Origin of the sequence: Streptomyces sp. NPDC102402 (genome assembly GCF_044765765.1) — a bacterium.
In the GTDB taxonomy this organism is placed as follows: Bacteria; Actinomycetota; Actinomycetes; order Streptomycetales; family Streptomycetaceae; genus Streptomyces.
Genome location: NZ_JBIWKR010000003.1, coordinates 227,997 through 343,339, shown reverse-complemented (window position 1 = coordinate 343,339; position 115,343 = coordinate 227,997). Strand labels below are relative to the sequence as shown.

85 protein-coding genes and 1 tRNA gene (1 of these 86 only partly in view) are annotated in these 115,343 nt (G+C 72.1%); 47 read left to right on the top strand and 39 right to left on the bottom strand.

From position 1 onward, the window contains the following. Nucleotides 1-503, top strand: the 3' portion of a protein-coding gene (locus ACIRJR_RS11015; protein WP_403778693.1) for an amino acid permease. The gene continues 913 nt to the left of window position 1, outside the view; the window shows 503 of its 1,416 coding nt (coding positions 914-1,416); its start codon lies off the left edge, out of view; the stop codon is at nt 501-503. Between the two features lie 64 nt (nt 504-567). Here ACIRJR_RS11015 and ACIRJR_RS11010 read toward each other — a convergent pair whose 3' ends face one another. Further along, nucleotides 568-1,020: a GNAT family N-acetyltransferase gene (locus ACIRJR_RS11010; protein ID WP_403777214.1), complete on the bottom strand. Its 453-nt coding sequence runs from the start codon at nt 1,018-1,020 to the stop codon at nt 568-570. A 118-nt stretch (nt 1,021-1,138) separates the two neighbouring features. On the opposite strand from ACIRJR_RS11010, the gene ACIRJR_RS11005 reads away from it, so the two are divergent. Together ACIRJR_RS11005 and ACIRJR_RS11000 are read left to right on the top strand one after the other, a co-directional pair. Further along, on the top strand, nt 1,139-2,200 hold the full coding sequence (locus ACIRJR_RS11005) for a glycerophosphodiester phosphodiesterase family protein (RefSeq protein ID WP_403777211.1): 1,062 nt from the start codon (nt 1,139-1,141) through the stop codon (nt 2,198-2,200). A gap of 97 nt (nt 2,201-2,297) precedes the next feature. Then, a complete protein-coding gene (locus ACIRJR_RS11000; RefSeq protein ID WP_403777208.1) occupies nt 2,298-2,939 on the top strand; it encodes a superoxide dismutase in 642 nt (213 codons plus the stop codon). 122 nt (nt 2,940-3,061) lie between these two features. Here the strand turns inward: ACIRJR_RS11000 and ACIRJR_RS10995 are convergent, their stop codons facing one another. From ACIRJR_RS10995 to ACIRJR_RS10960, 8 genes are all read right to left on the bottom strand, one after another. After that, on the bottom strand, nt 3,062-4,537 hold the full coding sequence (locus ACIRJR_RS10995; protein WP_403777205.1) for a pyridoxal phosphate-dependent decarboxylase family protein: 1,476 nt from the start codon (nt 4,535-4,537) through the stop codon (nt 3,062-3,064). Then, entirely contained in the window at nt 4,527-5,900 is a 1,374-nt protein-coding gene (locus ACIRJR_RS10990) for an MFS transporter (RefSeq protein ID WP_403778690.1), read from the bottom strand. Before ACIRJR_RS10990 ends, ACIRJR_RS10995 begins: the two co-directional genes overlap by 11 nt. A 166-nt stretch (nt 5,901-6,066) precedes the next feature. After that, the gene (locus ACIRJR_RS10985) at nt 6,067-7,428 is read right to left on the bottom strand and encodes a glutamate-5-semialdehyde dehydrogenase (RefSeq protein WP_403777202.1); all 1,362 of its coding nucleotides are present in this window, start codon (nt 7,426-7,428) and stop codon (nt 6,067-6,069) included. Between the two features lie 107 nt (nt 7,429-7,535). Beyond that, nucleotides 7,536-8,834 (bottom strand): homoserine dehydrogenase, encoded by a 1,299-nt coding sequence (locus tag ACIRJR_RS10980; RefSeq protein WP_403777199.1) that lies wholly within the window; start codon nt 8,832-8,834, stop codon nt 7,536-7,538. Nucleotides 8,835-8,880: 46 nt separating this feature from the next. Continuing rightward, nucleotides 8,881-10,203, bottom strand: a complete 1,323-nt coding sequence (locus tag ACIRJR_RS10975) for an APC family permease (protein WP_403777196.1) — start codon at nt 10,201-10,203, stop codon at nt 8,881-8,883. 40 nt (nt 10,204-10,243) lie between these two features. After that, nucleotides 10,244-11,395: a homoserine O-acetyltransferase gene (locus tag ACIRJR_RS10970; protein ID WP_403777193.1), complete on the bottom strand. Its 1,152-nt coding sequence runs from the start codon at nt 11,393-11,395 to the stop codon at nt 10,244-10,246. A 32-nt stretch (nt 11,396-11,427) separates the two neighbouring features. Further along, a complete protein-coding gene (locus ACIRJR_RS10965) occupies nt 11,428-12,762 on the bottom strand; it encodes an O-acetylhomoserine aminocarboxypropyltransferase/cysteine synthase family protein (protein WP_403777190.1) in 1,335 nt (444 codons plus the stop codon). A 176-nt stretch (nt 12,763-12,938) separates the two neighbouring features. Further along, nucleotides 12,939-14,450, bottom strand: a complete 1,512-nt coding sequence (locus ACIRJR_RS10960) for a flavin monoamine oxidase family protein (protein WP_403778687.1) — start codon at nt 14,448-14,450, stop codon at nt 12,939-12,941. Nucleotides 14,451-14,783: 333 nt separating this feature from the next. Between ACIRJR_RS10960 and ACIRJR_RS10955 the strand changes: the two genes are divergently transcribed. The 3 genes from ACIRJR_RS10955 (at nt 14,784) to ACIRJR_RS10945 (ending at nt 17,519) form a co-directional block, all read left to right on the top strand. Further along, entirely contained in the window at nt 14,784-16,334 is a 1,551-nt protein-coding gene (locus ACIRJR_RS10955) for an aldehyde dehydrogenase (NADP(+)) (RefSeq protein ID WP_403777187.1), read from the top strand. Between the two features lie 177 nt (nt 16,335-16,511). Further along, nucleotides 16,512-17,186 (top strand): response regulator transcription factor, encoded by a 675-nt coding sequence (locus ACIRJR_RS10950; RefSeq protein WP_403777184.1) that lies wholly within the window; start codon nt 16,512-16,514, stop codon nt 17,184-17,186. A 60-nt stretch (nt 17,187-17,246) separates the two neighbouring features. Further along, nucleotides 17,247-17,519, top strand: coding sequence for a DUF3253 domain-containing protein (locus ACIRJR_RS10945; protein WP_403777181.1), 273 nt, complete (start codon nt 17,247-17,249; stop codon nt 17,517-17,519). Nucleotides 17,520-17,581: 62 nt separating this feature from the next. On the opposite strand, the gene ACIRJR_RS10940 is transcribed toward ACIRJR_RS10945, so the two are convergent. Beyond that, nucleotides 17,582-18,232 (bottom strand): DsbA family protein, encoded by a 651-nt coding sequence (locus ACIRJR_RS10940; protein ID WP_403777179.1) that lies wholly within the window; start codon nt 18,230-18,232, stop codon nt 17,582-17,584. 133 nt (nt 18,233-18,365) lie between these two features. On the opposite strand from ACIRJR_RS10940, the gene pepN (ACIRJR_RS10935) reads away from it, so the two are divergent. The 4 genes from pepN (ACIRJR_RS10935) (at nt 18,366) to ACIRJR_RS10920 (ending at nt 26,797) form a co-directional block, all read left to right on the top strand. Then, entirely contained in the window at nt 18,366-20,954 is a 2,589-nt protein-coding gene (pepN, locus tag ACIRJR_RS10935; RefSeq protein WP_403777177.1) for an aminopeptidase N, read from the top strand. Nucleotides 20,955-21,125: 171 nt separating this feature from the next. Then, nucleotides 21,126-22,130, top strand: a complete 1,005-nt coding sequence (locus tag ACIRJR_RS10930) for a hypothetical protein (protein WP_403777175.1) — start codon at nt 21,126-21,128, stop codon at nt 22,128-22,130. A 144-nt stretch (nt 22,131-22,274) separates the two neighbouring features. Further along, nucleotides 22,275-25,583: a S8 family serine peptidase gene (locus tag ACIRJR_RS10925; protein ID WP_403777173.1), complete on the top strand. Its 3,309-nt coding sequence runs from the start codon at nt 22,275-22,277 to the stop codon at nt 25,581-25,583. A gap of 185 nt (nt 25,584-25,768) precedes the next feature. After that, nucleotides 25,769-26,797: an aspartate-semialdehyde dehydrogenase gene (locus ACIRJR_RS10920; protein WP_403777170.1), complete on the top strand. Its 1,029-nt coding sequence runs from the start codon at nt 25,769-25,771 to the stop codon at nt 26,795-26,797. A 70-nt stretch (nt 26,798-26,867) separates the two neighbouring features. Here the strand turns inward: ACIRJR_RS10920 and ACIRJR_RS10915 are convergent, their stop codons facing one another. Together ACIRJR_RS10915 and ACIRJR_RS10910 are read right to left on the bottom strand one after the other, a co-directional pair. After that, complete coding sequence (locus tag ACIRJR_RS10915; protein WP_403777167.1) at nt 26,868-27,020, bottom strand: hypothetical protein; 153 nt, start codon at nt 27,018-27,020, stop codon at nt 26,868-26,870. A gap of 34 nt (nt 27,021-27,054) precedes the next feature. Continuing rightward, nucleotides 27,055-27,555, bottom strand: coding sequence for a DUF1203 domain-containing protein (locus tag ACIRJR_RS10910; RefSeq protein WP_403777165.1), 501 nt, complete (start codon nt 27,553-27,555; stop codon nt 27,055-27,057). Nucleotides 27,556-27,668: 113 nt separating this feature from the next. Between ACIRJR_RS10910 and pepN (ACIRJR_RS10905) the strand changes: the two genes are divergently transcribed. After that, the gene (pepN, locus tag ACIRJR_RS10905) at nt 27,669-30,245 is read left to right on the top strand and encodes an aminopeptidase N (protein ID WP_403777162.1); all 2,577 of its coding nucleotides are present in this window, start codon (nt 27,669-27,671) and stop codon (nt 30,243-30,245) included. A 204-nt stretch (nt 30,246-30,449) separates the two neighbouring features. Here the strand turns inward: pepN (ACIRJR_RS10905) and alc are convergent, their stop codons facing one another. The 5 genes from alc to ACIRJR_RS10880 all read right to left on the bottom strand — a co-directional run bounded on the left by alc (nt 30,450) and on the right by ACIRJR_RS10880 (nt 35,484). Beyond that, nucleotides 30,450-31,598 (bottom strand): allantoicase, encoded by a 1,149-nt coding sequence (gene alc, locus ACIRJR_RS10900; protein WP_403777160.1) that lies wholly within the window; start codon nt 31,596-31,598, stop codon nt 30,450-30,452. A 59-nt stretch (nt 31,599-31,657) separates the two neighbouring features. Then, the gene (locus tag ACIRJR_RS10895; RefSeq protein WP_403777157.1) at nt 31,658-32,671 is read right to left on the bottom strand and encodes a LysR family transcriptional regulator; all 1,014 of its coding nucleotides are present in this window, start codon (nt 32,669-32,671) and stop codon (nt 31,658-31,660) included. An 81-nt stretch (nt 32,672-32,752) separates the two neighbouring features. After that, the gene (locus tag ACIRJR_RS10890; RefSeq protein WP_403778684.1) at nt 32,753-32,965 is read right to left on the bottom strand and encodes a hypothetical protein; all 213 of its coding nucleotides are present in this window, start codon (nt 32,963-32,965) and stop codon (nt 32,753-32,755) included. A 38-nt stretch (nt 32,966-33,003) separates the two neighbouring features. Beyond that, nucleotides 33,004-35,151: a 4-alpha-glucanotransferase gene (gene malQ, locus ACIRJR_RS10885; RefSeq protein ID WP_403777154.1), complete on the bottom strand. Its 2,148-nt coding sequence runs from the start codon at nt 35,149-35,151 to the stop codon at nt 33,004-33,006. Beyond that, entirely contained in the window at nt 35,152-35,484 is a 333-nt protein-coding gene (locus ACIRJR_RS10880) for a hypothetical protein (protein WP_403777151.1), read from the bottom strand. It abuts the gene before it with no gap. Nucleotides 35,485-35,790: 306 nt separating this feature from the next. Here ACIRJR_RS10880 and ACIRJR_RS10875 point away from each other — a divergent pair, with 306 nt between their 5' ends. Then, a complete protein-coding gene (locus ACIRJR_RS10875) occupies nt 35,791-38,793 on the top strand; it encodes a beta-N-acetylglucosaminidase domain-containing protein (protein ID WP_403777148.1) in 3,003 nt (1,000 codons plus the stop codon). Nucleotides 38,794-38,821: 28 nt separating this feature from the next. On the opposite strand, the gene ACIRJR_RS10870 is transcribed toward ACIRJR_RS10875, so the two are convergent. Then, nucleotides 38,822-39,358 (bottom strand): HNH endonuclease, encoded by a 537-nt coding sequence (locus ACIRJR_RS10870; protein ID WP_403777145.1) that lies wholly within the window; start codon nt 39,356-39,358, stop codon nt 38,822-38,824. A 316-nt stretch (nt 39,359-39,674) separates the two neighbouring features. Here ACIRJR_RS10870 and ACIRJR_RS10865 point away from each other — a divergent pair, with 316 nt between their 5' ends. The 18 genes from ACIRJR_RS10865 (at nt 39,675) to ACIRJR_RS10780 (ending at nt 66,647) form a co-directional block, all read left to right on the top strand. Next, a complete protein-coding gene (locus ACIRJR_RS10865; protein ID WP_403777142.1) occupies nt 39,675-40,739 on the top strand; it encodes a mechanosensitive ion channel family protein in 1,065 nt (354 codons plus the stop codon). Nucleotides 40,740-40,918: 179 nt separating this feature from the next. Beyond that, nucleotides 40,919-42,079, top strand: a complete 1,161-nt coding sequence (locus ACIRJR_RS10860) for an ROK family transcriptional regulator (protein ID WP_403777139.1) — start codon at nt 40,919-40,921, stop codon at nt 42,077-42,079. Nucleotides 42,080-42,204: 125 nt separating this feature from the next. Continuing rightward, the gene (locus ACIRJR_RS10855) at nt 42,205-43,545 is read left to right on the top strand and encodes an ABC transporter substrate-binding protein (RefSeq protein ID WP_403777136.1); all 1,341 of its coding nucleotides are present in this window, start codon (nt 42,205-42,207) and stop codon (nt 43,543-43,545) included. Between the two features lie 11 nt (nt 43,546-43,556). After that, nucleotides 43,557-44,555 carry a carbohydrate ABC transporter permease gene (locus tag ACIRJR_RS10850; protein WP_403777133.1) on the top strand — a complete coding sequence of 333 codons (999 nt, stop codon included), beginning with the start codon at nt 43,557-43,559 and terminating at the stop codon, nt 44,553-44,555. Between the two features lies 1 nt (nt 44,556). Continuing rightward, nucleotides 44,557-45,459, top strand: coding sequence for a carbohydrate ABC transporter permease (locus tag ACIRJR_RS10845; RefSeq protein WP_403777130.1), 903 nt, complete (start codon nt 44,557-44,559; stop codon nt 45,457-45,459). Between the two features lies 1 nt (nt 45,460). Beyond that, entirely contained in the window at nt 45,461-46,726 is a 1,266-nt protein-coding gene (locus ACIRJR_RS10840; protein ID WP_403777127.1) for a 6-phospho-beta-glucosidase, read from the top strand. Further along, the gene (locus tag ACIRJR_RS10835) at nt 46,717-47,691 is read left to right on the top strand and encodes an N-acetylglucosamine kinase (RefSeq protein ID WP_403777124.1); all 975 of its coding nucleotides are present in this window, start codon (nt 46,717-46,719) and stop codon (nt 47,689-47,691) included. The genes ACIRJR_RS10840 and ACIRJR_RS10835 overlap by 10 nt, the downstream gene beginning before the upstream one ends. A 232-nt stretch (nt 47,692-47,923) precedes the next feature. Further along, nucleotides 47,924-49,312, top strand: a complete 1,389-nt coding sequence (locus ACIRJR_RS10830) for a hypothetical protein (protein ID WP_403777121.1) — start codon at nt 47,924-47,926, stop codon at nt 49,310-49,312. Nucleotides 49,313-49,323: 11 nt separating this feature from the next. Next, nucleotides 49,324-50,358 carry a glutamate ABC transporter substrate-binding protein gene (locus ACIRJR_RS10825; protein WP_403777118.1) on the top strand — a complete coding sequence of 345 codons (1,035 nt, stop codon included), beginning with the start codon at nt 49,324-49,326 and terminating at the stop codon, nt 50,356-50,358. A gap of 48 nt (nt 50,359-50,406) precedes the next feature. Next, nucleotides 50,407-51,744, top strand: coding sequence for a hypothetical protein (locus tag ACIRJR_RS10820; RefSeq protein ID WP_403777115.1), 1,338 nt, complete (start codon nt 50,407-50,409; stop codon nt 51,742-51,744). Further along, nucleotides 51,741-54,494, top strand: coding sequence for a tetratricopeptide repeat protein (locus ACIRJR_RS10815; protein WP_403777112.1), 2,754 nt, complete (start codon nt 51,741-51,743; stop codon nt 54,492-54,494). Before ACIRJR_RS10820 ends, ACIRJR_RS10815 begins: the two co-directional genes overlap by 4 nt. 2 nt (nt 54,495-54,496) lie before the next feature. Next, nucleotides 54,497-55,855 carry a PP2C family protein-serine/threonine phosphatase gene (locus tag ACIRJR_RS10810; RefSeq protein ID WP_403777109.1) on the top strand — a complete coding sequence of 453 codons (1,359 nt, stop codon included), beginning with the start codon at nt 54,497-54,499 and terminating at the stop codon, nt 55,853-55,855. A gap of 148 nt (nt 55,856-56,003) precedes the next feature. Continuing rightward, nucleotides 56,004-57,365: a VWA domain-containing protein gene (locus ACIRJR_RS10805; RefSeq protein WP_403777106.1), complete on the top strand. Its 1,362-nt coding sequence runs from the start codon at nt 56,004-56,006 to the stop codon at nt 57,363-57,365. Between the two features lie 112 nt (nt 57,366-57,477). Beyond that, entirely contained in the window at nt 57,478-58,947 is a 1,470-nt protein-coding gene (locus ACIRJR_RS10800) for an FHA domain-containing protein (RefSeq protein ID WP_403777103.1), read from the top strand. Between the two features lie 75 nt (nt 58,948-59,022). Then, on the top strand, nt 59,023-59,427 hold the full coding sequence (locus tag ACIRJR_RS10795; protein WP_403777100.1) for a globin: 405 nt from the start codon (nt 59,023-59,025) through the stop codon (nt 59,425-59,427). 158 nt (nt 59,428-59,585) lie between these two features. After that, entirely contained in the window at nt 59,586-62,921 is a 3,336-nt protein-coding gene (locus ACIRJR_RS10790) for an FtsX-like permease family protein (RefSeq protein WP_403777097.1), read from the top strand. Between the two features lies 1 nt (nt 62,922). After that, on the top strand, nt 62,923-65,694 hold the full coding sequence (locus ACIRJR_RS10785; protein WP_403777094.1) for an FtsX-like permease family protein: 2,772 nt from the start codon (nt 62,923-62,925) through the stop codon (nt 65,692-65,694). After that, nucleotides 65,691-66,647: an ABC transporter ATP-binding protein gene (locus ACIRJR_RS10780; protein WP_403777091.1), complete on the top strand. Its 957-nt coding sequence runs from the start codon at nt 65,691-65,693 to the stop codon at nt 66,645-66,647. Before ACIRJR_RS10785 ends, ACIRJR_RS10780 begins: the two co-directional genes overlap by 4 nt. Before the next feature lie 61 nt (nt 66,648-66,708). On the opposite strand, the gene ACIRJR_RS10775 is transcribed toward ACIRJR_RS10780, so the two are convergent. From ACIRJR_RS10775 to ACIRJR_RS10745, 7 genes are all read right to left on the bottom strand, one after another. Continuing rightward, nucleotides 66,709-67,404, bottom strand: a complete 696-nt coding sequence (locus ACIRJR_RS10775) for a hypothetical protein (RefSeq protein WP_403777088.1) — start codon at nt 67,402-67,404, stop codon at nt 66,709-66,711. Beyond that, nucleotides 67,401-67,823 carry a thioesterase family protein gene (locus ACIRJR_RS10770; RefSeq protein WP_103515492.1) on the bottom strand — a complete coding sequence of 141 codons (423 nt, stop codon included), beginning with the start codon at nt 67,821-67,823 and terminating at the stop codon, nt 67,401-67,403. Before ACIRJR_RS10770 ends, ACIRJR_RS10775 begins: the two co-directional genes overlap by 4 nt. Before the next feature lie 5 nt (nt 67,824-67,828). Then, nucleotides 67,829-69,493 carry an energy-dependent translational throttle protein EttA gene (ettA, locus tag ACIRJR_RS10765; RefSeq protein WP_403777085.1) on the bottom strand — a complete coding sequence of 555 codons (1,665 nt, stop codon included), beginning with the start codon at nt 69,491-69,493 and terminating at the stop codon, nt 67,829-67,831. A 206-nt stretch (nt 69,494-69,699) separates the two neighbouring features. Beyond that, nucleotides 69,700-71,169 (bottom strand): Cys-Gln thioester bond-forming surface protein, encoded by a 1,470-nt coding sequence (locus ACIRJR_RS10760; RefSeq protein ID WP_403777082.1) that lies wholly within the window; start codon nt 71,167-71,169, stop codon nt 69,700-69,702. Nucleotides 71,170-71,366: 197 nt separating this feature from the next. Next, nucleotides 71,367-71,792, bottom strand: coding sequence for a single-stranded DNA-binding protein (locus tag ACIRJR_RS10755; RefSeq protein ID WP_403777079.1), 426 nt, complete (start codon nt 71,790-71,792; stop codon nt 71,367-71,369). A 153-nt stretch (nt 71,793-71,945) separates the two neighbouring features. Then, on the bottom strand, nt 71,946-73,901 hold the full coding sequence (locus ACIRJR_RS10750; RefSeq protein ID WP_403777076.1) for a GTPase: 1,956 nt from the start codon (nt 73,899-73,901) through the stop codon (nt 71,946-71,948). Continuing rightward, on the bottom strand, nt 73,898-75,541 hold the full coding sequence (locus tag ACIRJR_RS10745; protein WP_403777073.1) for a dynamin family protein: 1,644 nt from the start codon (nt 75,539-75,541) through the stop codon (nt 73,898-73,900). The genes ACIRJR_RS10750 and ACIRJR_RS10745 overlap by 4 nt, the downstream gene beginning before the upstream one ends. Before the next feature lie 318 nt (nt 75,542-75,859). On the opposite strand from ACIRJR_RS10745, the gene ACIRJR_RS10740 reads away from it, so the two are divergent. The 10 genes from ACIRJR_RS10740 (at nt 75,860) to ACIRJR_RS10695 (ending at nt 86,858) form a co-directional block, all read left to right on the top strand. Then, nucleotides 75,860-75,932, top strand: a tRNA-Arg gene (locus ACIRJR_RS10740). Between the two features lie 548 nt (nt 75,933-76,480). After that, on the top strand, nt 76,481-77,755 hold the full coding sequence (locus ACIRJR_RS10735; RefSeq protein WP_403777070.1) for a phosphoribosyltransferase family protein: 1,275 nt from the start codon (nt 76,481-76,483) through the stop codon (nt 77,753-77,755). 86 nt (nt 77,756-77,841) lie between these two features. Further along, nucleotides 77,842-79,629, top strand: coding sequence for a protein kinase (locus ACIRJR_RS10730; RefSeq protein ID WP_403778681.1), 1,788 nt, complete (start codon nt 77,842-77,844; stop codon nt 79,627-79,629). 27 nt (nt 79,630-79,656) lie between these two features. Further along, entirely contained in the window at nt 79,657-80,796 is a 1,140-nt protein-coding gene (locus ACIRJR_RS10725; RefSeq protein WP_403777067.1) for an FHA domain-containing protein, read from the top strand. Between the two features lie 124 nt (nt 80,797-80,920). Beyond that, nucleotides 80,921-81,487: a GNAT family N-acetyltransferase gene (locus ACIRJR_RS10720; protein ID WP_403777064.1), complete on the top strand. Its 567-nt coding sequence runs from the start codon at nt 80,921-80,923 to the stop codon at nt 81,485-81,487. A 302-nt stretch (nt 81,488-81,789) separates the two neighbouring features. Next, nucleotides 81,790-83,313 (top strand): sugar ABC transporter ATP-binding protein, encoded by a 1,524-nt coding sequence (locus ACIRJR_RS10715; protein WP_403777061.1) that lies wholly within the window; start codon nt 81,790-81,792, stop codon nt 83,311-83,313. Continuing rightward, a complete protein-coding gene (locus ACIRJR_RS10710) occupies nt 83,310-84,362 on the top strand; it encodes an ABC transporter permease (RefSeq protein WP_403777058.1) in 1,053 nt (350 codons plus the stop codon). Before ACIRJR_RS10715 ends, ACIRJR_RS10710 begins: the two co-directional genes overlap by 4 nt. Beyond that, nucleotides 84,346-85,398 carry an ABC transporter permease gene (locus ACIRJR_RS10705; protein WP_403777055.1) on the top strand — a complete coding sequence of 351 codons (1,053 nt, stop codon included), beginning with the start codon at nt 84,346-84,348 and terminating at the stop codon, nt 85,396-85,398. Before ACIRJR_RS10710 ends, ACIRJR_RS10705 begins: the two co-directional genes overlap by 17 nt. Nucleotides 85,399-85,440: 42 nt before the next feature. Continuing rightward, nucleotides 85,441-86,526, top strand: coding sequence for a rhamnose ABC transporter substrate-binding protein (gene rhaS / locus ACIRJR_RS10700; RefSeq protein WP_403777053.1), 1,086 nt, complete (start codon nt 85,441-85,443; stop codon nt 86,524-86,526). 17 nt (nt 86,527-86,543) lie between these two features. After that, complete coding sequence (locus ACIRJR_RS10695) at nt 86,544-86,858, top strand: L-rhamnose mutarotase (RefSeq protein WP_403777051.1); 315 nt, start codon at nt 86,544-86,546, stop codon at nt 86,856-86,858. 76 nt (nt 86,859-86,934) lie between these two features. Here ACIRJR_RS10695 and ACIRJR_RS10690 read toward each other — a convergent pair whose 3' ends face one another. The 3 genes from ACIRJR_RS10690 to ACIRJR_RS10680 all read right to left on the bottom strand — a co-directional run bounded on the left by ACIRJR_RS10690 (nt 86,935) and on the right by ACIRJR_RS10680 (nt 92,318). Beyond that, nucleotides 86,935-88,533 carry a von Willebrand factor type A domain-containing protein gene (locus tag ACIRJR_RS10690; protein ID WP_403778678.1) on the bottom strand — a complete coding sequence of 533 codons (1,599 nt, stop codon included), beginning with the start codon at nt 88,531-88,533 and terminating at the stop codon, nt 86,935-86,937. A 126-nt stretch (nt 88,534-88,659) separates the two neighbouring features. Next, nucleotides 88,660-89,550, bottom strand: a complete 891-nt coding sequence (locus ACIRJR_RS10685; RefSeq protein ID WP_403777048.1) for an ABC transporter permease — start codon at nt 89,548-89,550, stop codon at nt 88,660-88,662. After that, nucleotides 89,547-92,318 (bottom strand): alpha/beta fold hydrolase, encoded by a 2,772-nt coding sequence (locus ACIRJR_RS10680; RefSeq protein ID WP_403777045.1) that lies wholly within the window; start codon nt 92,316-92,318, stop codon nt 89,547-89,549. The genes ACIRJR_RS10685 and ACIRJR_RS10680 overlap by 4 nt, the downstream gene beginning before the upstream one ends. A 131-nt stretch (nt 92,319-92,449) precedes the next feature. Between ACIRJR_RS10680 and ACIRJR_RS10675 the strand changes: the two genes are divergently transcribed. Further along, nucleotides 92,450-92,869 carry a GNAT family N-acetyltransferase gene (locus tag ACIRJR_RS10675; RefSeq protein WP_403777042.1) on the top strand — a complete coding sequence of 140 codons (420 nt, stop codon included), beginning with the start codon at nt 92,450-92,452 and terminating at the stop codon, nt 92,867-92,869. Between the two features lie 21 nt (nt 92,870-92,890). On the opposite strand, the gene ACIRJR_RS10670 is transcribed toward ACIRJR_RS10675, so the two are convergent. The 7 genes from ACIRJR_RS10670 to iolC form a co-directional block, all read right to left on the bottom strand. Continuing rightward, a complete protein-coding gene (locus ACIRJR_RS10670; protein WP_403777039.1) occupies nt 92,891-93,652 on the bottom strand; it encodes an SDR family oxidoreductase in 762 nt (253 codons plus the stop codon). After that, nucleotides 93,649-94,245: a DUF4291 domain-containing protein gene (locus ACIRJR_RS10665; protein ID WP_403777036.1), complete on the bottom strand. Its 597-nt coding sequence runs from the start codon at nt 94,243-94,245 to the stop codon at nt 93,649-93,651. The genes ACIRJR_RS10670 and ACIRJR_RS10665 overlap by 4 nt, the downstream gene beginning before the upstream one ends. Nucleotides 94,246-94,371: 126 nt before the next feature. Continuing rightward, nucleotides 94,372-95,871, bottom strand: coding sequence for a CoA-acylating methylmalonate-semialdehyde dehydrogenase (locus tag ACIRJR_RS10660; protein WP_403777033.1), 1,500 nt, complete (start codon nt 95,869-95,871; stop codon nt 94,372-94,374). A gap of 13 nt (nt 95,872-95,884) precedes the next feature. Continuing rightward, a complete protein-coding gene (gene iolD, locus ACIRJR_RS10655; RefSeq protein ID WP_403777030.1) occupies nt 95,885-97,798 on the bottom strand; it encodes a 3D-(3,5/4)-trihydroxycyclohexane-1,2-dione acylhydrolase (decyclizing) in 1,914 nt (637 codons plus the stop codon). Then, on the bottom strand, nt 97,795-98,679 hold the full coding sequence (iolB, locus tag ACIRJR_RS10650; RefSeq protein ID WP_403777027.1) for a 5-deoxy-glucuronate isomerase: 885 nt from the start codon (nt 98,677-98,679) through the stop codon (nt 97,795-97,797). Before iolB ends, iolD begins: the two co-directional genes overlap by 4 nt. Before the next feature lie 31 nt (nt 98,680-98,710). Beyond that, on the bottom strand, nt 98,711-99,601 hold the full coding sequence (locus tag ACIRJR_RS10645; protein WP_403777024.1) for a deoxyribose-phosphate aldolase: 891 nt from the start codon (nt 99,599-99,601) through the stop codon (nt 98,711-98,713). Further along, the gene (gene iolC / locus ACIRJR_RS10640) at nt 99,598-100,665 is read right to left on the bottom strand and encodes a 5-dehydro-2-deoxygluconokinase (protein WP_403777021.1); all 1,068 of its coding nucleotides are present in this window, start codon (nt 100,663-100,665) and stop codon (nt 99,598-99,600) included. Before iolC ends, ACIRJR_RS10645 begins: the two co-directional genes overlap by 4 nt. Nucleotides 100,666-100,833: 168 nt before the next feature. Between iolC and ACIRJR_RS10635 the strand changes: the two genes are divergently transcribed. Together ACIRJR_RS10635 and ACIRJR_RS10630 are read left to right on the top strand one after the other, a co-directional pair. Beyond that, nucleotides 100,834-101,760, top strand: coding sequence for a sugar phosphate isomerase/epimerase family protein (locus ACIRJR_RS10635; RefSeq protein ID WP_403777019.1), 927 nt, complete (start codon nt 100,834-100,836; stop codon nt 101,758-101,760). A 166-nt stretch (nt 101,761-101,926) separates the two neighbouring features. Continuing rightward, entirely contained in the window at nt 101,927-102,118 is a 192-nt protein-coding gene (locus ACIRJR_RS10630) for a helix-turn-helix transcriptional regulator (protein ID WP_403777016.1), read from the top strand. Between the two features lie 19 nt (nt 102,119-102,137). Here the strand turns inward: ACIRJR_RS10630 and ACIRJR_RS10625 are convergent, their stop codons facing one another. Then, nucleotides 102,138-103,190: a zinc-dependent alcohol dehydrogenase family protein gene (locus ACIRJR_RS10625; protein ID WP_403777013.1), complete on the bottom strand. Its 1,053-nt coding sequence runs from the start codon at nt 103,188-103,190 to the stop codon at nt 102,138-102,140. A 220-nt stretch (nt 103,191-103,410) separates the two neighbouring features. After that, nucleotides 103,411-105,681, bottom strand: a complete 2,271-nt coding sequence (locus tag ACIRJR_RS10620) for an MMPL family transporter (protein ID WP_403777010.1) — start codon at nt 105,679-105,681, stop codon at nt 103,411-103,413. A 158-nt stretch (nt 105,682-105,839) separates the two neighbouring features. Between ACIRJR_RS10620 and ACIRJR_RS10615 the strand changes: the two genes are divergently transcribed. The 3 genes from ACIRJR_RS10615 (at nt 105,840) to ACIRJR_RS10605 (ending at nt 109,755) form a co-directional block, all read left to right on the top strand. Further along, entirely contained in the window at nt 105,840-106,571 is a 732-nt protein-coding gene (locus ACIRJR_RS10615) for a TetR family transcriptional regulator (RefSeq protein ID WP_403777007.1), read from the top strand. A 96-nt stretch (nt 106,572-106,667) separates the two neighbouring features. Continuing rightward, nucleotides 106,668-106,973, top strand: coding sequence for a heavy-metal-associated domain-containing protein (locus ACIRJR_RS10610; protein ID WP_403777004.1), 306 nt, complete (start codon nt 106,668-106,670; stop codon nt 106,971-106,973). A 361-nt stretch (nt 106,974-107,334) separates the two neighbouring features. Beyond that, nucleotides 107,335-109,755, top strand: a complete 2,421-nt coding sequence (locus tag ACIRJR_RS10605; protein WP_403777001.1) for a heavy metal translocating P-type ATPase — start codon at nt 107,335-107,337, stop codon at nt 109,753-109,755. A 641-nt stretch (nt 109,756-110,396) separates the two neighbouring features. Here ACIRJR_RS10605 and ACIRJR_RS10600 read toward each other — a convergent pair. Both ACIRJR_RS10600 and ACIRJR_RS10595 read right to left on the bottom strand, forming a co-directional pair. Continuing rightward, entirely contained in the window at nt 110,397-111,695 is a 1,299-nt protein-coding gene (locus ACIRJR_RS10600) for a citrate synthase (RefSeq protein ID WP_403776998.1), read from the bottom strand. Nucleotides 111,696-111,892: 197 nt separating this feature from the next. Next, entirely contained in the window at nt 111,893-114,106 is a 2,214-nt protein-coding gene (locus tag ACIRJR_RS10595; protein WP_403776995.1) for an ATP-dependent RecD-like DNA helicase, read from the bottom strand. Nucleotides 114,107-114,314: 208 nt separating this feature from the next. On the opposite strand from ACIRJR_RS10595, the gene pyrF reads away from it, so the two are divergent. Beyond that, nucleotides 114,315-115,340, top strand: a complete 1,026-nt coding sequence (gene pyrF / locus ACIRJR_RS10590; RefSeq protein WP_403776992.1) for an orotidine-5'-phosphate decarboxylase — start codon at nt 114,315-114,317, stop codon at nt 115,338-115,340. Nucleotides 115,341-115,343: the final 3 nt, after the last annotated feature.

The window sequence follows — 115,343 nt, the reverse complement described above, 5'->3', positions numbered from 1 at the left end:
TCGTCGCCCTGCTCTCGGCCATGAACGCCAACATCTACGGTTCCTCGCGCATGGCCTGCTCCCTCGTCGCCCGCGGCCAGGGCCCCAAGGTGCTCGGCAGGATCTCCTCGGGCGTCCCGCGCAACGCCGTGCTCGCCTCCTCCGCCTTCGGCTTCCTGTGCGTGCTGCTCAGCTACTGGCGTCCGGACGACGTCTTCCCGTGGCTCCTGAACATGATCGGCGCGGTGATCCTCGTCGTCTGGATCTTCATCGCCGTCTCACAGCTGATCCTGCGCAAGCGGCTGGAGCGCGAGGCCCCGGACCGGCTCGTCGTCCGGATGTGGCTCTTCCCGGTCCTGACGATCGTGGCGCTCGCGGCCATGGCCGGCATCTTCGTCCTGATGCTGCGGCAGCCGGACACCCGCGACCAGCTCCTGGCGACCGGAGCACTGACCGCGGTGCTGGTCGTGACCGGCCTCGTGCGGCAGAAGCGGGCGGAGCGCCGGGCGCCCGCCGAGAGCTGAGCGCCCGGCCGGGCCCGCCGGACCCAGGCCCTGCCCGCCACGGAAGTGCCGCCCCGCGTGGCCGTCATCCGAGGACGAGCTCCAGCAGCGGCAGTTCGCGCCCCGGGATCGAGCCGGAGGGCGTGGCTCCGATCCGGACGGCGCCCATCGCCGTGTAGAACGGCTCGGCGTGCGGGTCGGCGTCGATGGTGAGCCGTACGAAGCCCAGTCGGCGGGCCTGCGCCATGGTGTGCTCGAACAGGAGCCGGCCCACGCCCCGGCCGATGCTGTCCGGCTCGACGAACATCATGGCGAGCGCGCCCGCGGGCGGTTCCCCGGACAGAGTGGTGAAGCCCAGGACGCGGCCGTCCTCCTCCGCGACCACCGCGCGACCGCCGGCCGTGTCGCCGGGACGGACCGTCAGCTCGTCGCGGCAGGAGGCCATGAACGCCTGGTCGTAGCCCCAATGGGCCTTGGAACGCAGGGCCAGGCCCGTCAGCACGGCGGCCTCTTCGGGCCGCCCCGGCCGAAGCTGCATCGCAGGTCTCCTCCTCGACTACCAACGACCTTACCCACGACCGCACATGAGGCGGTCCTGCGCTTTGCGCCCTGTCGTGCTTCGGTGGTTGCTCCCGTCCGTCCACCGAGGAGCCCGCATGGCTTTCCAGCACCCGCGCCGCCGCTCGATCCTCCTTGCCACCGCTGCGGTCTCCGCCGCCGCGGCGGCTCCGGCCACCGCGTCCCAACCGCAGGAGAAGCGCGGAGGCCCGCTCGTCATCGGCCACCGGGGCGCCGCCGGGTGGCGGCCCGAACACACCGCGTCCGCATACACGTTCGCGGTGCGGGCCGGGGCCGACTGGATCGAACCGGACCTCGTCCCGACGAAGGACCACGTCCTGGTGGTGCGCCACGAGAACGAGATCTCCGGCACGACGGACGTGGCCGCCCGTGCGGAGTTCGCCGGCCGCCGCACGACGAAGACGGTGGACGGCCGCGCCGTCACCGGCTGGTTCACCGAGGACTTCACCCTCGCCGAGCTGAAGACGCTGCGCGCGGTGGAACGGCTGCCCCTGGTCCGCAACCGCAACACGGTCTTCGACGGCCGCGAGCGGATCATGACCTTCCAGGAGGTCGTCGACCTGGCCCGGGCCCTGTCGAAGGAGCACGGCCGCCGGATCGCGGTCTTCCCGGAGACCAAGCATCCGACGTACTTCCGCTCGGCCGGCCTGCCCCTGGAGCCGGAACTCATCAGGCTCGTACGCCGCAACCGGCTGACGGCCCGCGACTGCGTCGTCCAGTCCTTCGAGCCGTCCAGCCTCCGCGAGGTGGCCGCCGCGCGCCTCGGTCTCCCCCTCTGGCAGGCGCTGGGGACGAGCGGCGGACCGTACGGCCACCCGGTGACCTACGAGGAGATGAGGACGCCGGCGGGGCTGCGCGAGATCGCCTCGTACGCCGGGTGGATCGGCCCCGACAAGTCCTCGCTGGTCCCTCCGCTCACCCTTCTGGAGGACGCGCACGCCGCCGGGCTGAAGGTCGGGGCCTACACCTTCCGCGCCGAGAACCAGTACCTCCCGGCCGAGTACCGGAAGGGCACCGCGCCGAACGACTTCGGTGACGCGTTCGCCGAGTACGCCTTCCACTTCGGCCGGGGCGTGGACGCGGTCGTGACGGACTTCCCCGATCTGGCGGCGATCGCCCGCGACGCCCTGCGGTCCTAGGGCGAACGGCTGATCACCTTCGGGCCCTCCTCCTGCTAGCCTGCAATTGCGAAGGACATGCAATAACCACCAGTTAGCAGTTGGAGGGTTCGACCCCATGGCCACGTACACGCTTCCGGAACTCCCGTACGACTACGCGGCGCTCGAACCGGTCATCAACCCGCAGATCATCGAGCTCCACCACGACAAGCACCACGCCGCGTACGTCAAGGGTGCGAACGACACCCTGGAGCAACTGGAAGAGGCACGGAGCAAGGACGCCTGGGGCGCGATCAACGGCCTCCAGAAGAACCTCGCCTTCCATCTCTCCGGCCACATCCTGCACTCGATCTACTGGCAAAATATGAGCGGCGACGGCGGTGGCGAGCCCCTCGCGGCGGACGGTGTGGGTGACCTGGCCGACGCGATCGCGGAGTCCTTCGGTTCGTACGCCGGCTTCAAGTCCCAGCTGACGAAGGCCGCGGCCACCACGCAGGGCTCCGGCTGGGGCGTCCTCGCGTACGAGCCGGTCAGCGGCAAGCTGATCGTCGAGCAGGTCTACGACCACCAGGGCAACGTCGGGCAGGGCTCGGTGCCGATCCTGGTGTTCGACGCCTGGGAGCACGCCTTCTATCTGCAGTACAAGAACCAGAAGGTGGACTTCATCGAGGCCATGTGGCGCGTCGTCAACTGGCAGGACGTGGCGAAGCGCTACGCCGCCGCCAAGGAGCGCGCGGACGTGCTGCTGCTGGCTCCCTGACCTGACGGAGCGAACCGAGCGTCCTGCCTCGTGATCGTCTTCTCAACCTTCACCCGGCAGGCGGATCAACGGAGAACCCCCGCGAGGACATGACTCGCGGGGGTTCTCCCATGTCCGGGAGATCATCGGATCCGGAAGACGGACCCGATGAACTCGGCGAGCAGCCGCTCCTTGAGCGCACCCGGCAAGGCGTCCAGCAGGACGAGTACCGGAGCCATCCGGCCGGGCAGTCCGGCGCCCTCGCCGAGTCCCGCGAAGGCGAGGACGCCGGCCACCTCGTCCGGACCGAGGGCGTCCGGATCGAGCCCGGCCGCGAACGAGGCGAGGTCCGGGTCGACCGTCACCGGCTCCAGGGCGCGGGCCTTCGCCAGGGCGGTCCCGAGGTCGCCGAGCAGGGCGTCGACCTGGCCGACCGTGGCGGGGGTGAGCGTGAGGTGGAGGTTGGGCGGCAGGCCGTCGAAGGAGAGCTGCGGCTGGAGGTACCAGCCGAGCTCGCGCATCTCGTCGGCGAGGTGGAGGAGCAGGCTCAGGTCCGGGGCGGCCCCGCCGTCCTCCCCCGCGACGGTGAACGCGACGAGCCCGGCGGCGGGGTCACCGAGGACCCGGATGCCGTCGGTGGACCGCAGCCCGGCGAGCAGCCGGTCCGACGCCTCGGCGACCCGCCCGGCGAGGGCGGTGTACCCCTCCTCGCCGACGTGCTGGAGGACCGCCCAGGCCTGGGCCAGCAGACCACCGGACTTGGTGCCCTGCACGGTCGGGTTGACCACGGGGTAGCCGGGCCAGCCGGCGTGCGCGAAGTACTGGTGGCGGCGGAGCTCCGCGTCGCGGTAGAGGACCACGGAGGCGCCCTTGTCCGCGTACGCGTACTTGTGCAGGTCGACCGAGAGGGAGGTGACGCCGGGCACGGAGAGGTCGAAGGGCTCCACCTCACGCCCCGCACGCCGCAGATAGGGCAGGATCCAGCCGCCGATGCAGGCGTCCACGTGGCAGAGCACCCCGCGTGCGGCGGCCGCCGCGGCGATCTCGGCGACGGGGTCGATCACTCCGTGGGCGTACGAGGGGGTGGAGGCGACCACCAGGGCGGTGCGGTCGGTGAGCGCGGCGGCCATGGCGTCGGCGTCGGCGCGGAAGGTGGCGGGGTCGACGGGGACGACGACCGTCTCCACGCCCAGGTAGGCGGCGGCCTTGTGGAAGGCCGCGTGGGCGGTGGACGGCAGCACCAGCTGGGGTCCGGTGATCCCGCGTACCGTCCGGGCGTGGTCACGGGCGGTCTTGACGGCGAGCAGGATGCTCTCCGTGCCGCCGCTGGTGAACGTCCCCTGGGCACCCGGCGCGCCGAGCAGTGCGGCGGCGGCTCCGACCACGTCGTTCTCGAGCCGGGCCACGCTGGGGAAGACCGTGGGGTCCAGCCCGTTGACGGTCGCGAACGTCGTGTACGCCTCGGCGGCCAGCTCGTCGAGGCCGTCGAGACCCGCGTCGTAGACGTAGGCGAAGGTGCGGCCCCCACGGGTGGGCGCGTCCGTCCGGCGCAGCGCGCGCAGTTCGGTGAGCACGTCGGCGGCGGCGCGGCCTTCGGGCAGGGCGGGGTCAGTCGGCACGGGCGGGCTCTTCCTGGAGGGGACGGGAGGCGGTCGGTGTCTCGCGGTAGCGGTGCAGGAGCAGGAGGCTCGCCGCCGCGAGCACGGCGGGCAGGAGGCTCATCCCCGCGGTGATGCCCGTCAGTGCCGCGTCCGGCTGGTCCACCTGGTGCGCGGCGTCGGAGGAGCGGAATCCGGTCACGGCCAGGACGAGGGCGAACAGCCCCGCGCCCAGGGCGAAGGCGAGGGTCTCGGCCGCCGTCCACAGCCCGGTGAAGGTCGCGGCCCTGCGCCGGCCGGTGGTGACGGCGTCGGCGGCCAGGGTGTCCGCGAGCATCGTCAGGGGGAGCAACTGCAGCCCGGCATAGGCGATTCCGACGAGGACGACCGCCGCGTACCCGACGGCGGGGCCGACTGCACCGGTGAAGGCGAGGAGCAGAGCGCCGGCCGTGTAGAGGAGCGACGCGCACCATTGGGCGTACCTCACACCCTTGTGCCGGGCCAGCCGGTTCCACAGCGGCATGAAGAGGACCAGCGGGCCGATGAGGCAGGCGAACAGCGGGGTGACGGCGCCGGCCGAACCGAGGGTGTACGTCGCGAAGTACTGGACACCGGCGAGCATCACGCCGATGGCGAGGGCCTGCAGCGTCCACATGCCGGCCAGATACAGGAACGGCGTGCTGGAGCGGGCGGCGGCGAGCTGGGCTCGCAGGGAGGGTTCGGCCTCACTGCGGGCGGCCTCCGGGGCGCGGCGGGTGGCCGCCCACGCCCCGAACATGCCGAGGGCCAGCAGCACGGCGACGGCCGCGCCCATCAGCCGGTAGCTCTCCGGGGTGTCTCCGTCGGCGTGCGCGATCGCGGGGGCCAGCGCCCCGGACAGCAGGATCGCGACGCCGAGGAATCCCACCCGCCAGCCGAGGACCCGTCCGCGTTCGTGCGGGTCGTCGGTCATCTCGGCGGGCATGGTCACGTACGGCACCTGGAAGACGGCGTACGCGGTGGCGGCGAGCAGGAACAGGACGGCGACGTAACCGGCTGCCGGGGCGCCCCTCAGCGGCGGCGCGGCGAAGATGAGAGCGAAGAGCGGCGGCAGGGTGCAGGCGCCGATCAGCAGGAACGGCCGGCGTGGCCCGCCGCGCAGCCGGCTGCGGTCGGAGAGCGCGCCGACCAGCGGATTGATCAGGACGTCCCAGGCCTTGGGCAGGAAGACGGCGGCGCCCGCGACGGCGGCGGGCACGGCGAGGACGTTGGTGAGGTAGTAGAGCAGGATCAGCCCCGGCACGGTCGCGAAGGTGCCGGTGCACAGCGAGCCGAGCCCGTACCCGATCCGCACGGTGCGCGGCAGGGGTGGGGTCGCGTGGTGATCGGAACCGGCCGCTGACATGGCCAGATCCTGAACGATGTTCATCTTTTCGGCAAGCCCCTGACCGCGCGGAAACATGACCGCCGTGCCGCGCCGGACGGGGCGGACCCGGTGCGGGATCCGCCCCGGGCCCGCCGCTCCTCCGGACCGTTCCCCGGGCGTCACCGGCGCCCCGGGAGGGTGTGGGTCAGGCAGGCCCGCCGAGGACGTCGCAGCTGAGTCCCGGCGCCGGCCCGGAGTCACCCCGGACATGGCCGTCACCCAGCAGCACGTACTGCGTGGTGGTCAGAGCCGTCAGGCCCATCGGTCCACGGGCGTGCAGCTTCTGGGTGGAGATTCCCAGTTCCGTCCCCAGGCCCAGTTCCGCACCGTCTGCGAGCCGGGTGGAGGCGTTCACCGCGACGACCGCGGTGTCCAGCGCCAGGGCGAACCGGCGGGCGGCCGCCTGCGAGTCGGTGACGATCGCCTCCGTGTGGCCGCTGCCGTGCAGACGGATGTGGTCGACGGCTTCCTCCAGCGACCCGACCACGGCCGCCGCGATGTCGAGGGAGAGGTACTCCCGCCCCCAGTCCTCGTCCGTGGCGGGCACCACCGCCGTGCTGTACGCCCGCACCCGGTCGTCGCCGTGCACCGTCACCTGCCGGCCGGCCAGGGCCGCCAGGGCACGCGGCAGGAAGACCGGCGCCACGGAGGCGTGGACGAGGAGGGACTCCGCGGCGTTGCAGACGGAGGGCCGCTGGGTCTTGGCGTCCAGCAGGACGGCGAGGGCCATGTCCGGATCGGCGTGCTCGTCGACGTAGACGTGGCAGTTCCCCACGCCTGTCTCGATCACCGGGACGGCGGCCCGGTGCACGACGCTCCGGATCAGCTCCCGGCCGCCACGGGGGACCAGGACGTCCACCAGGCCGCGCAGGGACATGAGTTCGTGCACCGACTCGTGTGTCGTCCCGGGCACCTGCTGGACTGCGTCGACCGGGACCGCGGTGCCGGACAGGGCCTCCCGGACGACGTCGATCAGCGCGGCGTTGGTGTGCCGGGCGGTCGAAGAGCCCCGCAGCAGAGCCGCGTTGCCGCTCTTCAGGCAGAGCACCGCCGCGTCGACGGTCACGTTGGGACGGCCCTCGTAGATCATGCCGACCACGCCCAGGGGCACCCGGATCCTGCGCACCTCCAGGCCGCTCGGCGCGACGTGGCCGTCCACCGCGCTTCCCAGCGGATCCGCCTGCCGGGCCACTTCGCGGACCATGTCCGCCAGTGCCGCGACCTGCTCCGCACCGAGCACCAGGCGGTCGAGCACCGATTCCGGCTTCCCGGCGGCGCGGGCCGCCTCCAGGTCCCGGTGGTTCGCCGCCCGTATCTCCTGGGTGCGGGCGGTCAGCCGGGCGGCGATCGCGGCCAGCGCCGCGTCGCGCTGCGCGCCGGAGGTCGTGGCCATGCGAGTGGCCGCGGACCGGGCGGCGAGTGCCGCTTCCCGGACCGTTCCCGCGGCCGAGGACGTACACACCGGGTGCCGGGCGTGTACGGCGCCGGAGGTGGTCGGAGCTTCCATGCCGTCTCCTGATGCTCGTGCTGCTGTGAGGGATGAGGGACCGGATGCCCCGGTCGGCTCATCAGGTGGCACGCGGCCGTTCCCGCGCGCCGGCCGCGGCCCGGGGTTCACCGCGCCGGTTCCTTCTCCCGTTCGAGTCTGCGGATGCTGCGGGTGATGCCGCGTACCGAGGACAGCCCGTCGAGCTCCGCGAAGACCGCGGCCAGGGCGGCGTCCGAGGCGGGGTGGGTGGAGACGGTCAGCTGGGCCATCGTCTCCACACCCTCCTGCCTCACCGTTCCGAGCGACACCCCGTGTCGCGCGAAGACGGCGCTCACCCGTGACAGCACTCCGGCCCGGTCCTCCACGAGCATGCTGACGACGTGACTCGTCGCCACCTGGGCGTGCGGGCGGACGGGCAGGCGTGCCGAGAAGGCCGGCCCGCGACCGGCCGTCCCGTTGACCCGGTTGCGGCAGACCTCGACGAGGTCGCCGAGCACCGCGCTGGAGGTCGCGGCCCCGCCGGCACCACGGCCGTGGAACATCAGCTCCCCTGCCGCCTCCGCCTCGACGAGGATGCCGTTGTACGCGCCCCGGACGGAGGCCAGCGGGTGGTCGAGCGGGAGCAGCATGGGGTGGACCCGCGCGCAGACGCCCTCGGCGGTGCGGTCGCAGATCCCGACCAGCTTGAGCACGCACCGGTCGGCGCGGGCGTGCTGGATGTCGCTCGGTCTGATGTGGGCGATGCCTTCGCAGTGGACGTCGGCGACCGGCAGTTCGGTGTCGAAGGCGAGCCGGGTGAGGACCGCCATCTTCGCCGCGGCGTCCGCACCCGAGACGTCGGCGGTGGGATCGGCCTCGGCATAGCCCAGCCGCTGGGCTTCGCGCAGGGCTCCCTGGAAGGTCCCGCCGGACGTGGTCATCCGGTCCAGGACGAAGTTGGCCGTCCCGTTCACGATGCCGGTCACCCGCCGGACGCGGTCCCCTGCCAGGGACTGGCGCAGCGGGCGGAGCAGCGGTACGGCTCCCGCGACGGCGGCCTCGTAGGACAGCTCCACGCCGTGCTTCTCCGCGGTGCGGTGCAGGTCCACCCCGTCCCGCGCCATCAGGGCCTTGTTCGCGGTGACCACCGCGGCACCCGATTCCATGGCCGCGACGGTCAGTGACCGGGCCGGTTCGACGCCGCCGATCAGTTCGATCACCACGTCGATGTCGCCGCGCGAGACGAGCGCCGACGCGTCCGTCGTGACCAGTCTCCGGTCGATGCCCGGCAACTCGCGCCGGTTCCGCACGGCGACGCCGACGAGCTGGACGGGCGCGCCGATCCGGGCGGCCAGTTCCTGGGTGCGCCCGGTCAGGGCGCGGGCCGTCTCGGCACCCACGGTGCCGTGGCCGAGCAGGGCGATGCGCTGGGCCGATGGTTTCATCCGGTTCTCCCCCGTTGATTCCGCATGGTCGTGCGTCCCGTGTCCGTCAGCCGGCGGCGGCCTGCTCGGTCACCTTGCCGTCCTGGTCACCGGCGTCCCGTACGGCGGTGTCCGCCCCGTCGTCGTCCGTGCGTGCCCTGTATCGCTGGAAGACCTTCGCGCCGAGGACCAGGGCGGCTGGCAGTACGAGGTACCAGCCGAAGAAGCAGAAGACGACGAGGACGGCGGCGAGGGAGACCACGGCACCGGCGCGGCCGAAGGTGCTGCCGCGGAGCAGCTTGACCGCGGCGGACAGCCCGGCGATGTAGACGGCGACGAAGCAGGCCGACGCGGCCGTCATGATCGGGTCGAGCCGGATGTCCAGCACGGCGGCGGCTGCCAGGAGGACCGCGGTCAGCGAGGCGAGGACCAGCAGACTGCGCCGGGGGATCTCACCGGCGCCGTTGCCCTTGCCCAGCCGGCGGGGCAGGTCCCCGTCGCGGCCGAGCGCGGCGCCGAGCCTGGAACCGCCGGCGATGTAGGCGTTGACCGTGGCGAAGGTGAGCAGGGCGGCGGCCACGGCCGTCACGGCGCTCGCCGAGCTGCCGATCCCGCGTTCCAGGAGGAGGGTCAGCGGTACCGAGGAGCGGTCGGGGCCGGAGCCCAGCACCGCCATCGAGGTGGTGGCCACGCCGAGGTAGAGGACCGCGACGGTGACGACGGTCAGCGCCGTGACGACGGGGAGCTGCCGGCGTGGGTCGGAGAACTCCCCGGACAGGTGGGAGACGGCCTCCCATCCGGAGAAGGCGAAGAAGAGCAGCGTCGCCGCATGGCCTACCGCGAACCAGCCGTGCGGGGCGAAGGGGGTGAAGTGCTCCGCCCGGGAGTCCGGCGCGGCGACCACGACGGCGGCGACCATCAGCGCGGCGAGCAGGCCGACGAGCAGCAGCTGCAGTCCGCCGGAGAGCTTCAGTCCGAGCCAGTTGCTCACGTACGCCGCCAGCAGCAGGACCGCCGCCACGCCGAGCGACATCGGATAGCCGCCGCCGAGGGCGTCGGCGACGTAGGAACCTCCGACGATGGCGGCGCTCGCGGTGCCCACCGGTACGGCGAAGTAGAAGAGCCATCCCACCGGGGCCGAGGTGCGGGGGCCGAACGCCTTGGCCGCGAACGTGGCCACGCCACCGCCGTCGGGATAGCGCATTCCCAGGGATGCGAAGGCGCCGGCGATCGGGACGCAGAACGCGACCATCAGGGCCCAGGCGACCAGGGACGCCGGGCCTGCTTCACGTGCGGTCAGTGCGGGCAGGGCGAGGACTCCGCCGCCGAGGACCGCTCCCACGTACAGCGCGGTCCCCTGGGCCACTCCGATGCGGTGGCTGGAACTCATGATTTCTTCCTCTGGGTTCGGGTGGTGGGAAGCAGGGATCTCACCGGGGCACCAGCCCGTCGTGCCGCGACCGGCGCCGGGTGCCGAGACGTCCGAGGAACTCCTCCGACGCGCGCAGGAAGGAAGGCACGTCCAGCAGGAAGGCGTCGTGCCCGGTGTCGTCGGCGTCGTTCCTCAGATGACGGGCGGCCTGGCCCCTGGCCGCGAGCCCGGCCTGTATGTGCTCGCTGTGTGCCGGTCCGAAGAGCCGGTCCTGGGTGAAGCTGTAGAGGAACACCTCGGGGGGTGGTCCGGCCTGGCGTGGCCGGCCGGCGCCGGCGAAGGCGTCGAACCGGTCCATGGCGCCCAGCAGACGGAGGTAGCTCTCGGCGTCGAAGCGGCGCAGGAACTTCTCCGCCTGGTGCTCCAGATAGCCCTCGACCGCGTAATCGCCGCGCTCCGGGGACGGCGGGTGGCGGCGGGTGCCGGCTCTGCGCGGCGCACGGCCGAACTTGCGTTCCAGCGAGCGCTCGGACAGATAGGTGAGATGGGCGATCATCCGGGCCGTCCCCAGCCCGGACCCCGCTCCCGGGCCGGGGTGCCCCCTGTCGTTGCGGATGGCGTGGCGGGCGACCGCGTTCCACGCGAGGTTGTCCGCGCTCTGCCGTGCGGTGGCCGCGACGACCATGAATCCGTCCGCGTCCTGCGGGTACCGCAGCAGCCACTCAAGGGCCTGCATGCCCCCGAGCGACCCTCCGACGACCGCGTGCAGACGCGTGATGCCCAGGCCGGCGAGCAGCTCACGGTGGACCGTCACCATGTCGCCGACCGTGACTTCTGGGAAGCGTGCCCCCGTCGGCGCCCCGCCGGGCCCGGGCAGCCAAGGACCTGTGGTCCCCGCGCAGCCGCCCAGTACGTTGGCGCAGATCACGAAGTAGCGGCTGGTGTCCACAGGCCGGCCCGGCCCCACCATCGTCTCCCACCAGCCCGGCACGTCGTCGGAGTCGTGCCGGGCGACATGGGAGTCGCCGGTCAGCGCGTGGCAGATGAACACCGCGTTGTCCCCGGCGCTGTCGAGCCGTCCGTACGTCTCGTACGCCACCTGAACCGTGTCGAGGCTCTGCCCGGAGGCCAGGAGCAGCGGACGGTCCGGCGGGAAGGGTGCGGCGAGCGACACGTGCCCGCTGCTCGGTGCGGGCCAGTCCAGGAACACCAGATCTCTCCCTCCTTGTGGGCCTGCCCGGGTCAGACGGCGGCCAGGGCCTGTTCGAGGTCGTGGACGAGGTCGTCGGGGTGTTCCAGACCGACGGCCAGCCGGATCGACCCCTGGGTGATGCCGGCGCCCAGCAGGTCCTTCTCGGGCAGGTGGGCGTGGGTGGTGGAGGCCGGGTGGGTGGCGAGCGAGCGCACGTCACCGACGTTGGTCACGTGCGAGAACAGCTTCAGCGCCTCGATGAACCTGGCTCCGGCTGTCCGGCCGCCCTTCAGCTCCACCATGACCATGGGCCCGAACTCCCCGCCCAGATAGCGCTTGACCTGCTCGGCCTCGGTGCCTTCGGTGAGGCTCGGGTGGCGTACGAGGTCGACCTTCGGGTGGCCCTGGAGGAACTGGGCGACGACCAGGGCGTTGGCCGCGTGGGCGGGCATGCGCAGCGGCAGGGTCTCGATGCCCTGAAGGATCAGGAAGGCGTTGAAGGGGCTCATGCACAGGCCGAGGTCGCGCAGCAGGGTCTCGCGCGCCTTGAACAGATAGCTGCTGCGACCGCGTGTGTCCGGGAGCTTGCGGCACTCTTCTCCCCACACGACGTTCCCGTAGGCGGGGTCGGGCTTCGTCATCTGGGGGTGGCGCGGGGAGTTGTCCCAGTCGAAGGTGCCACCGTCCACGATGATCCCGCCGATCGCGGATCCGTGGCCGCCGAGGTATTTGGTGCCGGAGTACACCGTGACGGCCGCGCCGTGGTCGAAGGGACGGCAGGTGAACGGCTGAAGAGTGTTGTCCATGATCAGCGGGATGCCGTGCCGCTCCCCGATCTCCGCGACCTCCGCGATGGGGAAGATCCTCAGGCGCGGATTCGGCAGCGTCTCGCCGAAGTAGAGGCGTGTCCGGTCGTCGGTCGCGTCGTCGAAGTTCTTCGGATCGGCGGGGCTGACGAACCGCGTCTCGATGCCGAGCCGTTTGAGCGTGGCGCCCAGGAGACTCCAGATGCCGCCGAAGAGCTCGTTGGAGGAGACGATGTTGTCCCCGGCCTCGACGAGGTTGAGGATCGCCAGGGTCACCGCCGCGTGCCCTGACGCGGTGGCCAGTCCGGCGACACCTCCGTCGATCTGGGCCATGCGCTCTTCCAGCACGTTGAGGGTCGGGTTTCCCAGCCTGGTGTAGGCGTGGCCGTTCCCCTGGAGTCCGAAGAGGCCGGCCGCCATGTCCGCATCAGGGAATTCGTAGGCGGCGGTCATGTAGATGGGCGTGATGAGCGGCGGGTTGACACCCATGCGGACGTGGCGGCCGCCCTGGATCGTCGCCGACTCGCGTCGGGCGTAGCCGCGTTCGCCGAACAGCTCTTCTTCTTCGGTGGACAGCACGGAAGCTTCCTTCGTGTCAGGGGGCAGGACGGGTACGGAGGACGGACGGTCCGGGCGGCCGCATGAGCGGCCTCAGAAGTGGTGGGTGGGCCGGTAGTGCTCCTCGAGCCGGTGGTTCAGCCGTCGCAGCAGGCCCGAGACCGCCCCCAGGAAGCGGCGCAGGGCGCCGGGGCGGGTCACGCCCCCACCGCCCTGGCGTGCAGCGAGGTCACCGCACGGCGGGCGGAGTCGATGGCTCCGGCCTGCCAGCCGATGTGATGGGTCAGCCAGTCGCCGGCGAAGTGGACACGGCCCGCCGGCCGGTTGAGGAGGCTGTAGGCGGTGTCCGAGTCTTCGGGCCACTCGATCCAGCCGCCCTCGATATGGGGTATCCGGTGCCAGGCGACGGCGAATCCGCCGGAGAGCTCCGTACGGTAGGAACGACCGTGGATGCGTTCCCCGAGGGCCACGGCCCGGGCCATCCGCTCGGCCGGCCGCAGCCTGCCGAACTCCAGGGCGTCGTCCCGGTAGTGGTAGTAGCCGACCACCACTCCGCGCTTGCCCTGGTAGCCGTGGGACGGGTACCAGACATGGGTGAGGGGGAGGTCGGTCTCGGTGATTCCGCCGTAGATCCGGTGGTCCTCCTCCCACCAGCGGCGCCGGTACTCCAGGCCCAGCTTCCCCACCGCCAGCGGTGCCGGACGCTCCAGCGCCGACTGCACCTCGGCCCCGAGGTTGTGGGTGGTGCGCGCCAGGACGTGCGGCGGCAGTGCGGCCACGCAGAAGTCGGCGCGCTCGGCGAGGTTCCGGCCGTGTGAGTCCGTGTAGCGCACCTCCACACCGGTGCCGCGGTCCACGATGCCGTCGACCGTGGCCCGGTAGCTGATGCGCGCGTCGCCGATCCGCTCCACCAGGGCCTGCGCGATCCGGTCCATGCCGCCGACCGGCTGGAACATCATCATCGCCTGGAGGTAGTCGAACTCGAAGGAGATGTACCGTCCGGTGCCCTGCGCGAAGACCTCTCCCATGGAGGGCGGCGCGCCGTAGAGGACTCCGCTGTCGTCACCGGCGCCCGGCGGTGTGCGGTAGCCGCGGCGCGTGCTGCCGCGGTACGCCCAGCCGTCCGCCCGCCCCCCGATGTCGCCGAAGTCCTCGGCGAAGGCGAGCAGCCGCTCCCGGTCGTCGCCCGTCAGCTCCTTGTCGAGCGCGTTCCTGTCGACGGCCTTGGCCAGCAGTTCCGAGACGTAGCCGTAGGTGTCCGCCTTGGCCGTACGGTGCCGGACCGGTGCGCCCACCTTGTCCAGGTAGACGTAGGCGTCGGCGTTCTGGTTGGCGAACGGTTCGATGGCGACGCCGAGTTCGCGGCAGTAGTCGAGAGTGACCATGTGCTGCGCGATGCGCGCCGGTCCGGCGTTGAGGTACTCGCCCTCCGAGAACCCGGCACGCTGGACCTCACCGCCGATCTCACGCTCCTCGGTGCCCCTGCGGACGGTCCAGTTGCGGCCTCCGGGACGGCCCTTGGCCTCCAGGACGCGGCAGTCGTAGCCGGCCTTGCCGAGTTCGTACGCCGCCGTGAGGCCCGCGACGCCCGCGCCCAGGATGATGACCCGCCCCGGCCCGCGCCCCGTGAAGTCGCCCCGGCGGGGCGGCGAGAACGCCGCCCCCGGCTCCGCGGCCCCCGCGGCCGGGGCCAGGCCCAGCGCACCCATCGCCGCCCAGAGCGCCCCGGCCCCGCCCGCGGCTCCCACCGACTGCAGGAACCTCCGTCTGCTCTTACCGGTCTCGGTCACTGCGCCTCCGACTCGTGTGTGCCGGAGATGCCCGGCCTGTTGCGTGACATGGGCAAGCCTCGGGGCACGACAGGGGCCGGCGGGATGGCCGCCCGGCCGCTCTTCGGACGTGGCCGTGTGGGGCGCCGACCGGCCACTGCCCGGACGGCCACCCCGGAAGACCGGCCGAGAGGAGCTCCTTGGCGCGGGGTCCGCGGAGGAGGGTCGAAGGCCTACCCGACAGGCAGTCCCGAGAATCAGGCAGGCGACCCGATGAGCGATGTGTACTCCATGGACCCCCGGACCGGAGTGACGATGGAGATGGTGGCGGAGGACTCGGACGGCCCTGCCGTCTCCCGTGTCTGCCTGGCCGCCGCCGAGGCCGCGGAGGGACTCGCCGCGCTGGGGCTCGACGGCCGGGCGGATCTGCTGAGGCGGATCGCGTACGAACTCGAGAGCGACGGCACCACTCTGGTGGAGACCGCGGACCGGGAGACCGCGCTGGGAGCGGAACGCCTGACGGGTGAACTGGCCAGGACATGCGCACAGCTGCGCTTCTTCGCCGACGTACTGCACGAGGGTTCCCACGTCGGCGCGACGATCGACCACGCGGATCCCGCGGCCGTTCCGCCGCGTCCCGACATGCGGCGCATGATGCTGCCGCTCGGCCCGGTCGCCGTCTTCGGGTCCAGCAACTTCCCGCTGGCCTTCGGAGTCGCGGGCGGGGACACCGCGTCGGCTCTCGCCGCCGGCTGCCCCGTCGTGGTCAAGGCCCATCCCTCGCACCCCGCGACCTGCCTCGCGGCGTTCCGCGCGGTCACGCGGGCGGTGGCACACGCCGGCGCGCCCGTCGGGACCGTCGGCATCGTCTGGGGGTTCGACGCCGGACGTGCCCTGGTCCTCGACCCCCAGGTGAGAGCGGTCGGCTTCACCGGTTCCCTCTCGGGCGGCCGGCACCTGCACGATCTGGTGGCCTCGCGTCCGGAGCCGATCCCGTTCCACGGCGAGCTCAGCAGTCTCAACCCGATCTTCGTCACGCCCCGCGCGGCGCGCGAACGGGCCGAGGACATCGCGCGGGGCTTCGCCCAGTCCTTCTCGTTCGGGCACGGTCAGGTGTGCACCAAGCCCGGACTGCTCCTGGTCCCTGCCGGTGAGGACGGAGCCGAGCTGCGCGCCGCGGTGGCGAGGAGCGTGACCGAACTCGCCCCCGCCTGGCTTCTGAACGACGGGATCCGCCGCGGGTTCCTCGAAGGCGTGCGGCGGCTGTCGTCACTGCCCGGGGTGACGGGCCTCGTCGAGGGCTCGGCGACCGACGAGGAGCGCGCGGTCCGGGCCGTCCTCCTGACCGTCGAGGCCCGGCAGCTGCTCTTCGTGGAGTCACCGCTGCTGGAGGAGTGCTTCGGGCCCTTCGTCGTCATGGCCGAATACCAGGGTGTCCAGGAACTCACGGCGGTGGCCGACCGGCTCGGCGGACAGCTCTCGGCCGCCGTTCACTCCGCGGGCTCCGTGGACGCCGCGGACCCGTCGGACGACGAAGCCGCCCTGGCCGCGCGGCTGCTGTCCAGGCTCGGACGCACGACCGGCAGGATCGTGTGGAACGGCTTCACCACCGGTGTCGCCGTCGGCTGGGCCAGCCACCACGGCGGCCCCTATCCGGCCACGACCTCCCCCGAGCACACCTCGGTCGGCGCCGCCTCGATCGCGCGCTTCCTGCGGCCCGTCTGCTACCAGTCGATGCCTGACGCGCTCCTCCCCGCCGAGCTGCGCGACGCCAACCCGCTGGGTCTGCCGCGCCGTGTGGACGGCCGTGTCCACGTGGAGTGACCGCCGCCCCCGATTGTAGAAAGCGCTTGCGCCCGCCTTCCCCCGAGGCGAAACTGATGTCCCGTGCGTTCAACGGCGGACCGGTCCGCAGGGCCGGTCCGCCACCGCTGAGTCGCCCGGTCGACGGGTGTCCGCTCGGCCGGTCAGCGGAAGCAGACGTCTAGGGGGACCACTGCCATGCCCGCTGCCGCCATCACCGTTGCCGTGCTGACCAGAAGCGAAGCTCTCCGCGTCGGTGTCCGGACGTTACTGGACCAGACGCCGGGCGTCGCGTCCGTCCGCGACTTCGCGTACGAGCCGGAGACCGCCGCGGCCATCGATTTCAGCGATGTCGGGGTCCTCCTGCTGTCCTGCCCCCGGGAGGACTGGGCGCGCCGGACGGCCAACCGGGCAGGCGCCGAGGGTGCGAAGGTCCTGCTGGTCCTGGACGAGCAGATGGCCGCCTCACCCGACTCCCTCACCGGGGTCGCCGTGCACGGCATCCTGCTGAAACACGCGCTGTCGGCGGAGGCGTTCACGCTGACACTGCGGGAGATGAGCGCCGGGGGCTTCCCCATGCCCGCCGAGTTCTCACGGAGCCTGCTCAGACGCTCCACCGATCCTTCGGCCGGCAGGCGGGGGCACGTCGCCGTACTGACGTCCCGGGAGCAGGAGACGCTGGTGCTGCTCGTGGAGGGCCTGAGCAACAAGCTGATCGCGCGGCGGCTCAAGATCTCGGAGCACGGCGCCAAACGGCTGGTCGCCAACATCCTGGCCAAGATGAACTGCCCGAACCGTACGCAGGCCGCGGCCGTCGCCGTACGCGAGAGCCTCGTCCCCGAGCAGCGGCCGGTCCCCTCGGGGCAGTGGTAGGCGCCCTGAACGGCCGGTGCGGTGGCCGCGCGTCCCGTTGCCCGGTGTGACACTGGCGGTATGACGGAGAGTGCACGGCAGACGGAGCGGCGCTTGGAGCAGGCGGTCCTGGAGCTGCTGGAGCGCCGGGGACCGACCGCGACGATCTGCCCCTCCGATGCCGCGAGGGCGGTGTACGAAGGGGACGACGAAGGCTGGCGAGCGCTCATGGAGCCGGCCCGCCGCGCGGCCCGGCGGCTGGTCACGGCCGGCGAGGTAGAGATCACCCAGGGCGGCCGCCCCGTCGGGCCGGAGGACGCCCGCGGTCCGATCCGCATCCGCCGCGCCCCCTGATCCGCCGGTGCGGGCCCGGAGCCCGCACCGGCGGAAGGGGTCTTGCGCTGCTGCCGGTCGGGTCAGTCGAAGACGGGGCCCTGGGTGCGGGTCCGCTTGATCTCGTAGAAGCCGGGGATCGACGCCACGAGCAGCGTGCCGTCCCAGAGCTTCGCCGCCTCCTCGCCCTTCGGGGCGGGAGTGACGACCGGGCCGAAGAAGGCGATCTGCTCGCCGTCGGCGCCGGGCACGGCGATGACCGGGGTGCCGACGTCCTGGCCGACCTTGTCGATGCCCTCCTGGTGGGAGGCGCGCAGCTCCTTGTCGTACGCGTCGGAGTCGGCGTACTCCAGCAGTTCGGCCGGCAGGCCGACGTCCGCCAGGGCGCCCGCGATCGCCTCGCGGGTGGGGCCCTCGCCGTTGTTGTGGATGCGGGTGCCGAGGGCCGTGTACAGCGGGCCGACGATCTCGTCGCCGTGCTTCTGCTGAGCGGCGACGACCACACGGACGGGCGCCCACGCCTTGGTGCGCATCATGTCCTGGTACTCCTCGGGCAGCTCGTCGAGCCTGGGCTCGTTGAGCACGGCCAGGCTCATGACGTGCCAGCGCACCTCCACGTCGCGGACCTTCTCCACCTCCAGCATCCAGCGGGAGGTCATCCAGGCCCAGGGACAGAGCGGGTCGAACCAGAAGTCGGCCGGGACCTTGCCGCCGGTCGTGCTGTTCTCGGGCATGTCTCTCCTCATGAGGTCGGTCTGCACCTGAGTCTGCGAACGCGTCGGGACCCTCCCGCCATTCCCGTGCGTCGCCTTCCGGGCCCGCATGGGAGGATCAAAGGTCTTCGAACGAGACACAAAGGAGTGCTCCGTGCCCGGTGAGAACCTGTCCCGCGACGAGGCCCGCGAGAGGGCCGAGCTGCTGACCGTCGACGGTTACGAGGTCGTCCTCGACCTCCGTTCCGCCGTCGGTGAGCCCGACGGGGGCGACGAGGCCGGTCCGCGCACCTTCCGCTCGCAGACCACGATCCGCTTCCGTTCCGCCCGCGCGGGGGCCTCCACCTTCGCCGATCTGCTGGCGCCCTCGGTGACCGCGGTGTCGCTGAACGGCAGGGACCTGGACCCCGGGGCCGTCTTCGACGGCACCCGGATCGCGCTGGAGGACCTCGCCGACGGTGAGAACGTCCTGGTGGTCGACGCACAGTGCGCGTACAGCCGGACCGGCGAGGGCATGCACCGCTTCGTCGACCCGGAGGACGGCGAGGTCTACCTGTACACGCAGTACGAGCCGGCCGACGCGCGGCGTGTCTTCGCCAACTTCGAGCAGCCCGACCTCAAGGCGCCCTACCGCTTCCAGGTGACCGCGCCCGAGGGCTGGCACGTCTGGAGCAACGGCGCGGAGGAGTCGCGGGAGGGCGAGGTCCACCGGTTCGCGGAGACCCTGCCGATCTCGACGTACATCACGGTGGTCGTGGCGGGTCCGTACCACTACGTGAGCGACACCTACACGCGTACGTTCGACGACGGTACGAAGCTGGAGGTCCCCCTCGGCGCGATGTGCCGCAAGGGGCTCGCGCGGTACTTCGACGCGGACGACGTCTTCCTGATCACCAAGCAGGGCCTGGACTTCTTCCACGACCACTTCGACTACCCGTACCCCTTCGGGAAGTACGACCAGGCGTTCGTGCCCGAGTACAACCTCGGCGCCATGGAGAACCCCGGCCTCGTCACCTTCCGCGAGGAGTACATCTACCGCGGGAAGGTCACCTCGGCCTCGTACGAGCGCCGCGCGAACGTCATCCTGCACGAGATGGCGCACATGTGGTTCGGCGACCTGGTGACCATGCAGTGGTGGGACGACCTGTGGCTGAAGGAGTCCTTCGCCGACTTCATGGGGACGTTCTCGATGGTGGAGGCGACCCGGTTCACCAACGGCTGGATCACCTTCGCCAACAACCGCAAGGCCTGGGCCTACCGCGCCGACCAGCTGCCGTCCACCCACCCGGTCACGGCGGACATCCGTGACCTGGAGGACGCCAAGCTGAACTTCGACGGCATCACGTACGCCAAGGGCGCCTCGGTGCTGAAGCAGCTCGTGGCGTACGTGGGGCGGGACGCGTTCCTGGAGGGCGCGCGCCGCTACTTCAAGCAGCACGCGTACGGGAACACGCAGCTGGGCGACCTGCTCTCGGTGCTGGCGGAGACCTCAGGGCGCGACATGACGGCCTGGTCACGCGCGTGGCTCCAGGCGGCGGGGGTCAACGTCCTGACGCCGGTGGTGACGTACGACGGCGAGGGCCGGATCGCGGAGCTCGCCGTGCTCCAGGAGGCCCCCGCCTCCCACCCGGAGCTGCGCCCGCACCGGGTCGCGGTCGGGCTGTACCGGCTCTCCCCGGAGGGCGAGCTGGTGCGGTACGCGCGCGCCGAGGCCGATGTCGCCGGGGAGCGCACCGTGGTCACGGAGCTGGCCGGGTCCGAGAGGCCCGACCTGGTCCTGGTCAACGACGACGACCTCACGTACTGCAAGATCCGCTTCGACGAGGTGTCCCTGGCCACCCTGCGCGAGCACCTCGGTGACATCACCGACCCGCTGGCCCGGGCGCTGTGCTGGTCCGCGCTGTGGAACCTGACACGGGACGCCCTGCTGCCGGCCCGGGACTTCGTGTCCCTGGTGCTGTCCTTCGCCGGCCGCGAGTCGGACATCGGCGTGCTGCAGATGCTGCACGCCTGGGCACGGTCGGCGCTCGTCCACTACGCCGCTCCCGCCTGGCGCGAGGAGGGCGGCCGGGCACTGGCCGAGGGTGCGCTGACCGAGTTGCGGCGCGCGGAGCCGGGCAGCCAGCACCAGTTGACGTGGGCCCGGTTCTTCGCCGCCGTCGCGGCGTCGGACGCGGACTTCCAGCTGCTGGGCGAGCTGCTCGACGGCTCGGCGGTGATCGACGGTCTGGACGTCGACCAGGAGCTGCGATGGGCGTTCCTGTCCCCGCTCGCCTCGCACGGCAGGGCCGGGGAGGCTGCCGTGGACGCCGAGCTGGCCCGCGACGACACGGCGTCCGGCAAGCGGCACCACGTGCGGTGCCTGGCCTCGCGCCCCTCGGCAGCGGTCAAGGCGCAGGCGTGGGCGGCGGTCGTGGAGTCGGACAAGCTGTCCAACGCGCTCGTCGGGGCGACGATCGCGGGCTTCGAGCAGCCCTCGCAGCGGGAGCTGCTGGCGCCGTACACGGCCTCGTACTTCGAGGCGGTCGAGCGGGTCTGGGCCGAGCGTTCCATCCAGATCGGCATGGACGTCGTCAAGGGCCTCTTCCCCGGGCTGCAGGACGACCCCGCGACCCTCACCGCGACGGACGCGTGGCTGACCTCGCACCCGGACGCGGCACCGGCGCTGCGGCGGCTCGTCCTGGAGGCGCGGGACGATCTGGCGCGGGCGCTGCGGGGTCAGGAGCGCGACGCGAGGGCGTGAGGTTCCGGCGCGCGCCCCGCACACGCGTGCGGGGCGCGCGCCGCACAATCCCCGCCGCGACCGCTCTTTTCGGCATTCGAACTGCCGTACTTCAGTACGGCGTTGTCCTGGAATGTCGACGGACGTGTAACACGGGTTATCGCGCCACGAGCCTGCGGGAACCTCCCCGGCATGAACCGGAACACCCCGCTGTCCCCGCGCCCTGTCCACGAAGGCCACCGTGTGCAGTCGGCCGCGCAGTTGCGCGCCCGCGGCGTGAGTGCCGCCCAGACCGCCGCCCAGTGCCTGCCCGGCGGACCCTGGCAACTGCTGCTCCCCGGCGTGTACCTCCTGCACCCCGGGTCCCCCACGGACGACGACCGGGTGCGCGGCGCCCTGCTCTACGGCGGGCGTCCCCCGGCCGGCGCCCGGCGGACCGTGCCCCCGCAGTCCGGTCACGGTTACGGAGAGGCCATGGTGACGGGCCTGGCGGCCCTCTCCCTGTACGGATTCGGCTCCGCTCCCCCCGGGATCGCGCTGCACCGGATCGACGTGCTGGTGCCGCGCACCAGGCGGCTGCGCTCCACCCGCTTCGTCCAGGTGACCCGGTCCGCGGCCCTGCCCCGGCCGCAGCGCCGGCTCGGGGTGCCGCTGGCCCCTGTGGAGCGCGCCCTGGCCGATGCGGTGGCCGTGCTGACGGACGCCCCGACGGTGCGCCGGATCCTTACGGAGGCGGTGCGGGGCGGGCACTGCGACCCCGCCGCGGTCGTGCGGGAGCTGAACGCCGCCAAGCTGCTGGGCCGCGCCCATGTGGTGGACGCCGTCGACGCGCTGCTCGTCGAGGGCAGGGCGGTGGCGGAGGGCAGGCTGTACACGATGGTGCGCGCCCACCGCCTGCCCCAGCCGCTGTGGAACGTCGAACTGTCCCTTCCGGGCGGCGGCTCCCTCGGAGGGGTGGACGCGTACTGGCCGCAGCAGGCTGTCGCGCTCGAACTCGGCAGCCGCTCACCCCGGGAGGAGCACGTGGTCTTCGCCGCGGAGCGAGAGCACCTGGAGCGGCTCGGGGTCACGGTGGTGCGGGTGTCGCCGAAGCAGTTGCGCGAATCGACCGCGCAGCTGTCGGTCGTGCTGCGTACGGCGATGATGGCGGCCGAGGACCGGGAACCGGCCGCGTACATGGTGGTCCTGCCGCGGTGAGTGGCGCGATGGCCACGGTGGCGGATCTACGCCATGTGACTTTCTCGTCCCCGTCAACTCTCCACAAACCCCTGTCTTTTACGAAAGGCTGAGCGGTCATCCGGTACCGATTTCCGGACTCTCTCCATCTTTCACAAAACAGGGATGCTGATGACCAAGGAATCCCCCAGCTCCATACCCGGGGCGAGACGCGCGGCGCGCATAGCCGCCGCCGCCGGTCTGGCGGCCGCGCTGGCCGCCTCCGGCGCCGCCCCGGTCTTCGCCGCGGACGACCCGGCGACCTCTCCCGTGAAGCCCGCCGCCACGAGCGCGAAGGGCGACAAGCTGGGCGAGGCCGACGCCGATGTGCTGGCGAAGGCCGAGGCCGAGGGCGAGAAGAACATCACGATGATGGTCGCCACCGCCCCAGGTGCGACCGAGCAGGTCGCCGACCAGCTGGACTCCGTCAAGGGGTCCGTGCTCGGGAAGACGTACGACAAGCTGGGCTACGTACGGGCGACCGTGCCGACCGCGACCGCCGAGGCCACCATCAAGGCGGCGCAGAAGCTCTCCTCCGTCCAGGGCATCGATCTCAAGCAGGAGATCGAGCTGGACGACCCGACGCCCGCGGGCGACCGGGCCGCAGGAGCGAAGCAGCCGAAGTCCACCGGCGGTTACGCCGCGCCGGGCAGGAACACTCCGGCGAAGAACCCGTACAACCCGTCCTTCGAGACGGGCGCGGTCGACTTCGTGAAGCAGCACCCGAAGGCCGACGGCCGCGGGATCACCATCGGTGTCCTGGACTCCGGTGTCGACCTCGGCCACCCCGCGCTCCAGAAGACCACCACCGGCGAGCGCAAGATCGTCGACTGGGTGACGGCGACCGACCCGGTCGACGACGCGGACGGCACCTGGCTGCGGATGACCGCCGCCGTGGCCGGCCCGACGTTCACCATCGGTGGCCGCACCTACTCGGCGCCGGAGGGGTCCTACAAGATCCAGCTCTTCTCCGAGGCCGCCACCAGGGGTGGCGACATGGCCGGGGACCTGAACCGGGACGGCGACACCACCGACGTCTGGGCCGTGCTCTACGACGCGGCCGCCGGCACCGTCCGGGTGGACCTGGACAACGACGCGGACTTCGGCGACGAAGCCGCGCTCAAGCCGTACAAGGACAAGCACCAGGTCGGCTACTTCGGCACGGACAACCCGGCGACGCAGATCGTGGAGCGCATCCCGTTCGTCGTCGAGACCCGCAAGGACGTCGTCTACGACGCGACCGGCGCCAAGGCCGACTTCGTCAGCATCGGCGTCATCGAGAGCGAGCACGGCACCCACGTCGCGGGCATCACCGCGGCCAACGGCCTGTTCGGCGGCAAGATGAACGGTGCGGCGCCCGGCGCCAAGGTCGTCTCCTCGCGTGCCTGCACCTGGTCCGGCGGCTGCACCAACATCGCGCTGACCGAGGGCATGATCGACCTCGTCGTCAACCGCGGTGTCGACGTCGTCAACATGTCGATCGGCGGCCTGCCGCCCCTCAACGACGGCAACAACGCGCGCGCCGAGCTCTACAAGCGGCTCATCGACATCTACGGCGTCCAGCTGGTCATCTCGGCCGGCAACGAGGGCCCGGGCGTCAACACCATCGGTGACCCCGGCCTCGCCGACCACGTCATCTCCGTGGGCGCGTCGATCTCCAAGGAGACCTGGGCCGCCAACTACGGCTCGAACGTCACCAAGAAGTACGACATGCTGCCCTTCTCCTCGCGCGGCCCGCGTGAGGACGGCGGCTTCACGCCGACCCTGACGGCACCGGGTGCGTCGATCAACACCACGCAGACCTGGTTCCCGGGCGGTCCGGTCAAGGAGGCGGGCTACACCCTCCCCGCCGGCTACTCCATGCTCCAGGGCACCTCGATGTCCTCGCCGCAGGCCGCCGGCGCCACCGCGCTGCTGCTGTCCGCCGCGAAGCAGAAGCACATCGAGCTGCCCCCGGCCGACCTGCGGACGGCGCTGACCAGCACGGCCACCCACATCAAGGACGTGCCCGCGCACGCCCAGGGTGCCGGTCTGATCGACATCGTCGGCGCCTGGAAGCAGATCGAGAAGCAGGGCGCCCCGGCGCACGAGTACTCGGTCAAGGCCCCGGTCGACACCGCGATCGACTTCGCGCTGAAGGACCCGGGCTTCGGCACCGGCCTGTACGACCGCGAGGGCGGCCTGAAGGCCGGCCAGACGAAGTACTACGACATCACCGTCACCCGCACCACGGGCCCGGACCGCGACGTCCGGCACAAGCTGTCGTGGAAGAACAACGACGGCACGTTCGGGCTGAGCAGCCCCGAGTACGTCTCGCTGCCGCTCGGCACCCCGGTGAAGATCAAGGTCAAGGCGAAGCCCGCCAAGGACGGCGTCCACAGCGCGATCCTCCAGGTGGACGACAAGAAGACCTCCGGCATCGACCAGCAGATCCTCTCCACGGTGGTCGTCGCCAAGGACCTGGTGAAGCCGGGTTACGCGTTCTCCACGACCGGCTCGGTGCAGCGCAACGGCACCACGTCGTACTTCCTGAACGTCCCCGAGGGCGCGAAGACCCTCGAGGTCGCGATGAGCGCCCTGCGCTCGGGCAGCCAGACGCGGTTCATCTCCATCCACCCCTACGGGGTCGCGGTGGAGGACAGCTCCACGATCAACTGCTACCCGAACTACGAGAACCCGGCCAACACCTGCCGCCCGGACACGCGCTCCTACAAGGACCCGCAGCCCGGCGTCTGGGAGATCGAGGTCGAGTCCCGCCGTACGTCGCCGCTGCTCGACAACCCGTACAAGCTGGACGTCTCGCTGCTGGGCGCCACCTTCGACCCGGCGGTGCAGACCATCGCCGAGGCGAAGATCGGCACCCCGGCCGCGGTGAACTGGACGGTCACCAACAACGCCGGTGACCTGAAGGGCTCCCTCAAGGGCGGCTCGCTGGGCTCGGCGGACGTCGAGCGCCCGTCGATCTCGACCGGCGGCGAGTACACCAAGACGGTCACCATCGGTGAGGGCGTCGAGAAGCTCGACGTCGCCATCGGCAACACCTCGGACGCCAACGCCGACATCGACCTGTACGTCTACAAGGGCGACACCGAGGTCGGTGCCTCGACGACGGCGGGCTCGGAGGAGTCGGTCAGCCTGGTGAAGCCGGCCGCCGGCACGTACACCGTCGTCATCGACGGCTACTCCGTCCCGGCGGGCACCACCGAGTACGACTACCGGGACGTCTACTACGCCCCGTCGCTCGGCGCGATCAAGGTCGACGAGTCGAAGGCCGTGAACCTGGTCAACGGCGCGTCCGCCCAGGTCGGCGCCGAGGTCGTGGTCGCCGGAGCGGCTCCCGAGGGCCGGCAGTTCTTCGGTGAGGTCCAGCTCGTGAACACCCGCGGCACCGCGGCGGGCACCGGCAGCGTCGTGATCGAGAAGGTCACGCCGTAGCCGTAGCGACGGTGTGATCCGCACGACACCGGAACACTGTGGGGCGGGGGCTCGCAAGGGCACCCGCCCCACAGCGCTGTGCGCGGTCCGTCCGCCTGGCGGACAATGGATTGGACATGGGGGCCATGGACATAAGCATCATGGACCGGCAACCGTGCCCGTTCGCAGTCTGTGAGGGAGTTCTTGTGAAGGTCGGAATCGTCGGCGCCACCGGTCAGGTCGGCACAGTCATGCGCAGCATCCTGGCCGAGCGGAAGTTCCCCGTCGCCGAGCTGCGGCTCTTCGCCTCCGCCCGTTCCGCGGGCTCCACCCTCACGTACGAGGGCACGGACATCACCGTGGAGGACGCCTCCACGGCGGACTACACCGGGCTGGACATCGTGCTGTTCTCCGCGGGCGGCGCGACCTCGAAGGCACTGGCCGAGAAGGTCGCCTCCCAGGGCGCCGTGGTGATCGACAACTCCTCCGCCTGGCGCAAGGACCCCGAGGTCCCGCTGGTGGTCTCGGAGGTCAACGCGCACGCGATCAGGAACCGCCCCAAGGGCATCATCGCCAACCCGAACTGCACCACGATGGCCGCCATGCCCGTGCTGCGCCCCCTGCACCAGGAGGCCCAGCTCGACGCGCTGACGGTCGCCACCTACCAGGCGGTGTCCGGCTCCGGTGTCGCCGGTGTCGCGGAGCTGCACGGCCAGGCCTCCAAGGTCGTGGCCGACGCGGACAAGCTGACGCACGACGGCGGCGCGGTCGACTTCCCCGAGCCGGACGTCTACAAGCGTCCGATCGCCTTCAACGTCCTGCCTCTCGCGGGTTCGATCGTCGACGACGGCTCCTTCGAGACGGACGAGGAGCAGAAGCTCCGCAACGAGTCCCGCAAGATCCTGGAGATCCCGGAGCTCAAGGTCTCCGGCACCTGCGTCCGGGTCCCGGTCTTCTCCGGCCACTCCCTCCAGATCAACGCCCGTTTCGCCCGCCCGATCAGCGTCGAGCGCGCCTACGAGCTGCTGAAGGACGCCGAGGGCGTCGAGCTCTCCGAGATCCCGACCCCGCTCCAGGCCGCCGGCAAGGACGCCTCGTACGTCGGCCGTATCCGGAACGACGAGACCGTCGAGCACGGCCTGGCGCTGTTCGTCTCCAACGACAACCTGCGCAAGGGCGCCGCTCTGAACGCGGTCCAGATCGCGGAGCTCGTCGCGGCGGAGCTCAAGGGCTGAGCCGTCGTACGGTGAAGGGGTGGCCACCGGAGTCCGGGGGCCACCCCTTCCGCGATGTGCCGGGCATCTGTCACCGCGTCTCGCGGTCTGCTTCCTGATCGGCCTTTCTCAGCAATGCGACCGCCACGTGGAGCGCAGCGGACCGGGACGGCAACCCGGCCGCCGTCGCATACGCGTCGAGGAAGTCGAGGTCCTCCCGCGGCAGGTTCAGGATGATCCTCATGGCACCGTCCTGCCGGAGGGACCGGTTCCCGGAGTCAGCCGGCCCGCACCTCGAAGTGGAAGCACCCGTACTCCACGGCCCGCACATGCACCAGGACCACCTCGGGGTCGGCGAACGCCTCCGTCATCGCCTCGTCGAAGCCCCGCTCCTCCTCGGCCGGGATCTCCAGCAGCCGGCCTCCGACGATCCTGCCGTCCGCGTCGTAGCGCCGGACCGTGCGCAGGGCGCCCGCCCGGGAGAACGGATAGCCGGGCCGGTCCCCCGCCGGTCCCTCGCACTCCTCGGCGTGGAGAAAGACCGGACCCTGTTCGTCGTACGCCCCGGGGCGCGCCCAGGTCTCCGCCGCCCACCGGCGCAGCGGCGCGTAGGAGACCAGGGCGATCCGTTCCCCCGGCCGGGCGGCGCGCAGGCAGCACCGCAAGGGCTCACCGCCTTCCGTCGCCGTGTACGGGACGCAGGGCAGCCCCGCGTCGTCGGTCGTGCGGAGCTCTTTCAGGGCGTCCGGCCCGATGGCTCGTGCCTCGTATGCGGTCATGGTCCAAGGCTGGCCCGAACGCCCGCGGCGGTCCGGCGGAAAACGGACATCGCGCTGCGCCCGCCCCACGTGGAAGGATGGCGAAAACACCGCACATCAAAGGAGATGACCGCGTGCCTGGCACGAATCTGACCCGCGAAGAGGCACAGGAGCGGGCGCGCCTGCTGACCGTGGACGCGTACGAGATCGATCTCGACCTCTCCGGCGCGCAGGAGGGCGGCACCTACCGGTCCGTCACCACCGTGCGCTTCGACTCCGCCGAGGCCGGGGCCGAGACCTTCATCGATCTGGTCGCCCCGGCGGTCCACGACGTCGTGCTGAACGGCAAGGACCTGGACATCGCCGCCGTCTTCCGGGACTCCCGGATCACGCTGAAGCACCTCCAGGCCGGCGCCAACGAGCTCAAGGTCGTCGCCGACTGCTCGTACACCAACACGGGTGAGGGCCTGCACCGCTTCGTCGACCCGGTCGACGAGCAGGCCTACCTCTACACCCAGTTCGAGGTGCCGGATGCCCGCCGGGTGTTCGCCAGCTTCGAGCAGCCCGACCTGAAGGCAACCTTCCGGTTCACCGTGAAGGCACCGTCGGGCTGGACCGTGATCTCCAACTCGCCGACGCCCGAACCGAAGGACGACGTCTGGTCCTTCGAGCCGACGCCGCGCATCTCCACGTACATCACGGCCCTGATCGCCGGCCCGTACCACGCGGTGCACAGCAGCTACGAGAAGGACGGCCAGTCCGTCCCGCTCGGCATCTACTGCCGCCCCTCGCTCGCCGAGTACCTCGACGCGGACGACATCTTCGCGGTCACCCGGCAGGGCTTCGAGTGGTTCCAGGAGAAGTTCGACTACGCCTATCCCTTCGCCAAGTACGACCAGCTCTTCGTCCCGGAGTTCAACGCCGGCGCGATGGAGAACGCCGGCGCGGTCACCATCCGCGACCAGTACGTCTTCCGCTCGAAGGTCACGGACGCGGCGTACGAGACGCGGGCCGAGACCATCCTCCACGAGCTGGCCCACATGTGGTTCGGCGACCTGGTGACCATGGAGTGGTGGAACGACCTCTGGCTGAACGAGTCGTTCGCCACGTACACCTCGATCGCCTGCCAGGCGGACGCCGAGGGTTCGCGCTGGCCGCACTCCTGGACGACCTTCGCCAACTCCATGAAGACGTGGGCGTACCGCCAGGACCAGCTGCCGTCGACGCACCCGATCATGGCGGACATCCAGGACCTCGACGACGTCCTGGTGAACTTCGACGGGATCACGTACGCCAAGGGCGCCTCGGTCCTGAAGCAGCTCGTGGCGTACGTCGGCAAGGACGCGTTCTTCCAGGGCGTGCAGGCGTACTTCAAGGCGCACGCCTTCGGCAACACGCGCCTGTCGGACCTTCTGGGCGCGCTGGAGGAGACCTCCGGCCGTGACCTGAAGACCTGGTCGAAGGCGTGGCTGGAGACGGCCGGGATCAACATCCTCCGCCCGGAGATCGAGACCGACGAGAACGGCCACGTCACCTCGTTCACCGTCCTGCAGGAGGCCCCCGCGCTCCCCGCCGGGGCGAAGGGCGAGCCGACGCTGCGCCCGCACCGGATCGCCATCGGCTGCTACGACCTCGACGAGGCCGGGAAGCTGGTCCGCACGGACCGGATCGAGCTGGACGTCGAAGGCGAGCGGACGACCGTGCCGTTCCCGGCGGGCACCGCCCGCCCGGCGGTCGTCCTGCTCAACGACGACGACCTGTCCTACGCGAAGGTCCGTCTCGACGAGGAGTCGCTGCGGGTCGTCACCGCCCACCTGGGCGACTTCGCGGAGTCCCTGCCGCGCGCGCTCAGCTGGGCCTCGGCCTGGGACATGACGCGCGACGGCGAGCTGGCGACCCGTGACTACCTGGCGCTGGTCCTCTCCGGGATCGGCAAGGAGTCGGACATCGGCGTCGTGCAGTCGCTGCACCGCCAGGTGAAGCTGGCCCTCGACCTCTACGCCGCCCCGGAGTGGCGCGAGGCGGGTCTGAACCAGTGGACCGAGGCGACGCTGGCGCACCTGCGTGCGGCGGAGCCGGCCGGTGACCACCAGCTGGCGTGGGCCCGCGCCTTCGCCGCGACGGCCCGCAGCCCGCTCCACCTGGACGTCCTTCAGTCGCTGCTGGACGGCACCCAGGTGATCGAGGGCCTGGCCGTCGACACGGAGCTGCGCTGGGCGTTCGTGCAGCGCCTCGCGGCGACGGGCCTCATCGACGAGGAGGAGATCGCCGCCGAGTACGAGCGCGACAGGACGGCCGCGGGTGAGCGCCACGCGGCGTCCGCACGTGCGGCGCAGCCCACCGAGGAGGCGAAGGCCGAGGCGTGGGCCTCGGTGGTCGAGTCCGACAAGCTGCCGAACTCCCTCCAGGAGTCGGTCATCGACGGATTCGTGCAGACCGACCAGCGTGAGCTCCTGGAGCCTTACACCGAGCGGTTCTTCACGGCGGTCAAGGACGTCTGGGACACGCGGAGCCACGAGATGGCCCAGCAGATCGCGGTCGGCCTCTACCCGGCCCTCCAGGTCTCGCAGGAGACCCTGGACGCCACGGACGCCTGGCTGGAATCGGCGCAGCCGAGCGCGGCCCTGCGCCGGCTGATGTCGGAGTCCCGCTCGGGTGTGGAGCGCGCCCTGAAGGCCCAGGCGGCGGACGCGGCGGCGGCCACCGCGTAGCGGTCCCGCGCCACCGCGTAGCGGTCCCGCGCCACCGCGCGTGAAGGGGGCGTCCCGGCCGGGACGCCCCCTTCGCGCCGTTCACGCCCTCGTGACGCCGGCGTCACGCCACGCCCTGGGCAGGGCGGCCGTACGTGGAAACCGCCCGGCGGGCAGGCGCCGGAGCGCTGCCGCCCGCCGGGCGGGTGTCTCGGGAGGTGCGGGTCAGACCAGCGACTCCTCGTAGCGGCGGGTCAGCGCGAGGGTGCCCGCTGCCGTCGGGGTGCCGTGGAGCCGCATCCGGGCGACTCCGCCGTCGGGGAAGGTGTCGAGGCGGACGTGGGTGACCACGGCCTCGGCGTCCAGGACGAAGCGGTGCACCGTGTCGGGCTGGAGCCGGGTGCGCGGGATGATCTCGAACCACTCGCCGTCGTCGCCGTCACGGCCCTGGAGGCTGATCCAGCCGGCCGCGTTGCCCTTGAGGTAGGCGGTGTCGATCTCGACGGCGCGTACCGCGCCCTGGGCGGGGAGCCGGAAGCGTACCCAGTCGTTCGTGTCGCGGACCCGGCGGCGGCGGTTCTCCCAGCCGTCGTCCATCTTCCGGGAGGTGCCGGGCAGGATGATCTGGGCCGGTGAGGAGTAGAAACGGTCCGAGGCGTCCTCGAACATGCCGCCGTTCAGGATCGAGATCAGGTCGATCGTGCCCAGGGCCGTGAGCCAGGCCGGGTCCGGCACGACCTCTCCGTGGACACGGAGGCGGGCGATGCCGCCGTCGGGGTGCTGGCAGAGCCGGATGTGGGTGTAGCGGCGGTCACCGGTGATCTCGAAGGCGTTGGCGGCGTGGCCGCGTACGGGTGTCTCCGGGACGATCTCCTCCCACTTCACGTCGTCGGCGAGGAGCTCCTCGGGGCCCGGGGCGCCCTCGACGGCGGTCGCCTGCACGGAGACGCGCTGCGGGTAGTTGCCGCGGAAGTGGGCGGTGTCGACGATCAGGCCGCGGATGATCCCGGGGGCACCGAGCCGGACGATGGCCCAGTCGTGCTCTCCCGGGGCGGGGAAGGGGTGCTCCGCGTCGGCGCCGCGACGGCGGCGGGTCTCCCAGCCGTCCATGATCTTGCCCTTGTGGCCGAAGCGCTCGGGGTCGAAGACTGCGGGTTCGCGGATCAGGAGGTTCTCGCGCTCGGCGAAGAACTCGTCGTTGGCGGCGATCACGCCCGCGCCGAGGCGGCGGTCCGCGAGGTCGACGAGCTCGGTGAAGTCGACGCCGGTGGCGTGACGGTAGTCGGCATAGGGGTCGCCCCCGCCGTAGGGGGCCGCGTCGTTCGCGTGGGGGTCGGTGTCCTGGAATGCGGTCTCGTTCGCGTCGGTGGTCATGGGACGACTGTCCCCCACGCCGACCCATCAGGTCCATCGAAAGTTTTCGTACGGTTCTTTCAGCTCTGCTGAACGGTTCCGTCCTGGGCGGTGTCGCCCTGAACGGTTCCGCCCCGGGCGGTGTCGCCCTGGACGGTCGCGTCCTGATCGGTGTCGCCCTGGACGGTCGACCGTGCCACCCGCTGGAGTGCGGTCAGCACCCGTGCCACCGCCGGACCCCGCTCCGCCCCCTGCCGTACGGCCGCCACCACATGACGCAGCGGGCGGTCCGCCTCCAGGACCCGCATGGCCACGCCTTCACCGGACCGGTCGGCGGCGGACGCCATCCGGGGTACGAGCGCGACGCCCATCCCGGCTTCCACCATGGCCAGGATCGCGGTCCAGCCCGAGGCGCTGTGGGCCTGTTCGGGGACGAACCCCGCCGCTTCGCACGCGGCCCTCGTGATCTCCGACCAGGGTCCGGAGCCACCGAAGATCCAGGGTTCGGCGGCGAGGTCGGCCAGCCGCAGGCCCGGGGCGCGGGCGAGCCGGTGGTCCATGGGCAGCGCTACGTCCAGCGGGTCGGCCAGGAGCGGCAGCCGTGTGAAGCGGGGGTCCCGGGCCGTCGGCGCGTGGGCGGCCAGGGAGAGGGCGAGGTCCACCTCCCCGGCGGACAGCAGCTCGTACGCCTGGGCCGCCTCCGCTTCCCTGACGCGCACCTCGGGGCCCGGTCGCGCCCCGGCGCGCAGGAGCCGCACGGCCGGCACCACGAGGGCGGGCACGGCCGTCGAGAAGGCGCCGACCCTCACCTGGCCCGCCTCGCCCCGCAGATAGCCGGTCAGCTCGGCGTCGGCCTGCTCGAGCTGGGCGAAGACCGCCTCGGCATGGCGCAGCACGAGATGCGCGGCGTCGGTGAGCCGGACGCGGCGGCCCTGCGCTTCCAGGAGCGGTACACCGAGCTGCCGCGCGAGGTTGGTGAGCTGCTGCGAGACGGCCGACGGGGTCATGAGCAGCGCTTCGGCCGTGGCGGTGACCGTGCCCCGGTCGCGCAGGGTGCGCAGGATGCGGAGCTTCTTGACGTCCCACTCGGTCATGGCCGAAACCTACCGGTCGCCCGGACATGCCGGTGCGCCGCGCGGCACTTCGTACCGGCGGCGCACACGCGGAGCAGCTGTCTAGGCCTGCTTCTTGGACTTGTCGAGGACCATGACGAGTCCCGTGATCACCAGGAACAGGACGATCGGTGCCGCGACGTAGAGGCCGAGGGTCTCCATCACGTTCAGACCCGGACCCGGGTCGTCACCGTCGTCGCGGGTGAGCGCGAGCGCCGGGGACGACATGAGCAGCATCATCAGCGTCGTACCGGCCGCGACGGCTCCGGCGCGCATAGCGTTCTTCTTGTCCACGGTGCAAACGTAGCGAACGCCTACGAGGGGCGCTCGCCCGGGGGTGCCGTACGGGACCTCCCGCCGTCCGGCATGACGGCCATCAGCCTCCGCAGCCGGGGCGAGGCGGTGATCTCCTCCAGGTTGACGGGGTGGCCGTCCGCATCCGCGACGGGCAGGCGCCAGTTGGGGTACTGGTCCCAGGTCCCGGGGAGGTTCTGCGGGCGGCGGTCGCCCACGGCGTCCGGGAGCCAGACCCCGGTCATCCGGGCCGGGGTGCGCAGCAGGAAGCGGTGGACCGCGCGCACGGCCGCCTCCTCGTCGCCGTCGCCCTCGGGCAGCAGCCGGAGCCGGGCCAGGTAGGCAAGCCACTCGGCGGTGTCGGCGGCGTCCTCGGCCAGTTCCTGTTCGAGGTCCCGGGCGAGCAGGCCGAGCCGGTGGCGGAGCGTCACGTGCTCGCCCGTCAGGCGGGCGGCGGTGGAGGGCAGGTCATGGGTGGTCGCGGTGGCCACGCAGTCCTCACGCCACCGCTCCGGGGCGAGCGGACGCCCGGTGCCGTTCCAGTCCCGCTCGAACCAGAGCACGGAGGTGCCCAGCACTCCGCGCCGGGCGAGCGCCTCGCGCACCCCGGGCTCGACGGTTCCGAGGTCCTCCCCTATGACGACGGCACCGGCCCGGTGCGCCTCCAGGACGAGGACGGCGAGCATGGCCTCGGCGTCCTGGCTGACGTACGCGCCGTCGGTGGGCGGTCGCCCCTCGGGCACCCACCAGAGACGGAAGAGGCCCATGACGTGGTCGATGCGCAGCGCTCCGGCGTGGGCGAAGAGGCCGCGCAGGAGCCGCCGGTAGGGGGCGTAGCCCGATCGGGCGAGGGCGTCGGGCCGCCAGGGGGGCAGCCCCCAGTCCTGGCCGTGGGCGTTGAAGGCGTCGGGTGGCGCGCCGACGGACATGCCGTGTGCGAAGGCGTCCTGCTGGGCCCAGGTGTCGGCGCCGTCGGGATGGACGCCTACCGCGAGGTCGTGGACGATACCGACGGCCATGCCGGAGTCGCGGGCGGCCGCCTGCGCGGTCGCGAGCTGGGTGTCGGTGAGCCAGGCGAGCCGGCAGTGGAAGTCGACCCGGTCCAGGAGCTCGGCGCGGGCGCGGGTGCTCTGCGGGGAGCGGGGGTCACGCAGCCCTTCGGGCCAGGCCCGCCACTGAGGGCCGTGCGCCTCGGCCAGGGCGCACCACAGGGCGTGGTCCTCCAGGGCCTGCCCCTGTGCGGCGAGGAAGTCGCAGTACGCGGCGCGGCGGCCCGGCGTCAGGGGGACCTGGTGGATGAGTTCCAGCGCCTGCTTCTTGAGCTCCCAGACGGCGTCCCGGTCGATCAGCGCACCCTTGTTCAGGACGGCTTCCCGGAGTGCCGCGGCTTCCTGGCGGAGGTCGTCCAGGGCCGCCCTGCCGGGCTCGGGGACATGGCCGTACTCAGGGATGGACTCGATGTGCAGGTGCACGGGGTCGGGGAAGCGGCGCGAGGAGGGGCGGTACGGGGAGGGGTCGGTGGGCCTGCCGGGCACGGCGGCGTGCAGGGGGTTGATCTGGACGAACCCGCTCCCCAGGGTCCTGCCCGCCCAGGCTGCGAGGTCGGCGAGGTCCGCGAGGTCGCCCATGCCCCAGGAGCGGGTGGAGAGCATCGAGTAGAGCTGGACGAGGAATCCGTGTGTGCGGGCGGGCGGCTGGGGTACGCGGTCCGGAGCGACGACGAGCGTGGCGCTCGCGTAGTGGCGGTCCGGGGTACGGACGGTCAGCCGGTGCACCCCCAGGGGCGGTTCGGTCCACCAGGAGGGTGTGGTCGGCGTGTCCGCCGTCGGGGCGGGTGCGGGAAGCACGCGCATGCGCAGGGGCCTGGACGCGCCGTCGGCGTCCGGTTCCGGCTCGACCGTGAGGACGGTGCCGGGCGGGATCGCGGTGAGCGCGGCCGGCAGCGGCTCTCCCGACCAGGCCACCACCGTCGGCGGGAGCAGTCGGGAGGCCGCTGCCGATTCGGCTGCGGTGAGTGACCTCCGTACGTCCGCCGGGGTGGCGGCGTCGACGCCCAGCGCGGCGAGCACGGCCGAGACCGTGTCGTCGGGGACGGACACCGTGACGTCCGGGGACGGGGAGAAGGAGGTGGCGACGCCGTGCAGTGCGGCGAGCCGGGACAAGCCCATTCAGACTCCTGGGGACTCCATGCCCCCTGCGGTGCCGGGTGCTGTCGGCTCGCTGGTCAGAGGGGCGACGGCGGCGAGCGGTGGCTCGCTCGTGAGAGGTGTGGCGTCGGCGAGCGGGGGCTCGCTGGTGAGAGGGGGCTCGCTGGTGAGCGGAGCGCTGTCGGCGAACGCGGGTTCACCGGTCAGGGGGGAGACATCGACGAGCGGCAGCTCGCTGATCATCGGAGGGGCGGTGAAGGTCGGGGACTTCTTGGATGCGAGCGGGTCGGGTCCCATGGGGCTCGGTACCTGTTTGGAGAGGGCGGAGAGCAGAAGCTGCGCGGAAGCGGGCACGTGGGCCTCCTGGCCATGGACAACAGGACACAGCAGACCTACCCAGCAGGCGCGCGAGCAGGCATGGACGTGACATAGGCGTTATGACAACGAGCCCAACGTGCCGTGGGTCACATTCCGTTCCCCGATGCGTCGGCTATGGGCCGTTTTCGGCCATTCGATCACGCTTCCCCGGATTCGAGGGCGCCACGCCAGCCAACACATCGGGCATTTCGCCCGAAGCGGCCAAGCGCATTGACACCCCCCCCGCCCGGGTGGTGGGCTCGGACGTCACTGCCGGGCGAGGTCAGGACGAAGGAGTACGGCGTGCAGCTCGGGCGCAGGAGGCACGCGACGGCCGTCGCCGTCGCCGTGATCGGCGGGCTGCTCGGCCCCTTCGCTCCGGCCGCCGTCGCGGCTCCCGTCACGCCCGGCGGCCCCGCGGCGACCAGCACGGACCGCGCCTACGACGCGCGGCTGCCCGCCGTCTGGCCGCGGCCGCAGTCCCTCGAACCCTCCGGACGGTCCGTTCCATTGGGGTCCGAGGTGACCCTCCTCGCCGACGCGCGGGCCGATCCCTACGCCGTGGACGCGCTCAGGGCACTGCTGCGCGAGGCCGGGGTCCGGACGGTGCACGGCGCGCTGCCCGGCGAGGGCCCGGTGATCCGCCTCGGCGGCACGGACGCGGGCAGGGCGCTGCGGGCCCTGCGCGCACCCGAGCGCTCCGACCTGCCGTCCGGGGGCTACCGCCTCGCCGTGGGCACGGTCGGGGGCCGGCCCACCGTCGCCGCGGACGGCGTCGGAGAGGACGGCCTGTTCCACGCCGTCCAGACCCTGCGCCAGCTCGTACGGGACGGCGCCGTCGCCGGGGCCGTCGTCCGCGACTGGCCGGGGACCGCCGTGCGCGGCACGACCGAGGGGTTCTACGGGCAGCCGTGGAGCCAGGAGGAGCGGCTCGCCCAGCTCGGCTTCATGGGGCACACGAAGCAGAACCGCTATCTCTACGCGGCCGGCGACGACCCGTACCGGCAGACCCGGTGGCGTGAGCCGTACCCCGCCGGGGAGCGGGCCGACTTCCGCGCGCTGGCGGCGAAGGCGAGGGCCGAGCACGTGACGCTCGGCTGGGCCGTCTCCCCCGGGCAGGCGATGTGCATGGCCTCGGACACGGACGTACGGGCGCTGAACCGGAAGATCGACGCGATGTGGGCGCTGGGTGTGCGGGCCTTCCAGCTGCAGTTCCAGAACGTCAGTTACAGCGAATGGCACTGCGACCAGGACGCGGAGACGTTCGGCAGCGGGCCCGAGGCGGCGGCGAGGGCGCAGGCCCGGGTCGCGAGCGCGGTCGCCAGGCACCTCGCGGACCGGTACCCGGGCGCTGAGCCGCTGTCGGTGATGCCGACCGAGTACTACCAGGACGGCGCCACCGCCTACCGCACGGCGCTCGCCGCGGAGCTGGACCACCGGGTGCAGGTCGCCTGGACCGGTGTCGGGGTCGTGCCGAGGACGATCACCGGCCGGGAACTGGCCGGCGCGCGGGCCGCCTTCCGCCGCCCCCTGGTCACCATGGACAACTACCCGGTCAACGACTACGCGCGGGGCCGGATCTTCCTCGGCCCGTACACCGGCCGCGATCCGGCGGTGGCCGGCGGGTCCGCGGCCCTGCTGGCCAACGCCATGGAGCAGCCGTCGGCGTCCCGTATCCCGCTGTTCACGGCCGCGGACTTCGCCTGGAACCCGAAGCAGTACCGGCCGCAGGAGTCCTGGCAGGCCGCCCTGGACGACCTGGCGGACGGGGACGCCTCCGCCCGGGCGGCCCTGGGCGCCCTGGCGGGCAACAGCGCCGCCTCGGTGCTGGGCGGCGACGAGTCCGCGTACCTCCGGCCGCTGCTGGCCGCGTTCCTGGCGTCGCGTCCGGACTCGGACACGGCGGGACGCGACCGGGCCGCGCGTGAGCTGCGGACCGCGTTCGGGGTGATGCGGCAGGCACCCGAGCGGCTGGGGACCCTCGCGAGCGGCCGGCTCCGGGACGAGGTGCGGCCCTGGACCGGACAACTGGCCAGATACGGCCGGGCGGGCGAACTGGCCGTCGATCTGCGGCAGGCCCAGGAACGCGGCGACGGGGCTGCAGCCTGGCGGGCCCAGCTGGCCCTCGAAGCGCTGCGCAAGGAGATCGGGGCGAGTACCGCCGAGGTCGGCAAGGGCGTCCTGGACCCGTTCCTGGACCGGGTCCAGGAGGAGGCCGACGCCTGGAACGGCACCGCCCGTGACGCGGGGACGGTGAGCCGGGACGCACACGGCCACACCCTCCGGTTCGACCGGGCCCGCCCGCTGGAGGCCGTCACCACGCTGGCCCGTCCGGGTGAGGCAGCGGCGGACGCGGTCCTGGAGGCACATGTGCCGGGCGAGGGATGGCACAGGCTCGGCTCCCTGTCCGCGGAGGGCTGGACACAGACGGAGGCGGGCGGTCTGCGGGCCGACGCCGTCCGGGTCGCCACCCCCTCCGCCCGCCCGCTCCTCGTCGGTCCTCCGGCCCCGGGCGCCCCGGGGACCGCCGCCCCCTCCTCCGACGTCCCGGAGGTCCGGGCGCTGGTGCCGTGGTTCGGTGACGAACCGGCCGCCCGGCTCGCCCTCGTCCGCGACAGGACGGACGCCGTGATCGGCGGCGGCAGCCAGCGGGTCGAGGCCCGGCTGGCCGGCGGACGGCCCGGCGAGGTGAAGGGAGAGCTGAGGGCCAGGGCGCCGAAGGGCATCGAGGTGAAGGTGCCGAAGCAGACGACCGTGACGCGCGGCTCGCGCACCGACGTCCCCGTGGACATCACCGTCCCGGCCGGCACCCCGGCCGGTGAGTACGAGGTGCCGCTGAGCTTCGGGGGCCAGGAGAGCACGCTGACCGTACGGGCCTTCCCGCGCACGGCGGGCCCCGATCTGGTGCGTACGGCCGAGGCGTCCTCGTCCGGTGACGAGACCCCGGACTTCCCCGCGACGGCGGCCTCGGACGGCGATCCGGAGACCCGCTGGTCCTCACCCGTCGAGGACGGCGCCTGGTGGCAGGCCGAGCTGCCCGCGCCGGTGCGGCTCGGCCAGGTCGTCCTGCGCTGGCAGGACGCCTACGCGTCCCGCTACCGCGTGCAGGTCTCCCCGGACGGCCGCACCTGGCGTACGGCGGCGACCGTGCGGGAGGGCGGGGGCGGGCGTGAGGCGGTCCGGATGGACGCGAAGGACACCCGCTTCATCCGGATCCAGGGCGACGGCCGGGCCACGCAGTACGGCTACTCGCTGTGGTCGGTCGAGGCCTATGCCGTGGCCGACGAGGACCCGGACACCGACTGAGGGACCGAGGGCCCGAAGGCCAGGGTCCTCAGGCGGAAACGCCGTCGATCCGGGCCATCACGTCGTCCGCGCCGAACGGCTGCAGGTAGGGCAGCCAGCGCGGATCCCGGTGTCCGGTCCCGATGATCCGCCAGGCCAGACCGCTGGGCGGCGCCGGCTGGTGACGCAGCCGCCAGCCCAGCTCCGGCAGATGGCGGTCCGCCTTCACGTGGTTGCAGCGGCGGCAGGCCGCCACCACGTTGTCCCAGGCGTGCTGCCCGCCGCGGCTGCGCGGGATGACGTGGTCGACGCTGGTCGCGGCGGCGCCGCAGTACACGCACCGACCGCCGTCCCTCGCGAAGAGCGCCCGGCGGGTCAGAGGGACGGGCCCCCGGTAGGGCACCCGCACGAACCGCTTGAGGCGGACGACGCTGGGCGCGGGCACGGCGCTGGTGGCACTGTGCAGGAAGGCGCCGGACTCCTCGAGGCAGATGGCCTTGTTCTCGAGGACGAGGACGAGCGCGCGGCGGAGAGGTACGACGCCGAGCGGCTCGTACGAAGCGTTGAGAACCAGGACGTGCGGCACGTGGATGCCTCCTTGTACGCCGGCGACGCGTGGCTCGCGCCGGGACGATCCGCTCTCAGTCTCCCCTCATGCCTGGTCCGAGCGCCACCACGTGCGGGTAACGGGCCGGAAGGATTTTTCTCACCCCCTGCCGCGGGCACGCCCCGGACACACCGGAACAGGTGCTCCAGCAGGGCGTCCGGCCCCTGTGCGATACGGGACACGGTCCGTGCGCCGCCGGGTGAGACGTGGATCTCGCTCCCGAACGGCAACGAACCACTCCCCCGGCTTCGTTACTGTGGATGGTCTGCTGTCGTCCCTTCTGGAGGTCCTCGCCGTGTCCTTGTCCGCCCTCCTGGCCGCAGCTCCGTCACCCGGGGCCGGGGGCTCTCTGGACGAAGCCGCCGAGCGGGCCGGGAACGCCGCGGGCTGGGTCGAGGAGAACTGGTCCACCTGGCTGAACACCGGTCTCCGCATCATCCTCATCGCGGCCATCGCGATCGTGCTGCGCTACCTGATCCGGCGCGCTCTCACCAACCTCATCGACCGGATGAACCGCAGCGCCCAGGCGGTGGAGGGGACGGCCCTCGGCGGCCTGCTGGTCAACGCCGAACGCCGCCGCCAGCGCTCCGAGGCCATCGGGTCCGTGCTCCGCTCGGTCACGTCGTTCCTGATCCTCGGCACGGCCGCCCTGATGATCCTGGGTGCCTTCCAGATCAATCTGGCCCCGCTGCTGGCCTCGGCGGGAGTCGCCGGTGTGGCGCTGGGCTTCGGCGCGCGCAACCTCGTCACCGACTTCCTCTCCGGTGTCTTCATGATCCTCGAGGACCAGTACGGCGTCGGGGACACGATCGACGCGGGTGTCGCCTCCGGCGAGGTCATCGAGGTCGGCCTGCGGGTCACCAAGCTGCGCGGCGACAACGGCGAGATCTGGTACGTCCGCAACGGCGAGGTGAAGCGGATCGGCAACCTCAGCCAGGGCTGGTCCACGGCCGGTGTCGACGTCACGGTCCGCCCCACGGAGGACCTGGACCTGGTGCGTCAGGCGATCGCCGAGGCGGGCGAGACCATGACCAAGGAAGAGCCCTGGTCGGAGCGGCTGTGGGGCCCGGTGGAGATCCTCGGCCTGGACGCGGTGCTGCTCGACTCGATGACCGTGCGCGTCACGGCGAAGACCATGCCGGGCAAGTCCCTGGGCGTGGAGCGGGAGCTGCGCTGGCGGATCAAGCGGTCGCTGGACGCGGCCGGCATCCGGATGATCGGCGCCGTCCCCCTCCATACGGACGGCGAGTCCGTCGCCGACCCGACGGCGGCCATGGCGGCCCCCTCGGCGTACGCCTCGACGACGTCACCGCAGTCGCTGGCGGCGACCCCGATACCGCCGCCCAACCTGACGAAGTAGGACCCGCGCGAAAGGGGCGCCCCGCGAGACCGCGGGGCGCCCCTTTCGCGCGCCCGCGCCCCGGTCCGGGTAACACTTCGGCAGCCGTGTCACCTGACCCCATTGACGACCCGGTGACACGGGTCCTACGTTCCTCCCAACGAATAGGAAAGTTTCCTAACAGAGGGAGCGCGTCGCTCATGGCCGGAACCACCCCGGGTACCCCCCGTGTCCTGCGCGCCATGAACGACCGGGCGGCGCTCGATCTCCTGGCCGCCCAGGGCCCCCTCACCCGTACCCGCATCGGGGAGCTGACCGGGCTCTCCAAGCCCACCGCCTCCCAGCTGCTCGCACGGCTGGAGGACGCCGGCCTGGTCCGTTCGACCGGCAGCCAGAGCGGGCGTCCGGGCCCCCGGGCGGTGCTCTACGAGATCGACCCGGCCGCCGGCCACGTCGCGGCGCTCGCCGTCGGGCACACCGGCATCGACGCCGTCGTCGCCGACATCACCGGCACCGTGATCGGCTCCTGCCGCGTGGACGCGGAAGCCGTCGCGGAGGACGTACGCCACCGCACCGCCCAGCTCGTCGCCGAGGCCGTGGACGGCGCCCTGCGCGGGACCGGCCTCGGGCACGACGACCTCGACGGCGTGGTGATCGGGACCCCGGGCGCGATCGACCCGCACACCGGCCGGCTGCGCTACGCACCCCATCTGCCCGGCTGGCACTCGCGCACCCTCGTCGCCGACCTCGCCGAGGTCGTCGGCAGGCCGGTCGTCATCGAGAACGACGTGAACCTCGCCGCCGTGGCCGAGCAGTACGAGGGCGCCGCGCAGGACCACGACCACTTCGTCCTCGCCTGGCTCGACGAGGGTGTGGGCGCGGCGATCGTGCTGAACGGCTCGCTCCTGCGCGGCGCCACCGGCGGCGCCGGGGAGATCGGCTACATGCCGCTGCCGGGCGCCCCGCTGGCCCGCGGCGGCGAGAGGGACTGGGCGGGCCCGGACGCGGGGGGCGGCTTCCAGAGCCTCGTCTCCCGCCCCGCCATACGCGCGCTGGCCGGGGGCAGGCCGCTGTCGGAGGCGCTCGCCGACGAGGCCGTCCGCGCCGAGGTCGCCCGCCGGCTGGCCACCGGGCTCGCCGCCGTGGTCGCCGTGGTCGATCCCGAACTGGTCGTGCTCTCCGGCCGCGTGGCCCAGGCGGGCGGAGAGGCACTCCGCACGCTGGTCGAGACGGAGCTGACCGGCCTGGCGCTCCCCAGGCCCCTGCTGCGCATCAGCGACATCGAAGGGAACCCGATCCTGACCGGCGCGCTGCGCACCGCCCTCGCCCAAGCCCGCGACAGCGTCTTCGACACCGTCTGAACCACCCGTCCCCCCGCAGCGGCGTCCCCGGTCCGGTGGCCCGTACGGCACCTCCATGCCCGCCGCTCCAGAACCCTCCCGTCCGTGTGTTCCACCTCCTCCCCCTCCCGCTAAGGAAGTCCGACATGGCGCGATGGCATATCCGTACCCGTGTGCCGGTGGCGCTCGGCGCGGCCGCACTGCTGCTGGCCGGCTGCGCGAACCCGAGCACCGGCAGTGACACCGACGACCCCACGAAACCCGTCACACTGAAGTTCTGGCACGGCTGGTCGGCGCCGAGCGAGGCCAAGGCGATCAAGGAGAACATCGCCCGCTTCGAGAGGCTCCACCCGAACATCCATGTCGTCTCCACGGGCAACGTGAGCGACGAGACCATCAACCAGGCGCTGCGGGCCGGCGGCGGTGACGCACCCGACGTCGTCACGTCCTTCACCACCAACAACGTCGGGCAGTACTGCTCCTCCGGCATGTGGGTGGATCTCGACCCCTTCATGAAGAAGAGCGGGATCGACAAGACGAAGGTGTTCCCCGCGACCCTGCTGGACTACACCCGGTACGAGGGCGTCCAGTGCGCGACGCCGCTGCTCGCCGACGCGTTCGGCATGTACTACAACAAGGACGCCTTCGAGGAGGCCGGGATCACCCGGCCCCCGCGCACCATGTCCGAGATGAAGGCCGACGCGGTCAAGCTGACGAGGAAGAAGAAGGACGGCTCCCTCGAACGCGCCGGCTTCATGCCGAACTTCCAGCTCTACCAGAACTCCCCCGACCGGATGTTCGCGCAGTGGGGGCCGAGGTACTTCGACGACGAGGGCAGGGCCCGGCTCGCGGAGGAGCCGAAGACCGAGGAGTTCTTCTCCACCATGCGCGGTCTCTCCGACGCACAGGGCGGCTACCACGCCATGGAGCGGCTGCGCGCCACGTTCGGCGACGAGATGTCGTCCCAGAACGGCTTCCTGACCGGCAAGCTCGCCATGCACCTGGACGGCGAGTGGCGCGGGCTGATGCTCGACGAGGCCAAGGCGGACTTCGACTGGGGCGTGGCCCCGCTGCCGGTCCCCGACGACCAGGCCGACACCTACGGGCGCGGCTACCTCACCGGCACCGTCGCGGGCATCGCGCACAGCAGCACGCACCAGAACGCGGCCTGGGAACTGGTGAAGTACCTGACGATCGACACCGGGGCGGTCGTCCACTTCGCCAACGCCATCCACAACGTGCCGTCCACGTTCGACGCGCTGAAATCGCCGGACCTGGACGCCGATCCGGCGTTCCGCGCCTTCATCTCGATCGCGCAGAACCCCCACAGCCAGGCCGTTCCCCCCTCGAACAACGGCGGGCAGTACATCAACTCGTTCGGGGACTTCTCGCAGTCCGTCGAGGCCGGCAGGACGAAGAACCTGCACAAGGCCCTCAAGGACCTCGACGACCAGATCGACGCCGACAACGTCCAGTCGGAGAACTGAGGAGCCGGGTCATGGCACTTTCCCTCCCCACCTCGGCGAAGTCCGCCGGCCGGAGGGCCGAACCGGCCCCCCGCAACGCCCCTCTGCGCCGCAAGCGGAACCGCGAGCGGCTGCGCACCCTGGGATTCCTCTCCCCGTGGCTGGTCGGCTTCTCCGTCTTCTTCGGATATCCGCTGATCGCGACCGTCTACTTCTCGTTCATGCACTACAACCAGATCAAGGCGCCCACCTTCGTGGGGCTGCGGAACTGGAGGTACGTGTTCGAGCAGATGCCGCTGTTCGGCCCGGCCCTGTGGAACACCCTCTGGCTGGTCGTCGTCATGGTGGCGCTGCGCGTGGTCTTCGGCCTCGGGATCGGCCTGCTCATCACGAAGATCAAGACGGGTGTGGGGCTCTTCCGTACGGCCTTCTACATCCCGTACCTGGCCCCGCCGGTCGCGGCCACCGTGTCCTTCGTCTTCCTCCTCAACCCGTCCACAGGACCGGTCCACGAGATGCTCTCGTGGATCGGCGTGAGCGGCCCGAGCTGGTTCAACGACCCGAACTGGTCGAAGCCCTCGCTGGTCCTGCTCTCCCTGTGGGGCATCGGCGACCTGATGGTCATCTTCATGGCCTCGCTCCTGGACGTGCCGAAGGAGCAGTACGAGGCCGCCGATCTCGACGGTGCCGGTGCCTGGACGAAGTTCCGTTTCGTCACCTGGCCCGCCATCACCCCGATCGTGCTGTTCGCCGTCGTCACCGGCGTCGTGCAGACGATGCAGTACTACACGCAGGCCCTCGTCGCGGGGAAGCTCGCCTCGGGCGTCTCCATCGGCCCCGGCACGGTGATCCAGCCCGGATATCCGGACCACTCCACCCTGACGGTGCCGCAGCTCGTCTACTCGATGGGCTTCCAGAACTTCAACACCGGTGCCGCGTGCGTGCTCTCCCTCGTGCTCTTCGCGATCGCCATGGGCGTCACCCTTCTGCTGATGCGCAAGAGCGTCGGCCTCATTCCGGCGGAGGACTGAGATGACCAGCACCACCCTGACCAGGCCGGAAGCTCCCGTGACGAGCCGGCAGCGCGGCGCGGACGCGGCCTCCCACCGGCGCAGGCGCGTCCTGAACTGGATCGCCGTCCACTCCGTGGCCGTGGCACTCGCCCTCTTCTTCGTCCTGCCGTTCGTCTTCGTCCTCCTCACCTCGGTGATGAGCGACAGCCAGGCGATGAGCGGCGACCTGTGGCCTGACTCCTGGCACTGGTCGAACTACTCGACCGTCTTCCACACCCCGGGGTTCCTCGACTGGTGGCGCAACTCCCTGATGTACGCACTGCTCGGCACGGTGTTCACGGTGTGCTCGTCGGTGCCGGTCGCCTACGCCCTGGCCAAGTTCCGCTTCCGCGGCCGGCGTACCGCGATGATCCTCGTCATCTCCACGATGATGCTGCCGCCCCAGGTCATCGTCATCCCGATGTACCTGGTGTGGTCGCAGCAGTTCCACCTCTCGGGCTCGCTGTGGCCGCTGATCATCCCCATGGCGTTCGGGGACGCCTACTCCATCTTCCTGCTGCGGCAGTTCCTGCTCACCATCCCGCAGGAGTACATCGAGTCGGCGAAGGTCGACGGGTGCGGTGAGCTCCGGACGCTCCTGCGGATCGTCGTGCCGATGGCCAAGCCGGGCATCGCCGCCGTCGCGCTCTTCCAGTTCTTCTACTGCTGGAACGACTACTTCGGACCGCAGATCTACGCCGCGCAGAACCCCGGTGCCTGGACCCTGAGTTACGGCCTGGAGTCCTTCAAGAGCGCCCACGCGGTCAACTGGAACCTGACGATGGCCGCGACCCTGCTGGTCATGGCGCCGGTCATCGTCGTGTTCTTCTTCGCACAAAAGGCCTTCGTAGAAGGCGTCACACTGACTGGAGTGAAGGGCTGACATGAAGCTCGCAGTAGTGGGTGGCGGGTCCACCTACACACCCGAACTGATCGACGGGTTCGCGCGGTTGCGGGACACCCTGCCCGTCGAGGAGCTGGTGCTCGTCGATCCGGCGGCCGACCGGCTGGAGCTCGTCGGCGGACTGGCGCGCAGGATCTTCGCCAAGCAGGGGCACCCCGGCCGGATCACCACCACCTCCGACGTGGACGCGGGCGTGGAGGGCGCCGACGCGGTGCTGCTCCAGCTGCGCGTCGGCGGGCAGGCGGCGCGCAACCAGGACGAGACGTGGCCGCTGGAATGCGGCTGCGTCGGCCAGGAGACCACCGGCGCGGGCGGCCTCGCCAAGGCGCTGCGCACGGTTCCGGTCGTCCTCGACATCGCCGAGCGGGTCCGGCGCGCCAATCCGGACGCCTGGATCATCGACTTCACCAACCCGGTCGGCATCGTGACCCGCGCCCTGCTGCGGGCCGGGCACAAGACCGTCGGGCTGTGCAACGTCGCGATCGGCTTCCAGCGGAAGTTCGCCCGGCTCCTCGACGTGGCTCCGGGCGAGATCCACCTGGACCACGTCGGGCTCAACCACCTGTCGTGGGAGCTCGGGGTGCGGCTCGGCGGCCCGGACGGCGAGGACGTCCTGCCGAAGCTGCTCGCGGAGCACGGAGACGCGATCGCCGGAGACCTGCGCATGCCCCGGCAGATCGTCGACCGCCTCGGCGTGGTCCCGTCGTACTACCTGCGGTACTTCTACGCGCACGACGAGGTCGTCCGGGAGCTCGGCACCAAGCCGTCCCGGGCGGCGGAGGTCGCGAAGATGGAGACGGAGCTCCTGGCCATGTACGGCGATCCGGCGCTGGACGAGAAGCCCGAGCTGCTCGCCAAGCGGGGAGGGGCCTTCTACTCGGAGGCGGCCGTGGACCTGGCCGCCTCGCTGCTCGGCGGGGGAGGCTCCGCGGTGCAGGTGGTCAACACGTACAACAACGGCACGCTGCCCTTCCTGCCGGACGACGCGGTCATCGAGACCCAGGCCCGGGTGGACGGCACGGGCGCCTCCCCGCTCGCGGTGCCGGCCCTCGACCCGCTGTACGCCGGGCTCATCGCCAACGTGACGGCGTACGAGGACCTGGCGCTGGACGCGGCGCTCCGGGGCGGCCGGGACAGGGTGTTCAAGGCGCTGCTCTCGCATCCGCTCGTCGGACAGTTCGAGTACGCCGAGGCCCTCACGGACCGGCTGATCGCGCACAACCGGGAGCACCTGGCGTGGGCGTGAACGCTTCGGTCCTCGCCATCGACGCGGGCAACAGCAAGACCGACGTGGCACTGATCGGCGAGGACGGCACCGTCCTGTCCACGGCGCGCGGCGGCGGCTTCCAGCCGCCCGTCGTCGGTGTGGAGACGGCGGTGGACGTCCTGGCCTCGGCGATCGGACAGGCCCTGGCCTCGTCCGGAGCGCCCGTCGGGAGCGTGGAGCACGTGTCGGCGTGCCTGGCCAACGCCGACCTCCCCGTGGAGGAGGCCGAGCTGGCCGAGGCCCTGCTCGCCCGGGGCTGGGGCCGCACGGTGGAGGTGCGCAACGACACCTTCGCGATCCTGCGGGCGGCGCTGGACGAGCCGCGCGGGGTGGCCGTCGTCTGCGGTGCCGGGATCAACTGCGTGGGCATGGTCCCGGACGGCCGTACGGCCCGGTTCCCGGCGATCGGCCGGATATCGGGTGACTGGGGCGGTGGTTCGGGGCTCGCCGAGGAGGCCCTGTGGTTCGCCGCGCGGGCCGAGGACGGCCGCGGGGAGCCGACGGAACTGGTGCGTACGCTGCCGGGACACTTCGGTCTCGGCTCGATGTACGAGCTGATCGAGGCGCTGCACCGGGGGCTGATCCCCGCGGGGCGCCGGCACGAGCTGACGCCGGTGCTGTTCGCGACGAGCGCGGCCGGGGACGCCGTGGCGAGCGCCCTGGTGGACCGGCTGGCCGGCGAGGTCGTCTCCATGGCGACGGTGGCGCTGGGGCGGCTGGAACTGCTGTCCGAGGAGGTACCGGTCGTGCTGGGCGGCAGCGTGCTGGCCGCACGGCACCCCCGGCTGGACGACGGCATCGCCCGGCTCCTCTCGGAGCGGGCCCCGAAGGCGGTGGTCCGGGTCGTCACGGAGCCTCCCGTCCTGGGCGCCGCCCTGCTCGGCCTGGACCACACGGGGGCCCCGGCCGAGGCGCACCGCACGCTGCGCGCGCACTACGCCTGACGCCCCGGTCACAGAGGTGGGGCGTCACCCGGTCCGCCGCCGGGAGACGTCCCTTCCACACGGGAACCGATCAGTTGTCCCGATCGTGTTCATCATGGGGGGAGATCGATCCGGTGCGGGATCCAGGGATTCCTGGTGAATGCCGTTCCCTGCGGCCATACTTCTGGCCGGGCACCGGTTCCCCGATCGGCCGGGGGCCGGTGCCGACGTCAGTGACCGAGGGGGAGGTCGAGTGACATACCCGCCGAGCGGGTCCGCGCTGCGGGAGCCCGGGCCGGATCAGTCGGCCGCGCCCGCCGCCGTGCCCGCGCAGCGCCGTGGCGTCCGGTCCGTCGCCGTCGCCCGGCTGCGCGCCGCCGCGACGACCGAGCCGGGCAGGCTGCAGATCATCGGCGCCGTACTGGCCCTGCTGGTCGTGGTGTTCGGGGTGATCACCTTCCTGGAGATCTCCGGGCGGGCCTCGTCCGCCGATGACGTGGTGACCCGCAGCCAGCCGCTGAGCGCGGACGCCGCGAGCATCTACCGCTCGCTGGCCGACGCGGACACGATGGCCGCGAGTGGTTTCCTCGAGGGCGCGCAGGAGCCCGAGGACGTGCACGAGCGGTACGAGGCGGACATCAAGGAGGCGTCCCGGCTCCTGGTCAAGGCCGCGGGAAGCACCGACGCCTCGACCTCCTCGCACGAGGAGATCACCAGGCTGGGCGAGCTCCTTCCCGAGTACACGGGCCTGATCGAGCGGGCCAGGGCCAACAACCGGCAGGGACTGCCGCTCGGCGGCGCCTACCTCCGGTACGCCAACCAGAAGATGACCAACGAACTCCTCCCCGCCGCCGAGCGGCTGTACGCCGCGGAGACGGGCCGGCTCGGCACGGACTCGGCCGACGCGCGGCGGTGGCCCTTCCTCTCGCTGGCCGCCGGACTCGTGGCGCTCGCCGCGCTGGTGTGGACGCAGCGCCGCAACTACCGCAGGACGCACCGGGTCTTCAACCGCGGACTGCTCGCGGCGACGGCCGCGGCCACGGTGGTGCTGCTGTGGCTGGCCGTGGGGCACGCGGTGGCCAGGGCCGAGCTGCACGGCGCGATGGTCAACGGGCAGGAGTCGCTCGACGTACTCAACAAGGCCCGGATCAACTCCCTGAAGGCACGGGCGAACGAGAACCTCACGCTGGTCGCCCGGGGCGCCGTCCTCACCCCGGACGGCACACGGGACAAGTACGAGAACGACTACGGCACGGGTATGAAGGCCCTCGGCGCACAGCTCGAAGACGCGGAGGGGCTCGCCGGCGACGACACGGGGAGCGAACCGGTGAAGGACGCCATCAGCAGCATGTCCGAGTGGCAGGAACGCCACAAGAAGGCCCGGACGACGGACGACCAGGGTGAGTACGACGCCGCGCTGAAGCAGATCATCGGGCCGAAGGGCACCACGGGCGAGTCCTTCGAGCAGGTCGACGACGCGCTGGAGCGGGCTCTCGCCCATGAGCAGGGCGAGTTCGACGCCTCGGCGGAGAGCGGACGCGGGGCCCTGGACGGGCTGCCCGCCGGGGCCGCCGTCCTGGCCCTGGTGGGGGCGGTCGCCGCGATCGCCGGAGTCAACCGCAGGCTCGCGGAGTACCGGTGAGGGGACGAGCGATGACCAGGGCGAGGGGCTGGGCCGCACGGAGCAGGCTGCGTGGCTGGGGCGGGGTGACGTGCATGGCGGTGGCCTGCGCGGTCACGGCCTCGCTCACCCTGCTGCCGCTGGCCCACGGCGACGGGACGTTCGGCGGCCGGAGCGCGGCGCGGGGGGCCGCCCCGGCCGTGCCGGCCAGCGCGGAGAAGTGCGAGGACCCGGAGGCGAGCGTGCCCGCGTCGGGCGAGGGCGGGCCGAGCATCGACAGGATCCGCGCGCGCGGGAAGCTGATCGCGGGTGTGGACCAGAACAGCTTCCAATGGGGCTACCGGAATCCGGAGAGCCGCACGCTCGAGGGCTTCGACATCGATCTGGTCCATGCCATCGCGGAGGACATCCTCGGTGACCGGGACGCGGTGATCTTCCGTGCCATACCCACCAACCAGCGCATCTCCGCCCTGGAGAACGACAAGGTCGACGTCGTCGTCCGCACGATGACGATCAACTGCAAGCGCGTCGGCCAGGTCGCCTTCTCGACGGCGTACTTCCAGGCCGGCCAGCAGGTCCTGGCTCCCAAGGAGTCCGGGATCGACGGATACGACGAGTCGCTGAAGGGTAAGCGGGTGTGCACCGCGGAGGGCTCCACGGCGTACGACGCGCTGAAGGAGAAGTCCTTCGGGGCGGTGTTCGAGGACGAGCACGAGGACACCGAGCAGGACGAGGACCAGCTGACCGTCCCCAACCAGCTGGACTGCCTGGTGCGGTTGCAGCTCGGCGAGGTCGATGCCGTGGTCACGGACAACGCGCTGGCGGCCGGGCAGGCGGCCCAGGACCCGGCGGTGGAGCTCAAGGGCGACGGACCCTTCACCACCGAGTACTACGGCGTGGCCGCCAAGCTCGGTGCCGACGACCTGGTGGCGCGCGTCAACCGCGTGCTGAACGGCTACCGCCAGGGCGGTGAGGACAGTCCCTGGATGACGTCCTACCGCACATGGCTGGCCGAGGGGCTGCCCGGGATCAAGGGTCCCCCGGCACCCAAGTACCGGAGCAACTGAACCTGTCCGGGCCCCCCGGGCCCGGCGGCTGATACGGAGAGGTGATCGATGGGCGTGGCGGGATCCTTCCCCGGCTTCGCGGGGAGGCCCCCCGGCCCGGTCATGGACCGGGACGAGGCGGACCGTGCGCTGGCCCGGCTCGGTGCGGAGCACGAGGCCATCGAGACCTCGCTCCTCGCTCTGCAGGACCACGCCGGACGCCGGCTCCTGGAGGGCGCCGACCTGTCCGGCGTCACCAAGGAGCGCTGGGCCGCGGCCGATCAGTCGATCACCCTGCTCTGGGGGTACTTCGACGCCTACGCGGGGGCGCTCGCCAGGGCGCGAGAGATCCGGGCGGGGCGCCGCTACCCCGGCAAGGACGACCTGATGGCCCTCACCGACGTGCTGCGGGGCGACAGCGTGACCGTCGCGAACCCGGGAGCGGTCAGCCCGGGGCCTTCCGCGGGCGGTCCGGCCAGACTCTCCGAGCGGTTCACGCTGGAGGAGCTGGTCGCCCGGATGAACGACCTGTACGCACACTCGCTGGACATGGTCGTCGCCGCGGACTCCGTGTGGTCGGCGCTGCCCGCGCGGATAGACCTGCTCGCCGCGGAGTTGCGCCGCACACGGTCCCTGGCGCACTCCGTCGGGGTGCGGCCCGGGGAGCATCCGGCCGGGGACGACCTGGAGTCGATCACCCAGGAGCTGACCACGCTGCGGGTGCAGGTGATCTCCGATCCGCTCGCGTTCTGGCTGCCGGGCCCCGGCAGCGCGGCACCGGGCGGCGGGCGTCCCGACACCGCGCGCTACGACCGGGCGGCCCGTGCCCTGGAGGACGTACGCCGGGAGATCGAGGCGGTGCTCGCGGTCCGGCAGGACGCCGAGCAGCGCCTGGTCCAGCTGCGTGACGTCCTGTCGCGCGCGGACCGCACGCTCTCGGAGGCCCGCTCCGCGCGCGGTGAGGTGCTGGCGAAGATCGCGGCGTCGGAGGTCCCGGCCGTCAGCGGACCGCCGACGGCGCTCCAGGAGAGGCTGGCCGTCGCCTCCGAATACCGCAGGCACGCCCAGTGGAACCGGCTTTCACCCCTGCTGGACTCGCTGGAGCGGGAGGCGGAGGACGAACTGCTGCGCGCCCGGGAGTCGCTGACGTCGGTCACGGCGCCCCTCGCGGTCCGCGCGGAGCTGCGGGGCAGGCTGGACGCGTACAAGGCGAAGGTGGCCCGGCACGGTCTGGCCGAGGACCCCCTCCTGATCGAGCGGTACGACGCCGCCCGGCGGATGCTGTGGAGCGCACCCTGCGATCTGCGCGTCGCCGAACAGGCGGTGCTGCGCTACCAGCGGGCCGCCACGGACCTACTGACACCGCGCCGTCCGGACGGGCACGACGGACAGGGGGAGAGATCATGAGTACGGAGTGCCAGCGCCCCGCGTGCGAGGGCCGCTACGAGGACATGGGCGGCGGCGAGCTGTACTGCGACACCTGCGGTCTCGCGCCGGTCGTGTCGCCCACGGGCATGGTGAGTTCGCCGCCGACCGGCATCGCCGGCGGCGGAAGGGCGGCGGGCGGCAGGGGAAGCAGCAGCACCTCGCAGCGGACCGGTTCGCAGGCGTCCGCACGCTCCTCGTCCCGCTCCTCGACCTCCCGCCGATCGGTCTCCGGGCGGCTCTCCCGCTCCTTGTCCGGGCGGTCCACGTCCCGCTCGGTGTCGGTGCGTTCCTCGGGTTCCTCGACGAGCTCCGCCTCCGGACGCGGCAGGCTCGGCGCCGGCCTGGTGCTCGTCCCCGACGTGCCGCGGCCGGAACCGCAGACCGCGGTGATGGACAACCCCGAGGTCCCCGAGCGGAAGCGGTTCTGCTCGCGCTCCGACTGCGGCGCGCCGGTGGGCCGGTCCCGGGGGGAGCGCCCGGGCCGTACCGAGGGGTTCTGCACGAAGTGCGGTCACCCGTACTCCTTCGTGCCCAAGCTGCGCGGTGGTGACATCGTGCACGGGCAGTACGAGGTCGCCGGCTGCCTGGCGCACGGCGGGCTCGGCTGGGTCTATCTCGCGGTGGACCGCGCGGTCTCCGACCGCTGGGTGGTCCTCAAGGGCCTGCTGGACACCGGGGACCAGGACGCCATGGCGGCGGCCATCTCCGAGCGGCGCTTTCTCGCGGAGATCGAGCACTCCAACATCGTCCGCATCTACAACTTCGTGGAGCATCTCGACCAGCGCACCGGTTCGCTCGACGGCTACATCGTGATGGAGTACGTCGGCGGCAAGGCACTCAAGGAGATCGCCAACGAGCGCCGGACCCCGGCCGGGAAGCGGGACCCGCTGCCGGTCGAGCAGGCCTGCGCCTACGGCATCGAGGCGCTGGAGGCCCTCGGCCACCTCCACAGCCGCAACCTGCTGTACTGCGACTTCAAGGTCGACAACGCGATCCAGACCGAGGACCAGCTCAAGCTCATCGACATGGGCGCGGTCCGCAGGATGGACGACGACGAGTCGGCCATCTACGGCACGGTCGGCTACCAGGCGCCCGAGGTGGCCGAGGCAGGCCCCTCGGTCGCCTCCGACCTCTACACCGTGGCACGGACGCTCGCGGTGCTGACCTTCGACTTCCAGGGGTACACGAACATCTTCGTGGACTCGCTGCCCGATCCGGACAACATCGAGGTGTTCCGGAGGTACGAGTCGTTCTACCGGCTGCTGGTGAGGGCCACGGACCCGGACCCGGCCCGCCGGTTCTCCTCGGCCGCGGAGATGGCGGAGCAGCTGACGGGTGTGCTGCGGGAGGTGGTCGCGCTGCAGACAGGGCGTCCGCGCCCGGCGCTCTCGACCCTGTTCGGCACGGAACTGCGCCTCACGGACACGGAGCTGTTCGCCGAGCTGACCGGCGAGGTGTCCCTGCTCGGCGTCCGGGCGGACCGGTCCGGCGGTACGGGGCGCTTCGGGCGCCGCCGGGGAGCGGCCGTCGCCGCCCCGGCTCCTCCCGCTCCCACCCCGGCTGCCGTGCCCGCCGCCGCCTCCGCAGTCCCGCGGGCCGCACCGGCGGGCGCCGGTCCGCTGTACGCGCCCGACACCCATGTCCGGGGCAGCACCGGCAGCGGAGCCGGGAGCGGCGGGCCGGCGTACGCGCCGCCCCCGCCGGCCGTCCCCGCTCCCCGCGCGCCGGTCGTGGAGCCGGTCGCCCTCCCGGCGGTGTACCCGGGCGCGGGTCCCCGCCTCGCCGCCTTCGACGCACGGGCGACCTCGCTGGCCCTGCCGGTCCCCCGGGTCGACCCGAACGACCCCAACGCCGGTTTCCTGGCGGGGGTGATGGCCTCGGCGCCCGCCGAGCTGGTCTCCGCGCTGCGCGCCGTTCCCGCGGCCTCGCTGGAGACCAGACTGCGGGAGCTGCGGGCCGGCCTGGAGATGAACGAACTCTCCTCCGCCATGCACACACTGACGACGGTGGAGTCGCGGCACCAGGACGACTGGCGGGTCGTCTGGTACCGGGGGATCACCTCACTGGTCACCGGTGACCACGAGAACGCGGCGCTCTCCTTCGACGCGGTCTACGACGCGTTCCCGGGCGAACCCGCGCCGAAGCTCGCGCTGGGGGTCTGCGCGGAGGTGCTGGGGCAGCTGGACAACGCCGCGGAGTACTACCGCCTGGTGTGGGCGACCGACCCCAGCTTCGTCAGCTCGGCCTTCGGTCTGGCCCGGGTGCAGATCGCGGCCGGCGACAGGGAGGCGGCGGTGCGCACCCTGGAGTCCGTACCGGAGTCGTCCATCCACTACACGGCGGCGCGGGTGGCCGCGGTGCGGGCGCGGCTCCGCGGGCGGGCTCCCCAGGAGCCGCTGATCCACGACCTGTCCGCGGCCGCTGACCAGGTGAACGCCCTGCAGGAGTACGGCCTGGACGCGGTGAGACGTGAGCGGTTGTCGACCGAGGTACTGGGTAAGGCACTTGACTGGGTACTCTCCGGTAGTCCCACGGCTCAGCCGGCCGCTCCGTCCTCCCCCGCACCCGCGGCCCGGAGGACGGTGCTGGGCAGCGAGCTCGACGAGCGGGGCCTCAGGTTCGGCCTCGAACGCTCGTACCGGATGCTCGCCCGGCTCGCGCAGCGGGGCGACGAGAGGATCGAACTGGTGGAACGGGCCAACCGTTTCCGCCCCCGGACCTGGGTGTGAAGATGTCACAGATCCACCAGCAGGCACCCTTGCCCGGGTGCCCCGGCTGTGAGGAACCGCTGGATTCGGGCGACCTGTTCTGCGGGGCGTGCGGGTACGACCTCTCGGCCGTGCCGACGCCGCCGGGCGACCGTCCGACGGTCGCCATCACGGTGCCCGCGCAGGGTGCGGCGGCGCCCGCCGCCGCTCCGGTGGAGTGGCCGCCCGCCTCCGAGACGGACAGCTCCGACCTGCCGGCGCCCACGCACCGCCCCGCCGACCTTCCCGGCGTGGACTCGGGCGGCAAGCCCCTGCCCACCGTCGGACGGTCGGCGGTCCGGGTCGACGAGCCGGGCGGCGCCGCCCCGGGGAGCCCGGACGGCAGCTCGGGCGACTTCGAACTGGCCGCGCCCGACCCCCGCACCGTCGAGCACGCCACGGCGGGTGCCTCGGCGGCCGGAGCCAAGGTCTGCGTGGCCTGCCGCTCGGGCCATGTGGACCCCGACGGCTACTGCGAGAACTGCGGCCACGCCCAGCCACGCGAGCGTGACCACATGGAACAGGAGCTCGGCTCGGTGGCGGCGGTCAGTGACCGGGGCCTGCGCCACCACCGCAACGAGGACTCCTTCGCGGTGTCCTCCACCGCCCTGCCGGACGGTTCGCCGGCGGTCGTCGCCATCGTCTGCGACGGCGTCTCGTCCGCGAGCCGTCCCGACGAGGCGTCGGCCGCGGCGGCGAGCGCCGCCAACGAGGCGCTGCTGGATTCGCTGCCGCGGGGGACGCATCCGCAGCAGGCGATGCACGAGGCGATCCTCGCCGCGTCGGAGGCCGTCAACGCACTGGCCCAGGACCCCGGCCAGGCGTTGGAGCACGATCAGCACCGCCACCAGAACGCCCCGGCCTGCACCCTGGTCGGCGCGATCATGGCGGGCGGCCTGCTGGTCGTCGGCTGGGTCGGCGACAGCCGTGTCTACTGGGTCCCCGAGGACCGCGCCGACCCGCCGGCCCGGCTCACGGAGGACGACTCCTGGGCCGCGCAGATGGTGGCGGCCGGCCTGATGAACGAGGCGGAGGCGTACGCCGACGAACGCGCCCACGCCATCACGGGGTGGCTCGGCGCCGACGCGTACGACCTGGAGCCGCACACCGCGTCCTTCAAACCGGACCGGCCCGGCCTGGTGGTGGTGTGCACCGACGGCCTGTGGAACTACGCGGAGTCCGCCGCGGAGATGGCCGCGGCGGTGCCGCCCGACGGATTCGAACGGCCGTTGCACGGCGCTCAGGTGCTGGTCGGTCACGCGCTCGACGGCGGTGGCCACGACAACGTAACAGTGGCGCTGCTGCCGTTCGCCGTCGCGGCCCGAGGGGCAGGATCGGCCTGAGCCGCCCCCGGTCCACCGGCGGACCGGCCCGTCCCCGTGCCGTCTCCCGCGCGCCCGGTCGCGTCGCCCTGAACGCCGTCCGTACGCCCGTCCTCGTCCGCACATCAGTCTCCGTCTGACAGACGTGGAGCCTCAAGGAGCCGATCAGATGGCCAAGTTCTCCAAATCCAGCGTGCCGCAGTTCTCCGTCGAGGTCTACCAGAACGCGTTCCTCCCCGAAGGCGGCCGCGACGTGAACGCGATCGTCACCGTCACGTCCACCGGCGGGGGCACGACGGGCGGGGTGCCGCTGACCGACGGTGCCCACCCCCGCGTACGCGTCCCCGGACGGGCGCCGGACGCAGCCGTGGTGCTCATGGTCGACTGCTCGGGCTCGATGGAGTACCCGCCGACGAAGATGCGCAACGCGCGCGACGCGACGGCGGCGGCCATCGACACCCTGCGGGACGGCACACGGTTCGCCGTGGTGGCGGGGACGCATGTGGCCCAGGACGTGTATCCCGGCAACGGGGGGCTGGCGACGGCCGATCCGCGGACCAAGGCGCAGGCCAAGGAGGCCCTGCGGCGGCTGAGCGCGGGCGGGGGAACCGCCATCGGGACCTGGCTGCGGCTGGCCGACCGGCTGCTGGGGGCGGCCGAGGTGGACATCCGGCACGGCATCCTCCTCACGGACGGGCGCAACGAGCACGAGTCCCCGGAGGATCTGCGGGCCGCCCTCGACTCCTGCGCGGGCCGTTTCACCTGTGACGCGAGAGGTGTCGGCACCGACTGGGAGGTGAAAGAGGTCACAGCGATCGCCTCGGCGCTGCTCGGCACGGCGGACATCGTCGCCGATCCGGCCGGCCTGGCCGCGGACTTCAGGGAGATGATGGAGAACGCCATGGGCAAGGAGGTCGCGGACGTGGCGCTGCGGCTCTGGACGCCTGTCGGTGTCGAGATCGTGTTCGTGAAGCAGGTGGCCCCCGCGGTCGTCGAACTGACCGGCCGCCGCACCGGGGCGGGACCGCGGGCCGGCGACTACCCGACGGGCTCCTGGGGCGACGAGTCCCGGGACTACCACGTGTGCGTCAGGGTCCCGGAGGCCGGGATCGGCCAGGAGATGCTGGCGGCCCGGGTCTCGCTGATCCTGCCGTCCACGGCGGAGGGCGGCGCCCCGCAGACCCTCTCCCAGGGACTCGTGCGGGCCGTGTGGACGGACGACATGGCCGCGTCCACCTCGATCAACCCCCAGGTGGCGCACTACACGGGGCAGGCCGAACTCGCGCAGGTCATCCAGCAGGGGCTGGATGCCCGCAAATCGGGAGACTTCGACGGCGCTACGGCGAAACTGGGCCGTGCGGTGCAGCTCGCGTCGGCCTCCGGAAACGCGGATACTGCGAAACTGCTTTCGAAGGTGGTCGACGTCGTCGACGCGGCGACCGGTACTGTGCGACTGAAAGCGAGGGTCGCGGAAGCGGACGAGATGACACTCGAAACGCGCTCGACCAAGACAGTTCGCGTCAAGAAATAGCGACACGAACGACAACGACACAGCCGCACCGAGAGCCGCACCGGCCGGCCGGGCGGTGCACCGACCAGCATGGCGGCCTCCGGGCCGGACGAGGAGAGGGGGAAGCGCCGACATGCCGACCTGCCCGAACGGACACCAGTCGGGTTCCGAGGACTGGTGCGAGGTCTGCGGACATCGCATGGCCGGGACGGACGCGCCCGCGGGCGCGGTCCCGCCGCCGCCTCCCCCGCCACCCGCGCCCGGCTACGGTTATCCCCAGGGCCCCGGCTCCGGGCAGCCGACCGCGCAGGCCGAGCTCTGCCCGCAGTGCCGCACCCCGCGTGAGGCGATGGCGCCGTACTGCGAGGAATGCCGCTGGAACTTCCTCACGAACACGGCGACCTCGTACACCCCGCTGGCACCGCAGGGCGGCGCCGGCGGACCGGCGCCCGGGCTGAACCTGCCGCCGGGCTTCCAGGCGCAGCAGGTTCCGCCGCAGCAACAGCAGCAGCAGCAGCGGGACCCCTTCGAGTACCAGGGTTCGCGGCCTTCGCAGATGAACCGGCCCGCCGAACCCCTCTCGCCGGAGCAGGAGGGCCGCCCGGGCCCGCCGCCGCCCCCGCACTCCTTCCAGCAGGGGCCGCCGCCGCCACCGTCGTTCCAGCAGCAGTCCCCGTCGCCGTTCGAGTCGCAGTCCTCGTCGCCGTTCGACCCGCAGGGCCGTCCCGGTCAGCAGGGACAGGGCCCGCAAGGTCCGGGGCCTCGGAGCGGCGCACCGTCGCCGTTCGAACCGCAGGGACCGGGGCAGCAGGGCCCGGGTCAGCAGGGCGGCCGGACGTCGCCGTTCGAACCGCAGGGCGGACCGGGGCAGCAGGTCCCTGGCCAGCAGGGCCCCGGGCAGCCGGGTGGCGCACCGCCGTTCGAGCCGCAGGGACCCGGGCAGCCGGGTGGCGCACCGCCGTTCGAGCCGCAGCGGCAGGGGCCGCCGCCGCCGTCGTTCCAGCAGCAGTCCGCGCCGCCCGCGCCTCAGCGTCCGCAGCCGCCGCAGACCGGTGGGGACGACGACTGGATGCTGCCGCCGCCCTCACGGCAGCAGCAGCCTCCCCAGGGGTTCCAGCAGGCCCCGCAGGCGCCTCAGCCGCCGCAGCAGCAGTTCCCCGGCCAGGGCCCCGCCCAGGGCGGACCGAACCAGGGTCCCGGCAGCTGGACGGCCGTCATCGCGCCGGACCGTGACTACTTCCTGGCGATGATGCAGCGCAGCGGCCCCGAGGCGACCGGGCTGAACCTGCCCGCGTACTCACCGGAGCAGCGCCTTCCGCTCACCGGCGGCCAGATCACCATCGGCCGCCGCCGGCACAGCACCGGCGAGTCCCCCGACATCGACCTCGCCGTGCCGCCGGAGGACCCGGGCGTCTCGCACCAGCACGCCGTGCTGGTGCAGCAGCCGGACGGCAGCTGGGCCGTCGTCGACCAGAACTCCACCAACGGCACCACGCTCAACGGCGCCGAGGACCCGATCCAGCCCTATGTCCCCGTCCCGCTCCAGGACGGCGACCAGGTTCACGTCGGAGCCTGGACGACGATCACGGTCCGTCGCGACTGACCCGGCGCCCGGGGCTTCGAGGACCGGGGTCCTAGGACCCCGGTCCTCGGCCGGTGCGTCTGCGACGATGGACGGGTGACAGAGATTCCGCGCGACACGCTTCAGGAGCAGACCTTCTACGAGCAGGTCGGCGGCGAGGAGACCTTCCGGCGCCTGGTGCACCGCTTCTACCAGGGCGTCGCGGAGGACCCGCTGCTGCGGCCGATGTACCCGGAGGCGGATCTGGGGCCGGCCGAGGAACGGTTCACGCTGTTCCTGATGCAGTACTGGGGCGGGCCGCGCACCTACAGCGACCAGCGGGGCCACCCCCGGCTGCGGATGCGGCACGCCCCGTTCCAGGTGGACAGGGCGGCGCACGACGCCTGGCTCGGCCACATGCGCGTGGCCCTCGACGAGCTCGGTCTTCCCCCGGAGCAGGAGCGGCAGTTGTGGGACTACCTCACCTACGCCGCCGCCTCGATGGTCAACACCGCCGGCTGACCCCGTGTGCGGAATCCGGTGCTCCGCAGCCGCATAACGGTCACGATCCCATCAAGGTGCACGCGCAGGCGGTTTCCAGAAGCCGGTGCACTCTGAAAGCATCCGGAGCACGCCGGGGGGCGTGAGAGGCGTGCGGCTGCTGAGGTTCGGGGGATCAGGTGACGGGGTTCGTCCTTCTGCGGGCACGCGCGCACCGGCTCCTGCTCGCCGCGGCCGTCCTGGCCGTGCTGCTCACCACCTGTGTCCTGGCCGCGCTGACCGCGTTCTCCGGTTCGGTGGGTGACGCCGCCCTCCGCCACGCCCTCACCCACCGCTCCGCCGAGCAGGCCTCCCTCTTCGTCTCCGCCGATGTCGGCCTCGGACAGCGCGAGGAGGCCGACGCCGCGGTGCGCCGGGCTGCCCGGGACACGTTCGACGGGCTGCCGGTGTCCGTGCGGAGGCTGGAGAGCTCAGGGCCGTACGCGCTGCCGGGCGGCCTCCAGGCCTCCGCCGCAAAGAGTGGCCAGCCGGATCTGACGCATCTCGCCTCGCTCGACCGCGGCCGTGTCCGCCTGACCGCGGGACGCATGCCGGACGCCGGGGACGGGGACGCGGAGCAGCCCGTAGAGGTGGCACTGCCGCGTACCGCCGCCGAGGCGCTCGAACTGGAACCGGGCTCCCGCATCACCCTGACCGACCGGCTGAGCGAGGCACCGCTGCGGGTCGAGGTCACCGGTCTCTACGAGGCGTCCGACCTGGACGACCCGTACTGGCGGCTGGACCCTCTCGGCGGGCGCGGCGCCCGCACCGTCGTCTTCACCACCTACGGCCCACTGCTGGCCGACCCGGCCGTGCTCGGTTCCGGCCGGGTCAGCGCAGGTCCGGTGTCGTGGCTGGCCGCCGCCGACTTCCGCACGGTGACGACCGGCCGGACCGAGGCCCTGCACCGGACTGCGACGGACGGGCCCAAGGCGCTGTCCGCGTCCGAGGTGTTCGGGGACGGGGCCACGGTGCGGACCTCGTTGCCGGCCGTCATCGGCCAGATCGAGCGGGCGCTGCTGGTGTCCCGCTCCACGATCATGATCGTCGCTGTGCAGCTGGTCCTGCTCGCCGGGTACGCCCTGCTGCTCGTGGCCCGGCTGCTGAGCAGCGAACGCGGCGGCGAGACCGAACTGCTGCGGGCCCGGGGCGGTTCCAGGGGCAGGATCGCCTCGCTGGCCGCCGTCGAGGCGATCCTGCTGGCGGTGCCCGCCGCCGTCGCCGCACCGCTGCTCGCCGGTCCGCTGACCCGCCTCCTCGCGGACCGGAGCGACCTCGGCCGGATCGGGCTGCGGCTCGACGGCGGGGCGACGGGCACGGTCTGGCTGGTGGCGGGTCTCACCGCGCTGGCGTGCGCGCTCGCCGTGGTCGCGCCCGCGCTCACGGCGGGCATGGGCGGACGCCGCGGCGCCCGGGCCGCGGCGCTGCCCACTCCGGTGCGGGCGGGAGCCGACATCGGGCTGCTGCTCATCGCCGGGGTGGCCTACTGGCAGCTGGACCGGCAGACCGGGGCGTCCGGCGGCGGGGCGCTCAGCGGCGACCGGCAGGGCCGGCTGGGCATCGATCCTCTGCTGGTCGCCGCACCCGCGCTGGCCCTGCTCGCGGGCACCGTCCTGACCCTGCGCCTGCTGCCGCCCGCCGCCCGGCTCGCGGAGCGCCGCGCGGCGGGCGGGCGGGGGCTGCCCGCGGCCCTGGCGGGCTGGCAGTTCAGCCGTCGGCCGCTGCGGGGCGCGGGTCCGGTGCTGCTGCTGGTCCTGTCGGTCGCGATGGGCATGCTGGCCATCGGCCAGAGCGCGTCCTGGGACCGCTCGCAGGGTGACCAGGCCGACTTCCGTTCGGGTGCGTCGATCCGCGTGGTGGGCGCGCCGTCCGGCGATCCGGCGAAGGCCGCCGCGTACACCGGTCTGCGGGGTGTACGGGAGGCGGCTCCGGCGTTCCGTACGACGGCGGACCTCTCCGGTGGGCGGACGGCCGAAGTGCTCGCGCTGGACACCGGCCACGCGGACGAGGAAATGCTGATGCGGGAGGACCTCTCCGGGACGTCGCCGCGGGAGCTGTTCGAGGCGATCGCACCGCCGAGGACGGCGCGGCCCGGGGTCCTCCTGCCCGGGGGCGGTGACAGGGTGCTGTTCGATCTGCGGATCAAGGACACCTCGTCGCCCGGCGGCAGGTCACCGTCCGGCTCGGCACCGATGGTCAGCGTCCTGCTGGAGGACCGTTACGGCGTCGGCTACCGGGTCGGGGCGGGGACGGTCAAGGTCGACGGACGCGCGCACACCCTCTCCTTCCCCGTGTCGGCCGCCGCCGAGCTGTCGGTGACCGGCTTCGAGATCGACAGTGACGTCCCGGAGGGACGCGCCGAGACACGCCTGGTCGCGCTGAGCAGGCTCAGGGCGGCCACCGGGGGCGGCGACGAGAAGCCGGCCGCCCCATCGGACGGGGTGCGCTGGCGGGCTGCCGCGACCATGGCCGCGGCCGGCGAGGAGCAGGCCGCGGGGACGCCGGAGGCGGTGGCGGCCTCAGGAGCGGCACCGGCCTTCCGGTACGAGACCGGGTACACCCGGCCGGGCGGTTACTCCGCCGATCCGGTCAGCACCCTGCGGATCACCGCGGCCCGTCCGGCCGCCCCCGCGCTGAAGGCGGTGGCCACCGACGCGTATCTGACGTCCGCGGGGGCGGAGCTCGGCCAGGAGGTCGACCTCACGCTGGCGGGCAACACGGTCCGGGTGAAACTGGTCGAGGCGGTGCGGCAGCTGCCGACGACCGGCACCGGCGCGGCCCCGGACGCTCTGGAAGGCGCGCCCGGGGGCGCCTCGGAGGCCTCGGCCACGAAGCCGGGCGGCAGCCTGCTGCTGGACCTCAGGGCGGTGTCGGAGGTGCTCGCCCACCGGTCCGGGGCCACCCTCGCGCCCACCGAGTGGTGGCTGAGCACGGCGCCCGGCGACGGCCCGGCGGTGGCGGCGGCCCTGCGTGGGCTCCCCGGGACGGATCCGGCGCAGGTGCGGGTTCGGGACGAGGTGGCGAGGGAGCTGGCGGACGACCCGCTGGGTGCGGGGCCGCAGTCCGTGATGCTGGCCGTCGCCGTGGTGGCCGCCGCCCTGGCCGCCGTCGGGTTCGCCGTGGGCCTCGTGGGTTCCCAGCGCGAACGGGCCGCCGAATTCGCCGTGTTGCGCGCCCTGGGGGCGCCACGTCGCGGGCTGGCCCGGATGATGGCGGCCGAACAGGGCGTGCTGATCACTCTGGCCCTGCTGATCGGACTGGCCCTCGGGGCGGTGCTCACCAGAGCCGTCGTGCCGCTGGTCGTGCTGACCGGGCAGGCATCCAGGCCGGTGCCGGACGTACTGGTGCGGCTGCCGGCCGGGCAGGTCGCCGTCCTGCTCGCCTCGGTCGCCGTGCTGCCGCTGCTGACGGTCGCCGCGGTCACACTGCGCCGCGCCGATCCTGCGGTGTCGCTGCGCCACCAGGGGGACAACTGACATGAACGCCACCAAGATCCAGGCCGCCTGCGCCCCCTGGGTGCGCACGAGGCTGCGCACCGCCCCCGGTACCTCCGCCGCGCTCGCCGTGCTGGTCCTGCTGACCGCCTTCCTCGCGGCCGTGTTCCCGCGCTCGGTGGACGCCTACGAGGCGAAGGCACTGCGGCACGACATCACGGCCGCGCCCGAGGGGCAGAGCGTGCTGGAGGTGACGACCCTGCCGCCCGCGCTCGGGCAGGCGCCCTCGGTCCGTGAGGCGGCCATGCGGGAGAAGGCCCTGGCGTCGGCCCAGGACGCCCTGGTGAAGGTGCTCCCCGACCCCCTGCGCGCCGATGTTCCCGAGTCCTCGTACGGGGTGCACACCACGAAGCCCCTGGCGGCGGACGAGAAATGGCTGCCCCGTCCCGACGCGCTGCCGCCCCTGCTGACCTACGCCGCGCCCTCGGGGCTCCCCGACCACGCCACCCTGCGGTCCGGCCGCTGGCCGGTGGCGCGGGACACGATGACGCTGGAGACCCGTGAGGTGGAGGCGGCCGTCACCGAGGACACGGCCGAGGACCTGAGGATCGAGCCGGGCGCCACCGTCGCGGTGCCCACCCAGCGCGGCGACCCGCTCACCGTACGCGTCACCGGCATCGTCGCCCCCCGGCACCCCGACAGCGGCTACTGGACGATCGACCCGCTGTTCCGCGCCCCGTCGCTGGTCAGGGACCCGGGGTCGCCGACGCCCGTCTTCTACTGGCGGGGAACGCTGCTCCTGCCACCGGACACGGGGCCCGCCCTTCTCGCCACCATGGGGGAAACCGAGCTGTACTGGCGCCTGGCACCGGATGCCGCGGGGCTGACCGCGGCCGAGGTGCCCGGGCTGGAGTCCGCCGTCGCGGCGGTGGAGAACGGTCCCGGGCTGCTGGAGCTGCGCGACATCGCCGGCCCGAACACCACGCTCACGACCGGCCTGGACGCGATCCTCGGCTCCTACTCCTCGATGCGCGACGCCATCGGCCCCGTCGTCACGGTCGCCGCGGTGGGCATCGGCGCGGTGGCCGCCGTCGTCCTCCTGATGACCGGCGGGCTGATCGGCGCCCGCCGCCACCACGAACTGGCCCTGCTGCGCTCCCGGGGCGGCTCGCTGCCCGGCATCGGTGGACGCCTGCTCGCCGAGACGGCGGTGGTGGTGGTGCCCGCGGCCGCGCTCGGCCTGCTGCTGGCCGTCCTGGTGGTCGGCGAGGCCCGGTTCCCGCCCGCTGCGCTCGGGGCCGCCACCGTCGCCGCGCTGGTCTGCGCGGTGCTGCCGCTCCGTACGGCCGTGCACCACCGCAGGCCGCTGCTGCACGGCGCCCGGGACGACGTGACGGCCGCCAGGCCCTCCCGGCGCCGTACGGTGGCCGAGCTGACCCTGCTCGTCCTGGCGGTCGGCGCGGTGGCGGCGCTGCGCCGCCGCGGCACGACGACGGGCTCCGGCTCCGATCTGCTGGTCAGCGCCGCGCCCGTCCTGGTGGGGCTGATCGCCGCACTCGTCCTCGTACGCCTGTATCCGCTGCCGCTGCGTCTGGCGGCCCGCCCCGTGGCCCGGCTGCGCGGAGCGGTCGGTTTCCTGTCACTGGCCCGCGCGGGCCGGGCATCGTCGAGCGGCACCTTGCCGTTGCTGGCCCTTCTGATCGCGCTGACCACCGCGGGGTTCGGAGGTTCGGTGCTCACGGGGGTCGCGGACGCCCGCGACGAAGCGGCGCTGCGCGCCGTCGGCGCGGACGCGCGGGTCAGCGGGGAGGGCAGCTCCGCTCCGCTCTCCGACGGCACGGTGCGCCGGGTGCGGGCGGTCGACGGTGTCGAGGACGTCGCACCCGTGCGCATCGAGTACAGGACCCCGCTCGCGGCCGCCTTGGACGTGACGTCGGAGACGAAGCGCGCCACCCTCATGGGCGTCGAACCGGAGTCGTACGCGCGACTGGCCCGGGACACCGGGCTGCCGGCCTTCCCCTCGGCGGCGCTGAGGAACTCACCGGGGCAGAGCGGGGTCCTTCCCGCGATCGCCTCGCCCGCGCTCGCGGAACGCCTGGGCCTGCGGCCGCACACCATCCGGTCGCAGGCGGGGGACCTCAGGGTGCGGGTCACCGCCGTCCTCCCGCTCACCTCCGCGGTGGGCGACTCCGACTTCCTGATCGTCGACGCGAAGGCGCTCGCCCAGGGAAGTCCCACGACCCTGCTGCTCACCGGCGGCTCGCCGGACGCCCGGCAGCTGCGGGCCGCCGCACGGGAGGCGGGGCCGGAATTCACGGTGAGGCTGCGGTCGGCGGAGCGCGAGAGGTTCGTGGACACCCCTATGCAGTCGGGCGCCGAGAGGATCTACGGGGCGGCGGTCGTGGCGGGCGCCGGATACGCGTTGCTCGCCGTACTCCTGTCCCTCCTGCAGACGGCTCCGGAGCGCACCACGCTCCTGGCCCGGCTGCGCACCATGGGGCTCACCACCCGGCAGGGGCGGAGGCTGCTCGCTTTCGAGGCGATGCCGCAGGCGCTGCTGGCGGCCTTCGGCGGGCTCCTCGTCGGCTGGGCGACCATCGCCCTGCTCGCACCCGGCATCGACCTCGCCGCACTGGCACTGGCAGACGGCGACCCCTCGACCGCCCGGACCGCTTCCCTGCGGGCCGATCTCCGGTCGCTGGTGCTCCCGGCGGTGGGCGTGGTCGTGCTCGCGGCCGCCGTGGCGGGCGTCCAGGCCTGGTGGGCGAGCCGCCGTGGATCGATCAAGGAACTCAGGGCAGGAGACACCCGGTGACATCGTCGACCGAGACCACTCTGGCGGAGCTCGAACAGCGGGCCGCGGCGCGCCGCGACCGGCCGTCGTACGGGCACGACGCCCTGATCGCCTGCGACCGGCTGGTCCGCGTCTTCTCCGCGGACGGCGTGGAGGTGCAGGCGCTCCAGGGGCTCGATCTGCTGGTGACCGAGGGCGAGCTGATGGCCCTGGTCGGCGCGTCGGGCAGCGGGAAGTCGACCCTGATGAACATCCTGGCGGGGCTGGACGTCCCCACGGCCGGATCGGCGAAGGTGGCGGGCCGCGACCTGCTGGCGATGGGACAGAAGGAGCGGCTGCGCTACCGACGCGACGTCGTCGGCTTCGTCTGGCAGCAGACCTCGCGCAATCTGCTCTCGTATCTGACGGCCGCGCAGAACATCACCTTGCCCATGCAGTTGAGCGGGGGCGGCCGGAACCGTGAACGGGCGGCACGTGCCGAGTCGTTGCTGGCGATGCTGGATGTCGCGGACTGCCGGGACCGCCGCCCCGCCCAGATGTCCGGCGGCCAGCAGCAGCGGGTGGCGATCGCGGTGGCCCTGGCCAACAGCCCTTCGGTGCTGCTCGCCGACGAACCGACCGGCGAGCTGGACTCCGCGACCGGCGAGCAGGTGTTCGCCGCGTTCCGCCGTGCGAACGAGGAACTCGGCACGACGATCGTGATCGTCACCCACGACCAGGCGGTGGCCGACGAGGTGCGCCGCACGGTCGCGATCCGCGACGGCCGGACGTCCTCCGAGGTGCTGCGGCGCACCGAGGTGGACGCGGCGACGGGGCAGGAGTCCCAGGTGGCACGGGAGTACGCCATGCTCGACCGGGCGGGCCGGCTGCAGCTTCCCGCCGAATACACCGAGGCGCTGGGCATGGAGCACCGGGTGATGCTGGAACTGGAGCGGGACCACATCGGCGTGTGGCCGGACGCGCGGGAGGACTAGCTTGATCTTCAACCTCGAGGTTGAAGATCAGGCCAGGGCGGGCCAGGGGACGTCGGAGTGTTCAGACGGTCCCGACCGACACGGCCAGCGCGCCGAGGCCGCCGCCCTCGCCCCGCAGGGCCACCGATCCGAACGGCGTGCGCAGCCGCAGCCAGGGGCCGGCGGTGAGGAGCGCCACGGGGAAGTCGGGTGCGGGACGCAGGAAGCCGAGGGACTGCGCTGCGTGCACGGCACGCAGCGGGAGCTCCGTGTCCCCGACCCTCCGGGACCAGATGTCGCGGCCGATCAGGTCGCGTTCCGCGCGGGTGCGCCGGTCCTCGGGCAGTGCCGCGTCCCGGGCGCGGAACTCGGCCACGGCGTCGGTGAGCCCGGTACGCAGTTCGAGCGGGCCCGGGAGCCCGGGTCGTTCCCGCCAGCCGCCGCGCGGCGGCAGCATCCCGGCCCACGGCGGCCCCGTGACGGGCGCCGGCAGGGCGTTCACGCCGGGCGCCTCCCCGGATCCCTCCGTGTCGAGCGCCTCGAGGAGTTCACCGGCCGAGACCGTGACGTCGAAGTCGTGCACGCCGGACAGCCGGACGGTGCGGATCGCGAGGACCTCGAACGACGGCGGCCGGCCGAACACGGCCAGCGCGCCGCCGCCCGCCTGGAGGCGGACGGCGGCGGCCCGGTCGTAGTGGAGCAGCCGGCCGAGGAAGGCGGCGAGGTCCGCCGCCTCCCTCGCGTCGGCGAACCGCGGCGACCGTACGGGCACTGTCATGCGACGGCGGGCTCCTGGTCGAGGTACTCCTGGAGGAAGAGCTTCTCCTCGGCGGTGATCCGCCGGGGCCGCTCCTCGGCCAGGTTGTACGGCACGACGACCGTCGACGCGCGCACGTAGACCTGCTCGGGGTCCTTGACCTCGTAGGCGATGGTCAGCGACGCGGCCGTTATCTTCGTGACCCAGGACTCGATGGTCACCGGCGCGTGCCGGTGGACCAGCGGGCGCACGTAGTCGATCTCGTGCCGGGCCACGACGGAGCCGCCCGAGAAGGACGGCGAGCCGTCCCCCGGCGCCAGCCGGAACATGAAGTCGATGCGCGCCTCCTCCAGGTAGCGGAGGAAGACCACGTTGTTGACGTGGCCGAAGGCATCCATGTCCGACCAGCGCAGCGGGCAGCTGTAGATGTGACGGGCCAACTCGATCAGCCTCGCGTGAGCTTCTTGTACGTGGCACGGTGCGGGCGGGCCGCGTCCGGGCCGAGGCGCTCGATCTTGTTCTTCTCGTACGACTCGAAGTTGCCCTCGAACCAGTACCACTTGGAGTCGCCCTCGTACGCCAGGATGTGCGTGGCGACGCGGTCCAGGAACCAGCGGTCGTGGGAGATGACCACCGCTGCCCCGGGGAACTCCAGCAGCGCGTTCTCGAGCGAGGACAGGGTCTCGACGTCGAGGTCGTTGGTGGGCTCGTCGAGGAGCAGCAGGTTGCCGCCCTCCTTGAGCGTCAGCGCCAGGTTCAGGCGGTTGCGCTCACCACCGGAGAGGACACCGGCCGGCTTCTGCTGGTCCGGGCCCTTGAAGCCGAACGCGGAGACGTAGGCCCGCGAGGGCATCTCGACCTGGCCGACGTTGATGTAGTCCAGCTCGTCCGACACGACGGCCCAGAGGGTCTTCTTCGGGTCGATGTTGGCGCGGGACTGGTCGACGTAGGAGATCTTGACCGTCTCGCCGACCTTGATGGCGCCGGAGTCGGGGGTCTCCAGGCCCTGGATCATCTTGAACAGCGTGGTCTTGCCCGCGCCGTTCGGACCGATGACGCCGACGATGCCGTTGCGCGGGAGCGTGAACGACAGGTCGTCGATGAGGACCTTGTCGCCGAAGGCCTTGGAGAGGTTCTCGACCTCGACGACGATGGAGCCGAGCCGCGGGCCCGGCGGGATCTGGATCTCCTCGAAGTCCAGCTTCCGCATCTTGTCGGCCTCGGCCGCCATCTCCTCGTAGCGGGCGAGACGGGACTTGGACTTGGTCTGACGGCCCTTGGCGTTGGAGCGGACCCACTCCAGCTCTTCCTTGAGCCGCTTCTGGCGCTTCTCGTCCTTGCGGCCCTCGACCTTGAGGCGGGTGGCCTTCTTGTCGAGGTACGTGGAGTAGTTGCCCTCGTAGGCGATGGCGCGGCCGCGGTCGAGCTCGAGGATCCACTCGGCGACGTTGTTCAGGAAGTACCGGTCGTGGGTCACGGCGATGACGCAGCCCGCGTACTTCGAGAGGTGCTGCTCCAGCCAGTTCACCGACTCGGCGTCGAGGTGGTTGGTGGGCTCGTCGAGGAGGAGCAGGTCCGGGGCCTCGATGAGCAGCTTGCAGAGCGCCACACGGCGCTTCTCGCCGCCGGAGAGGTTGTTGACGGGCCAGTCGCCGGGCGGGCAGCCCAGGGCGTCCATGGCCTGCTCCAGCTGGGCGTCGAGGTCCCACGCGTTGGCGTGGTCCAGGTCCTCCTGGAGCTTGCCCATCTCGTCCATGAGCGCGTCGGAGTAGTCCGTCGCCATCAGCTCGGCGACCTCGTTGAAGCGCTTGAGCTTGCCCATGATCTCGGCGGCGCCGTCCTGGACGTTCTCCAGCACGGTCTTCGACTCGTCGAGCTTCGGCTCCTGCATGAGGATGCCGACGCTGAACCCGGGCGTGATGAACGCGTCACCGTTGGACGGCTGCTCCAGGCCCGCCATGATCTTCAGCACCGTGGACTTGCCGGCGCCGTTGGGCCCCACGACACCGATCTTCGCGCCGGGCAGGAAGTTCAGGGTGACGTCATCGAGAATCACCTTGTCGCCGTGCGCCTTGCGCGTCTTGCGCATGGTGTAGATGAACTCAGCCAAGAGAAACCGTCCGGCAGCAATAGAGGTGTGGGCAGATACACCCATCTTGCCTGACGTCCGCACCCGGAAGGAAACCCGTCCGGTCCCCGGTACGGGCCCGGCGCGTCCGCCGGGCCGCCCGGAGCGGCCCGGGGAACGCGAAGTGCCTGGTACGGACGTCCGTACCAGGCACTTCACCGGCGCCCTACCGCTGCGCCCGTGCTCAGTCACTCACCGCTGCTCTGCGTCTTCTTCCGGCGGAGGAAGAAGATCGCGCCGCCGCCGAGGACGACGAGGGCGACGGCGACACCCGCGATGACGGGGGTGGCGCTGGAGCCGCCGGTCGCGGCGAGGTCACCCTCGGTACCGGGGGCGCTCGCGGCGGGCGTGGGCTCGGAGCCCGTCTGGGTGGTCACGTCGTCACCCGGGGCGGGGGTACCGGCGGTCTCGCAGTCCAGGACACCCTTGAAGTTCTTGCTGAAGCCGCCGGGGCCGGTGATCGTGAAGTCGTAGGCCTCGTCCTCGCCGACCGGGACGGTCACCGTGCGGGTCTCGCCGGCCGGGATGGTGTGCTCGGTGCCGGCGAGCTCGAAGGTGAACGCCTCGTCACCCGTGTTGCTCGCGGTGATGTCGACGCCGCCCTTGGCGCAGTTCTTCTCGGCGGTCACCGCCGGGACGGCGCCCTTGTCGGCCCAGGTGGCGGTCGCCGTCGCGGAGACGGTGGACTCGCTGGAGCCGGCGAGGATCATCGTCTGGCTCTTGATCAGCCCGGCGAACACGCGGCCCACGGGCACGGAGGTCGAGGCCTGGACGGAGAGCGAGGCGGAACCGTCGGTGGCGTCCTGGGGGACGGAGAAGTACAGGTCCGTGCCGTCGGCAGCCTCGGTGACGGGCTTGCCGGCCTTGTCGGTGACCTGGACCCCGCTGGCGGCGGCGTCGGCGGGCGGTGCCACCGAGACGTTGCCGGCGTCGGTGTGGACGGTGACCGGACCCAGCTTCTCCCCGGCCTTGCCGGAGACCGCGGCGGGAGACAGCCCCACGGACGCCTTGGGCTCCGCGACGTTCTGAGCGTTCGCCTCCAGCCAGTCGGCGAGCTTCTCGGCGTTCGCGTCCTTGGCCGTCACGTCGGCCTTGTCCGAGAAGCGCCAGATGGCGACCTGGGTGCCGGCGGCGGCGGTCTTCTCGTCGAGCGGGCCGGTACCGGCCTTCTCGGCGAGCGCCGCGAAGTCGTTGACCTGCGGGTAGGAGTGCTGGAGGATCCAGCGCACCTTGCCGGCGTCCTGGTTGGCGCCGAGCGAAGACTGGTCCCAGGGGGTCTCCAGGTACTTCGCGCCGTCCTTGGTGGGCGTGTGGAAGTCGATGCAGTACGTCTGGATGGTGCCGCCGCCGTCGACCTTCATCTCGAACAGGCCGGCGGGCAGCTCCTGGGGCTTCTTGCCCTCACCGGTGTTGAGCTCGGCGGTGCCGTAGGTCTTCAGACCGTCCAGCACGGCGACCGCACCACCATGGTGCTGGCCCGTCTCGTCCGTCGGCGCGGCCGTGGCGGCCGTCGCTCCGACGATCGTTCCCGCAGCGACCAGCCCGGTGGCCAGCACCGCGGCGGCCGTCCTGACGAGACCGCGGCCGTGACCCTTGCTCCGGCCCCCTGGGGAGCCCTCCACCGCCGCCGTCGACGACGAAGTGGATGCTGAAGACACAGAAAACACAGAATTCCCCTCCGGGCGAGACCTTCACGCTTGGGGCGCGTGTGGGAGGTGTCTCGCCAGCAAACTCAAGTGCCGCATGAGTACTGGGGAATCGTAAGGAGCGAGCGAAGGGGAATCCCCCTTCATGCCGTCACATAAGCATTCCGACTCGTAATCGTTATCGCTCCGTTCGGCGCGCCCGCTCCCCTTCAGGACATCGATGCCATTTCCGTGGCCGGTTTCTGACGATGCGTAGGCGCAGTCAGTGTCGGGTCGGCCCTGGCCACCCGCCGGAACGCGGCCGTCCCCCTGGTCAGGTCATGCCCCACGGCCACGGCCTCGACGTCCACCGAGGTCCTCCACACCCCGTCCCGCTCCTCCTCGCGCACTTTCAGACGGCCGTGCACGACGAGCGGCTCACCGACCGACACCGATCCGGACAGATTCGCCGCAAGTGTCCGCCGGGCCCACACCGTGTAGAAACCGGTGCGGCCGTCCGTCCAGCTCTGCTGCTCCCGGTCCCACCGCCGGGGCGTCACCGCCAGCCGGAATCGCGCCGTCGATCCGGTCGCCGTCTCGCGGAAGTCCACCGGCGTCGCGGCGTTTCCCACCAGCGTCACCAAGGTCTCGTTCATTTCCCGTCCCCCGATTCCCTGCCACATTCCGTACGCTTTCCGCCCCGTCGTCCGTCCCGCCCCGATGCGGTGGGACGACGTGCGGCCCGGTGCGTCTGTCCGGTCCGCACCCCATGCTGGACCGGACTCGGAAATCCCGCGGGAGCCTGTGGATCATCCGCCGGTTGTGGAGAACTCCGTCACCGCCACGTAGCGCTCCCGCACCTCCCGGTAGCGCGCCAGTTCCGCCGCCACCGGGTCGAGGACCCTGGCCCGGCCGCAGCCGGCGGCGGCCTCGCGAAGCCTCCGTTCCGTCTCCTGCCCGTACCGGCGGGCCGGCCCCCGTGCGGCGGCCGCGCACGACCACTCGACGAGTGGACCGCCCACCACCCCGGCCAGCATGAGCAGGGCCGGGATCAGCAGCCCGGGTTCGAGGACGCCCACGATCTGACCCAGCAGCCACAGGCCGCCGAACACCTGGAGCAGCGTCATCGAGGCCTGCGCGAGCACCGCCGCAGGCCACCACGCCGGGCGCGGCGGCCTGGCGGCACGGCCTCCCGGAGCCCCCGCGGACGCGGCGGGAGCGGTGGCCGTGTGGCCCGGACGGCGCTTCCCCCGGCCCGTCTCCACGCCCTTGACAGTCGTACCCGCAGGCGTGGATCCGGTGTCCCGGCTCCCCCCGCGGCCTCGGCCGACGGCTCCCGCCTGCGCGTTCCGGGCAAGCTCGTCCAGCGCCTCCGGCAGCCCCTTCGCCCCGTTCACCGCCGCCTCCCGCACGGCCTGCGCCCAGGGCGTGGGCAGCCCGTCCACCGCGTCGTCCGCCAGCTTCCGCACGGCCTGCTCCACCCGCTGCCGGGCGGTGAGCTCCTCCTCCGGCGGCGCGAGGGCCTGGGCCATCAGGTCCAGGCCGCCCAGCTGTCTGGTGGACTCGTACCAGCGCCACAGCCGCAGCCAGGGCGTCCCGCAGGCCCGCCCCGCGTTCCTGCGCCACTCGCGCTCCGACGCCTGCCCGGCCGCCGAGGCGCCGACGGCTTCGGCGAGCCGGTCGGTGAACTCCTCACGGGCCCGCTCCCCCAGCCCCGGCCTGCCCTCGGCGACGTACACGGGACGGAGCCGTGCGGCGGCCGCGTCCACGTCCGCGGAGAGCCTGCGGGCCGCCGCCGTACGGTCCTGGACGAATCTGCCGAGCAGTTCGCGCAGGTCGCCCACACCGGCTCCGCTCAGCGCGGACAGGGGCAGGACCGTGACGCCCGGTTCGCCGTGCTCACCCACCGCCATGCCGTCCTCGTCGAGCAGCCGGCGAAGATCGTCCAGGACCAGGTCCGCGGCCTCCCCGGAGAGCCGGTCGATCTGGTTGAGCACGACGAAGGAGATCTCGGCGTGCCCGGCGAGCGGTCGCAGATAGCGTTCGTGCAGGGCCGCGTCGGCGTACTTCTCCGGGTCGACGACCCAGATCACCGCGTCGACGAGGGCCAGCACCCGGTCCACCTGGTCCCGGTGCCCGGTGGCCGCCGAGTCGTGGTCGGGCAGGTCCACCAGGACGAGCCCCTGGAGCGCCTCGTCGGTGGCCGTGCCGCCCTGCACCGGCCTGCGCCGCAGCCGGCCCGGGATGGCCAGCCGGTCGAGCAGCCCGGCGGCGCCGTCGGTCCAGCTGCAGGCGATCGGGGCCGAGGTGGTCGGCCTGCGCAGCCCGGTGTCGGAGATCTGGACGCCCGCGAGCGCGTTGAAGAGGGTGGACTTCCCGCTCCCGGTCGCCCCGGCGATGGCGACGACCGTGTGCCGGGAGGAGAGCCGTTGACGGGCCGACGCCTCGTCGAGCACACGCCCCGCCTCGGCGAGGGTGTCCCCGTCGAGCCTGGCGCGGGAGAGCCCGACCAGTTCGCGCAGCGCGTCCAGCCGCGGCCGCAGCGGGCTGCCGGGCAGTCCGTACGCCTCGACCTGGGGCCCGGGCTCGTCCTCGGCGCCGGGCTCGGCCCGGAGAGGCCGCTCCTGCGCGGCGTCGGCGGCACGGCGGGCGATCAGCCCGTCGTCCCAGCGCCGCCCGTCCCCCTCCCGGGGCTCCTCCGTGCCGTCGCGCTCCGGCTCCGGCCCCTGCCCGTGGTCCCGGCCCTGGTCAGTGACGGCAGTCATCGCTGCCACCTCTCCTTCTGCAGTACGGACAGCGCGGCGATCAGTTCGGCCTGCGGCTCGGGGGCGACTTCGAGCGCGTCCAGGGGGGCGAGCCGCCGGTCGCGTTCGCCGTGCATGACCTGGTCGAGGCAACTGGTGAGCAGGGCCCCGCCCTTGTCGCGGAGCCGCAGCGCGCCCTGGGCCCCGATCCGTTCGGCGAGCTGCTCCCCGGCGCCCCTGGCGCGGCGCCCGCCGAGGAGGGCGGCGGCCAGCAGCGCCGCCACCGTCTCGGCGTCGGGTGCGGCGTTGCGTTCGAGCAGTCGGGCCTCTTCCTCGGCCAGCTCCTCCAGGACCCGCCTCCACCGCCGTACGGCCATGCCGATCCGGCCCTGGACGTCCTCGGCGGGCCCCCAGCCGCCCGCCTCCCGGCCCGCCTCCTCGAACCGGAAGTTCCCGGTGGCCGGATCGCGCTGCCAGGTCGTGCGGATCTGTTCGTCGGACGCCGCCACCGCGCACTGCAACAGGGCCACCAGGCTCTCCACGAGGGCGTCCAGCAGCTCTCCGGCGGAGCTGTAGAGCGGGTATCCGCGCCACCGGGTGCGGGCGCCGCCCGCGAGCACCGCACCGTCCCGGAGCCGCCGCCGCACCCGCGACAGTTCCTTGCCGTACGCCTCCTCGACCACACCGGTCAGGCGCACGGCCGCCGCGTACTGGGCGGCCACCGCCCCGGCGAGTTCGGGCATCCGCACGTTGAGCGAGTCGATGACCCCGGACGCCGTGCGGCCCACGGCCTGCTGACGGGCCGCCGGGTCCTGCGCCCGGTGGGTGAGCCAGGCGCGCAGGGGCGCCACGGCGGTGGTGGGCAGCAGTCCGGTGCCGCCGCCCGCGGACTCGGGCAGTTCCGGAATGGTGAAGCGGGGCACCTCGCCCAGGCCGGCCCGGGTGAGCAGGGCCGCGTACTGCCGGGACACCTCGGCGATCACCTGGTGCGGCACCCGGTCCAGGACGGTGACCAGGGAGGCGTCGTACTCCTTGGCGGTACGCAACAGATGCCACGGCACGGCGTCCGCGTACCGGGACGCCGTGGTCACCATGACCCACACGTCGGCGGCGCAGATGAGTTCGGCGGCCAGGACCCGGTTCCCCACGACGAGGGAGTCGATGTCGGGAGCGTCCAGGAGCGCCAGTCCCCGGGGCAGGGTGGCCGCGGTCTCCACCCGCAGCACGGTGTCGTCCCGCTCGCCGTCGGGGCCGATGTGGTCGAGCCCGTCCGGGTCCGGGACCTGCCCCGGAGGCAGCCACACCCGCGTCAGCTGCGGCAGCACCCGCACCCCGGCGAACCAGTGGTGGTCGTCCGGATGGCAGACGAGTACGGGGGTGCGCGTCGTGGGGCGCAGCACTCCGGCCTCACTGACCCGGCACCCCACCAGCGAGTTGACCAGCGTCGACTTGCCCGCCCCGGTGGATCCCCCGATCACCGCGAGCAGCGGTGCCTCGGGGTCCTTGAGGCGGGGCACGAGGTAGTCGTCGAGCTGGGCGAGGAGTTCGGTCCGCGTCTGCCGGGCGCGCGGGGCCCCCGGCAGCGGAAGTGGAAGACGCACGGCAGCGACACGGTCGCGCAGGGCGGAAAGTGCGTCGATGAGCTGGGGCCGTACATCCATGGTTACCACATGTGAAGAATGCCCAATTTTGACGCCTTTTTGAAGCGTATAAGCCCCCCTGCGCGGCGGATCCCCTCCAGGGGACAGAGGGGACGAGTGGGGCGCAGGCATAACGAGTGCACAACACCCGGGGCGTGAGGCGCGAAAAGCGATGCAGGAATCGCACCCACCTGCGATTATCGGTTCGCTTCACCGAACCTCCACATCGTGCCACGCAGGTGAAGCAACCGGGAGGAGGCGATCTGAGCCCTATCCTTGTCCCGGCACCGTCGCGGATGGCTTGAATCAGCGCCCTCCGGGACACCAGGCCGACACCCGGCCCCCGTAGCTCAGTGGATAGAGCAGGCGCCTTCTAAGCGCTTGGCCGCAGGTTCGAGTCCTGCCGGGGGCGCACATCGCGCACCACTGTGAGGCCCTCCGACCCGGAGGGCCTTTTCGCTGGCCAGGGGCACGTTAGCGGGCCAGTCGTAGCAGGGACGTAAGCGCTGGACCGGCCCCGGGCCACGGCGGGGAGGATCCGTGCCGTCCCGATGCCACCTCGCCCCTGCGGGTGGCCGCGGTGGATGCGGGGTGACGCGTCCGGAGTCGGACTCACGTCCACGGCGGATCCGATGGGTTTCCCACGAATCCGGCGCGCTTCTCGGGGTCCGGCAGGTGGTACCGCCCCGGCCGGTCGTCCGGCGATCCCGGCGCGCGTCCGTGAGGTGGTGCCGGTGCCCGGCGCCGGGGGATTTCCGCAGCCCGCGAACGTTCCATCACCTCCACGGTGCCGGGCAACGGCGCCCGGGGCGCCGTGAGTACGCCGTCGATGCCGATCAGGGCCGCTCCCGTCGCCTCCGTGCCGTCGGCTGTCCCGACTTGCCGAACGGGTGCGCATGGGATTGTTTCGAAGGTGGGGGTGCGTGTGTTCCGGTCTTCCCTCCTTGGAGGCGAACCACTGTGCTGTTCACCGACCGCACGGACGCCGGGCGGCGGCTCGCCCAAGCTCTCGGCCACCTGGAGACGCGCCGGCCCGTCGTCCTCGGGCTCCCGCGCGGCGGCGTCCCGGTGGCCTACGAGGTGGCGCGGGCCCTCGGCGCCCCGCTCGATGTGATCGTCGTCCGCAAACTCGGGGTGCCGTCGCACCCGGAGCTGGGGTTCGGCGCCATCGGCGAGGGCGGGGTCAGGGTCGTCAGCGACGAGATCGTCCGCCACGCCGGGGTCCGGGAGAAGGACCTCGCGTCCGTCGAGCGCGCCGAGGAGGCCGAGCTCCTCCGGCGGGCCCGGGCGTACCGGGAAGGGCGGCCGCGCCTCGCGCTGAAGGGGCGGGCGGTGGTCGTGGTGGACGACGGGGTCGCCACCGGGGCCACCGCGAGGGCCGCCTGCCAGGTGGTGCGGGCGCAGGGCGCCGCCCACGTCGTGCTGGCGGTGCCGGTCGCGTCGCCCGACGCCGCCGCCCGGCTGCGCGAGGACGTCGACGAGGTCGTGTGCCTCTCCACACCGGGCCTCTTCTCCGCCGTGGGCGAGTGGTACAGGGACTTCTCCCAGACCTCCGACGAGGAGGTCGTCGCGCTGCTGGCGCGGACCACGGGAGGCGCCGTCACGGCCGAGCAGGTCGAGGTGGAAGCGGGCGGGGTGGGGCTCGCCGGAGATCTCACGCTGCCCGCGGACGCGGGCGCCGTGGTGGTGTTCGCCCACGGCTCGGGCAGCAGCCGCCACAGCCCGCGCAACCGCTCCGTGGCCACGGCCCTGAACCGCGCCGGCCTCGGCACCCTCCTCTTCGACCTGCTCACGCCCGGCGAGGAGGTCCACCGCGCGAACGTCTTCGACATCGGGCTGCTCGCCGGACGGCTGGCCGGCACCACCCGCTGGCTGAGGAACCGCGTGGACCTCCCGGTCGGCTCGTTCGGCGCCAGCACCGGGGCGGCGGCGGCGCTGAGGGCCGCCGCCGCGACGGACTCGGGCATCGGCGCCGTGGTCTCCCGTGGCGGCCGTCCCGACCTGGCCGGCGCCGGCCTGTCCGGGGTGCGGGCGCCCACCCTGCTCGTCGTGGGCGGCGCCGACACGACGGTGATCGACCTCAACCGCCAGGCGCAGAAGGCGCTGCACTGCGAGAACCGGCTGGAGATCGTCCCCGGAGCCACGCATCTGTTCGAGGAACCGGGCGCCCTGGACCGGGTCGCGGAGCTCGCCCAGGGCTGGTTCACAGCACACCTTCTTCCGGGCCGGCCGTAACCTCCCGGGACGCACCGAAAGTGTGAACTCACTTTCACAAGAAGTGATTTGACAGGCCATCGGCTGTCGTAGGCTCCCGTTCGGGCATTTTTGGCAGGGACGAGCAGGGGAGGCTCCCCATCAGTACCGACGGCGACATCTTCAGACCTCTTGGCCCCCAGGATCCGCGCGAGACCTCCGGCTACCGGCTCCTCGCCCGTATCGGCGAGGGAGGGATGGGAACCGTCTATCTGTCGCACACGCGGGGCGGACAGGCCGTGGCCCTGAAGCTCATCCGGCAGGAGTTCGGTGACGACCCCGAATTCCGCCGCCGGTTCGAGCAGGAGGTGCAGGCGGCGCGCCGGGTGCAGGGGTACCACCTGGTCCCCGTCGTCGACCACGACACCTCGGGACCGCTGCCCTGGCTGGCCTCCGCCTACGTTCCCGGAGTGGCGCTCCACACGGCGCTGGAGACGTACGGGCCGCTGCCGCTCCCGGCGGTGTTCCAGCTCGTCGGCTGCACCGCGCAGGCCCTTGCGGCGATCCACGCCGCCGGAGTCGTGCACCGGGACCTCAAGCCCGGCAACATCCTGCTCGGCCCGGCGGGGCCGTGCGTCATCGACTTCGGCATCGCCCGCGCCGCCGACGCCACCCAGCTCACCCGCAGCGGCGGCCTGATCGGCACTCCGCAGTTCATGTCGCCGGAGCACGCGCTCGGTGACGCCGTCGGCCCCGCCACCGATGTCTTCTCGCTCGGGCTGATCGCGGCCCTCGCCGCCACCGGACGGCATCCGTACGGTGAGGGCGGTGCCATCACCATCGCCGCCCAGATCGCCAACACCTCCCACCGGCCGCCCCGGCTGGACGGGTATCCGGAGGCGCTGCGCCCGCTCCTGGAGCGCTGCCTGACCGCCGCCCCCGAGGACCGCGTCGCCCCGGCCGAGCTGGCCGGGCTCTGCGAGCGGGCGGCGGGCCGCTCGCTGCGCGACTTCGGCGGCTGGCTGCCGCCGGAGCTCACCGCGGAGATCGCCCGCCGGGAGCAGGCCTCCCGGCAGCAGCCGCCCGCACCCGCCCAGGACACGGCGGGGACCGGCTGGGGCGCCACCGTGCCACCGCCCTCCGGGGCGGCCGGCGGGCAGCCCGCACCCTCCGGCACCTGGACGCCGGACGCGCCGGGCACCGCGCCTCGGACGCCCGCGGTGAATCCTCCCGGGCCCACGCTCCCCGCCGCTCCGGCCCGCCGCCTGCCGCGCGCCCTGCTCGTGGCGGGAGCGGTGGTCGCCCTCGTCCTCGCGGTCACGGTGACCTGGGTGATCGCGCGCCCGGACGACGGCGCCAAGGGCTCGGGCACCTCGGCGGGTCCCACCGGGTCGAGTGGGGCGAGCGGAGGTTCGCCCTCTCCCGAGGCGGGCGCGGCCGCGCCGGACGCGTCCACGGCGCCGGAGGCCGGGGCGTCGTACACCGAGGTCTTCGCGGACAAGCCGCTGACGATCCGCGCTCCCGCGTACGGCACCGGCACGCACGTGGACCTGGACGCGCCGAAGCTGTTCCCGAACGGCAGGATCGGCGAGAAGGAGGACCTGGAGATGACCTACCAGGACTGGTCCAACGACGACCTGCAGTTCCTCACGCCGATGGGCAGGAGCACGGGCACGAGTCCGCGGGAGTGCCGGGACGGCGCCGACACCGACACCCTGCCGTCGAGCATCCTGTCGGAGGACCTGAAGGCGGGCGAGGTCATCGCCAAGGGCATGATCCTCTGCACGGTGACGGCCGAGGGCTCGCTCGCGATGCTGGAGATCACCGATGTCCTTCCGAACTCGGTCAAGGGTGACCTGGCCAACGAACTGCCGGACCTCGTGACGAAGCTGACCCTCTGGAAGATCGACGAGTAGCGTCCGGCGGCGCGGAGGGGGAATCCCATGGACGACCACCTGACCACGGACTTCAACGAGGCCTGCTTCCTCGTGGACCTGTCCAACGTGGTGCGCGACCGGCGGCTCGGGGAACCCGGTGCCCGCTCCCTGCGACGGCTGCGTCTGCTCGTCGAGGCCGCGAAGGCGCTGGCCCGCGACCCGGAGGTCAAGCTCTACCTGGTGGCCGACAGGAGCCTGCGGCACGGCGGGCGGCGGGAGTTCAGCGACCTGGGGGACGTCCGGCAGCTCGGAAGCTGGGTCCGGCGCGGACTGGTCGAGGAGCTGCCCGACGCGGACGACCGGTTGCTGGAGCTCTGCGAGCTGACGGGCATCCCCGTCATCACCGGCGACCGCTTCCGCGGCGCCCGCGGCGAACGCCCCTGGCTGCAGGGCAACACGGACGACTTCCTGGAGCCGCTCCCCGGCCCGGGGGGCACCGTACGCCTCGCTCCCGTCGACATGGGCGTCGCGCACGCCTCCGCCATCTCCATGAAGCTGGAGGAGGACGCCCTCAAGAAGCAGGGCCTGCTGGACACGCACCGCCGGCCCCGCTTCGACGTGGTGTCCCGCAACTGGCGCTGTGAGGAACGGCGCTGCACGCTGTACGACACCACCAGGGGCTCAGCGGCACTGCTCCCCCGGATGCGCCGGTCGGCCCCTACCTGTGAGATGCACGGCGGCGTCCTCGTCGACGACGGTCCGCGCACGGCGACGGTCCAGCTGAAGCTGTTGCTGGACGGGGAGCTGAAGGCGAGGTTCACGCTGGAGAACGGCACCACGGTGCCGGTCGGCCGGGCCCCGGGGCGGGGTGGCATCGCGCTCCACGGCCTGGTCCCTCCCGAGCGGACCACCGGTCTGAGCCGCGTCCATCTGACCCTGCGGATCAGCGACGGGCTCGTCCACGTCCTGGACCGGAGCAGTTACGGCACCACCCGGCTGCGCTCAGCGGCGGGCCGCGGCGGCCCCGGACGCTGGCGCGGGCTGGGCACGGCGGAGGAGCGCTTCGGCGGCGGTGACGAACTCCTGCTGGTGGAAGGTGTGGTGCTGGCCCGCAGCGGGCGCCGCTTCCCGACCGAACTGGCGCAGGAGTGGCAGCGCCGCAAGCCGCTTCCCCCCGGAGCCGCCGAAGTGACCAGGATGCACTGACCACCGTGACGGCTCCGGTTCCGCCGTCGCGCGGGCGCCGATGCCGTGCGGCCGGCCCCCGGGGCGTCACAGGAGCGCGTACTGTCCTGTGCGGATCGGTCCAGGGGCGGGGAGTGGTGCGGTCATGCGGGTGCGACTGGTCGGGAGCGGGAGCCTTCCGGCGTACGCCGACGGGATCCGGCGGGTCTACTCCGACGTGTTCTCGGCGCCGCCGTGGAACGAGGACCCCTCGGCGGGCGGGGAGTACACCGAGCGGCTCGCCGCCGACGCCGGACGCCCCGGGTTCACCGCCGCACTGGGCCTCGACGGGGACACCGTGAGCGGCTTCGCGACCGCCTGGACCACACCCCGCGTCTTCCCCTCCGGCCGCAGCTACGGGCATGTCGCCGAGGCACTGGGGCCCGACCGGGTCGAGGCATGGCTGTGCGGGGCCGTGGAGGTCGACGAGCTGGCGGTCACCCCGGCCGCACGCGGCACCGGGCTGGGCGCGGCGCTGCTGTCGGCGGTCACCGGGGCGGCCCCGGACGGACGGTGCTGGCTGCTGACGTCAGGGGGCGCGGAGGCGACGCTGCGCTTCTACCGGCGCGCGGGCTGGCACAGGGTCCCGGCGCCCGTGCCCGGCAGGGCGGGGCTCGTCGTCCTCCTCGGACCGGACCATCCGGCGGTCACCGGCCCCGTCCCCGGTTTCTGAGACGGGAACTCCGGTGCGGCCCCGCGAGGCGTCGCCTCCGCGCCCGCGTGGTGGAGCGATGCGCGGCCACGGCGCGATTCGCATGAATCGATTCAAAAGCGGTGAAGATAGTGGGCCGCCCCGAAGCCTGTCAAGGGCGCCCACCCATTCCCCCCATTCAGATCGCACATCACTCTCCTCCCCGGAACTTCTCGCCATCGACCCATTGACTGTGCCCGCAATCCCCGTTTAGCTTCCGAGCAACCTCATTGAAACCTTTCACGGCATCTGGAGCGGAACACTCCCTCCGCTGAGGAGCTCCCATGAACCAGTCCGCCCCGGACCCGGCCCCGGTCCTGGCACTGAAGGGCGTGAGCAAGTCCTTCGGTGCCGTAAGAGCCCTTCAGGACGTGTCCCTGCGGTTGTTCCCCGGCGAGGCCCACGCACTCGCGGGTGAGAACGGCGCCGGCAAGTCGACCCTGATCAAGGCCCTCGCCGGAGTGCACCGCCCGGACAGTGGCGAGGTGCTCCTCGACGGCGGACCCGTCGTCTTCCACGGCCCGGCCGACGCCCGGGACGCCGGAATCGCCGTCATCTACCAGGAGCCGACGCTCTTCCCCGACCTGTCCATCGCCGAGAACATCTTCATGGGCCGTCAGCCCCGGCGGTCCCTGGGCCGGATCGATCGCAAGGCCGTGCACGAGGCCACCGCCGCGCTGATGCGCAGGCTCGGCGTCGACCTGGCACCGGACCGGCCCGCCCGCGGGCTGTCGATCGCCGACCAGCAGATCGTCGAGATCGCGAAGGCGCTCTCCTTCGACGCCCGGGTCCTGATCATGGACGAGCCGACGGCCGCCCTGACCGGCAGCGAGACCGCCAGGCTCTTCTCCGTCGTCCGCACGCTGCGGGCCGAGGGGGCGGCGGTGCTGTTCATCTCGCACCGCCTGGACGAGATCTTCGAGCTCTGCCAGCGCGTCACGACCCTGCGCGACGGCAGGTGGATCTCCTCCGAGCCGCTCGACGGACTCACCGAGGACGACCTCGTGCGCAGAATGGTCGGCCGCGACCTCGACGACCTCTACCCCAAACAGGACGCGAAGGTCGGTGAAGTCGCCCTGTCGGTGCACCGGCTGACCCGCGAGGGCGTCTTCCGGGACGTGTCCTTCGACGTCCGCCGCGGCGAGATCGTCGCCCTCGCCGGACTCGTCGGAGCCGGTCGCACGGAGGTCGCCCAGGCCGTCTTCGGCGTCGACCGCGCCGACGCGGGCGAGGTGAGGGTGGCGGGCACGGTCCTGCGCCCCGGTTCGCCGACCGCCGCGATGGACGCCGGGCTCGCGCTCGTACCCGAGGACCGGCGCCAGCGCGGGCTGGTCATGGATATGTCGATCGAGCGCAACATCGGCCTCACCGGACTGGGCGAGGTGCGCAAGCGCGGGCTCGTCAGCCGGGCCCTGGAGCACGACCGGGCCGCCGACTGGGCGGTGCGCCTCCAGCTCAAGTACAGCCGGCTGACCGACACCGCGGGCGTGCTGTCCGGCGGCAACCAGCAGAAGGTCGTCCTGGCCAAGTGGCTGGCGACCGGCCCCGCCGTGCTGATCGTCGACGAGCCGACCCGCGGGATCGACGTCGGCACCAAGGCGGAGGTCCACCGGCTGCTCTCCTCGCTCGCGGCGGACGGCCTCGCGGTGCTGATGATCTCCTCCGACCTCCCCGAGGTCATCGGCATGGCCGACCGGGTGCTCGTGATGCACGAGGGCCGGCTGGTCGCCGAGATCCCGCGCGGGAGCGCCACCGAGGAGTCGGTCATGGCCGCGGCCACCGGACGCAACGAGAGGGCAACGGCATGACCGCCACCGTCGAGAGCCCCCCGGACACCGCGAAGGCGCCGGAGCGCAGTGCCTCCTCGCTCGTGGACGCGGTCTTCCGGGCTCGCGAGATCTCCATCGCCGGGGCGCTGGCCCTGCTGATCCTCGGCACCTACCTGGCCAACCCGCGCTTCCTGTCCGACCAGGGCGTCAAGGACCTGCTGCTCAACGCGTCGATCCTGGTACTGCTCGCGGTCGGCCAGTCCGCCGTCGTCATCACGCGCAACATCGACCTGTCCGTCGGCTCCGTCGTCGGCCTGTCCGCCTTCGCCTGCGGCAAGTTCGTCGCCGGGAGCGACCACGGCGTGCTGACCGTGATGCTGCTCGGCACCGCCATCGGGATCGTCTGCGGGCTCGTCTCGGGTGCCCTCGTCAGCTTCGGCAGGGTCCCGGCGCTCGTCGTGACTCTGGGCATGCTCTACATCATCCAGGGCGTCGACTACTGGTGGGCGCAGGGTGAGCAGATCAGCGCCTCCGACGTGCCGGACGCGGTCCTGGGCCTCGGCAGCGGCAGCCTGCTCGGCATCCCGTACCTGCCGCTCATCGCCGTGGTCCTGCTCGCGGCGACGGCGTACTTCCTGCGCGCCTACCGCTCGGGGCGCGAGCTCTACGCCATCGGTTCGAGCCCCGAGGCGGCCCGGCTCGCCGGCATCCCGATCCGCCGCCGGGTGCTCGCCGCCTACGCCTTCTCCGGGGCGGTCGCGGGTTTCGCCGGAGCCCTGTGGCTGGCCCGCTTCGGCACGGTCGTCGCGGACAACGCGCACGGCTGGGAGCTGACCGTCGTCAGCGCCGTGGTCGTGGGCGGGGTCGCGATCACCGGCGGAACCGGCACCGTCTGGGGCGCCGCTCTCGGTGCCCTGCTGCTCACCACCATCGGCAGTGTGCTGGTCGTGCTGAAGGTGGACTCCTTCTGGCAGGGCGCCATCACGGGTGCGCTCCTGCTGCTGGCCATCAGTGTCGACCGGATCGTGAACCTGCGGATGACCGCCGCCCTGAGGAAGAGGAACGCCCGTCATGACCACGGCGCCTGACACGAAGACGGCTCCCGGACCGCGGGCCGTGCCGAAAGCCTCCCTCGTCCGCGGTCTGGCGCTGCGCTGGGACACCGCGGTCGGTGTCCTGCTGGTGGCGGTCCTCGTCGTCGGGCTGGGCAGCACGGAGGGGTTCGGTTCGGCCGAGAACCTCGCGTTCGCCTTCAACGACATCGCCGAGGTCGCCCTCATCGCCCTGCCGATGACCCTTCTGGTCGTCGCCGGACAGGTCGACCTGTCGGTGGCCTCCATGCTGGGCCTGGGCAGCGCGCTGACCGGCGCGCTGTGGGAGGCCGGCTGGGCCTTCGAGACGATCGTGCCGGTGGTGCTGCTGGTGGGTGTCGCGGGAGGCCTCCTCAACGGCTGGCTGGTCACCAGGGTCGGCCTGCCGTCCCTGGCCGTCACCATCGGCACCCTGGCGCTCTACCGGGGTCTGGCCTCGGTGGCCCTGGGGAGCGACGCGGTGACGGACTTCCCGCAGGTGTACTCGGACTGGGCCGTCGACACGACGACCGTCCCCGGCACCTTCCTCACCTATCCGGTGCTGCTCTTCGTCGCCCTGGCCGCGGTCACCGCGGTGGTCCTGCACGCCACCGGGCTCGGCCGCTCGCTCTTCGCGATCGGCGCCCAGGAGGAAGCCGCGTACTTCGCGGGCATCCGGGTCAAGCGGATCAAGCTGCTGCTCTTCGTCGTGACCGGGTTGTTCTCCGCGTTCGCGGGCGTCGTCTTCACCCTCCGGTACGGAAGTGCCCGCGCGGACAACGGACTCGGTTTCGAGATGCTCGTCATCGCGTCCGTCCTGCTCGGCGGCATCGACTTCGACGGCGGGAAGGGCACGCTGTTCGGCGCGGTCGCCGGTGTCCTGCTGATCGGTGTGCTGAAGAACCTGCTCACGCTCAACGACATCGCCAACGAGGTGCAGGTCATCGTGACCGGACTGCTGCTCGTGGCGTCCGTCCTGACCCCGCGGGTCATCGCCACGGTCGTCGAACGACGGCACCGGCGGGCCGCGAACACCCCCGCCCCCCAGCAGTAGTCCCTCTCCTACTCCTCCCTTCTCCGAAAGGCACACGCCGCCATGATGCTCCGCAATGCCGCTGGGCGCCGCGCCGTCGCGACCGCGGCCACCGCCGTCTCCCTCGCCCTCGCCCTCACCGCCTGTTCGGGCACCACGAAGGACAGCACGGAGAGCGGTGGCGCGAAGGCCGGCAGTTCCGCGAAGGCCGACCCGGACGCCCCGCTGAAGAAGGGCCTGAAGCTCGGCTTCCTGCCCAAGCAGATCAACAACCCGTACGAGAAGATCGTCGACGAGGCGGGCATCGCGGCGGCGAAGGAGTACGGCGGCACGGGCAAGGAGGTCGGCCCGTCCGACGCCAACGCGTCCTCCCAGGTCTCCTACATCAACACCCTGATCCAGCAGCGCCAGGACGCCATCCTCATCGCGGCGAACGACCCCAACGCGGTGTGCGGTCCTCTCAAGCAGGCCATGAAGAAGGACATCAAGGTCGTCGCGTACGACTCCGACACGGCGAAGGACTGCCGCCAGCTCTTCATCAACCAGGCGAGCTCCGAGGAGATCGGCCGCAGTCTGGTGCAGCACCTCGGCGAGCAGGTCGGCTACAAGGGCAAGGTCGCGATCCTGTCGGCCACCCAGAACGCGACGAACCAGAACACCTGGATCGAGTACATGAAGGAGGAGCTGAAGCTCCCGAAGTACAAGGACATGCAACTGGTCAAGGTCGCGTACGGCGACGACGCGGACCAGAAGTCCTTCCAGCAGACGCAGGGCCTCATGCAGGCCTACCCCGACCTCAAGGGCATCATCTCCCCCACGACGGTCGGCATCGCCGCGGCGGCCCGCTATCTGAGCGACTCCTCGTACAAGGGCAAGGTCGTGCTCAACGGCCTGGGCACGCCGAACCAGATGCGCAAGTACGTCAAGGACGGCACCGTCGAGCAGTTCTCGCTCTGGAACCCGGAGGAGCTCGGCTACCTCGGCTCGTACGCGGCCGCCGCTCTGGCGTCGGGGCAGATCACCGGCGCGGAGGGCGAGAAGTTCAAGGCGGGCAAGCTCGGCGAGTACACGATCGGCAAGGACGGCGAGGTCATCCTGGGTGAGCCGACCGTCTTCGACTCCAAGAACATCGACACGTTCGACTTCTGACCGGGGGAGCCTGTCCCATGCAGCGCGTCTGCTTTCTGCTGAAGGTCCGCGAGGACCGCAAGGACGAATACCGCGAGCGCCACGCCGCGGTGTGGCCGGAGATGCTCGCCGCACTGTCGGAGGCGGGCTGGCACAACTACTCGCTGTTCCTCCGCGAGGACGGCCTGCTGGTCGGCTATCTGGAGACGGAGGACTTCGACGCCGCCCGGGAGGCGATGGCGGCGACGGACGTCAACGCCCGGTGGCAGCGGGAGATGGGTGAGTTCTTCGAGCAGTCGGAGGCCGCCGACGAGGCCATGGTCCCGCTGAGCGAGGTGTTCCACCTGGCCTGAGCGGTGCGTGTGCGGTCGTGGCGGGAACGGAACGGGCCCGGCGGCGGACGATCCGCTGCCGGGCCCGTCGGCCGTGTCAGCCGATCTCGCCCTCGCCGCCGTCGGCCGGCGGTTCGTCGCTTCCGCCGTTCCTGATCCGGTCGGCCTGCTCGATCGCCGTCGCCAGCTTCGCCACGGAACTGTCCTCGGTGGAGGACGCCAGCTTCCTCGCCCGGGAGGCGAGGGTGCCGAGCGGGGGCGTACCCGGCAGGTCGCCGCCGCGCAGCGTGTCCGCGAAGTACGCGGCCACGGCCGTCACCTGGAGCCGTGCGCCCGCACCGTCCCAGAGCTTCCCGCCGATCGCACCGGTCTCCACCGATCCGGTCTCCTCGTGCGCCTTCCGCGTCCTCGGGTCCAGCCAGCGCACGGTCGCCGTCGCGACGTGGCCGGAGGCGCCCTCGCGGAGCCGGACGGCGTAGAGCGCGGTCACGGTGTGGCCGGGGCCGACCTCGCCGCCGTCGACGCCGTCGTCGCGGAAGTCCTCGTCGGCGACCTTGCGGTCCTCGTAGCCGACGAGCTCGAACTGCTCGACCGTCTCACGGTCGAACTCCACCTGGGCCTTGGCGTCCCGGGCGCGCAGTTCGACGTGGGCGGGCAGCTGGTCGACGAAGACCTTCCTGGCCTGGGCCTCGTCCGCGATGTAGGTGGTGTTGCCATCGCCCTTGTTGGTGAGGCGTTCCATCAGCGCGTCGCCGTAGTCGCTGCCGACCCCGACGCCGAACAGGGTGATGCCGTACTCCTCGCGTGCGTCACCGATCCGGCCGAGGATCGCGTCGGCGTCGGTCTCGCCCGTGTTGGCGAGGGCGTCGGAGAGGAGGACGACCCGGTTGGTGGCGCCCTCGCGGTGGCCCTCGGCCGCCTCGTCGTAGCCGCGTTCGACCCCGGCGGCGACGTTGGTGGAGTCGGCCGGTTCCATCGCCTCGACGGCGTCCCTGATCTTGGTTCGGTTACCCCGGAGGCGGGTCATCGGCAGCCGGGTCTCGGCCTCGCCGCTGAAGGTCACCAGGGAGACCGAGTCGTCGTCACGCAGCTCGTCGGCGAGGATGCCGAGCGAGGTCTTCGCCAGGTCGAGGCGGCCGGGTTCGGCCATCGATCCGGAGATGTCGACGACGAAGGTCAGTGCGGCGGGCGGGCGTTCACCGGTGTCGGAGGCGGCCCTGGTGGACAGGCCGACCCGCACGAGGGACCAGTCGGCGGCCCCCGCGCCGGGCCGGGCACCGTCGACGTTCACGGAGAAGCCGTTGCCCTTCGGCTGCTCGTAGCCCTGGCGGAAGCTGTTGACGAACTCCTCCGGGCGCACCGTGCCCGCCGAGGGCAGCTGCCCGTCGCCGAGGGTACGCCGGGCGTATCCGTAGCTGGCGGTGTCCACGTCGAGCGCGAAGGTCGACAGGTAGTCGGGCGCCGCCTCCTCCCGGGCCGTACCGTCCTCCACCTCGCTCGCCCCGTCCTCCCGCTGCCCGGGTGCCGCGGAGGGGGCACCGGGGGCGGGCTGCCTGCCCCCGGCCGGCCCGCCCTTGCCCGCACTGCGATCGGCTGACGTCGCGGAGCCGTCACCCGACGCGGCGCACCCTGTGATCAGGACACCCCCGAGCAGTAGTGCCAGCGCCCCCTGAAATGTCCTCGCCCTGCGTTCCATCCGTACCCCCCACGTCGTCGGCATCTGTGAATGTGACGTGTGAGGGGGCCGGGCGGAGTCGTCAGAAGCGTTGCGGAACCGTCTCGATGGTGCAACGAGGGGCGCCGGCGCGGCGGGACATCAAGGTCAGGACACGATGTCCTTACGGCTGAACCCCCGGAAGGCGAGGGCGAACAGGATCAGGGCATAGGTCACCGATACGGCCGCGCCCTTCAGCATCCCGCCCCACTCCAGATCGGGCTGGAGTGCGTCGGCCCAGGCGAACTGCCAGTGCGCGGGGAGGAACTCACGCCAGGTGCCGAGCGCGGTGACCGCGTCCAGGACGTTGCCCACGATGGTCAGCCCGACCGCGCCGCCCACCGCGCCGAGCGGCGCGTCCGTCTTCGTCGACAGCCAGAACGCCAGCCCGGCGGTGACGAGCTGGGAGACGAAGACGAAGGCGACGACCAGGGCGAGGCGCGGCACGGTGTCGGACGTGGTGAGCGCGCCGCCGGTGGGCAGCTTCAGCGGCCCCCAGCCGTAGGCGGCGGCTCCCGCGCCCAGGGCGACGAGCGGCAGCAGCACCATCGCGGCGAGACTGAACCCGAGCGCGACGACGAGCTTGCTCCACAGCAGCCTGGCCCGGGGGACGGGCGCCGCGAGCAGGTAGCGCAGCGAGGACCAGCTGGCCTCGGAGGCGACCGTGTCCCCGCAGAACAGCGCGACCGGCACCACGAGCAGGAAGCCGGCGGAGACGAAGAGGCAGGTCGCCGCGAAGTTCGCGGCGGACTCCGTCGCCACGTCCATGAGGTTGATCCGCGAACCGCCTCCGCCGCCGCCCCCTTCACCGCCGCCGGGGGTGCCGCCGACCGCGAAGGCGATGATCAGGACGAACGGCAGCGCTGCCAGCACCCCGAACATCAGCAGGGTGCGCCGCCTGCGCAGCTGCCTCATCGCCTCCACACGCAGCGGCAGGGTGCGGCGGGCCCGGTATCCGGGGGCTTCGGCGAGGGCCTGGATCTCTGTCGAGGAGCTCATGCGGATCCTTGGGAGATGAGGGTGAGGAACGCGTCCTCCAGGCGGCGGTGCGGCCCGACCCCCGTCACCGGTACGTCGAGGCGCACCAGTTCGGAGACCAGCTGGGCGGCGGTGGCGCCGTCGAGACGGACCAGGAGGCCGTGGCCGTCGTCCAGCGGGAGGGCGGAGCCGATGCCCGGGAGCGCGGCCACCTTCTCCACGACCGGCTCGGCGACCTCGTCGGCGGTGGTGACGAGCAGCATGTCGCCGGAGCCGGTGATCTCGGCGACGGGACCGGCCTGGACGAGCTGCCCGCGGTCCATGACCACGAGGTGGGTGCAGGACTGTTCGACCTCGGAGAGGAGGTGGCTGGAGACGATCACGGTCCGGCCCCCGGCCGCGTACCGGATCATCACGTCCCGCATCTCGCGGATCTGGGGCGGGTCCAGCCCGTTGGTCGGTTCGTCGAGGATGAGGAGGTCCGGCATGCCGAGCATGGCCTGCGCGATGGCGAGGCGCTGCCGCATGCCCTGGGAGTAGGTGCGCACCGCGCGGGCCAGGGCGTCGCCGAGACCGGCGATCTCCAGGGCCTCGTCGATGTGGGCGTCCTCGGCGGGCCGCCCGGTGGCCTGCCAGTACAGCTCCAGGTTGGAGCGGCCCGACAGGTGGGGGAGGAAGCCCGCCCCCTCGACGAAGGACCCCACGCGGGAGAGCACGGGCGCCCCGGGGCGGATCGCGTGCCCGAAGACGCGGATCTCACCGGCGTCGGGGGTGATGAGCCCCATCAGCATGCGCAGGGTGGTGGTCTTGCCCGCGCCGTTCGGTCCGAGCAGGCCGAGGACCTGGCCCTTCTCGACCCGGAAGCCGAGGTCGCGGACGGCGTACCGCTCCGTGGACTTCGCGTACTTCTTGGACAGGTCCGTGATCTGCAGCGGCACCTCGGCCAGCGCCGGGTCCGGGGCCGGGGTCGCGGTGCGCCGGCGGGCGGTGAGCAGGAGCGCTGCGGCGACGGCCAGCGCGGCGGCCGGGAGTCCCCAGATCCACCAGGGCAGCGTGGCGGCCGCGGTCTTCACGGCGGGTGCGGTGGGCACGGTCAGCGGCCCGTCGAGGGAGACGGTGTACGTCGCGGGCTCGGCGGGTGACGCGTAGGCGAGGTCGGTCGCGGAGAGGACGAGCCGGAGCCGGTGGCCGGCCTCGACCTCGTGGTCGACGGCGGGCAGGGCCAGCTCGACGGGCTTGCCCTGCTCATCGGGTGTGATCCGGTAGGGGGAGACGAGCTGGGAGGGCAGCACCTGCTGCTTCCCGTCCGGCGACACGTCGTAGACCTTGCCGAACAGCACCGCGTCGCCCTGGTCCGCCTTGACGTTCACCCGGACCGTGGGCGATCCGGTGACGTGGACGTTGCTGTCCAGCGGGGCGGATTCGAAGCGCGCGTACTGCCCGGGGAAGTCGAGGGAGAGGCCGACGCCGAGCGAGGACAGCTGGGAGAGCCCTCCCCCGATGCCGGGAACGGCGGAGATGGAGGGCGGGCCGGCCCCGGCGGGGTTGCGGAAGGTCTGGGTGAGTCCGCCGGGGGCGGCGCTCCGGCCCCCGCCTCCCTGGCCTCCTGCCGCGGGGGCCTCCTGCGAGGCTCCCTGCCCGCGGGGCGTCATGCCCGGCTGCCCCGCACCGGGCTGCTGCCCCGCGCCGGTCAGGGGGATCTTCCGGCCGCCGCTGGTCAGCCCGGGGTACGCGTCGCTGCTCGCGCCGCGCTTCAGTGCGGCGCCGTCGGTGGAGTCGACGCCGCCGGTCCGGGTCACGCGGAAGCCCGGCCCGGTGTCGGCGCCCTTGTCCTCCTTCAGGTACCGGTCGAACCAGTCGCCGACCCGGCCCTCGACGCGGTCCCCCTCGTCGTCGCCGCCGTCGTGGCCTCCGGCGATCCAGTCGACGGAGACGGGGGCGCCGTTGGCCTCGACCGCCTCGGCCATGGCGTCGGACTGGCTCAGCGGGAAGAGCGAGTCGCTCTGTCCCTGGACGATCAGTGCGGGGACGTCGATGCGGTCGGCCACCGCCTCGGGGGAACGTTCCGTCAGGAGTTCGCGCGCGGCCGCGTCCGGCTTGCCGCTGACGGCGACCCGCTCGTACATGTCGCAGAGCTGCTTCGAGAACCTCTCGCAGCCGCCGCCCGAGCTGACGAAGATCCCGGCCCAGAGCTTCTTGAACACCCCGTCCGGGAAGAGCGCGTCGGCGAGGTTCCAGTAGCTGATCACCGGGGCGATGGCGTCGACACGGTCGTCGTGCCCGGCGGCGAGCAGCGAGATGGCGCCGCCGTACGACGCGCCGGTGACGCCGACCCGCGGGTCGCCCTTCGCGTCGAGCTCCACCTCGGGGCGCTCGGCCAGCCAGTCGATGAGTCCGGAGACGTCCTTGACCTCGGCGTCGGGGGCGTTGAGCGTGATCTCGCCGGTGGTCCTCCCGAATCCGCGGGCGGACCAGGTCATGACGGCGTACCCGTCGGCGGCGAGCTTCTCGGCCTGGGCGCGCACGTCGTCCTTGCTGCCGCCGAAGCCGTGCCCGATGAGGACGGCCGGCCGGCGCCCGGACCCCCCGGTGGTGAAGTACGAGGTGTCGACCGACACCCCGTTCATCTTCATCATCCGGTCCTGCCGGTGCACGGTCGGGGCACTGTCGTCTGCGGCGGCGGTCCAGGTACCGGCACCCACGAGCACGGCGAGGGCGGCGACGACCGCGGCCCACCGGCCTGGGGTACGGGGCAGCCGGTGCCGCCACCGGGAAGTCGGTTTCTCCATGACTCGACCCTAAGGGGCTCGCACCCACCCCCCGGATACCGCCAGGGTGAGGTGTCCCGCATCCCTGAGAGGTACGTCGTGACCGCCTCGTACTCCGGACGTGGTACATCCGCCTCGCGAAAGGCCCGTAGATGCGCGTCCGTCCCGCGACCACCACCGGCGAACTCCTCGCCGCCGCACACCTCTACGACGCCCCGCCCCGCCCCGAGTGGGCGGACCGCTTCCTGGCGGCGGGTGGCCATCTGATGCTGATCGCGTACGTGGACGGCGACCCGGTGGGGTTCGTCTCGGGCATCGAGATGCTCCACCCGGACAAGGGCACCGAGATGTGCCTGTACGAGCTGTCCGTCGACGAGCGGCACCGCCGCCGGGGCATCGGACGCGCGCTGACGGAGGCGCTCGTCGCCGAGGCCCGGGAGCGCGGCTGCTACGACGTGTGGGTGGGCGTGGAGCGCGACAACGAGGCCGCACTCGCCACCTACCGCTCGGCGGGAGCGGCGGACGACGGGGTGTTCACCATGCTGACCTGGGAGTTCACCCCGGGCCGCTGACCGGCCGACGTCCGCTGCCCGCTAGCCGAGACCCCCGTTGCTCTGCAGGAGCTGGCCGTTGATCCAGCCGCCTTCCGCCGAGCAGAGGAACGTGACCAGGTTCGCGCAGTCCTGCGGCATCCCGAGGCGGCCCAGGGGTGTGTGGCGGGCCAGGTCCGCCTTCTGGTCCCGCGTCATCCACCCCGTGTCGGTGGGGCCGGGGTTCACGGCGTTGCAGGTCACGCCCAGGTGGGCCAGCTCGTGCGAGGCGGCCAGCGTGATCCGGTCCATCGCCCCCTTGCTCGCCCCGTACGGCAGGTTCCCGGCGGTGTGGTCGCTGGTCAGGCTGACGATCCGCCCGGTGCCGTGCTGTCCTTCGAAGCGCAGCCCGTACTCACGGATCAGGAGCCATGTCGCCCGGGCGTTGACGGCGAAATGGCGGTCGAAGCTCTCCACTGTGGTGTCCAGCAGCCCGGAGTCGACCGACTCGGCGTGGCAGAGCACCAGGGCGGTCACGTCCCCCAGGTCGCGCTCGACGCTCTCGAAGAGCGCGGCGGGCACGGCCGGATCGCTGAGGTCCGCCTCGACGGCGAGCGTTCTCGCCCCCAGCGAGGCCGCGGCGTCCCGGATGCCCTCCGTCGCACCGGGGTCCGTGCCCCACTCCATCCGCGCGTCGTACGGGGTCCAGTAGGTGAAGGCCACGTCCCATCCGGCCCGGGCAAGGTCCAGCACCACGGAAGCCGCGATCCCCGCCGACCGTCCGGCCCCCGTGACCAGGGCCGTCGGGCGGGTCCCGGCGCTCACAGGCCCGCCGCGACGGGCCGGGGCGCGCCCAGGCCGGTGAGCGGCGTCTCCGCCGGGAGCAGCCGGGCCGCGCCGTCCTGGTCCCCGGTCCTGACGAGCCCGTGGATCTCGCGGGCGAGCGGGGTGACATCGGTGACGGAGACGAGCCACTCGTCGGCGTAACGCCGTGCCGCCTCGCCGCTCAGCCCGAGCTGGAGGGAGCGGTACGACAGCGGGTTCAGGTGGAGGTCGCGCTCCGGGTCCCACTGGACACGGGTGGGGCTGCGGCGCAGGCCGCGCTGCCAGGTGGCCCGGTCCGGGTGCACGCCTCTCACGTAGTGGGAGAGTTCGGCGTTCTCCAGAGCCCAGGCGAAGCCGTCGCGGGTGATCTCGACGGCCAGCACGGTCTCCTGGCCTTCCTTCGTGCCCCAGCCGCAGCGGTACATCATCCACAGGAAGCTGGGCTTGATCCAGGTCATCCGGTCGCGCTTCCAGGCGGACGGGAAGCGCCCGTCGCGGGCGGCGGGCAGTCCGATGTCCGGCCGGTAGGCCTGGTAGACGGTGACCGTGGTCGCCGTGTGCCGGGCCCGGACCTCGTGTTGCGGTGCGGTCATGGCACACAGGATGTCCTGGTGCCCGTGCGCCGTGCCAAGGGTTTTCCCGCTGCGGGCGTCCCGCCGGCACCGGTCACGGTGCCGCGCCGGCCGTCCAGGACGGCCGGCGCGGCGGTCGGTCGTGGCTCAGTGGTTGCGGGGGAAGCCGAGGTCCACGCCCGCCGGGGCGTCGGCCGGGTCGGGCCAGCGGGTGGTGACGACCTTGCCGCGGGTGTAGAAGTGCACCCCGTCGTTGCCGTAGATGTGGTGGTCGCCGAAGAGGGAGTCCTTCCAGCCACCGAAGGAGTGGTAGCCGACCGGCACCGGGATGGGGACGTTGACGCCGACCATGCCGGCCTCGATCTCCAACTGGAAGCGGCGGGCCGCGCCGCCGTCACGTGTGAAGATCGCGGTGCCGTTGCCGAACGGCGAGGCGTTCATCAGGGCGACGCCGTCCTCGTACGTCTCGACGCGCAGGACGCAGAGGACGGGGCCGAAGATCTCGTCGCGGTAGGCGTCGGAGCCGGTGGAGACGTTGTCCAGGAGGGACAGGCCGATCCAGTGGCCGTCCTCGAAGCCCTCGACCGTGTGGCCGGTGCCGTCGAGGACGACGTCGGCGCCCTGGGCGGCCGCCCCGGTCACGTAGGAGGCGACCTTGTCGCGGTGGGCGGCGGTGATCAGCGGGCCCATCTCGGAGGTGGGGTCGTTGCCGGGGCCGATCTTGATCTTCTCGGCGCGCTCGCGGATCTTCGCGACCAGTTCGTCCGCGACGGAACTGACCGCGACGACGGCGGAGATGGCCATGCAGCGCTCACCGGCGGAGCCGTACGCGGCGGAGACCGCGGCGTCGGCCGCTGCGTCCAGGTCGGCGTCCGGGAGGACCAGCATGTGGTTCTTCGCGCCGCCGAGCGCCTGGACGCGCTTGCCGTTCGCGGTGGCGGTGGCGTGGATGTGGCGGGCGATGGGGGTGGAGCCGACGAAGGAGACGGCGGCGACGTCGGGGTGGGCGAGGAGTCCGTCCACGGCGACCTTGTCGCCGTGCAGGACGTTCAGCACGCCGTCGGGCAGGCCGGCCTCCGAGGCCAGCTCGGCCAGCAGGTTGGCGGCGGAGGGGTCCTTCTCACTGGGCTTGAGGACGAAGGTGTTGCCGCACGCGACGGCCAGCGGGAACATCCACATCGGCACCATGGCGGGGAAGTTGAACGGGGTGATGCCGGCGACGACGCCGAGCGACTGGCGGATCGAGGAGACGTCGACCCGGCTGGAGACCTCGGTCGACAGCTCGCCCTTGAGCTGTGTGGTGATGCCGCAGGCCAGCTCGACGATCTCCAGGCCGCGGGCGACCTCGCCCAGCGCGTCGGAGTGCACCTTGCCGTGCTCGGCGGTGATCAGCGCCGCGATCTCGTCGCGGTGGGAGTCCAGCAGGGCGCGGTAGCGGAAGAGGACGGCGGTGCGGGCCGAGAGCGAGGAGGTGCCCCACGTCTCGTACGCGGTCCTCGCGGCGGAGACCGCGGCGTCGACCTCCTCGGCGGAGGCCAGCGCGACCTGGGTGGTGACGGCGCCGGTCGCCGGGTCGGTGACCGGACCGAAATTGCCCGACGTGCCCTCGACGGTCTTGCCACCGATCCAGTGGTTGACGGTCTTCATGACGGGGTCTCCTTCACAGGTGGCGGCGTCGGGCTGCGATCTGCCGGTCGTACTCTTTCCTGGCCTCGACCGCTGACGTGCGGGTCGCGGTTTCGGCTACGGGAACATCCCACCACGCCTGCGCCGGAGGGGGCCCCGACACTGTGTCTGCCGTTTCGGTCTCGACGTAGACACAAGTGGGACGGTCCGCGCCCCGGGCGTCGGCGAGGGCCACGCGCAGCTCACCCACCGTCTCCGCCCGCAGCACCCGCATGCCGAGGGAGGCCGCGTTGGCCGCGAGGTCGACGGGCAGCGGGGCGCCGGTGAAGGCCCCGCCCTCGGCGCGGTGGCGGTAGGCGGTGCCGAGGCGTTCGGCGCCGACGGACTCGGAGAGGCCGCCGATGGACGCGTATCCGTGGTTCTGCAGGATCACTAGCTTGACCGGCAGGCCCTCCTGCACGGCGGTGACGATCTCGGTGGGGTTCATGAGGTACGTGCCGTCGCCGACGAGGGCCCAGACGGGCCGGTCCGGTGCGGCGAGCTGGACCCCGAGCGCGGCGGGGATCTCGTATCCCATGCAGGAGTAGCCGTACTCCACGTGGTACTGCCGTGGGGAGCGGGCCCGCCACAGCTTGTGGAGGTCGCCCGGGAGCGAGCCCGCCGCGTTGATCAGGATGTCCTCCTCCGTGACCAGCTCGTCCAGCAGCCCGAGGACCTGCGCCTGGGTGGGGCGGGCGTCCGGGTCGGGGGTGGCCCAGGCGGCGTCCACGCGCCGCTCCCAGCGCTCCTTGGCGTCCGTGTACGCGCTCTCGTAGGCGGGATCGACGTGGTACCCCCCGGTGCGGAGTGCCTCGCCGAGTGCGTCGAGTGCGGTGCGGGCGTCCGCGACGAGCGGGAGGGCGGCCAGCTTGTGGGCGTCGAAGCCGGTGATGTTGAGGTTGAGGAAGCGGACGGCCGGGTCGGCGAAGAGGGTGCCGGAGGCGGTCGTGAAGTCGGTGTAGCGGGTTCCGACACCGATCACCAGGTCCGCCTCGCGGGCGAGCGCGTCCGCCGTGGCGGTGCCGGTGTGGCCGATGCCGCCGACGTCGGCGGGGTGGTCGTGGCGCAGCGATCCCTTGCCTGCCTGGGTGGAGGCGACGGGGATGCGGGTGGCGGCGGCGAAGGCCGCGAGGGTCTCCTCGGCCGCACTGTGGTGGACACCGCCGCCGGCGACGATCAGCGGGCGGCGTGCGCTGCGCACCGCGCGGACCGCCTGGTCGAGTTCGTACGGGTCGGGGGCCGGCCTGCGTACGTTCCAGACGCGGGTCGCGAAGAACTCCGCCGGCCAGTCGTACGCCTCGGCCTGCACGTCCTGGGGCAGGGCGAGGGTGACGGCGCCCGTGTCCGCCGGGTCGGTGAGGGTGCGCATGGCCTGGAGTGCGGCCGGGATCAGCGCCTCGGGCCGGGTGATCCGGTCGAAGTAGCGGGAGACGGGGCGCAGGCAGTCGTTCACCGACACGTCGCCCGCGTGGGGCACTTCGAGCTGCTGGAGCACGGGATCGGCGGGGCGGGTCGCGAAGGTGTCGCCGGGGAGGAGCAGCACGGGCAGGTGGTTGACGGTGGCGAGGGCGGCACCCGTGACGAGATTGGTGGCACCGGGGCCGATGGAGGTGGTGACGGCATGGGCGGAGAGCCGGCCCGACTGGCGGGCGTAGCCCACGGCGGCGTGCACCATGGCCTGTTCGCTGCGGCCCTGGAGGTAGGGCATGGCGGGGCCGGCCTGGACGAGTGCCTGCCCGACGCCGGCGACGTTGCCGTGTCCGAAGATGCCCCAGGTGGCGTCGATCAGGCGTCGGCGCCGGCCGTCGCGTTCGGTGTACTGGCGGGCGAGGAAGGCGATCAGCGCCTGGGCGGTGGTGAGCCTGCGGGTCTTCCCCGCGGGGCCGGGCGTGGCGCGGGGTGTGGTCACCGGGCGCCCTCCGGACCGTGGAGCGGGAGGCGTGGGTCGACGGGTTCGCCCGGCCAGGTGTCGCGGATCCAGCGGTGGTCGGGGTGGTCGCGGATCAGCCACTCGCGCTGCTCGCCGGGGCCGGCCATCACGTTCAGGTAGTAGAGGATGCGGCCGGGCGGGGCGATGGACGGGCCGTGCCAGCCGTCGGGGATGAGGACCGCGTCACCGGTGGCGACTTCGGCGAGGACGTCCGTGCCGCCGGGTCGGGACGGTGACACCCGGTGGTAGCCGGGGCCGTCGCCCTCGACCTCGAAGTAGTAGATCTCCTCGAGGACGGACTCGGTGCCGGGGTGGTGCTCGTCGTGCTTGTGCGGCGGGTACGAGGACCAGTTGCCGCCGGGGGTGAGGACCTCGACGGCGATGAGCCGGTCGCAGTCGAACGTGTCGGCGGCGGCGAAGTTGTTCACCTGGCGCGAGCAGGTTCCGGCGCCGCGGAGCTCGACCGGTACCTCCGGCGCGGGGCCGTAGCGAGCGGGGAGTCGTCGCTCGCACTTCGCTCCTGCCAGGGCGAAGCGGCCTCCTGCGCCGGAGGCGATCTGGGCGCGTGCGTCGCGTGGGACATAGGCGAAATCGGTCACTGCGCCGAACACGTGTTTCCTGCCCAGCAGTTCAAAGATCTCACCTGCCACCTGCACCGTACAGCCACCGGACAACGGCAGAATGATCCATTCGCTCTCCCCGGTTACCAGGGTATGAACACCACCTGGTTCGAGCTCCAGCACGCGCAGACTCGACCGCTCCCACCCGGCCCGTTCCGGGTCGATGTCGAGGGCGTAGGGGCCACGTGACGCGTGGCCGGCCCGGAGGTGGTGCCTCGGCTGCTCGTCGGTCGTCGTCATGGCTCCATCCCTACCCGCCGTATGGTCCCGCTCACAGGAGTCCCACGGCCGTGTCGACCGCACCCGCCACGTCCCCGTCGGCGGGGTAGAGCAGCGACCGCCCGACCACCAGCCCCTGGACGGTCGGCAGCCGCAGCGCGCCGCGCCATCTCTCGTACGCCGTGTCCGGGTCTCCGGCGACCTCCCCGCCGAGCAGCACGGCGGGGAGGGTGGAGGCGCGCATCACCCGCTCCATGTCGTCGGGCTCGTCGGTGACGGGAACCTTGAGCCAGGTGTACGCGGACGTGCCGCCCAGGCCGGAGGCGATGGCGATGGAGGTGGTGACGGCGGTGGCGCCCAGGTCGGTGCGGAGCCCGTTACGGGTGCGGTGGCAGAGGAACGGCTCGATGAAGACCGGGAGCCGGAGCGCGGCCATCTCGTCCACCGTCCGCGCGGCGGTGTGCAGGGTGTCCAGGGAGCCCGGGTCGTCGTGGTCGATCCTCAGCAGGAGTTTGCCCGCGTCGTAGCCGTGGCGGGCGAGGTCGGCGGGGCGATGGCCGGTGAAGCGGTCGTCGAGCTCGAAGGCGGCTCCCGCGAGTCCACCGCGGTTCATGGAACCGAGGACCACCTTTCCCTCCAGCGCGCCGAGGAGCAGCAGGTCCTCCAGGACGTCGGCGCCCGCGAGCACCCCGTCGACGCCGGGACGGGCGAGGGCGACGCAGAGGCGCTCCAGCAGATCGAAGCGGTCGGCCATGGCCAGGTCGTCGTCGCCGACTGCGAGGGCGCCTCGTGCGGGGTGATCCGCCGCGATGATCATCAGGCGTCCTGTGGGGCCGACGAGCGGGCGTCTGCGGCGGCCGGCGGCGGCCTCGGCGACGGCCTCGGGGTGGTGGGCTCGGAGACGGACGAGATCGGCGGGGCCTGCTGCGGCGGGCCGGGTCACGGGGTGGTTCCCGCGGCGGCGCCGACCGCCCCGGCGGCGAGGGCCTGTTCGACCTCGTGCGGGAACGGCATCGCGGACGAACAGGCGAGGCGGGAGGCGACGATGGCTCCGGCCGCGTTGGCGTAGCGCATGACGTGCTCCGTGTCCCAGCCGTTCAGGAGCCCGTGGCAGAGGGCGCCGCCGAAGGCGTCCCCGGCGCCCAGCCCGTTGACGACGTCGACGGGGAGGGGCGGGATCTCGGCGACGGCGCCGTCCCTGTGGGCGGCGAGCACGCCGGCCGGTCCCTGTTTGACGACGGCGAGTTCGGGGCCGGCGGCGAGGAGGGCGCGTGCGGCCGCGTGGGGCTCGCGTTCACCGGTGGCGATCTCGCACTCGTCGAGGTTGCCGACGGCGACCGTGGCGTGGGCGAGCGCCTCGCGGTAGTGGGCGCGGGCGGCGTCCTCGTGCCCGTCCCTCCCCTCGTGCCCGTCCTTCCCCTCGCGCCCGTCCTTCGCCTCGCCCCAGAACATGGGCCGCCAGTCGAGGTCGAAGACGGTGGCGAGTGGAGGCCCGGGGATGTCCTGTGCCGTCGCGGAGGCCACTGCCGCGCTGCGGGCCCGGAGGGCTGTGAGGGTCGCGGTGCGGCTCGGTTCGGCGCACAGACCGGTGCCGGTCATCCAGAAGACCCGGGCGGCCCGCACCGCTTCCAGGTCGAGTTCCTCCGCGTGGATCTCAAGGTCGGGCGCCTTGGGCTGCCGGTAGAAGTAGAGCGGGAAGTGGTCGGGCGGGAAGATCTCGCAGAAGGTGACCGGGGTCGGATACGCGGCGACGGCACTCACCCAGCGGTCGTCCACCCCGAACTCCCCCAGCGCCTGGTGGAGGTAGTCGCCGAAGCCGTCCCTGCCGGTCCGGGTGATCACAGCCGTGCGCCGCCCCAGTCTGGCGGCGGCCACCGCCACGTTGGACGGTGAGCCGCCGAGGAACTTCCCGAAGGTCTCGACCCGGGCCAGCGGTACACCGGTCTGAAGCGGGTAGATGTCCACCCCGATCCGCCCCATGGTGATCACGTCGTACGGCTCAGGCATACGCATCCCTTCGACCCGGTGTTCCGGCCAGGCGCATCGCCCCGGGAGCCGGCCACGGCCGGACGGCCGCTCCCAGGTCTAGCCCTCACCCGGAACCCTGTCAACACTTTGTCCGGACATTCGGACGAACTCTTGACACTCCCTCCGGAGGGCTGGAGTGTGGGCGATATGACCTCCTCCGTACCTTCTCCGGCCCGCATCCGCATCGGTTCGGCACCCGATTCGTGGGGCGTGTGGTTTCCCGACGATCCGCGGCAGGTGCCCTGGGAGCGATTCCTCGACGAGGTCTCCGAGGCGGGCTACGAATGGATCGAGCTCGGCCCCTACGGCTATCTGCCGACCGACCCCGCCCGGCTCGCGGACGAGACCGCCCGCCGGAACCTCGCCGTCTCCGCGGGCACCGTCTTCACCGGATTGCACCACGGCCCCTCGGTCTGGGACCGGACCTGGGAGCATGTCGCGGGCATCGCGGCACTCACCCGGGCGATGGGCGCCGGGTATCTGGTGGTCATCCCGTCGTTCTGGCGGGACGACAAGACGGGCGACGTACTGGAGGACCGCACGCTCACCGCGGAGCAGTGGCGTGACCTCACCACGCAGACGGAACGCCTGGCCCACGAGGTGCGGGACCGGTACGGACTGCGGATCGTGGTGCACCCGCACGCGGACACGCACATCGACAGCGAGGAGAACGTCAACCGCTTCCTCGACGCCACCGACCCGGACCTCGTCTCCCTCTGCCTCGACACCGGGCACTACGCGTACTGCGGCGGGGACAGTGTGAAGCTCATCAGGACCTACGGGGAACGGATCGGCTATCTGCACCTCAAGCAGGTCGACCCGGTGGTGCTCGCCGATGTCGTGGCGAACGAGGTGCCGTTCGGACCGGCCGTCGCACGCGGTGTGATGTGTGAGCCGCCGGGCGGGGTGCCCCCGCTGGAACCCGTGCTGGATGCCGCGCGCGCCCTGGGCACCGACCTCTTCGCCATCGTCGAACAGGACATGTATCCGTGCCCGCCCGACAAACCGCTGCCCATCGCCCGCCGCACCCGCGAGTTCCTCCGCATCTGCGGGCCCGCGCGGCCGTCCTCCTGACTCCCCCGGCTCCCCTGGCTCACTTCTGCCTCAGCAGTCACTCCTCCGTCACGTATGTCCGCGTTCCGCTGAGCGTGTGTCACGGGCTCGCGACGCCCCCTGCCCGGCCGGGGCCCCTCTCGTTCACCGGAACAGAGGCGCACGGACGTACAGAGAGGTGTCATTCATGACGGACAGAACACTCTGGTCGTACAAGGACATTGCGGAGCACATCGGCGTGCAGCCGGACACCATCCGTTCGTACCGCAAGCACGGGCTCCTCCCACCTCCCGACGACGTCCGGAACGGGAAGCCGCACTGGTACGTGGACACCGTCCTCGCGTGGATCGCGTCCAGGCCCAGCAACAGGGGCCGTTGAGCCCGGCTGCCCCTGGAGCTCAGGCCCCCTTCGCCGGCTCGATGACGGTGACGCCCGCTCCGGGCGTGGTGCCCATCGCGGCGAGGGCCGCGGGGGCGGCGTCCAGAGTGATGGTGGACGTCACCAGCAGATCGGGGCGCAGGCTTCCGGCCCGGACCATGTCCATCATCGGCGGGTAGGCGTGCGCGGCCATGCCGTGGCTGCCGAGGATCTCCAGCTCCAGGCCGATCACCCGCGCCATAGGCACGACCGGGTCCCCGGCCGCCGACGGCAGCAGTCCGACCTGGACATGGCGGCCCTGCCGCCGCAGGCTCCGCACCGACGCGGCGCAGGTGACCGGGGAGCCCAGCGCGTCGAGCGACAGCTGCGCCCCGCCACCCGTCAGCTCGCGTACGGCCTCGTCCGCGCCGGCAGGGTGCTCGGAAGCGTCCACGCACGCGGCCGCGCCGAACGCCCTCGCCAGCTCAAGGGCCTGCCGGGAGACGTCCACCGCGACGACCCTGGCTCCGCAGGCCACCGCGATCATCACGGCCGACAGCCCGACCCCGCCGCAGCCGTGCACGGCGACCCACTCTCCCGGGGCCACCCGCCCCTGCCCCACGACGGCGCGGAACGCCGTGGCGAACCGGCAGCCGAGTCCCGCCGCCGTGGCGGACGACAGCCCGTCGGGCACCGCGACCAGATTGACGTCGGCCTGCTCCAGCGCCACGTACTCGGCGAAGGAGCCCCAGTGGGTGAAACCGGGCTGGGTCTGCCGTTCACAGACCTGCTGGGCGCCGGCCGCGCAGGAGGCGCACCGGCCGCAGGCGCAGACGAAAGGCACCGTGACCCGGTCACCGGTCCGCCAGTTGTGGACGTCGGGGCCCACCGCCTCGACCACTCCGGCCAGTTCGTGCCCAGGGACATGCGGGAGGGTGATGTCCGGGTCGTGGCCCATCCAGCCGTGCCAGTCACTCCTGCACAGCCCGGTGGTCTCGACCCTGACCACGACTCCCCCGGCCGAGGGCGCGGGGTCCGGGAGATCCCGGACCCGGGCCTCCTGCCCGAACTCCTCGAACACCACTGCCCGCATCCGCCCCGCCTCCCGTGATCAGACTCGCACCGTCCGGCTCTTCGGTCCGTCCCCGTGGCCCGGCTCGCACCGTCCGGAGTCCCTGAGCAGGCTCGCACCGTCCGGAGTCCCTGAGCAGGCTCGCACCGTCCGGAGTCCCTGAGCAGGCTCGCGCCGTCCGGCACTTCGGTCCGCCCCCGTGGCCCGGCTCGCGCCGTCCGGATTCCCTGGTCCGGCGAATCTACGCCCCAGCCGTGATCTTGTCCCGCTCCCGGTCGGCGTCCTCGGGTATCGCTCCGTCGCCCCGGGAACCGGCCGGTTCCCGCTCCCCCTCGCTCAGCCCGAACCGCTGGTGGAAGGCGCGCAGCGGTGCGGGCGCCCACCAGGTGACCCGGCCCGTCAGCTTCATCACGGCCGGCACCAGCAGGCTGCGCACCACCATGGCATCCATCAGGACGGCCAGCGCGATCCCGAGTCCCAGCATCTTCGTGTTGGTCACGCGCGAGGTGCCGATAGCCACCATCACGACCGCCAGGATCACCGCGGCCGCGGTGATCAGTCCGCCGGTTCGGCGCAGCCCGAACGTGACCGAGTGCTCGTGGTCGCCGGTCCGGTCGTACTCCTCCTTGATCCGGGAGAGCAGGAACACGCCGTAGTCCATGGAGAGCCCGAAGGCCACGCAGAACATCAGTACGGGCAGGGTCGTCTCTATGTCACCTGTGCTCGTGAAGGAGAGGAGACCTGACAGATTCCCGTCCTGGAAGACCCAGACCACCGCGCCGAACATCGCCGTCAGACTGAGTGCGTTCAGGACGACGGCCTGGAGCGGTATCAGGACACTGCCCGTCAGCAGGAAGACCAGGAGCAGCGTCACCACGACGATGATTCCCACCGCCCAGGGCAGCCGGTCCGCTATGGCCTCCTTGGAGTCGACCAGGACGGCCGCCGCCCCGGTGACCGAGGTGTCGAAGGGAGCCGGTTCGGCGCGCAGTTCGCGGACCAGATCCTGCGCCCCCTGCCCCACGGCCTCCCCTTCGGGCAGGACGGAGTAGAACGCGACCCCGTCCCCCATGCCAGGACCGTCGACCCCGCGCACTCCGGGGAGTGCGGCGATCCGCTCCCTGAAAGCGGTGTACTGGCCGGCTCTCGCCGCACCTTCGGCGAGCACTTCGAGTCCGCCGCCGGGACTGCCGGGGAAGCCTTCCCGTATGTGCTCCTGGACGACGCGGGACTCGGCCGTGGCCGGCAGCTGCCGGTCGTCCGCCGTGCCGAACTTCACCCCGAGGAAGGGGAGCCCCAGGAGCACGAGGCCGACCGTGGTGACGACGGCGAACACAGGCGCCCTGCGCATCACCAACACCGCGAAGCGGGCCCACCCACTGCCCTGACCAGCACCCTGCCCCTCGGCCGGCATCGCTTCGGAGGCCGCCCCGGAGGGCGCTGCCCCGCGTCGGCGCAGCAGTCGGCGCAGGTCCAGGGAGTTCACCCGCGGGCCGAGCAGCATCAGCGCGGCCGGCAGCAGGATCAGGGCAGCGGCGGCGGCCAGCAGCACCACGGCGATGCCCGCGTAGGCGAAGGACCGCAGGAAGTACTGGGGGAACACCATCATCGCGGCCAGGGACACCGCCACCGTCAGTGCGGAGAAGAGCACGGTGCGCCCCGCCGTGCGCAGGGTCGTGCCGATCGCCACCCGGGTCTCCGCCCCGGCGGCGAGCTCCTCCCGGAACCGGCGCACGATGAACAGGGCGTAGTCGATGGCGAGCCCGAGGCCCAGCGCTGTGGTGAGGTTCTGGGCGAAGACCGAGACATCGGTGAATTCGGTGATGCCGCGCAGCACCGCGTTGGTGCCGAGTATCGCGACGATTCCGACGGCGAGCGGCAGCAGAGCGGCGATCGCGCTGCCGAAGACCATGACCAGGAGCACCAGGGTCACCGGCAGGGCGATGAGCTCGGCCCGCAGGAGATCCTCCTGGATGATGCTCTGCATCTCGTGCCGCACGGCGACGGGGCCCCCGACGGAGACCTCCACCGGGCCGTGCGTGCCCGCGTAGACGGGAGCTATCCGGTCGAGGACGTCCCCGGCGCCCTTCTCGTCACCTCCGATCCGGGCCGCGACCAGCGCTTCATGCCCGTCCTCGGAGCGCAGAGCGGGGGACTTCGCCTGCCAGTACGAGCCGACGCCCGTGATGCCGGGCTCCGCGGACAGCCGCTCGACGAGCCGGGCCGCCTCGGCGGCCACCGCGGGATCGTCGACCGGGGCACTGCCGCTGTCGACGAGCAGCAGGAGATTGGGCTGCGAGTCGGGGAACTCCCGCTGCAGCACCTGGGTCGTGTACGTCGACTCGGCGTCGGGCGCCTCCCAGCCGCCACTGCCCATCCGGTCGGCCACTCCGCCGCCCGCGAACACGGCGAGCGCGGTGACCAACAGGGCGGCCAGCAGGGCGAGCCGCGGCCGCGCGGTCACGAAACGCGTCCATCCCCCGACGCGCTCCGCGCTGTTGACTTCGGACATGGTGCGGTGCCCCCTCCGCCGGGACCCGGGCAGCGCAAGGCAGCATGGGCCGGCCATCGCCACGTACACTTGGAAACACGAGCAACCGCTCGTGTTTCATCAGAATGCGAGTGACCTCTCGCATGTGTCAACCGCGTCTTGAAAGCTGGGGATCGACCGTGCCGGAGGACAGAGCAGAGGAGTCCGCCGTGACCGCGCGGAGCGGCAGCCGTACGGAGGAGGCCCCGGACGCGGGGAGCGGCACGGCCGGCAGGCCGCGCCGCCGGCAGGCGCGCGGCGAGGCCCGTATCGCCCAGCTGCTCGAAGCCGCCGCCGACGTCTTCTGCGCCAGCGGATACAACGGCGCCAGCACGAACGCCATCGCCCGCGAGGCGGGCGTCTCACCGGGGACGCTGTACCAGTTCTTCCCCAACAAGGAAGCGATCGCGATCGAGCTCGGCGAACGCCTCATGGACCGCTGGCGGGAGACGTACGGAGCGGCGTTCGTCGTCAGCCACGTCGAGCTGCCGCTCGAAAGGATGCTGGACGCGGTCCTCGACCCACTGATCGCCTTCAACTGCGAGAACCCGGCCTTCGCCGTCCTCACCCACGGATCCGAGATCCCCGGCGTGATCACCCGGGAGCACGACGCCCTGCACGCGACCATGCTCACCAGGACGGAACAGCTCCTCCGCACCTTCCTGCCGGAGCTCCCGGCGGACCGGGCGACCCGCACCGCCGAGATGTCCTTCGTCCTCTTCAAGGCCGGCCTCGACCTGGTCATGGCGCACGAGGGCGCCGAACGAGAGGCGTACATCCGCGAGTTGAAGACCGTGATGTACCGCTACCTGGAGCCCCTCGTGTGCGACACGCCCGACGGGGCACCGGCCGGGAGCACCGATACCCCCTAGGGGTATAATCGCTCGTACGGGTAGGCGCACCGGGCTCCCCGGCGCCCTGGCGCCGCATCCGCACCACCTACACGCGCCCGCGAAGAGGAGAACGCCATGACCGCCGAAACCGACACGCCCCGGACCGCAGGCTCCTGCTGCTCGTCCACCGGCTCCCGTAACGACTCGGCCGCCGACGTCCAGGTGGGCGGCGTCACCGCGGTGTACGAGGTCAAGGGCATGACCTGCGGTCACTGCGAGGGAGCCGTCTCCGAGGAGCTCTCCGGGCTCGACGGGGTCACCTCGGTGAAGGCGGAGGCCGCCACCGGTCTGGTGACCGTCGCCTCCGCGGCACCACTGACCGACGACGCCGTACGGGCCGCCGTCGACGAGGCGGGCTACGAGCTCGTCGGCCGCGCCTGACACCGGCCGCATCGGGGCGTACGGCATCAGGACCGGCGGCGCCCACGGCCTGAGTGGAGTCACCACCGGCGGCGCCCACGGCCGGCCGCCGGCCGGGTCCGCCACCCGGGGCCGCCGCCCAGCCACCCGGTCCGCCGCCCGGGTCCGCCACATCACCACCGGACCGAGCCCGAGCCCCACCACCGGCCGGAGGCACCGTCCCGCCGTCTCACCCCGCGCGCGCCGGGCCGACTACCCGTCCGCCGTCCCACCCCGGACCGGAGCCCGCCCCCGCTCCGTCTTCCGCCGGGCCGGTCCGTCGCCGTTGAAGCGGATACTGGTGGGGAAACGGCCCGACTGCTCGACCCAGGAGTCCGCACACATGGCCAGCACCACGGCAGCCGAGGCGGCCCCGGCGACGGAGGCGTCCGCCGCCGAGCTCACGATCGGCGGGATGACCTGCGCCTCGTGCGCGGCCCGCGTCGAGAAGAAGCTCAACCGGATGGACGGGGTCACCGCCACCGTCAACTACGCGACCGAGAAGGCCCGTGTCTCCTACGGGGCCGGAACCACGATCGAGGACCTCGTCGCCACCGTCGAGAAGACCGGCTACACGGCCCTGCCCGTAGCCCGGCCCGCGCCCGCGTCGCCCCCCGTGGGCGAGGGCCCTCCGCCCGCCGACGCCGCGGGGCGGGACGGCGACGGCCTCCGCGAGGCGGACGGCGACGACGAGGCCGACGACCCCCGCGACGCGGCCGAGCGCACCGCCGACGAGTCCCTCGCCGCGCTGCGGCAGCGCCTCCTGGTCTCGGCGGTGCTCGCCGTACCGGTGATCCTGATGGCCATGATCCCCGCCCTCCAGTTCGACAACTGGCAGTGGCTCTCCCTCACGCTCGCGGCCCCCGTCGTCATCTGGGGCGGACTCCCCTTCCACCGGGCCGCCTGGGCGAACCTGCGACACGGCGCCGCGACGATGGACACCCTGGTCTCCATCGGCACGCTGGCGGCCTTCTGCTGGTCGGTGTGGGCCCTGTTCCTCGGCGACGCGGGCGCCCCCGGGATGCGGCACGGCTTCGAGGTCGCCGCCTCCCGGTCCGCCCCCGCCTCCGCCATCTACCTGGAGGTGGCGGCCGGGGTGGTCGCCTTCATCCTGCTCGGCCGCTACCTGGAGGCCCGGGCGAAGCGGAAGGCCGGCTCCGCCCTGCGGGCGCTGCTCCGTCTCGGCGCGAAGGACGTCACGGTCCTCCGCCCGCACGCGGCGCCCGGCCACGACCCCGCGGCACCCCGCCGGGAAGCGGCGGAGCAGGTGGAGCAGGTGGAGCTACGCATCCCCGTCGGCCGGCTCCTCGTGGGCGACCGCTTCGTCGTGCGGCCCGGCGAGAAGGTCGCCACCGACGGCACCGTCGTCGAGGGCCGTTCGGCCGTCGACACCTCCATGCTCACCGGGGAGTCCCTCCCTGTGGACACCGCCCCGGGCGACACGGTCACCGGCGCCACCCTCAACGTGTCCGGACGGCTGGTAGTCGAGGCGACCCGCGTGGGGTCCGACACCCAACTGGCGCGGATCGCCGCCCTCGTCGAGGACGCCCAGAGCGGCAAGGCCGCCGCTCAGCGCCTCGCGGACCGGGTCTCAGCGGTCTTCGTCCCCGTGGTGCTGCTGATCGCCCTGGGGACGCTGGTCGGCCAGCTGCTCGCCACCGACGAGATCACGGCCTCGTTCACCGCCGCCGTGGCCGTACTGATCATCGCCTGCCCCTGCGCCCTGGGCCTCGCGACACCCACCGCCCTCATGGCCGGCACCGGGCGCGGCGCCCAGCTCGGCATCCTCATCAAGGGCCCCGAAGTCCTGGAGACGGTCCGGAGGATCGACACGGTCGTCCTCGACAAGACCGGCACGGTCACCAGCGGCCGCATGACGCTCGGGCGTGTCCACACCGCGCCCGGCACGGCCGAGTCCGACGTGCTGCGCCTCGCGGGCGCCCTGGAGCACGCCTCCGCACATCCCGTGGCCCGTGCGGTCGCCGCCGGAGCGGCCGCCCGCACGGACGAGACGCTGCCCGCACCGGTGGACTTCACGGACGTCCCCGGTCTCGGGGTACGCGGCACGGTCGAGGGGCACCACGTGGTGGCCGGCAGGCCGCGGCTCCTCACCGATGCCGGGATCGCCCTTCCGCCCTCCCTGGCCGACGCGCTGGCCGAGGCGGCGGGCGAGGGCCGCACGACGGTCGTCGTGGCCTGGGACGGCGTGGCCAGGGGCGTGCTGGAGGTGGCCGACACGGTGAAGGAGACCAGCGCGGAGGCCGTCTCGGAGCTCCGCGCGCTGGGCCTCGAACCGATCCTGCTGACCGGCGACAACCGGGCGGCGGCGGACTCCGTGGCTCACGCCGTGGGGATCGACGAGGTCCACGCGGAGGTCCTGCCGGAGGGAAAGGCCGAGGTCGTCCGGCGTCTCCAGGCCGAGGGTCGGTCCGTCGCCATGGTCGGCGACGGAGTCAACGACGCGGCGGCGCTCGCCGTGGCCGATCTGGGCCTCGCGATGGGCACCGGGGCCGACGCGGCGATCGAAGCGAGCGACCTCACACTGATTCGTGGAGATCTTAAGGTTGCCGCTCACGCCATCCGCCTGTCGAGGCGTACTCTGTCCACCATCAGAAGCAACCTCTTCTGGGCCTTCGGCTACAACGTGGCCGCACTGCCTTTGGCTGCGTTCGGGCTGCTCAGCCCCATGATCGCGGGTGCGGCGATGGCGTTCTCGTCGGTCTTCGTCGTGACGAACAGCCTGAGGTTGCGCTCCTTCACATAATTTCTACAAAGAGACTTAGATCACACCGATTTGAGGGTAACCATCTGATGGGTTGGTGAGTCTAAGAGTGCGATGCCAAGGATGTCTTGGGGGACGTCCGATGGAGTGTCTTGGGGGACGCTCCATGGCAAGTGTTGGCCGGGGCGCGTGCACCGGGGAGCTTTGAGCGGCCCTCCCGTGCGTACGTACCCCGGCGGCCCGCACAGCAGGACCGAACTGAATACGCACCACCGGAAAAAATAACGGGAGTTCAGGCTCCCTTCAGACGCCCGGCCGGATCCCGTGGGGGGAATCCGCTCCGGGATATGGGAAACGCCCTGTCCGTCGACCCGTGGGGGGATCGACGGCGGGGCGTTTCTCGCATGTACGGGCGGCCACCGCCGCGACCGGACCCCGCCTCTCTACGGGCGGAGGCGCCCCGGACTCCGGGACCTCTCCTGCGGGCGGAGGCACCCCGACGGACGCCGGGGCCTCTCCTACGGGCGGAGGCACCCCCCGGACGCGGGGAGCGCCCGTCGGCCCGTCCAAGGGGCCTGAACGCCGAATCGCCCCGGACACCGCACTCGGACTGTACGAGCGCGGTACGCGGGGCGAAGATGCCCGGCCGGATCGGCCGGGGTGCAGCAGCGGTGCTACGGGCGTCAGCGGCCCTCGACCGGGACGAAGTCGCGCAGGACCTCGCCGGTGTAGATCTGGCGCGGGCGGCCGATGCGCGATCCCGGCTCCTTGATCATCTCGTGCCACTGGGCGATCCAGCCGGGGAGGCGGCCGAGCGCGAACAGCACGGTGAACATCTCGGTCGGGAAGCCCATGGCGCGGTAGATCAGGCCCGTGTAGAAGTCCACGTTGGGGTAGAGGTTGCGCGAGACGAAGTACTCGTCGTTGAGCGCGTGCTCCTCCAGCTTGAGCGCGATGTCGAGCAGCTCGTCGGACTTGCCGAGCGAGGACAGCACGTCGTGGGCGGCAGCCTTGATGATCTTGGCGCGCGGGTCGAACGACTTGTACACCCGGTGGCCGAAGCCCATCAGGCGGACGCCGTCCTCCTTGTTCTTCACCTTCTGGATGAAGGAGTCGACATCGCCGCCGTTGGCCTGGATGCCCTCGAGCATCTCCAGGACCGACTGGTTGGCGCCACCGTGCAGCGGACCCCACAGGGCCGAGATGCCGGCGGAGATCGAGGCGAACATGTTCGCCTGCGACGAGCCGACCAGACGCACGGTGGAGGTCGAACAGTTCTGCTCGTGGTCCGCGTGCAGGATGAGCAGCTTCTCGAGCGCCGAGACGACGACCGGGTCCGGCACGTACTCCTGGGCCGGCACGGAGAACGTCATGCGCAGGAAGTTCTCGACGTAACCGAGGTCGTTGCGCGGGTAGACGAACGGGTGACCGATCGACTTCTTGTACGCGTACGCCGCGATCGTCGGGAGCTTGGCCAGCAGCCGGATCGTCGAGAGGTGACGCTGCTCCTCGTCGAACGGGTTGTGGCTGTCCTGGTAGAAGGTGGACAGGGCGCTGACGACCGAGGACAGCATGGCCATCGGGTGGGCGTCGCGCGGGAAGCCGTCGAAGAAGCGCTTGACGTCCTCGTGCAGCAGCGTGTGCTGGGTGATCTCGTTCTTGAAGGCCGACAGCTCGTCGACCTTGGGAAGGTCACCGTTGATCAGCGTGTAGGCGACCTCGAGGAACGTCGAGCTCTCCGCGAGCTGCTCGATCGGGTAGCCGCGGTACCGCAGGATGCCCTGCTCGCCGTCGAGGTAGGTGATGGCGGATTTATACGCGGCTGTGTTGCCGTATCCGCTGTCCAGCGTGACCAGGCCCGTGTTGGCCCGGAGCTTCCCGATATCGAAGCCCTTGTCGCCGACGGTGCTGTCGATCACCGGGTAGGTGTACTCGTCATCGCCGTACCGCAGTACTACAGCGTTGTTGGTGTGCTCGCTCACGTCATCCCTCACCGACGTAGTGCCTCTTCTTCGAGGTGCCCTGACTGTCTCCACCCTCCCCCATTTGGCTCAGGAGAGTGCACTCGGGGTCGTCCATTGGACCTACTGGCGGCACTGAGTGCCGTCAACTTTCTCATCCTGCCCCCTGGACCCCGGTTCCGGAAGGGCTCAGTGATGTTTCCCACCGTTTTGATCGATCATTTTTCCGGGAGACCTTCGGCCGCGCCGCCCCGGAGCCGGAAATCCAGCCCCGTACAGCGTCTGCCTGCGGAAACCGTACGGACCGCCTGCCCGATGGCCTTGCGTGAACCGACCAGTACGACGAGCTTCTTCGCCCTGGTCACGGCGGTGTAGAGCAGGTTCCTCTGGAGCATCATCCAGGCACTGGTGGTGACGGGGATGACGACCGCCGGGTACTCGCTCCCCTGGGAGCGGTGGATGGTCATCGCGTAGGCATGGGCCAGTTCGTCCAGTTCGTCGAAGTCGTAGACGATCTCCTCGTCCTCGTCGGTCAGGACCGTCAGCTTCTGTTCGTCCGGGTCGAGAGCGGTGACGACACCGACCGTACCGTTGAATACCCCGTTCTCACCCTTGTCATAGTTGTTCCTGATCTGGGTCACTTTGTCACCCACCCGGAAGACACGGCCGCCGAACCGCTTCTCCGGCAGTCCGGGCCGCCCCGGGGTGATGGCCTGCTGGAGCAGCCCGTTGAGATGGCCGGCACCCGCCGGGCCGCGGTGCATCGGAGCGAGAACCTGCACGTCACGGCGGGGGTTCAGACCGAACTTGGCGGGGATCCGCCGAGCCGCGACATCCACGGCGAGCACCCCCGCGTCCTCCGTCTCGTCCTCCACGAAGAGGAAGAAGTCGTCCAGCCCGTCGGTCAGCGGCGGCACTCCGGAGTTGATCCGGTGGGCGTTGGTGACGACACCGGACTTCTGCGCCTGACGGAAGACCGTGGTCAGCCGCACCGCGGGAACCGGTCCGCCCTCGGCGAGCAGATCCCTCAGCACCTCCCCGGCGCCGACCGAGGGCAGCTGGTCCACATCGCCGACCAGCAGGAGGTGGGCACCGGGTGCCACCGCCTTGATCAGCTTGTTGGCGAGCAGCAGATCGAGCATCGAGGCCTCGTCGACGACGACCAGATCGGCATCCAGCGGCCGGTCGCGGTCGTACGCGGCGTCCCCGCCGGGCTTCAGCTCCAGCAGCCGGTGCACCGTGGACGCCTCGGCGCCGGTCAGCTCCGAGAGCCGTTTCGCGGCCCGCCCGGTGGGAGCCGCCAGCACCACCTTGGCGTTCCGGGCACGGGCCAGCTCGATCACGGACCGTACGGTGAACGACTTCCCGCAGCCGGGGCCTCCGGTGAGGACGGCGACCTTCCTGCTGAGCGCGAGCCGGACGGCCGCCTCCTGCTCGGGGGCGAGCGTCGCCCCCGTACGCCGCGCGAGCCAGGCCAGCGCCTTGTCCCAGTCGACGTCCTGGAAGGCCGGCATACGGTCCTCCGGCGTGCGCAGCAGTCGCTGCACCTGCGCGGCCAGGGAGATCTCGGCGCGGTGGAAGGGGACCAGGTACACGGCGGTGACCAGCTGCCCGTCCTCAGGACCCGGCACCTTCTCCCGGACGACGCCCTCGGGGTCCTCGGCGAGTTCGGCCAGGCAGTCGATGACGAGCCCGGTGTCGACCTGGAGCAGCTTCACCCCGTCGGCGATCAGCCGCTCCTCGGGCAGGAAGCAGTGCCCCTGGTCCGTGGACTGCGACAGGGCGTACTGGAGTCCGGCCTTGACCCGCTCGGGGCTGTCGTGCGGGATGCCGACGGCTTGGGCGATGCGGTCGGCGGTGAGGAACCCGATGCCCCAGACGTCTGCTGCCAGCCGGTAGGGCTGGTTCTTCACGACGGAGATCGAGGCGTCCTCGTACTTCTTGTAGATGCGGACCGCGATGGAGGTGGAGACGCCCACGGTCTGGAGGAAGACCATGACCTCCTTGATCGCCTTCTGCTCCTCCCAGGCGGCCGCGATCATCTTCGTCCGCTTCGGACCGAGGCCCGGGACCTCGACCAGCCGCTTCGGTTGCTGCTCGATGATGTCGAGGGTGTCGACGCCGAAGTGGGTGGTGATGCGGTCGGCCATGACCGGCCCGATGCCCTTGATCAGGCCCGAGCCGAGATAGCGGCGGATGCCCTGGATGGTCGCCGGAAGGATCGTCGTGTAGTTGTCGACCTGGAACTGCTTGCCGAACTGCGAGTGCGAGGCCCAACGCCCCTCCATCCGCAGGGACTCGCCGGGCTGGGCACCGAGCAGCGCCCCGACGACGGTGAGCAGATCACCCGCACCCCGTCCGGTGTCGACACGGGCGACGGTGTAGCCGTTCTCCTCGTTGGCGTAGGTGATCCGCTCCAGTACGCCGGTCAATTCACAAACGCCTTCGCGGCTGCCCCGCTTGGCGTCAGCTCCCCTGCTGGGCACCGCCCCACCTGCTCATCCGGAATCCGCTGTCCCAGGGAGGCTATCGCCCGCCGCCGACACCACGGACGGAGTCGTCGGACCGCACAGGTCCGGCAGCCACGGAGCCACCACGGCTCCGGGACGACCCGCGGCACACCGTGAAAGGCTGACGGGCATGTTCGGACGGGCCGAGAATCCAGAACTGTGGTCGTTCCTGGAGTCACTGCGCCAGGACGAGATCCTCTCCGGCACAGTCGCGGCGATCGAACCGTTCGGGGTGTTCGTCGCGCTGGACGACGGCCCGGATCACCCGGTCTTCCCCGGCGTCGGGTTCATCACGACCCCGGAACTGTCCTGGCGGAGATCCGAAGCGGTCCCGGACGTCGTCCGGGTCGGTCTGCGCGTCACGTGCGTGTTCCTCCAGTTCGACACGTGGAACGCGGAGGCCAGGCTGTCCTTGCGGGCAGCGCGACCGGACCCGTTCCAGGCATTCGCCGACCGCACAGTGGAGCCCACCAGTCGGATCATCGTCGCTCTGGACTTCGACAACCGCCGAGCGGCTGACGAAGTCGTCGGTCTGCTCGGTGAGGAGTGCCGTTTCTACAAGGTCGGGATGGAGTTGCTCACGGCGGCCGGGCCGGACCTGATCGAGCACCTCGTGGCCGAGGGCAAGGAGGTCTTCCTGGACCTGAAGCTCTTCGAGATCCCGAACTCCGTCGCCGGCGCCGTCCGCGCCGCCGGCGCCCTGGGCGTCTCCATGGTGACCGTCCACAGTATGGGCGGCACCGGCATCCTGGCCGCCGCTGTTGCAGCGGCCCGCGACTTTCCGCAGCTTCGGGTGCTGGCCCTGACCGTCGTCACCAGCATGACGAGCTCCGATCTCGCTGACATCGGCGTCACCGGCTCGACCGAGGAGCAGGTGCTGCGGCTGGCCCGGCTGGCGAAAGGCGCTGGTTGCCACGGGGTGATCGCGTCGCCGCAGGAAGCCGGTCCACTGCGTGGTGTGTTGGGAGCCGGCAGTCTGATCGTCACGCCGGGAGTCGCGCTCCCTGGCGAGTCTCCCGGCGAACACGCCCGGACCGGCACCCCGCGTGCTGCCGTTGCCGCTGGTGCGTCTCATGTCGTCGTGGGCCGGACGGTCACCCGTGCCGAGGACCCGGCGGCCGCGTTCCGTCTCGTCCGCGCCGGTCTGGAGCTGTGAACG

Bases quoted from the DNA above. Each gene is read 5' to 3' on its own strand.
- ACIRJR_RS11010 (WP_403777214.1), bottom strand. From the start codon at position 1,020: ATGCAGCTTCGGCCGGGGCGGCCCGAAGAGGCCGCCGTGCTGACGGGC.
- ACIRJR_RS11005 (WP_403777211.1), top strand. From the start codon at position 1,139: ATGGCTTTCCAGCACCCGCGCCGCCGCTCGATCCTCCTTGCCACCGCT.
- ACIRJR_RS11000 (WP_403777208.1), top strand. From the start codon at position 2,298: ATGGCCACGTACACGCTTCCGGAACTCCCGTACGACTACGCGGCGCTC.
- ACIRJR_RS10990 (WP_403778690.1), bottom strand. From the start codon at position 5,900: ATGTCAGCGGCCGGTTCCGATCACCACGCGACCCCACCCCTGCCGCGC.
- ACIRJR_RS10985 (WP_403777202.1), bottom strand. From the start codon at position 7,428: ATGGAAGCTCCGACCACCTCCGGCGCCGTACACGCCCGGCACCCGGTG.
- ACIRJR_RS10980 (WP_403777199.1), bottom strand. From the start codon at position 8,834: ATGAAACCATCGGCCCAGCGCATCGCCCTGCTCGGCCACGGCACCGTG.
- ACIRJR_RS10975 (WP_403777196.1), bottom strand. From the start codon at position 10,203: ATGAGTTCCAGCCACCGCATCGGAGTGGCCCAGGGGACCGCGCTGTAC.
- ACIRJR_RS10960 (WP_403778687.1), bottom strand. From the start codon at position 14,450: ATGGGTGCGCTGGGCCTGGCCCCGGCCGCGGGGGCCGCGGAGCCGGGG.
- ACIRJR_RS10955 (WP_403777187.1), top strand. From the start codon at position 14,784: ATGAGCGATGTGTACTCCATGGACCCCCGGACCGGAGTGACGATGGAG.
- ACIRJR_RS10950 (WP_403777184.1), top strand. From the start codon at position 16,512: ATGCCCGCTGCCGCCATCACCGTTGCCGTGCTGACCAGAAGCGAAGCT.
- ACIRJR_RS10945 (WP_403777181.1), top strand. From the start codon at position 17,247: ATGACGGAGAGTGCACGGCAGACGGAGCGGCGCTTGGAGCAGGCGGTC.
- ACIRJR_RS10940 (WP_403777179.1), bottom strand. From the start codon at position 18,232: ATGCCCGAGAACAGCACGACCGGCGGCAAGGTCCCGGCCGACTTCTGG.
- ACIRJR_RS10930 (WP_403777175.1), top strand. From the start codon at position 21,126: ATGAACCGGAACACCCCGCTGTCCCCGCGCCCTGTCCACGAAGGCCAC.
- ACIRJR_RS10925 (WP_403777173.1), top strand. From the start codon at position 22,275: ATGCTGATGACCAAGGAATCCCCCAGCTCCATACCCGGGGCGAGACGC.
- ACIRJR_RS10915 (WP_403777167.1), bottom strand. From the start codon at position 27,020: ATGAGGATCATCCTGAACCTGCCGCGGGAGGACCTCGACTTCCTCGAC.
- ACIRJR_RS10910 (WP_403777165.1), bottom strand. From the start codon at position 27,555: ATGACCGCATACGAGGCACGAGCCATCGGGCCGGACGCCCTGAAAGAG.
- alc (WP_403777160.1), bottom strand. From the start codon at position 31,598: ATGACCACCGACGCGAACGAGACCGCATTCCAGGACACCGACCCCCAC.
- ACIRJR_RS10895 (WP_403777157.1), bottom strand. From the start codon at position 32,671: ATGACCGAGTGGGACGTCAAGAAGCTCCGCATCCTGCGCACCCTGCGC.
- ACIRJR_RS10890 (WP_403778684.1), bottom strand. From the start codon at position 32,965: ATGCGCGCCGGAGCCGTCGCGGCCGGTACGACGCTGATGATGCTGCTC.
- malQ (WP_403777154.1), bottom strand. From the start codon at position 35,151: ATGGGCTTGTCCCGGCTCGCCGCACTGCACGGCGTCGCCACCTCCTTC.
- ACIRJR_RS10860 (WP_403777139.1), top strand. From the start codon at position 40,919: ATGGCCGGAACCACCCCGGGTACCCCCCGTGTCCTGCGCGCCATGAAC.
- ACIRJR_RS10855 (WP_403777136.1), top strand. From the start codon at position 42,205: ATGGCGCGATGGCATATCCGTACCCGTGTGCCGGTGGCGCTCGGCGCG.
- ACIRJR_RS10850 (WP_403777133.1), top strand. From the start codon at position 43,557: ATGGCACTTTCCCTCCCCACCTCGGCGAAGTCCGCCGGCCGGAGGGCC.
- ACIRJR_RS10845 (WP_403777130.1), top strand. From the start codon at position 44,557: ATGACCAGCACCACCCTGACCAGGCCGGAAGCTCCCGTGACGAGCCGG.
- ACIRJR_RS10840 (WP_403777127.1), top strand. From the start codon at position 45,461: ATGAAGCTCGCAGTAGTGGGTGGCGGGTCCACCTACACACCCGAACTG.
- ACIRJR_RS10825 (WP_403777118.1), top strand. From the start codon at position 49,324: ATGACCAGGGCGAGGGGCTGGGCCGCACGGAGCAGGCTGCGTGGCTGG.
- ACIRJR_RS10820 (WP_403777115.1), top strand. From the start codon at position 50,407: ATGGGCGTGGCGGGATCCTTCCCCGGCTTCGCGGGGAGGCCCCCCGGC.
- ACIRJR_RS10815 (WP_403777112.1), top strand. From the start codon at position 51,741: ATGAGTACGGAGTGCCAGCGCCCCGCGTGCGAGGGCCGCTACGAGGAC.
- ACIRJR_RS10810 (WP_403777109.1), top strand. From the start codon at position 54,497: ATGTCACAGATCCACCAGCAGGCACCCTTGCCCGGGTGCCCCGGCTGT.
- ACIRJR_RS10805 (WP_403777106.1), top strand. From the start codon at position 56,004: ATGGCCAAGTTCTCCAAATCCAGCGTGCCGCAGTTCTCCGTCGAGGTC.
- ACIRJR_RS10800 (WP_403777103.1), top strand. From the start codon at position 57,478: ATGCCGACCTGCCCGAACGGACACCAGTCGGGTTCCGAGGACTGGTGC.
- ACIRJR_RS10785 (WP_403777094.1), top strand. From the start codon at position 62,923: ATGAACGCCACCAAGATCCAGGCCGCCTGCGCCCCCTGGGTGCGCACG.
- ACIRJR_RS10775 (WP_403777088.1), bottom strand. From the start codon at position 67,404: ATGACAGTGCCCGTACGGTCGCCGCGGTTCGCCGACGCGAGGGAGGCG.
- ACIRJR_RS10755 (WP_403777079.1), bottom strand. From the start codon at position 71,792: ATGAACGAGACCTTGGTGACGCTGGTGGGAAACGCCGCGACGCCGGTG.
- ACIRJR_RS10750 (WP_403777076.1), bottom strand. From the start codon at position 73,901: ATGACTGCCGTCACTGACCAGGGCCGGGACCACGGGCAGGGGCCGGAG.
- ACIRJR_RS10745 (WP_403777073.1), bottom strand. From the start codon at position 75,541: ATGGATGTACGGCCCCAGCTCATCGACGCACTTTCCGCCCTGCGCGAC.
- ACIRJR_RS10725 (WP_403777067.1), top strand. From the start codon at position 79,657: ATGGACGACCACCTGACCACGGACTTCAACGAGGCCTGCTTCCTCGTG.
- ACIRJR_RS10720 (WP_403777064.1), top strand. From the start codon at position 80,921: ATGCGGGTGCGACTGGTCGGGAGCGGGAGCCTTCCGGCGTACGCCGAC.
- ACIRJR_RS10715 (WP_403777061.1), top strand. From the start codon at position 81,790: ATGAACCAGTCCGCCCCGGACCCGGCCCCGGTCCTGGCACTGAAGGGC.
- ACIRJR_RS10710 (WP_403777058.1), top strand. From the start codon at position 83,310: ATGACCGCCACCGTCGAGAGCCCCCCGGACACCGCGAAGGCGCCGGAG.
- ACIRJR_RS10705 (WP_403777055.1), top strand. From the start codon at position 84,346: ATGACCACGGCGCCTGACACGAAGACGGCTCCCGGACCGCGGGCCGTG.
- rhaS (WP_403777053.1), top strand. From the start codon at position 85,441: ATGATGCTCCGCAATGCCGCTGGGCGCCGCGCCGTCGCGACCGCGGCC.
- ACIRJR_RS10695 (WP_403777051.1), top strand. From the start codon at position 86,544: ATGCAGCGCGTCTGCTTTCTGCTGAAGGTCCGCGAGGACCGCAAGGAC.
- ACIRJR_RS10690 (WP_403778678.1), bottom strand. From the start codon at position 88,533: ATGGAACGCAGGGCGAGGACATTTCAGGGGGCGCTGGCACTACTGCTC.
- ACIRJR_RS10685 (WP_403777048.1), bottom strand. From the start codon at position 89,550: ATGAGCTCCTCGACAGAGATCCAGGCCCTCGCCGAAGCCCCCGGATAC.
- ACIRJR_RS10680 (WP_403777045.1), bottom strand. From the start codon at position 92,318: ATGGAGAAACCGACTTCCCGGTGGCGGCACCGGCTGCCCCGTACCCCA.
- ACIRJR_RS10675 (WP_403777042.1), top strand. From the start codon at position 92,450: ATGCGCGTCCGTCCCGCGACCACCACCGGCGAACTCCTCGCCGCCGCA.
- ACIRJR_RS10665 (WP_403777036.1), bottom strand. From the start codon at position 94,245: ATGACCGCACCGCAACACGAGGTCCGGGCCCGGCACACGGCGACCACG.
- ACIRJR_RS10660 (WP_403777033.1), bottom strand. From the start codon at position 95,871: ATGAAGACCGTCAACCACTGGATCGGTGGCAAGACCGTCGAGGGCACG.
- iolB (WP_403777027.1), bottom strand. From the start codon at position 98,679: ATGACGACGACCGACGAGCAGCCGAGGCACCACCTCCGGGCCGGCCAC.
- iolC (WP_403777021.1), bottom strand. From the start codon at position 100,665: ATGCCTGAGCCGTACGACGTGATCACCATGGGGCGGATCGGGGTGGAC.
- ACIRJR_RS10635 (WP_403777019.1), top strand. From the start codon at position 100,834: ATGACCTCCTCCGTACCTTCTCCGGCCCGCATCCGCATCGGTTCGGCA.
- ACIRJR_RS10630 (WP_403777016.1), top strand. From the start codon at position 101,927: ATGACGGACAGAACACTCTGGTCGTACAAGGACATTGCGGAGCACATC.
- ACIRJR_RS10625 (WP_403777013.1), bottom strand. From the start codon at position 103,190: ATGCGGGCAGTGGTGTTCGAGGAGTTCGGGCAGGAGGCCCGGGTCCGG.
- ACIRJR_RS10620 (WP_403777010.1), bottom strand. From the start codon at position 105,681: ATGTCCGAAGTCAACAGCGCGGAGCGCGTCGGGGGATGGACGCGTTTC.
- ACIRJR_RS10610 (WP_403777004.1), top strand. From the start codon at position 106,668: ATGACCGCCGAAACCGACACGCCCCGGACCGCAGGCTCCTGCTGCTCG.
- ACIRJR_RS10605 (WP_403777001.1), top strand. From the start codon at position 107,335: ATGGCCAGCACCACGGCAGCCGAGGCGGCCCCGGCGACGGAGGCGTCC.
- pyrF (WP_403776992.1), top strand. From the start codon at position 114,315: ATGTTCGGACGGGCCGAGAATCCAGAACTGTGGTCGTTCCTGGAGTCA.